Source organism: Streptomyces hokutonensis (assembly GCF_042751305.1).
GTDB classification, from domain to species: Bacteria; Actinomycetota; Actinomycetes; order Streptomycetales; family Streptomycetaceae; genus Streptomyces; species Streptomyces hokutonensis_A.
Genome location: NZ_JBHYWD010000025.1, coordinates 1 through 112,266, shown reverse-complemented (window position 1 = coordinate 112,266; position 112,266 = coordinate 1). Strand labels below are relative to the sequence as shown.

Genomic DNA, 112,266 nt, shown 5'->3' with positions numbered 1-112,266 from the left:
TAGTTGGCAGCCGAGTCGTCGTGAGGCGCCGGGCGGCCAATCACTGAAAGCCACAAGTGGCAGAGCCTTTTGAACCACACCCGGCACCCCTGGGCGGGTCAACCATACGAAGGGCTCACCGCGTCCCGCAGAACTACGTAGGGAGGCCTTTCCAACCTCACCGTGAGACTGCGAGGTTGGATCAGGCTCAGGGCGTGTGGAAAGCCGTGTCGGCTCAAGCTGCATTCACCGCCTCGGCGCTCCCCACCATCTCCCGTGCTGGTGATAGACGCGGTTCCAGTCTTCGCCGATGGCATCATCGGGTACTGCCACGAGCATCGATTGCGCTTCGTTACACACGTGTTCGGCCTGAGCGGCGGTCAAGCGGCGGCAGTTCGAGAGCAGCCCCGCCATCTCGGCCGCCAGCGGATCGTCGGGCCGCGACGGTTCGGGGAGTTCGACACCGATGATGGCGGCGAGGTCGCCAGGCGAGATGCCGAGGGCGGTCGCGAAGCCCGTCACCAGGTCCGGAGTGAGCGGAACGCGTCCCCGGCCGATTCCGCTGATTGTGGAGGCGGCCAGGTACACGCGGCCATCGGTCAGCAGGGCCAGGGTCTTGGCCGTGGCGGTCAGGGAGTGCAGGTTTCGGTTGCCGCACAGCAGGTTGACGAGCATCGCACCGAACCCCGACTCGTGCTGGTCATAGGTCCGCGGCGGAAGGGACGGCGGGTCTCGGGGTTCGTGCGGCAGCTGATCGATCATCCAGCGGACGCGAGCTCTGTGGTCCGACGGCAGTGCCATCGTGATCTTGACAAGGCTCGCGATTCCGGATCCGGCCGCTGGATCCCAGGGGACGCGCGCTTCCGGTGCCGGGACATCGGCGATCACGTAGAGGTCGTCGACGTGAAAACCGAGTGCGGGGGCAAGGTCGTCGAGCTGCGAAGCCAGCGGGGGCACGCCCGAGACCACCGAGCGGAGTTCGATCTCCGAGATGCCGGACGCCGAGGCCAGCCATGTGACATCCGTCCGACGGTGATTCAGAAGTCGGGTCAAGAGCACGCCGAAGCCTGGGTGATTCGCCATGGTGCGCATTTTCCAGCCTCAGGTGTTTGCGGCGAGATGGAGGGCCAGGACGGCTTGGACGATTCCGGTGATGCGGGTGGTGCTGCACCGGAGCTTGCGTAGGAGCCGCCAGACCTGGAGGGCGGCCGTGGCTTGCTCACGCAGCGCGCGGATCTTGGCGTGGGAGGTGTTGACAGCTCGCTGGCCTGCCGAGAGTTTGTGCCAGCGGCCTCGGTAGGGGACGCGGACGGTGCCGCCGGCTCCTGGGTAGGCCTTGTCCGCCCACCAGCGGATGTCAGCCCGCGCCAGGGCGCGCCGGGGATGTCGTGGGTGCGCGCGGCCTTGATGTCGTGGACGGCGCCGGGCAGCGCGGGCGAAGCCCATAACAGGCGGCCGGGCGGCTCGTCATGCGCCGGGCCACGGTCGTGCTGGACGAGATCGGCGCTGCCGCGCGAATCGTCCGGCCTGCCCGGCAGGCCGCGACAGTGCGCCTCGGCTGGCTGCCCAGCGCCGGCGCCGCCCTGGTCCCCCCCCGCGGCCTGACCGCCCTGCGCCGGACGGATCCCGGCCTCCAGGTCGCCACCCGGGAGGGCGGCCCCCCCCGGCACTGGCGCGCGCCCTGCGGGTCGGCAGTCTCGACCTGGCCCTGCTCGCCTCGGCGCCGCCGTTCCGCCCGCCGGACGCCGAGTCGCCCCCGCTCGAACTGCAGACCCTCACCGAACGCGCCCTGCGCCTGGCGGTGCCCGCGGACCATCCACTGGCCCGCGGCGACTTCATCGACGTGGCCGATCTGCACGGGCAGCGCAGGATCGCCGGCTCCGCCTCCGGCGAGGACCGGCTGATGGGCGTGTGGCCCGGCCTGGACGAGCCGGCGGAGATCGCCCACACCGCTCGCGACTGGCTCGCCAAGCTCCAACTCGTGGCCGCGGGCTGCGGGTTGACCACGGTGTCAGAATCACTGGTTTCCGCCGCACCGCAAGGCGTCCGCATCCTGCCGGTCCGGGGCGGTCCCCGGGAACAACGGCGACTGCTCCTCGCCCGCCCTCCTCAGGCGCCGAGCGAGCCGGCGGCGCGCCTGGCAGCGGCCCTGCGCGCGGCGGCCCTCGGCCCGGGTATGCCCGATGCCTCCTGACACCGGTCAGCCCTGTGCCGTTTCGATCAGCTCGAGGAGGTTGCCTTCCGGGTCGGTGACGTACGCGTACCGCATCCCGTCGGTCGCGCCGGGCGCGGGCGGCGACACCTCCCCGGCGCCGCGTTCCGCGGTCAGGACCGCGAACACCGCGTCCAGATCTGGAACCTGAAGCGCGAGGTGCGTGAAAGTCTGCGCGGAGGTCGCGGCGAACGGATCGGTGTGCGCGACGGGACTCGAACCGGAACGTTCGACGAACTCCACGCGCAGCCCGGCCCCGTCGCTCAGCACAACGGTGCGGACACCCGCCTCGGGCATCTCGATTCGCTCCTCCACCTCGGTGAGTCCGAAGGCATCGCCGTACCAGGATTCCTGAGCGGCGAGGTCGGCGACCGAGAGGCTGACGTGATGGAAACGGGCAGTGATCATGGCAACCTCCATGGTTAATGATACTTACCTGGTAAGTGCTGTTAACCTTAGGCGCATGAGCCCTCCTGTCAAGCGGCGCCCGACGGGCCGTCACCACGGGGACCTGCGCAACACCCTGCTGCGGGCAGCCCTGGAACTGGTCGCCGAGCGAGGACCGCACGGCTTCACTCTCGCCGAGGCCAGCCGTCGCGCGGAGGTGAGTGTCGCGGCGCCGTACAAGCACTTCGCCGACCGTGAAACGCTGCTGGCGGAACTCGCCACGCAGGGCTATCGCGAGCAGCAGGCCCGTTTCGCCGTAGCCCTGAGCGGCAGCGAGGACCCGGTGGAGCAGCTCGCGGCCTTCGCGGCCGCCTACGTCCGCTTCGCCGCCGAGGAGCCGGCACTGTTCGACATCACGTTCCACGCGGGCCTGGACAAGTCACGGTTCGACGAACTGGCCGCGGCCGGCGACGAGGTGGCCCGTCTCCTCCTCCCCGTGTCCTGCCGCCTTGCTCCCGACGAGGACGACGCGTTCGACCTGCTGCTCCGGGTGGCCGGCGCCGCCCACGGGCTTGCCGTGTTCCTCCGTCAGGGCCTGTTCGGCATGGGTGGTGGGGCTCTCGCCGACACGGAGGCCAAAGCTGCCCGCACGGCCCGTGACATCGCGCGGCAGTACGACGCCTGATCCCGCCTTGCGCCAGCACTCGCCACGCGGTTCGCCTGATCGCTGGTTGCGCCGCGAATGGTCGTCGGCCGCGATGACTGAGGTGTTTTCATCCTGACGCGGCTGCGAGGTGCAGAGTGAGCACGCGGCCTTGACGATCGCGGTGCTGCGGTTGGTGCTGTTCCCAGCCGCGCCCTGATACGCCTTGTCGGCCCAGCACTTGAGGCCGGCCTCGGCAAGGGCGTCAATGATTGCGTGCTCGCGTGCCGCCGTCAGGTCATGTGTCGCGCCGGGCAGCGCGGGGGACGCCCACAGCAGCCGTCCGAACGGATCGCTCAGCACCTGAACGTTCATACCGTGATGCCGCTTCTCTCCGGAGTAGTAGGGCCGGTCGGCGGCGATCCGGTTGATCGGCAGCACGGGTGCCGTCCAGGATCACGTACGCCTTCGAACGGGCCATCACCATTGCCTCGGTGAGCGTGGGCGCCAGCGCGGCCAGAACGTCGATCGCCTCGCGGACGTAGCGGTACACGGTGGCAATCCCGTTGCCGAACCCGGCCGCGAGCTGCGCATACGAGTCGCCACACGGCAGATGGGCCAGGGCGAGCAGGGCCTGACGCCGGGAAGTCGGCCTCCGCCACCGACTGCCTGTCTCCCGACGTCGCACCGCCAGCACCCGACTCAGGTGACGCAGGTGCACGGTGGACAGATCGATGGCCGACGGATAGACAAGCACACGGAACTCCTGGAACGACGGTTGATCCTGGTCGACAACTCGTCCACCAGGAGCTTCGACGTTCCACAGGCCTGTCCAACTCCGAGTCACCCTGGGCAGGTTGGAAGGTGCTCACGGACGGCGTCTGAGAAGGGCGTAGTACACCTGGGTCTCAAAACCATGCGCAGCGGATTTCCTTTCCAACACGCAGCGACTCAAGGGCAGGTGGATCGTCCCCACGCGGACGGGGACAGCTCCCACTCCCAGGCGAACACGATCAAGACCTACGAGGCTCCCCGACAGTGGCGGCCACCGCGCTCAAGGACGCGCCGAAGGCCGACGCAACCGGACCGGCACCGGCTACCTGCACACCGCCCTGGACGACATTCCCGCCTGGGGAGGAATGGTCTTTCCAGAGGCCCTACTGCGTTAGCCCCTGTTCGAGCGAGGGTCCGTCACAGGTGCCCGCGCTCAACCGCTCGCCGGGCACACGGCGCGGTACGAGGCGTCGGGGATGTAGGTGTGCCACTGGGCAGGGGACAGCGTCGTTCCCGTATGGGCGCAGATCCAGGTGGCTGGGTATGAGGCGTTGACGGGATAGCGCTGGAAGTGGGACGTGCGCACTGGTGGCGTAGAGGGTGGCGGCGCCCGGGGTGAGGGCGAGGGAGGTGATGCGTTCGCCGGGGGTGGTGAGGCCGAGGGGGAGTACAGGCTGTCGTCGGGCTGATCTTTTTGTGGCCACGGGATGTGCGTTGTCGGGTCCGGTGGGTCTGATGTCTGGTGAGTTCGAGGGGCTGGGCCCATGATCATGTCGGCGGGGGCGGTCGTTGGCGGGACGGCTTAGGGTTGCGCGTTATGGGGAGACCACCGGGACACGGTCCGGACTATGAGATCAGGCGACAGGACATCATCGACAAGGCGGCGGCGCTGTTCGCGCGGAAGGGGTACGCGGCGACCGGCATTGTTGAGCTGGGCACCGTGGTCGGACTGGCGAAAGGCGCCTTGTACTACTACATCGGCTCGAAGGAGAACCTTCTTGTCGAGATCCAGGACCGGGTCATGCGGCCCCTGCTGGCCTCCGCGCGCCGGATCGCGGGAGTGGAAGCCGACCCGGTCCTGAAGCTGCGGATGCTGTCGCAGACACTGGTGGAGAACATCCTGGCCAGGCTCGATCACGTCTGGGTCTACGAGCATGATTACCGCAACCTGGACGGTGCCAACTTGGCCCGGCTGCTGGGCCAGCGCCGGGAGTTCGAGGACATTGTGCAGGGGCTTCTCGTGCTCGCGATGGAGGATGGTTCGTTCCGCGAGCTGGACCCGAGGCTGGCCACGCTCCAGTTCCTCAACATGCACAACCACACCTACCAATGGGTCAGACTCGACGGCGAGTGGGATGCGGAGTCCCTTTCCCGTGAGTACTGCAAAACCCTCTTCCGCGGCTTCGCGGCCCCGGGCCGGGAGTTCGAAGAAGTCGAGGACCTCATGCGCGAGTTCCTCGCCAAGAGGGTGACGGCCCCGCCGGCACCGCTGGAGACCTCCGCGGACTGAAGCACCTCGTTTCCCCGGGGAGTGGGGCCTGGCAGTGGCGGCGGCTGCGCCGGTGGCGAATGCGGAAGGGGAGAAGTCGCCGTGTCGGTGTTCGTGGAAGCGACCGGGGATCCCGCAGCCGCACGGTGCCGGGCCCAGCTGGGGGCCTCTGCGTCGGGTGCGGGCTTGGACCGCCGGACGGTCTGCCCGGGCACGCAGGTAACGCACGCTTGACGGAGGTCGGGGTGCGGGCGTTCGTGAGCGCTCTGACGGAATCGCCGCCGTTGCTGCTGGGCGCCGACCGTGGTGCAGCCGTTCACTGGACTTCGGTCCGGTGATGCGCAGCATGGCACGGCGCCACCACCGACAGGGTCGTCCGTCCGGGCCACAGCAGCTACAGGTGCTTGATGATGCGACCCGCAGAGTCCGGAGCGGGTCAGTGACAGGCGGCTGCGCGAGGGACGGTCTCTGCCGCCGGAAGGCACTCGCCCTGATGATCCTCACCCGGATCTTCACGAACACAGGAGTACCCCTGGGGTTGGCGGCCCTGGTCGCGCCCCTCGCGTGGTCGAGTCCCGCCGGCTCGCTTCATCCAGTGCGCGGCCGCTGCGGCACAGGTGGGCGATTCCGTCATCGCTCTCGCCCACCCCGCGAAGGGACTGTGATCTCGGGTGCCGCGTTCCTGACCGCAATGCACCCGTCCACGGTAGTCATCACCGTGTGAGTGCGGCTCGCTCGCGACAGGAGGTCGTATGGACCCGGCTAGGCACGCTCGGGTCCACACGGGCCGGCCCAGCCGCGACGGGCTGTGCTCAGAATGACGACATCTCTGCCAGTACCTTGCCGTCGGCGCCGTACGTCCGGAAGACGGGACGGTTGGCTCCTTGCCCGCTCTTCTGTTCCTGCGCGACCTTTCCGGGGGGCCCGACCGCGTAGGTGCTCACGTAGGCGGGTCGGCCGTCCAGCCGCACGATGGGGAGTTCGGTCGTCCGGCCCTTGAGGGTCATGGTGATCCTGGCGGCCGGGGTCTTACCGGTATAGGCCAGGATGTACACGGTTCCTTGGGCGAGTGGGTGCATGTTCATGGTCATCGGCACCGCGCCTGGCTGGTTGACGTCGAGGTAGCCCACACAGACGGGTTTTTCGTGACCGGGTGCCGCGTCGCAGAACTCCCTGGGCTTGAGCAGGTACCAGACACCGAGTCCGGCCTGGACCTTCTCCCCGGGGCTTACGATCCGCACCTGGGTTTGGGGGCTCGGCGACGCCGGCCGGGTGGGGGAGTGCGCGGGTGTGGGGTCGGTACTGGTGACGCTGTGCGAGGGCGTCGGCTCGGACAGGGTCGCGATCTCGATACCCACGGGCACCAGAAGGGCCGCGCCAAGGGTGGCCGCCGCCCACCGGCGTCGTCGTGCGATGGTCCGGCTGCGCCGCATGATCCGTTCGTGCGGGAACGACGGTGGGGTGCAGCCGTGCGCGGCGTCGTCGAGTGCCTGCCACAGTTCGGGTACCGGTGGCTGCGGTGACATGTCGGTCGTCATCGTGTGGGCCCTTTCCCCTCAGCTTTGTGCCGCTGTCGCGGCGTAGTCGGACAGGACCGCGCAGTCGCGCAGCTTCTTCAGGGCCCGGCTCGCCTGGCTCTTCACGGTGCCGGCTGAGCAACCGAGGATGTCCGCGGTCTCCTGCTCTCCCAGGCACTCCCAGTAGCGCAGCACGACGACGGCGCGTTGGCGGGGCGGGAGGGTGGCGAGCGCGGCGAGGAGTTCGGTGCGCATGTCGTAGCTGTCGTGGTCGTTGATGTGGCCGGCGTGTGTGCCCGGCTCGGTCAGGTGTGGGGTGAGGAAGTGGACGACCCGTCGTTTGCGCTGTCGCGTGGTGTTGTTGTTGATCAGCGCGCGCCGGATGTAACGGTCGGGCGCTCCGAGGGTGCGTATGTGATCCCAGCGCAGGTACACCTTGGCAAGTGTGGTCTGGACGAGATCCTCCGCCTCGTGGTGGTCGCCGTAGGTCAGCAGGTAGGCGAAGCGAAGCATCCACGACCAGCGGGCGGTCGCGTACGTCTCGAAGTCCCCCACGTCGACGTCCGCCTCGGGCGGGTTCTCCTTCCGGCCCGTTCTCATCCTGTCGGCCGCTTCCCGGTCCGCTCTGTCCGCAGCCTCTCGCCCAGAGGCGGCAGGCGTACAAGGGCTGGTCATACGCACATCCCGGCTTCCCCGTTTCCTTCATGTCGTGCTCCGCGCCCCGGTCGGTGAGCGCGAACTTCCGTAAATAACACCCCCGGAAGGGCGCGCGGGTTGCACGGGGCGGCGGGCGATCGCCGTTGCGGCTTCGGGGGCTTCGCCGATCGATATGTGTCTGCCGGGCCGCGCGGTCTGCCTCCAGCCGGGGGAGACCGGGCGCCTTGTACTCGCCGACTTGGGCGGGTGAGCGCGGTGGGGGCGGGTCCGCAGAAGCACTACGCGGTGCAGCAGCAGCCGGCCGCAGGCACCTGCCGCCACCGGTATCTGAAAGGTGAGCCGCTGGAGGCTCCGAAGTGCACGCCGGGCGCGGTGTCCCCGGCGGTCACGCAGGCGAATCTGAAGTCGACGATCTGCCGCACGGGCGGCTACACCTCGGGGGTGCGTCCGTCCGCGTATGTGACGGGCAAGGAGAAGAGGCTGAACGCCGCCTCGTACGGCTTCACGGGCAGTATGTCGGATGCCGAGTACGACCACCTGATCAGCCTGCAGCTGGGCGGAGATCCCAACGACTGCCGCAACTTGTGGGTGGAGCCGGCCGATCCCGGCCACAAGAAGGGCTCGGGGGTCAACAACGCGAAGGACCCGGTGGAGACGAAGCTGCACACCGCGGTCTGCAGGGGCCAGGTCTCCCTCGTGGCCGCGCGGAAGGCCATCTGACGGCGGCCGTGGCAAAGTCCAGATGTGCGGCCAGCCGAGTCCAGGCTGACGGTCACCGGAATTCCAGGTGGCCGGCCGTCTGACCAGTGGTGTTCCTGATCACTTCCTTAACTGGAGGAGACCCCTCCGACCGTTTGCTGGTGTTCCCACGCATCAGCCACCGGCCGGAGAGGTCCTGTGACGAAGTCTGACACGGAGATTATGGAAATCCTTGAGGCGTACGACCTGACCGGGACGGTCTGGTCTGCGGCGACCTTGACGGGGCACGACCCGAAGACGGTCAAGCGGTATGTCGAGGCCCGCAACGGCGGGCGCAATCCCTATGAGCGAGAGCCGCGGCCGAAGATGATTGACGCGTTCCTGGAGAAGGTCGAGGAGTGGGTCGAGCAGTCGAAGGCGACGATCCGCGCCGATGTGGTCCACGACAAGCTCGTGAAGATGGGCTACCGGGGCAGCGAACGCTCGACGAGACGGGCTGTGAACACGGCAAAGACCGTGTGGAAGGCGGGCAAGCGACGAACGTACCGCCCGTGGATTCCCGAGCCGGGCCGGTGGCTGCAGTTCGACTGGGGTGAGGGTCCGCGCATTGCGGGGCGTCGGACCTGGCTGTTCTGCGCATGGCTGTCCTGATCGCGGTTCCGGGTGGTGATCCCGGTCTGGGACTGCACGTTGGGTACTTTGGTGGCCTGTCTGGACACCACGCTCCGGCGGATCGGCGGGGCGCCGACGTATGTGCTGACCGGCAATGCGAAGACGGTGACCGTCGAGCACATCGCCGGGATTCCGGTGCGGCATCCGCAGATGGTCGCCGCGGGCCGGCATTACGGCTGCCAGGTGGTCAGTTGTGTGCCCTAGGACCCGGAATCGAAGGGCGGCGCGGAGGCCACAGTCCGCATCGCGAAGGCCGACCTGGTCCCCACGGATGCGAACCTGCTGGCCGCCTACGACACCTTCGCCGAGCTCGCCGATGCCTGCCTGACCTGGTGTGATGCGGTGAACTCCCGCCGTCACCGGGCGACCGGGCAGATACCCGTCGACCGCCTCGACATTGAACGCACCACGCTGCATGTCCTGCCCATCGAGCCGCTCGCGCTCGCACTGGGCGAGGAGAGACTGGTCGGCTCGGACCGCACCATCAGCTTCAACTCGGTGCGCTACTCGACCCCGCCGGGCTATACCGGCGCCAAGGTGTGGTGCCGGGTGGTCGGCGAGGAACTGTCCATCACCGCCCGCACCAACTCCGGTGACCTGTCGGAGATTTGGCGCCACCATCTCTCGACCCCGGGTGTTCCGCAGATCATCGACGCGCACTATCCCGACCATCCCGACGGCCGCAGCATCCACCAGCCGCGGCTGCGGCCCCGCTCGGAAGCGGAGATCGCGTTCGTGGGCATCGGCCCCGGAGCCGGGCGCTGGCTCAAGGAAGCCGGACCCGCCGGCGCCACCCGCATCCGCGCCAAGATGGCCTGCGCGGTCGAGCTCGCCACCGTCCTGGGCAACGACAAAGTCGACCAGGCCCTCGGCCTTGCAGCCACGGCCGGGCGCTTCGCCGACGACGACTTGCTCTCGATCCTGGGACACATCGCCGACAGCAAGCCCGCCGGCGAGGTCGTCCGCGCGGACGAGGCCCACTCCGTCCAGAACGGAACCATCGGCTGGCAAGCCCTGGGCCAGTAGGCAACGACTTCAAGGAAGTTGACTCACGACCCTGCGGTCAGTCGCCGACAAACCACAGATAACGGTGTGACCCCTGCTCGACTACCTGGCACAACTCGCGAGCCTGCCCGACCCAGTCACCGCCGCAAGCGGCCGGGAGCCCGTCGAGTTCCGCCAGCAGCAGCGACACCTGCCGATGGTTGAAGACCGCATCCCCATAGGGAATCAGGCCCCAGAGCATCGGGAACAGCCCCGGATTCAGATCACCGAAAGCGGAGGTCCACCGCAACCCGCCCTCGGCCCGGGCTATGACGTCGCCGCTGTCACCGCGTACCTGCATATCGATCACCCGTCGAGACTATCGGCGCCAATCCTGACCGACGAAGGAATTAACGACCATGACGTTTCCCCAGGCCCCGGCTCTGCCCGAGGAGCTCGACAAGCTCATGCGCCGCATGCGCCTGCCCTATATGCGCAAAGCGGCCCCGGACGTCCTGGCCACCGCCCGAGCCCAACGCTGGGACCCCGCCGAGGTGTTGCGGCTGCTGATATCCGAGGAGGTCACCGGCCGCGACGCCGCCACCCGGCGTCTTCGTCGCCACTCGGCGAACTTCCCCACCGTCAAGACCCTGGGCTCCTGGCGGGCCGAGGACTCCACCATCCCCGAACCCACCCAGAACTCCCTGATCACCCTCGAGTGGATCGGCCGCGAGAATCTGGTGATCGCCGGCCCGTCGGGGACAGGCAAGAGCCACTTCACCGAGGGCCTGGCCCAGGCCGCGATCGAAAACGATCTGCGGGTGTCCCGGTTCACCCTGGAGACGCTGAGCACCGCGATCGGCAAATCGAAGGTCGACGGGTCCACCGCACGGACCGTCGCCCGGATCTGCCGCGCGGACCTCATCGTCATCGACGACATCGGCCTGCTGCCCGTCGGGGAAGACGCCGCCGAGGCGTTCTACCGGATCATCGATGCCGCCTACGAACGCCGGTCCATCGCTGTGACCAGCAACATTCACCCCTCGAAAGCGCACATGTTCCGGCGAACCCGTGCCGGGCAGCGGCTGAACAGCACGGGTTCAAATTGGAGAGGTAGATCATCGAGCTGGACGTATCCTTCGTGCCGTGACGGCGATATACGTGCTCAACGGCACCCAGGTGAGGACGCTGGAAGACTTCTGGCGACTCATCGGCGAGGCGGTCAATGGCCCTGGAGGCTACTTCGGCAAGAACCTCGACGCCTTCGCTGACTGCCTCAGCGGCGGCTTCGGCAGCCCGACGATGACGACTAGGTTGTTGAATGGCGTGACCACCAGGCGTCTCGCGAGTATCTGGGCTATCCGGAGACGGCTCGCCAGCTGGAGATTCGCCTCTCACGGTGCCATCCCACGAACCGTCCTGCTGTCAGCGCGGATCTGGCTGCGGCGCATGCACAGCACGGGCTGACCGTCTTCGACTGGCTGATCACGATCTTCGAAGATCGTGCCCCTGGCGTCCTGCGGCTTCAGTGACCATCAATGCCTGGTCTTCACCGCTCCGGCAAGCATCGCGCACCAGGAGGAGGAAACAGTTGGGGACATCGATCTGTACGCAATCGGGGAGATGAGTCCGTACGCCGACAACGAGTTCCGGCAGCGACGCGGATGCTGCATGATCGAGCGGTGTTGATCGAATTGGTGAGGGGGGCAAAGTTTCCCGGAAGTGCTTGGCTGGCCGATGTCCGGACCTCGTTCGGTCACACCGCAGTCCGCTGGTGCGGGGACCGGGCCGCAGAGTGCGGCGAGTGCCACGTCGAGTGGACAATCGACGAGGACATCGTCTGGGGGCAGAACGCCAAGCCGGCCGTTGGAATCCCTGGGCTCCGGACTGGCGGGCACTGCGTGGTCCTGCGGGGACGGCTGAGCCTCACTGAGGACGGTGCCGCCGTTATGGACCTGGATGGCACGAATATCCTGCTGGACCTTGCTGATCCGCTGCCCGAGGATGTCGGCGACACGTGGGTCGAGCTCTTCATCGAGCGCGAGAAGGTCAGTCTCTACCCCTACGAACTCTGACGATGGATCAGGTTCTGTCCGTCTCCCACTGCGACAAGCGGGTCTCGTCGACGCGATCGGACAGATAGATCAAGGTGGCTTGCGGGTCCATGCCGAAGGCCGCAGCAACGAGTTTGGGGTCCATGGTGTTCACCAAGTCGAGCAGACGGGTACTGCGGATCATCCGTGGTGGGAATCCGCAGTCGTCAAGAACGTGGGAAAGATGGGCAGTTGAGGCCGGGCTGCGCCCGGCCTTTGTTCCTTTGGTGACCATGACGTGCGGCGCCTGGACCACGAGTTCGTGGTCGCGCTCAAGGAAGGCTTGTTCTCATTTGGCGTTGCAGCCTGGCTGTGCCACGGGCGCGATGCCGGTGCAGACCGGTCACCTCGTCCCGCACGATGTGTCGGGAGTTGATGGCAGACCGGGGGCTGTCCCCTAAATCCAGCACGGTTTCCTGGCGTTCACCGCCGTCGGTCACAGGGCGGTGGCGGCGCGGACCAGCCCCGCGACCGCCGTTGAGCGGCTGTGCCGGGGCCAGGCGATGACCGTGGTGACGTGGGGGGCGTCGGGGACCGGTACGACGGTGAGGTCCTCGCGCAGAACGGTGCGCCCCGACTCCGGCACGACCGCGCAGGCGCGGCCGAGGGCGATGAGCTGGGTGAGTTGGGTGTGGTCGCGCACCTGTGGCCCGGGGCCGTCCGGGAAGGTGCCGTCAGGGCGCGGCCAGCGGGGCAGGGGCAGGTCGGGAAGGTAGGTGACCTCGGCGAGCCGCACGTGGGTGCGGGCGCCGAGGGGGTGGCCCGCCGGGAGAATCGCGACCTGGCCCTCGGAGTACAGGTCCTCGGTGTCGAAGCCGGCCGTGTCGTCGAATGGCCGGTGCAGCAGGGCTACGTCGGCCCGGCCGTCGTGCAGGAACTGTGCCTGCTCGCCCGGCCCGCACAGCACGACGTCCACGGCGACCGCGCCGGGCTCGGCGGCATAAGCGTCGAGGAGTTTCGCCAGCAGTTCACCGGAGGCGCCCGCCTTCGCGGCCAGGACCACGGCGGGTCGGCCGGCCGCCGCGGGTGCGGCCCGGCGGGTGCGCCGTTCGGCGGCCTCGACGGCGTCCAGCGCCGCCCGCGCCTCCCGCAGCAGCACCGCCCCTGCCCCGGTCAGGGCGACACCCCGGCTGCCGCGCTCCAGCAGGAGCGTGCCCAGGCGCCGTTCGAGCCCGCCGATCGCCCGCGACAGCGGGGGCTGGGCGATCCCGAGCCGCTGAGCGGCCCGGCCGAAGTGCAGCTCTTCGGCGACCGCGACGAAGTACCGCAGCTCACGTGTCTCCACCCCGCCAGCCTAACCGCGACGGCCAGGAGCGATACCCGGGCGGTATCGCAGTCCACCCAGACGGTCTTGGACGCCCTGCCCGGCAGGGGAGAAGGATCGATGTCATGAGTGAAACGAACACCGTGAACCACCACAAGGTCGCGCTGGTGACCGGGGCCAACAAGGGCATCGGATACGAGATCGCAGCCGGGCTCGGAGCCCTCGGCTGGTCCGTCGGAATCGGCGCGCGGAACGAGGAGCGGCGCGAGGCCGCAGTGGACAAGCTGCGCGCGGCCGGAGCCGACGCGTTCGGCGTGCCCCTGGATGTGACCGACGACGCCAGCGTGACAGCGGCGGCCCGGCTGATGGAGGAACGGGCCGGGCGGCTCGACGCGCTCGTCAACAATGCGGGAATCACCGGCGGCGGACCCCAGGAGCCCACCACGGTCGACGTGAACCGGGTACGGGCGGCCGTGGAGACCAACGTGATCGGCGTCATCCGCGTCACCAACGCCCTGCTCCCTCTGCTGCGCCGCTCGCCGTCGCCGCGGATCGTGAACGTCTCCAGCAGCGTCGGCTCCCTCACACTCCAGACCACGCCTGGCGCCGAGACAGGCCCCATCTCCATCGCCTACGCTCCGTCGAAGACGTTCCTCAACGCCGTCACCGTGCAGTACGCCAAGGAACTGGCCGGCACCCACATCCTGATCAACGCCGTCTGCCCCGGCTTCACGGCGACCGACCTCAACGGCTTCCGGGGAGTGCGCACCCCCCAGCAGGGCGCAGCCGCCGCGATCCGGCTGGCCACCGTATCGGCCGACGGGCCCACGGGCCGCTTCTTCGACGATGAGGGAGAGGTGCCCTGGTGACGCGCTTCCGGTTCGCGCCCCCGGAGAGATGGCGCCTGCGCGTCCTTGTGACCGGCGCCGTCACGCTGTGCCGGTAAGGCCGTCGAGGCCGAGCCGTCGGCGGACCATGAGGTGAGGGACCGAAAGGCACCGAGCGTCCGTGACTTAGTACGCGGTGGCAGCCCGCACGGAGGTCAGGTGGGCGGCGGCCGTGGCCAGGGTGAGAGGTCGGTACCAGGCCGGGTAGTGACGGACCTGGTAGTGATCCAGGCCGGCTTCGTTCTTCGCGGCCTGGAAGCACTCCTCGATCGCCCGACGAGCGCCGGCGGCCCGCGCAATCTCCGCCGTCGCGGTACCCGCCGGCGTGTGGGTGAGGTAGCAGGCGCGCTCACCGTCGGCGCGGCTGCGGCGGATCAGTAGGGCGTCTTCGAAGCCGTCATCACTCGCCCCGGGCAGCGGGACCAGGGCCCAGGCGTATTCACGCAGACCGTGGGCACCCTCCCCGGCCGAGCGGATCTCCCGGGCGTGCTCCGGCAGGATCGCCGAATCGGTGCGGGCGTTCTGCCCGCGCGGCCCGCACCGGTGCTTGCAGGCGATCGCCAGCACGTAGCTCAGGCGCTGCCCGGTGTCGACGGTCAGCCGATTCGGCTCTGGCGATGATCACGTAATGGGTCAGGGTGTCAGGAGTATTCGGAGTCCGAGGAGGTCGAAGTTGGCTCTCCCGTAGCACTGGCGTTTGAGGGCTTCCAGGTTCAGCCGTCGGTGACCGCGGCCTGGTCGGAGCGGGGGCAGGGGGTCGCCGCGGGCCGAGGCGGCAGCCGTGTGGGCGCGGGGCTGGGACCCGACCGGCTCGCCGTCGGTCTCGCGCCCATGGGGGAAGTCAGGGGTGGGTGTGAAGAGGAGTATGGGGGTCGGAACATCAGGGTGAGGGGGAGGCCATGAGGTGGCTGGGATCGGTGCGGTGTCCGGTGGGAACGGCCGAGGAGGCGTGGGTCGAGGACAACATGGCCTGGCTGGCTGACCAGTTCGAGCCGGAGGTGCGGGCGGAGCGGACGGTGGAGCCGACGGCCGAGTTCTTCCCCGGGGCCTACGCCGGGTCGGACGAGGACATCCGGCGTACCGTGCGGCGGGTGTGCAAGCGGATGCGGGTGGACTACGGACGGCTGCTGGTAGAGGTGGAGCCGTACGACGACACCGAGCGGCAGACCTGGCTGAAGATGGGCCTGCAGTACCGCAGCGGCGGAGCCGTCGGGCACTACCGGCGCGAGGGCGGACGTCCGGTGGTGGCGATCAGTCAGCACCTGACCCGGCAGCCGATGGCGCTGGTGGCGACCATCGCGCACGAGCTGGGGCACGTGCTGCTCCTGGACGAGGGGCGGATCACCACCGCCCAGCGGCCCGACCACGAGCAGCTGACGGACCTGCTGACGGTCCACTTCGGGCTGGGGATCTTCAGTGCCAACGCGTCGTTCGACTTCACGCGGGACAGCAGCGGGTGGTCGCGGTCCCAGCTGGGTTACCTGAGCGAGGAGATCTACGGGTACGCGCTGGCGGTCTACGCCGCCGCGCGCGGCGAACAGCAGCCGCCGGAGTGGGCGCGGCACCTGGATACGAACCCCCGCGTCTACATGAAGCAGGGGTTGCGGTACCTGTCCCGGAAAACGCGACAGGTACGGAGTTGATGTCAGTGTTCACGGATTTCCGGGCTCTGGTGATGATCACGTGGAGTTGGCTGTTCAGCGCGCCCTGGCGCGATCGGCTCCGTGGAGCCCGAGAGGATGACCTGCGTGCCTATCTTCGAGTATTGAGCTGTTGTTGCCCCATCTGAGAGCTGTCAGTGTCGACCGGGTCGAGTCCGATGGGTTGCCGGTGGCGCTCTTTGTGCGGTCGTCCGCGCAGGTCGCGGGATGTTCGGGGTGCGGGGCGCAGTCGTCCCGGGTTCACGCGCGCTACCAGCGGATGCTGGCGGATGCGCCGTCGGCGGGGCGCAGGACGAGGGTAGTGGTGACGGTGCGCCGCTTGAAGTGCGCCAATCCTGCGTGCGCGCTGTCAACGTTCAGCGAGCAAGTCCCGCACCTGATAACGCCGTTCGCGCGGCGGACCCGGTGCTGACCGAGGCCCTGGTAACCATTGCGCTCGCGCTGGCCGGCCGGGCCGGCGCACGACTGGCCACGACGCTGGGCATGCCGTGCGGCCGCGACCTGCTCATGAAGATGATCCGCACGCTGCCAGCACCCGAGGTCCCGGCGGTGAAGGTACTAGGGGTCGACGACCTCGCGATTCGCCGCCGTCACACCTACAACACCATCCTGATCGATATGGCCACGCACCGGCCAATCGACGTCCTGCCGGATCGAGAGGCCGCCACGGTGGCTGCCTGGCTGGTCGAGCACCCGGGCGTCGAGGTCGTATGCCGTGATCGCGCAGGTGCGTATGCCGAGGGTGCCCGCACCGGCGCGCCGGACGCCATCCAGGTGGCAGACCGCTTTCATTCATGGCAGAACCTGTGCGAAGCGGTCGGGAAGACCGTGAACTCCCACTACCACTGCCTCCGCGTCCAGGCCGAGTGGGCCACACCGGAACCGGAGCCGACCCCGGAACCCGTGCCGGCGGCGGTCCTCGCGCCGGAGCCCGCGCTGCCACCGCGCCCGGAGCGGCGACTGGCTATCCGCACCCGCGAGCGCTTCGAGGCGGTGCAGAGCCGCTTGGCGGCTGGCATGTCACGGGCGGCAGTAGGCCGTGAGCTGAACCCGGACCAGCAGACCGTCCGCCGGTTCGCCGACGCCACCACGCCGGCGGAACTGCTGGTGAAGTGCGAGAACCGCGTGACTAAGCTCGACAGCTACCGCGAGCAGGTCCACGCGTTGTGGAACGCCGGCGTCACCGATGCCGCGGTGATCACCGAGCGGATCAGGCCGCTGGGGTTCACCGGCAGCGTGCAGATCGTGCGCCGCTGCCTGCGCGCATTCCGAATACCCGGAACCAGTCGCAGCCGTCCCGATCCGGTCCGAAGGCGGGCGACCCCGTCAGGCCCGATGATTCCCAAGCCCCGGAAGATCAGCCGCTGGATCCTCAGCCACCCCGACCACCTGGATCACGACGAGACCCTGGAGATCAAAGACCTCCTCACACGGTGCGAGCATCTGCACCGCCTGGACGGCCACGCTCGCTCCTTCGCCGCCATCGTGACCGGCAGACGCGGCACCGAAATCACCGACTGGATCGAGCGCGTCGAGGCTGACGACCTGCCCGCACTCCACACCTTCGCCACCGGACTACGCCGCGACCTGGCCGCAGTCACCAACGGCCTGAGCCTGGAACACAACTCCGGCGCCGTGGAGGGAGCAGTCACACGAGCCAAGGCCCTCAAACGCCAGTGCTACGGGAGAGCCAACCTCGACCTCCTCGGACTCCGAATACTCCTGACACCCTGACCCATCACGTGATCATCGCCAGAGCCGAATTACGCGATCGTCCACACCATCGCCGTTCATGGAGCCCGGCCGCCCACACACCGACACCCGCCCCTTCCCGGACGTCGCCGACCGCGGGCCGCCGGCACCGCGTGCTCGCCATCCTCGCCGCCGAGCCCGGCACGGGCGCGAACTCGCACGCATGCTGGGCATCACCAACCTGAACAGCTTCTGCGTTCAACTGTCCCAATGGTCAAGCGAGGGCATCATCCGCAAGACGGGGCGCGCTCTCTACACCCTCGCAGGCCATGCCTCTATGCCCTTGACCAGCGCGGACACCGCTCAACTACGCGGCATTGCCTGCGGACCACACGGACCCCGGCCCGGTGACGGACTGGCGCCGGGTAGGACCCTGACCCGAACCCCGCCCTCGGAACGCGAGCTCGGCCTGCGCCCTCTTCATGTGCGACCACATACCTTCGACCGGTTGAATCCACAACGGAGGGTTCTTTGATGGACAGCCACATCGTGCAGGTGAAGATCCACCCCGCCATCGGTGTCGCCCGGGTCGGCAACAGCGCAGAGGCACCTTTCATCGGCCCGGAATCACCGGACCAGAAACCAGCGGACGCAGGCTCCTACAAGGACGCTTCCGGGGCGATACGGAGGCAGGCCGCACGATTCCGTGTGTACGGCTACAACGCCGCCGGGGAGGTCGTACGGGAACTGAAGCCGGGCAGCGAGGGTGTCACCGAGATCCAGTGGACAGTGCATCTGGCCAACAAGAAGGCCGCCTGGTATCAGTTCCATCTGGCGCTGGACATCCCCGAGGGCAAGACGCTCACGGCAGAGCAGTACGGCCGACGCAACGCCGACGTCGTGGGCGCCGACAGGAAGAAGCTGGTCAACGATCCCGGCAGCCGCACCGTTCGCGGCTCGAAGACCGAGACGCAGAAGTTCGACACCGGAAAGGTCATGGACAAGGCGGTGTACCTCGGCGAGATCTCCACCCGTTCCGACGGCCGCCTGGTGGTGCTCGGCGGCCGGGGAAACTCCGCCTCCTACCAGAACAAGCCGATCACCGGGGTCACCAACAACGACACCTGGTACGACGACGTGTCCGACGGCCCGGTGACAGCGAAGGTCACAATCGGCGGCCAGGATCTGACCGCCGTCCCGGCCTGGGTCGTGGTGGGACCTCCGCACTACGCCCCCGGCGTGAAGTCCGTCCGTACCCTCTACGACCTGCTCTTCGACGTATTCGTCCAGGCCGGTTCGCTGACCCGACCGCAGCAGATCTCGTTCGCCGACCACATCGAGCCGATATTCCGCAGGTTCTGCGATCTGCAGTGGGTCAACCACGGTTTCGCGACCCAGTTCGGCTGGAACGGTCCCAACTTCTTCCTCTCCCCGACGATGCGCAAGAGACTCGCCGATCCGTCCAACCGAACCCGGGAACTGCGCCGCCAGGTGTACGCCTCCTTGCGCGACTACGACCGTGACGGAAAGTCCCCGCTGCCGTGGCCGTGGCTCTACGGCGACGCCATGGCCAGCAAGCCCAAGTCCGTGCTTCAGCACCTGGCGCTGTCGCCGACCCAGGACTGGATGCTGCAGCGTTGGGCGGACGGGGCGTTCGTGGCCGGACCCTTGCAGCAGCCGCGCCCCACGGTCGACGACGCCCCGGCCGCCGAGCAGCCGGGGCTGCTGGACCGGGCGGCCCTGGAGGGCTGCGCCGCCGACGCGTTCCACCCGGGGATCGAGGTCACCTGGCCGATCAGGCACGCGAGCATGTTCAGCGCCCCCTTCCGCATCCGGCACCGCGCCCCCGCCACCGCGGAACCCGACTACGGACCCACCCTGCTGCCGGACGAGGCGGTCTCCGCCACTGGCCCCCTCCAGGCACAGGGCCCCGGAGACCTCACCCGCTGGATGGCCGCCCCCTGGCAGGCGGACACCGCGAGCTGCCGCTCCGGCTACGAGGTGCTGGCCAACCTGGGGCCCCGGTACAGCCCGTACCTGCCGACCTTCTGGCCTGCCCAGGTACCCAACCATGTGCTCAAGCTGGAGGACTTCGAGAAGGTCAACACGCCGTCGGCCGGGAGCGACGACAGCGCCCGGGAGGAGGCGTTCGAGCGGCGGGCGACCTGGCTGCGCGGACTCACCGGCACCATGAACGAGCAGCGCACCCAGATGATCAAGGACTGGTTCAAACTCGGCGTCGTCGAGGTGCGCGACTACACCGTGGGCGACGGGAAGTTCCCCGAACGGATCCTGGTGGAGTCGCGCCCGGCACAACCGCTCGCTCAGGCACCGGACAGGGCGAACCTCGTCAACGTGCAGGTGCCCGAGGTGGGTCCGCACGTGTTGGCCGCGGCGGCAGGCCGCTCGCCCGAGGGAATGCTCGCCCCCGAAGCCGTCGAGGCCGAGTCGGCGGCACGGGCGGTCGGCGAAGCGGCCAGGGCGACCGGCTACCGCGAGGAGGAGATCACCGCCGGATACCTCGAGAAACTCGACCCCTTCCGCGACGCGCGGTGAGCGCCGCCCTCGCTCTCGGCGCGGACACCTACGACGTCGTGGTGGCGGGCGGCGGCCCGGCCGGCTGTGCCGCCGCGCTCATGCTTGCCCGGGCGGGCCGTACGGTCCTGCTGGCGGACGCCGGCACCGGGCCGCCCAAGGTCGGCGAGACGCTCGTACCCGCCGGGCGGGTCCTGCTCGGCGACCTCGGCATAGCCGACCGCGTTCTCGACTCCGGACACCTGCCCTGCTACGGCAGTCTTTCGGCGTGGGGTTCGGCCGAACTGCACGCCGTCGACTTCATCAACGACCCGCACGGCCATGGCTGGCACCTCGACCGACGGCTGTTCGACCAGCGACTGCGCGATGCCTCCCGCGCGGCCGGGGCGGAGGTCGCCGAGGGCACGGCCGTACGCGAAACGGTGCGGACGCCGGACAGCGGCTGGACCTTGGTCCTGCGCGGCGGCACGGGCCCTGCCGGTAGCGGGTCCGATACCGGGCCGGGGTCCGGGTCCGATACCGGGCCGGGGCCCGGGTCCGAGGCCGGTTCCGGGTCCGGGGGCGGGTCCGCAGGCGGAGGCGGGTCCGGGTCCGCGTCCGGTGGCGAGCGTACGGTGCGCTGCCGCTGGGTGATCGACGCCACCGGCCGCGCCGCCGCGATAGCGGTCCGGTGCGGGGCCCGGCGGCGGGTCCGGGACCGGCTCACAGCCCTGTACGTGCCCCTGGAAGCGGACCCGCTGGACACCGACCGCCGCTCCCTCGTCGAGTCCGACGAGGACGGCTGGTGGTACACCGCCCCGCAGCCCTCCGGCGGGCGCCTGGTCGCCTACTTCACCGACACCGACCTGCCGGCCGCCACCCACACCGCACGCCACTTCCACCGACGGATGTCGGCTACCCGCCACGTGTCCCGATGGGTCCACCGGGACGGGCCCCCGCCCACGTCACCCACCGCGCCCCGCCGGGCCGCCGCGCACACGGCGCACCTGGACCGGGTGTACGGAGACGGCTGGACCGCCGCCGGTGACGCGGCGGTCGCCTTCGACCCGCTCTCCTCCCAGGGCGTGCTGACCGCCCTCTACACCGGGCTGAGCGCGGGCCTGGCCGTCGACGCCCGCCTGAGTGGCGTTCCTCACGGCGCGGACTCGTCCCTCGGCGCCTACGCGGACCAGGTCGCGGCCGCACGGAGCGCATATCTGCGCGGCCACCGTGTCATCCACGCCCAAGAGGCCCGCTGGACCGACCGCTCCTTCTGGGCGCGGCGCCTGGCCGACGTGCCCTGACAGCCTCGGCCGGTGCGACCTGGACTGCTCAGGCGCACCGGCCTGATCTTGATTCTGTCGGGTTGTGTCCTGAACGCGAAGAGGAGCTTTATGTAGGAGAGCTTCGCGATGTGATGCTGTGCGGGAAGAGGGTGTGTCAATTTAACGGCCCTGTCTCACATTCGGTGGTGACGGAAAGTCATGAAGGTCGTTGACACTCGCGTGAAGAATGTCAACGAGCTCGTGCAGACGGTGTTTTCGGGTCTTTCCCCGCTGGTCATAGAGGATGTGGCCGACGAGGGCGAGCGTGCGGGCACGGACTCCGCGGGGCACCGCGGTATGTCCGGTGTGCGGGGTGTCGTCGGGGCGGGTGCACGGATCTCACCTGCGGACGGTGGCCGACGTGCCGGTCGACGGACGGCGGGTGGTGGTGCGGGTGCGGGTGCGCCGCTTGGTGTGTCCCACGCGCGGCTGCCGGCAGACCTTCCGCGAGCAGGTGCTCGGGGTGCTGGAGCGTTACCAGCGACGCACGGCCCGTCTGACCAGGCAAGTCATGGCTGTGGTCAAGGAGTTAGCGGGTCGGGCGGGGTCACGTGTGCTGGCGATACTCGCGGCGGGCCTGTCTCGTCACACGGCCCTGCGCGCCCTGTTGCGCATCCCGTTGCCGACCGGGCGGACGCCCCGCGTGATCGGCGTCGACGACTTCGCTCTGCGCCGGCGGCACCGCTGTGCCACCGTGGTGATCGACGCCGAGACCCATGAGCGGATCGATGTGCTGCCCGACCGCACCGCCGACACGCTGGAAGCGTGGCTGCGCGACCATCCGGGCGTCGAGGTCGTGTGCCGTGACGGCTCCGCGACGTATGCCGAGGCCATCCGGCGTGCCCTGCCCGACGCGGTGCAGGTCGCGGACAGATGGCATCTGTGGCACAACCTGTGCGAAGCCGCCCTGAGCGAGGTGACGGCACACAGCATCTGCTGGGCCGCCGTGCTGGACGCGCCCCTGTACGACGGGCCCCGCGCACACGACCCTGGAACGCTGGCACCAGGTCCACGGTCTACTCGACCAGGGCGTGGGCCTGATCGAGTGCGCCCGCCGCCTGTAGCTGGCCCTGAACACCGTCAAACGCTACGCGCGAGCCGACCGGCCCGAGCGGATGCTCCGCGTCCCCAAGTACCGTGCCAGCCTCGTCGACCCCTACCGTGAGCACCTGCGTAAACGCCGGGCCGAAGACGCCGCAGTCCCCGTCAAGCACCTCTTCGAAGAGATCAAGGCCTCGGCTTTACCGGCTGCCTCAACCTCCTGCACAAGGACATCAACCAGGGCCGCGCGGACGCTGACCGCAGCCACATCTCCCCGCGCCGGCTCGCCCGGATGATCCTCACCAGGCCCGACAACCTCAAGGCCGAGCATCGCGATCTGCTGGCCCGGATCACCGCAGCCTGCCCCTAGATGACCCAACTGGCCGCCGTCATCGGAGACTTCGCCGAGCTCCTGATGCCTTGCGCAGAAAATGCCGACGCACTCTCGCGCTGGATCGTCCAGGTCCGCGCAGTCGATCTGCCTCACCTGCACGCTTTCACCCAAGGCCTGGAGCGGGACCTCGACGCCGTGATCGCCGCGCTCACGCTTCCGTACAGCAATGGCGCCACCGAGGGCGTCAACGCCAAGACCAAACGGATCGCGCGCCAGATGCACGGACGAGCAGGCTTCACCCTCCTCCGCCACCGCATCCTCCTCGGGTAGCGTCACCCTCCGTCACCACCGTATGTGAGGCAGGGCCGTTAAATATTTACACTCCCGCCAGGCGAACGACCGGGGCCCCGGTCTTCGTATCGGATGAGGTCAGGACCGTGACCTCGGGATCTGTCGGGCGCGTGCGGGCAGCGGCAGGACGGCGGCGCCCTGGCGCAGGGCGTCGTTTTCGAGCGAGAGCTGCCGGATGGCCTCTTCATACAGAGCCAGGGTGCGCCGCAGGTCCGTGTTCTCCTGCCGCAGCCGCTGCAGGTTCGCCTCCCTGCGGTCGCTGGTCTTCGTCGCGGGCGGCGCGGGGGTGGCGACGCGGGGCCGGAAGTTGGTGTCGATCAGGTCGTTGTAGTGGTGGTGGAAGGTGGCGTGCGGGATGCCGAGGTGGCGTTCGACGGCGGTGACGGTGGGGCGGCGTCAGGTGGAGGCGGCTTGGTCGACGACATGATCGTTGGCGGCTTTGACGGCGTCGGTGTCGGGCAGGGCACGTTTCACGGCGAGGGCTCCGGGGCGTGTCGGGTCAGGAAGGCGGCCCGGTCTCGCGGCGTTGATCTTCGAGGCGGTGGCGGACGTAGGGGCGAGGCGCTCGCCGTCGGCGAGGGTGACGTCCAAGGCGGCGAGGTGGCCGGTGAGTGCGTGGTGGTTGGCTGGGGTGAGGGCGGCGTTGCGGCAGACCAGTGGCCGGCAGTCGGCCATGACGGGTGTCTGGGCCGGGCTGGAGGGTGTGCGACACAGGGTCCGGTCGGGGGTGGGCTGCGGGCGCTGCCGCTCTCGTGCCTTGCGTGCACGAGAGCCGCGTCGGGTGACTCAGCGGTGGGCGGCGCGGTTCATCTCGACGACGTCGTCGACGGTGGGGTTGGCCGGGAGGGCGGCGAAGCGTTCCGGGAGGCTGTCGCGGATGGCCGCGTCCTTGACGCGGTCGGCCGCGGCCAGAGCCGCCGGCAGTTCGTCGAGGGTCAGTTCGGTGCAGTAGGCAGGGCTGTTCGGCTGCTGGCGCCAGGAGTCGGCCAGAGTGCCGGTGTCGTAGGGGTCGAAGCCGGTGTCGTCCACCAGGCTCATGGCCACCTTCCGCGCCTTGCCGGAGTCGCCGGCGACGGGGATGGCGAGGCGGCCGGGCGTTCCGGCCGGAACACCCTTGGTCCGCTGGGTCTCGGCCAGCGCGGCGTTCCACGCCTTGACCACGGGGCGGCCGAGCAGCTCGGCGGTGTACACGCTCTCCACCTGGCCGTTGTCCACCGCTGCGATCGGCTCGCTGAGCATGCCGGGGTAGTAGTTCGAGGTGTCGATGACCACCGTCTCGTCGGGTACCGACGCGAACAGGTCTGCCAGCTTCCCTGCCACTCCGAACGGGATCGACAGGATGATGACGTCCCGGCCCAGGACGGCGTCGGAGAGGTCCGCCGCGCGAGCCCCGGACTCCAGCACCTCGGCCCGGACGGCCTCGGGGCCGCGGGCATCGGCCACCTGGACGTCGTGCCCGGCCGTGCTGAGCTTGGCAGCGAGGTTCCCGCCGATGGCACCGGCGCCTATGACGGTAATTTTCATGATTTGTTCCTTAGAGGGTTGTGCCGCCCCTGAGGGCGGCGCGAGGTGATGGCTGTGTGGTGGTGCCGCCTGGCGTTGCGGGCGTCGGGGCGGGGTGACTGGCGGTTTACGCCTGGGTGTCCTGCTGGCGGTAGCCGCTCGCGATGAGCGTACGGAGCCGGTTGAGCGGCTCCTCCTCGGTGCCGGTGCCCTTGATCCAGGCAACGGAGCAGGCCGCGAGGAACAGGTCGTGCCCCCGAACCGACGCGCGCACGCGCCCCGCGAGCTGGGCGGCTCGCACGTACTGATCGGTGGCGGAGATGAGGATGTCGCAGGGAATCGTGAGCGGGTTGTCCGGCTCCTGTGCCCGGGCTGCGGCCATGAGCGGGTCGGGCAGACCGCTGTAGGCGCTGAGGTACTCCTCGATCGCCCGCAGCCACTGCTCCAGCGCCTCGGCCGGGTCGCCGAGTTGCTCGATGTCCGCCTGGCGGGCCACGAGTTCCTCGGAGCGGGTCTGCAGCACGGCCGCCAGCAGTGCCTCCCGGGTGGGGAAGTGGCGGTACAGGGTGGCGGGCCCGACGCCCGCCTCCTTGGCCACCGCCTCAAGGGAGGTGCCGACCCCGTGCTGCAAGAAGTGACGCTGCGCGGTCTCCAGGAGGGCCGCGCGGTTGCGCTGGACGTCCGCACGGGGCTTGCGTCCCCGCTGTTCACCGGCGTTCATGCACCCTCCTGCCTGCCGTGATCCTGCGGCCGCATCAAAACGGATGCTGCCTCCGTACTTGGTCGAGAGTAAAACGGAGGCAGCGTCCGGTCAAATGGGCGGCGTGAGTGCGGAGCCCGGACATCGCAGGAAGTCGACGCATTTGGCCGTAGAGCGCGGGGTGAAATCCATGCAGACTGCACCATTCCAGGGTGTCCTTGTCCGGCCCCTCCCGCGCCGAGCCCGGCCCGTCCCCCGGTTCAGGACGTCAGGGGGTGAACTGTTGGTGCCCTATGACGGAGAGCAGTTCGAGTTTGCTGTGGCTCTCCGTGCCGGGGCGGGTGGTGAGCACCACCAGGGTCTGGGCGCGGTTCTCGGTGTACAGGAGCTGGGGGTCGACGTCGATGCGGCCGAGTTGGGGATGGAGGAGGGTCTTGCAGTCGCCGTAGCGCGCGACCTCCTGGAGTTCCCACATGCGGACGAACTCGGGGCTGTGTTCCTGGAGTTCGGCGAGGATCCGGGCGGCTCGGGGAGTGTCGCTGCCGGCGGTCAGCGCGGCCCGCAGGCGTGCCGCCTGGGCGCGGCCGTGGCGTTCGTGGGTCTCCTCGGGAAACACCAGCCTCTCGGCTGGGTCCATGAACCAGCGGTAGTAGCCGCTACTGGCCAGACCGGTGTGGCGGGTCTGGTCGCCGAGCAGCGCGACGGCCAGCGGGTTCATCGCGAGAGTGTCGACCAGGTCCGTCGTCACCAGGGCCGGGGAGTCGTCCAGGCGGTCCAGGACCCGCAGCAGCGTCGGGCTGACATGCTCCGAGCGCAGGAAGCGGGCCGGGGCGTTGTGGCCGATGAGGACGAAGAGATGGTCACTTTCGTCCAGGGTCAGCCGCAATGCCCGGGCGAGGGCGGTGGTGATCTGGACGGAGGGCTGGGGTGCGCGTTGCTGCTCCAGGCGGGCGTAGTAGTCGGTGGACATGCCGGCGAGGTGGGCGACCTCCTCGCGGCGCAGCCCCTGCGTACGCCTGCGTGACCCCTCGGCCAGGCCGACGTCACGCGGGCGCAGCGCCTCACGCCGGTGGCGCAGGAATTCCGCCAGTTCCTTCTTGTCCATGCCCACCATCCTCGCCGCATCCCGCCCGGCTATCCAGAGACCGCCGATCCATGGCTGAGCCCTCCTCTTCTGCTCGCGCGAAGCCGCTCGTACGGCCGACGCGAGGGCGCGTGCAGCGATGTTCGGTGTGTCAGACGGGCGCTCGCGTACCCCTCGGCGCTCAGGACGGAGCCGGTCGCCTCCCATGCGACGACCGGGGCGAAGCCGAAGACCCTTCCTTACCGTTCCGGGTTTTCGGTGAGGGTCTCCTCGGGGCGGGTCCAGTTCGCCTTCGTCCATGATGTGGCCCAACGGGACCCGCTCGCGTGCTGTTGCTCCGCGTCTGCCCCAGGAAGTCGGTCAGCTGCCGCTGATCATGGCGAGGGCGCCGTCGTAGGAGCCGTTGGCCTGCGCGTCGCGGAGGAACCTGGCTCGCTCCACGACCAGCTCCTTCGCGTCGGGCCTCTCACGCAGCAGGTCGAGGGCCTCGGTGAGGAAGTCGTCCAACGGCATGGACTGGGCGTTGTCCTCCTGGCCCATCAGAGTCGTGCGCACAGCCGGCGGGACCACCTCGATCACCTGGACTCCGGCGTCGGCACCAGAGAGCTGGATGCGCAGGCTCTCGGAGAAGGAGTGCAGCGCGGCCTTGGTCGCGTTGTAGGTCGGCGTGATCGGCAGCGGTACGAACGCCAGCGCTGAGGTGACGTTCACGACAACCGCGTCGTTCTTGCCCATCAGCTGCGGAAGGAAGGCGTACGTCATCCGGATCGTACCGAGCAGATTGGTCGCCACGTGATCCTCGGCGACCTGCAGTCCGGCCGGGTCCAGGACGTTCTCAAGCACCTGAATGCCGGCGTTGTTGACCAGGACATTCAGCCCCGGGTGGCTCGCCGCCACAGTCTCACGGGCCCGGGCGATCGAGTCGGGGTCAGCGACATCGAGGACGAGCGCATCGACGCCCGGGTGCTCGGCCGTGATCTCGTCCAGCAGCTCCTTGCGCCGGCCGGCGACGATCACCTTGTTGCCGGCCTCGTGCAGACGCAGGGCCAGGCCGAGGCCGATGCCCGAGGTACCACCGGTGATCAGGATCGTGTTGCCAGTCATCTTCATGAGGGTCCCGCTCCTTCGGTACGGCGGGTCGGTGAGCGCCCGCAGCCTCGACCGTAGGAGCGCGCGCAGAGGGGCGGGAGAGGAAGGTTTATCCATGGATCGGTGGTCTCTGCCTCGTGAAGCGAACGCGGCCCGTCGGGCTGGGTCCTGCAGAAACTGGACGGTTGCCGCGGCCTCGACGGACGTAGTCCACGCTGTCGACTGCGAGGACGCACTCGACGGGGCGCCGCTGCTGACCCTGGACCAGGCACTGGACGCCGCGGAGCATCCCGGCACCCGGCTGTGCCCCACTGTGCAGCCCCATGCTCGACGTCCCGTACGAGCTGGTTGAGCATGTCTCGTAGCTCATCCACGCGATCGTGGCCGGCCGGGGAGGATCGTCGGTCCATGGATATGTGATCCTCTCCCGCCCCCGCCGATACACCCCCATAGTCGAGACTGCCGGGCGCGCCGGGCCCCTGCGGCGAAGGAGAACGTCGCCGAGGCCAACGGGCACCTACGACCAGGTGCTGGCCATGCTGAGCGGCGCCGATGCCTGATCCAGCAACGCACAAAATGGAGAGCCGAACGTGAAACCCACGAATGAAGACACCGTCGAAATCAGCAGGGCCGTGGCGCTGTGGGCGCACATCATGGACGACCACGAACTGGACCGTCTCGGTGAATGCCTCACCGAAGACGCGGTGTGGGACGGCAGCGTCTTCGGCGGCGACCCGGTCGTCGGGCTGGACGCGATCGCGACTTTCATGAACGCCCCCGGACATGCGAAAGCCCACCACACGACGAACATCGTTGTGTCGGAAGGCCCAGGCGACGAGGTCCGGGCCCGATCCAAAGGTCTGAGCCTGCTGGAGGGCGGCGGTGTCGCCAGCGTCGTCTACGCCGACGACCTGCGACGCACTGATGACGGCTGGCGTATTTCCCGGCGGGTCATCCATCTCACGTGGCCACCTCGCCGCTAGGAGACCGCGGAATGTCGCCGTTTCCGGGGTTGGGCCTGAGGCCGTCGCCGGGGTGGCCGGCACTGGTGAGGCGCCTGTTGCCCAGCATCACCACCTGTGGCAGTTGACTGTCTTTCAGGAGAGCAGAAGGCGGGTACCAAGCGCCGGTCTCATAACCGGCCGCGGGGGGTGGCGGCGTTCGTCGCGGAGCACTGGAGACGAGGGCGGGACACGAGGGTCTTTCACGGGTCACCGCGTCGGCCCACGTCCCTACTCACATGGAAATTGCGCGGTTCAGGCGGACAAGGTATTCCGCGTCCGGTTGCACGCCGGCCCCGAAACGTTCCCGGATGACGGCGAGTTCCAGGTCGCGCCGCTTCGGTGATCGCGCCGCATCGGCCGTCGCCAGTGCGTCTGGCAGCTCCTGACGGGTGAGATCCGTGCAGTAGGCGGGTGTGCCGGGCTGCTGCCGCCACGATTCCACGAGCGGCCCCGCATCAAAGGCGTCGAACCCGGTGTCCTCTACCAGTGTCATTGCCAGGTCACGCTCTCTCGGACTGTCGGCCGCGACGGAGAGTGAGATGCGGTCCGCACTTCCCGCCGGCTTGTTCCTGTGCGCGAACGACTCGGCTCCGATCGAGTTCCACGCCTTGACGATGGGCCGGCCCAGCAGCTTTGCAACCCACACGCTCTCGGCCTGGCCGGCCTCGATCGCCGCGATTCCGTTGTCCGGACGCGGGAAGTAGTTCGAGGTGTCGATGACCACCGTGTCAGCCGGCACCTTGGCGATCAGTGGTGCGACCTGCGGAATGCGGGCGAAGGGAATGGAGAGGATCACGGCGTCGACGTCCACTACGGCTTCCGACGCGGCCACCGCGCGTCCGCCCGAGGACAGCACGTCCGCCCCGATCGTCTCCGGGCCGCGCGAATTGGCCGCCTTTACCTCGTGCCCGGCCGCGCTCAACCGCCTGGTCAATGTCTTGCCGATGTTCCCGGTGCCGATAATGCCGATCTTCATGGTGAGACTCCTTGTCCGGAACGGAACCCCGGTTTCGGTGACCGGGGTTCCCGGGCCTGGTCCCAGCGGCGCGACCGGGGTTGCGGCCGACCGCGGGCGCGGTGGTGTAAGCGGGTGATGACGACCTTGCCGAAGTGAGCGCAGCTCTTCGTGCTCGTCGTGCGTGTTCGTGGTGTGCCGGCGTTGCCGACCACGTGCCGTCGCGTCCGCGAGAGTCGCGTCGGGTGACTCAGCGGTGGGCGGCGCGGTTCATCTCGCCGACGTCTTCCTGGGTGGCCGTGGCCGGGAGGGTGGTGGTGAGGCGTTCCGGGAGGCTGTCGCGGATGGCCGCGGCCAGCGCCTCGGGCAGTTCGTCGAGGGTCAGTTCGGTGCAGTAGGCGGGGCTGTTCGGCTGCTGGCGTCAGGAGTCGGCGTGCCGGTGTCGCAGGGGCCGAAGCCGGTGTCGTCCACGAGCCGCGCGGCCGGACGTTCCGGCCGGAACCTGGGTGCACTCAGGAGGCCGGGCGGTTGCGCTGGACGTCCGCGCGGGGCTTGCGTCCCCGCTGTGCACCGGCGCTCATGCGTCCTCCTGCCTGCCGTAATCCTGCGGCCGCATCCGGTCTGACCGGCGACCCGACCACGGAGCCCGGACAGCCCAGGGGCGTCTGTATGGCAGGGGCGCGCAGGACAAGAGCCGTGCGGAAGTGGGTGCGCGGAGTGCCGCGCCGCCGGTCCCGACGACTTCCGGCGTCCTGGACCGTGACCCGCATGCATCACCAGCGCCCCTGACCCGATCCGGCACACAGGTCTCCAACTTGTTCGGCCCCTCCAGCGCCGAGCCCGGCCCGTCCCCCGTTTCAGGACGTCAGGAAGTGAGCTGTTGGTGCCCTATGACGGAGAGCAGTTCGAGTTTGCTGTGGCTCTCCGTGCCGGGGCGAGTGGTCAACACCACCAGAGTCTGGGCGCGATTTTCGGTGAACAGGAGCTGGGCATCGACGTCGATGCGGCCGAGTTCGGGATGGAGGAGGGTCTTGCAGTCCTCGTAGCTCTGCGCGACCTCCTGGAGTTCCCACATGCGGACGAACTCGGGGCTGTGTTCCTGGAGTTCCGCGAGAATCCGGGCGGCTCGGGGGGTGTCGCTGCCGGCTGTCAGCGCGGCCCGCAGGCGCGCTGCATGGGCGCGGCCGTGATGTTCGTGGACCTCCTCGGGATACACCAGACGTTCGGCCGGGTCCATGAACCAGCGGTAGTAGCCGCTACTGGCCAGACCGGTGTGGCGGGTCAGGTCGCCGAGCAGGGCGATGGCCAAGGGGTTCATCGCGAGGGTGTCGAGCAGGTCGGTCTGCACCAGGGTCGGGGAGTCGTCCAGGCGGTCCAGGACCCGCATCAGGGTCGGGCTGACGTGTTCGGAGCGGTGGAAACGGGCCGGTGCGTTGTGGCCGATGAGCACGAAGAGATGATCCCGCTCGTCCAGGGTCAGCTGCAGCGCCCGGGCCAGGGCGGTGGTGATCTGGACTGAGGGCTGAGGTGCGCGCTGTTGTTCCAGGCGGGCGTAGTAGTCGGTGGACATGCCGGCGAGCTGGGCGACCTCCTCGCGGCGCAGCCCCTGCGTACGCCTGCGTGACCCCTCGGCCAGGCCGACGTCACGCGGGCGCAGCGCCTCACGCCGCCGTCGCAGGAATTCCGCCAGTTCCTTCTTGTCCATGCCCACCATCCTCGCCGCATCCCGCCCGGCTATCCAGAGACCGCCGATCCATGGCTGAGGCTTCCCCTGCCCCCCACCCGCGCGAAGCCGCTCACACGGCCGATGCGAGGGCGCGTACAGCGAGACGACCCGATGATCACCTGACCTACGTGACCCGCTGGGAAATTCACCTCTGTCGGCGGTACGCCGCAGGCCGTAGGCATGGAAGACGGCCTGCGGCGACGGTCTCCATCGAGAACACCTGACGCGTAGCCCGAGCCCAGGCATCGTCACCCGGCCTGGCCGATACGACGAGGCTCGCCGTGCGACGGCGCTCGCGTGCTGTTGCTTCCCGTCGGAAACAGCAGGTCGGTCAGCTGCCGGCGATCATGGCGAGGACATCGTCGTAGGAGCCGTTGGCCACAGCGTCGCGGATGAACCTTGCGCGCTCGACGACGATCTCCTTCGTGTCGGGCTTCTCGCGCAGCAGGTCGAGGGTTTCGGTGAGGAAGTCGTCCAACGGCATGGAGTGTTCGTTGTCCTCCTGGCCCAGCAGGGTCGTGCGCACGCCCGGCGGGACCACCTCGATCACCTGGATGCCGGTGTCGGCACCGCCGAGCTGTATGCGCAGGCTCTCGGAGAAGGAGTGCAGCGCGGCCTTGGTCGCGCTGTAGGTCGGGGTGCTCTGATACGGGACGAACGCCAGCGCCGAGGTGACGTTCATGACGACCGCGTCGTCCTTGCCCGCGAGCAGCGGCAGGAAGGCGTACGTCATTCGGATCGTGCCGAGCAGATTGGTCGCGACGTGATCCTCGGCGATCGGGAGTTCGGCTGGGTCGAGGAGGTTCTCGCGCAGCATGATGCCGGCGTTGTTGACCAGGACGTTCAGCTCGGGGTGGCTCGCCGCCACGGTCTCGCGGGCCTGGGCGATCGAGTCGGGGTCGGCGACGTCGAGGACGAGTGCGTCGATGCCGGGGTGCTCGGCGGTGATCTCGTCGAGGAGTTCCTTGCGGCGGCCGGCGACGATCACCTTGTTGCCGGCCTCGTGCAAGCGCAGGGCCAGGCCGAGGCCGATGCCCGAGGTGCCGCCAGTGATCAGGATCGTGTTGCCGGTGATCTTCATGGGGGTGTTGCTCCTTCGGTACGGCGGGCCGGTGAGCGCCCGCACCCTCGACCGTAGGGGCGCCCGCGAGGGGGTGGGAGAGGACGGTTTATCCATGGATCGGCGGTCTCTGGCTGAGCCGTAGAAGGCGCCCCTGCCGGTCAGCGCCTCCAGACCGGGCGCAGGGAGCCGTCGGTAGGAGACGGCCCGGCTGGTAGCAGACCATCCCTGCCAGCGACACCCGGCCCGATCCTTGCCCGCGTACCCGCACTGCGGGCGTGCAGCCCCTGCGGCCCCAGGTCCTGGAGCGCGGCGGCGTCAGCGGCTGCCCGGCCTCGTCCTGGAAGACGATCCAGGCACCGAGAGCCGCTGCGGTGTTTTTACCCGAGGCCAGACGTCCTTCTTCCACAACTCGACCGCCGCGTCGTCGCGTTCGATGGCCCGGCGGGTGGGCTGCTGCCACGACCAGCCGTGCCGTCTCAGGAGCCGCCACGTGCCTTGGAGCGTGTACGAGACGTGGAACATGCGACCGATGAGCGTCTTCACCCGGGCCAGTGTCCACCGCTGATCTGCCCCGCCGGGTGGCAACGGTCCACGCTGCAACTCGCTTTCATGCCAGGCCACTTAAGCGTTGCTGAGCTGGGGTCGTCCGGGTGATCCCTCGGAGGCGACACCGGCCGCACCGCGTTCGCGCCAGGACCGGCGTCACTGCTTCACGGACCGCTCGCTCACTCGCAGCGCGGCGGCGACCTCCCGGTTCTTCTCCCCGCGCTCGAAGCGGTCCACGGCCTGCAGCCGGACCCGCTCCCGCGCTGCCTTCCCAGCGTCGGTCAGCCCACCGCCCTGCGCGTATCTCACAAGCCCACAGCTACTTGACCATCGCAGAGGCGTAAGGAGAACGCCCCGTCATCACCCGATCAAGTTCAGTAGTATCTCTCCAAATTCCTTGAGAGTCTGAGAGCGCGAACGATCAGGCTCCTGGCAAGCCAAGGAGCGCGTCGGCGTTGCCATGGGCGATCCGCGCCCGATCGGCGGGAGAAACCGGCAAGCTGTTGAGGAACGCCGTGGCCTCGTCATTGGGGCTGTACGGATAATCGACCGAGAAAAGGATGCGATCCGCACCGAAAGCGGTCAGGGCGGCAAGGAACGCGGACTGGTCGAAGAAACCACTGGTCGTGATCCACACCTGATCCAAGATGGTCTGCGATACGTCCCGCTTCAGCCCGATCGCCGTTCCCGGTCCGAACATCGCATCGACGCGCTGGAGCATCATCGGCAGCAGCTCGCCCATATGGCCGATGATCAGCTTCAGATCCGGATTTCGGTCGAGTGCACCCGACACGACCAGGCGCAGAATGTGAAGCCCCGTTTCCGCATGCCAGCCGAAACCGGCATTGGACAAGATGAACGCGGTAAAGTCCGGCAGCCCCTGGAAGTAGATGTCGCGCACCACACGTGGCGCGGGTCCGGGATGAATATAGAGGGGGGCGCCGATGGCCTCGGCACGCGACAGGATCGGAGCGAAGCGCGGGTCGTCGAGGAACAGTCCGTCGGTGGTCCCGTTGATCGAGGCGCCGCGGAAGCCCAGTCGGGTCACGCACCGTTCCAGTTCGTCTGCCGCCGCCTCGGGATTCTTCATGGGGAGGTGCGCGAACGCCGCGAACCGATCCGGTTGCCGTTCGACGACCTGGGCCAGTCGGTCGTTATAGTCGCGCGCAAGGCTCACACCCTCCTCACCGGCCAGCATCTCGGCGCCCGGGCCCACGGCCGACAGCACCTGCATGGTGATTCCGGCTTCGTCCATCGAGCCGATGCGTTCCTGCTGCGTATCGTCCAGGGCTCGGTCGAGCGCACTCGCCGCCTTGTCTGCATCAGAGGGTGCCCATCCGGCCGGCACCCATCCGGATGCAGCGACGTCCGCAGCGGAAATCCTCTGCGCCAGATCAGTGAAAAGGACATGTTCCTCTAGAGCAACGATGCGCATGATCTTGTTCTCCGTCCAATTGGAATGTGAGTGCGATACAGGGGGGGCGGTGCTCGGCGGTCAGCGGCTCGGCTCGTAGGTGAGTTGTTTGACATGCCGCAGGGTCAGGGCGGTTTCCACGGCCTGCACGCCGTCGAGGCCGCCGATCTTCTTGCTGAGGTATGTGTAGAGCTCGCTGGTGCTCGATGTGGCGACGGTGGCGAGGAGGTTGGCCTGGCCGGTGGTGGCGCCGGCGAAGCGGACCTCGTGGTGTTCGGCCAGCTTCCGTCCGGCGGCGTCGAGTGCGGAGGGGGCGACGGTGAGCCAGAGCATCGCGCTGATGCCGTGTCCGAGGGACTCGCGGTCATGCTGCACCTTGAAGTAGAGGATGCCCGTGGAGCGCAGACGCTCCAGGCGCCGCTTGACAGCGGACTCCGACTGGCCCGTGCTGGTCTGCAATTCACTGAAGGTTGCCCGGCCGTCGCGCCGCAGCACGGCGATCAGCGCCTCGTCCGCTCCGTCGAGAGTGATGGGGGCGGCTACCGGTTCGCTGTACGGGAGACGCAGTGCCGCCTCCTGGCCGGGTTCGAGCGCTTGAGTCTTGTCGAGCCAGCCGAGGGGACCTCCGTAGAAGGTGTGCAGCAGGCAGTGGGCGCTGACCGAAATGACCTGCGGTGTGCGTTGCAGGCGGTCGAAGAGCAGTGCGTCGCGGGCCTGTCGGCTGGGGGGTTCCATGGCGCACAGCACTTCGGTGCCGCCGGAGATGAGATCGACGTGTGAGGTGTCGGGGCGCCGGGCCAGCGCGGTGGCGAGTTGTTCGGCCACGTCGGGAGTGCAGCGCAGCCGGACGATCCAGCTCTGGCGGCCCAGCAGGCTCTCGTCGGTCATGCCGACGATCCTGAGTCCGGCGGTGGTGCGCAGTTTGCGGAAGCGGCGGGCGACGGTCTGGTCGGACACGCCGAGGATCTCGGCGATACGGCTGAACGGTGCCCGCCCGTCCACCTGGAGCGCGTGCAGCAGCTTCAGATCGAGCGCGTCGGGCGAAGCGGGCTGCATCGATGGCTCCTGTTTCGAGCGGGTGCTGTTCACGTCATGTCGTACGACAGTGCTGGGTGGCCTGGGACCAGGGGGGCCGGTCCCAGGCCACTGGGCGGCGCCGTGCCCGTCCCCACGGACAGCGCCGGTACCGGCTCGGCGGCTGTCCGCTCCTGAGCCGTGCCGGTACGTCTGGTGCCACCTCGGTGCGGGGCGGACGCTCAGGAGGGCCGGCTGCCTGTGGCCGGCAGCGTCCGAGTGTCGGCGGTGGGCAGGTCGGGGCTGCGAGGCGTTTGGGCGGAGGCAGCCGGGTCTGCGGCTGGTGGGGCCGGCTGCTGCGGCCGGCGCAGCAGGACGAATCCCACCGCGCCGGCCAGCAGCGTCAGGACGGCCGCGACGACCAGACAGAGCTGAAGACCGTCGATGAACGCCTGCGACAGGGCGCCGAGGACACGCGGGGTGTCCGCGCCCAGGGGAAGCCGGCCGACCGCACTCAGTCCGCCGGCGTCCGCGGCCTCGGTGACGCGCCGGACCGTCGCCCCGCCCAGTCCCGCGGCGGTGAGGTGTCTGGGCAGTGCGTCCACGGCCCGAGAGGACAGCAGTGTGCCCAGGACAGCGGGGCCGAGGGCGGCGCCGAGCTGACGGAAGGCGTTGTTGGCGGCAGCGGCCATACCGGCCTGGTGGAACGGCACCGAGCTGACGGCGGTGGCGGTCATCGGGGTCAGGACGAACGACACGCCCAGGCCGAGCAGGGCCAGTCGCCAGGCCAGTGAACCGAACGAGGTGTGGGCGTCGATCGTGGTCAGGGACAGCAGCGCGACTGCCGCGAGCAGGAGGCCGCCGGGAATCAGCACCCGGGGAGACACCCGGTGCACCAGGCGCCCCATGGGGACACCGAGGACCAGCGGCACTATGCACACCATCAGTAGCCGCCAGGCCGATTCGAGGGTGCTGAGCTGCTGGACCATGCCGAAGTAGAGGCTGAGGGCGAAGAAGAACCCGATGAGCCCGAGGAAGCTGATCATGGCGATCAGCGCGGTGGCGGTGAAGGAGGGGCTGCGGAACAGTGTCAGGTCCAGCATCGGGCTGGGGCTGTGCCGCTCCACCAGGACGAAGGCGACTGATGCGACCACGGCGGTGGACAGGGCAAGCATCACCTTGGTGTCGGTGAAGGAGTTGGCGCCGCCCTCGATGATCCCGTAGACCAGAGCGGTGATGGCCAGCGCGGAGGTGAGCTGGCCGGGCCAGTCCAGTCGGCGTGTGCCTGGGGCACGGGAGTCGGTGAGCAGCTTCGTCGAGACGACCAGCGCGAGCAGCGAGGCGGGGACGGGCAGCAGGTAGAGCCAGCGCCATGCGAAGTGGTCGAGGATCACGCCCGCGATGACGGGGCCGAATGCGAGGGCGGCTATCAGGGAGGTCGCCCACACGCCGATGAACCTCCCGCGCTCGCGTGGGTCGGGGACGGCGTGGCTGATCAGGGCCAGGGTCGTGGGCAGCAACGCTGCCGCACCCAGACCGGCGAAGACCTGCCCGGCCCAGACGACCTCGATCGACTGGGCGCACAGTGCGATCAGGGCCCCCAGACCGCTGAAGGCCAGGCCCGCCTGGAACACCTTCTTACGGCCGTGCACGTCACCGAAGACGCCCGCGGTGAGGATGAGCGCGGCCATGGGCAGCACGAACGCGACGCTCACCCAGGACAGCTGCGAGGTCGATGTGTCCAGCGCCCGCTGAATGGCGGGCAGGCTCGCCGAGACGGTGGTCACCGGCAGATAGGCGACGAACACGCCGACGCAGGCCATGACGAGTGTGGGCACCCGCCGGTCCTGCGGCGCGTTCGCCGTGGTCGTGACGTTCACGAAAGACTCTCTCCCTTAGGCGCCAGGCGCTGTGGTCGGCCGACTTCCGCCGCAACGTTCCGTCCCGCCGGGGCGCCGAGGCCAGCCACGAGCGCCGTATCCCGGAAATCCGACGCCCGGGCCTTCGGTCCGGAGGAAGTCCGACCCTGCAAAGAACCTCCGGACAACAGCTCCCTCCGCTGCACTGCGAAGACGGCGCCGACCAGCGGTGCCCGACGGGGATGAGTAGTCGCATCACCCGGCCTGCCCCAAGGTCTGACAGAGCGGCGGGTGCAGCCGTCCCAGCCGCGCTGGTATTCGGGCCCGGGGACGGCGCCGGCAAAGGCAAAGGTCGTCATGATCACTCCTACTGGGGGAGGGGCCGTTCCGGAGGGCGCGCCAGGTCACGGCGTCAGTAGCGGGTTGAGGGCACGACGCTCTTCGACTGCTTGGTGACCTGGCCGGTGGATCGGGCCCGTGCCGAGAGTCAGGGGCAGGCCCGTGCCCTGGTTGGCGTGGGCGATGATCTCCGCGGTGATGGAGATCGCCGTCTCCTCAGGCGTGCGCGCACTGAGGTCGAGACCGATCGGGGAGCGCAGCCGGGCCAGTCGGTCCTGCGCGACGCCCGCCTCGCGCAGGAGACGCAGGCGTTCGTCGTGCGTCCGACGGGATCCCATCGCGCCCACGTATCCGACGGGCAGGTCGAGTGCCTGCCGCAGCAGGGGGATGTCGAACTTGGAGTCGTGGGTGAGGACGCAGACGGCGGTACGGCCGTCCACCTCGGTGCGTTCCATATAGCGGTGCGGCCAGTCGACCACGACCTCGTCCGCGTGTGGGAAGCGTGCCGCGGTGGCGAAGACGGGGCGGGCGTCGCACACGGTGACCCGGTAGCCGAGGAAGCGGCCGGCCTGGCTGAGCGCGGTGGCGAAGTCGACCGCACCGAAGATCAGCATGCGGGGGCGGGCCGCGGCCACGTGGACGAGGACGGAGAGACGGTCGGGGCAGGTGTCCGCGTCCCCGCCGAGCGAGACGAGCGCGGTGTGTCCTGCCCGCAGCTGGGCTGAGGCCCGGTCCGCCACCGCCTGACCCGTCGGCCCTGCGGCCAGCGTCGCGTCGGCGGTCCAGCTGTCGCCGAGAACGCTCAGGGTGGCGCCGATCAGTTTGTCGGGCCCGTCGACGACCTGGGCCACGGCGGCGGGTCGGTCCCCGGCAACCTCGGCGAGTGCCGCGCCGAGATGTGGCCGGGTCGCGGGGTCGATGCACTGGACGAGGACGTCGAGTTCGCCGCCGCAGGTCAGGCCGACGGCGAAGGCGTCGTCGTCGGAGTAGCCGAACCAGGCGCGCCGGGGTGGACCTTGGTCGTGGAGGACCTGTCGGCACAGGTCGTAGACGGATCCCTCGACGCAGCCGCCGGAGATGCTGCCGACCGCGTTGCCGTCCTCGTCCACCGCGACCGACGTGCCGACGGGCAGGGGCGCGCTGCCGCTGACGTCGACGACGGTGGCCAGGGCGAAGGGGCGTGCCTCGCTGCACCAGCGGTGCAGCGTGTCCGCGATGTTCAGCATGGGTCGTTCTCCGGGTTCGCCGTGGGGAGGGAGGGAGTGCGGGTTGCCGCCACGCGCGGGTGCTGAGCGCATACGCGGGGCGACGCTGGTAGGTCCGGCGGTCGGACGGGGACCGACGACTGGCAAGCCCGGCGGCATTGAAGACCGCCTGGGGGACGCGGCCTGCGCCGTGCAGAACCACACCCGTTCAAGCCCCGGATGCGCATTTCTGGTGATCCCGGTCGGCCTACATCACGTGCTCGATCCGGATGGGCAGCTGGTTCTGCCGCTGTCCGGTGGCGTGGAAGACCGCGTTCGCGACAGCGGCCGCAGCGCCGATCATCGTGACCTCGCCGAGGCCCTTCACCCCGATGTCGTTGAGGAGCAGGTCGGGCTCGTCGATGAAGTCGAAGTCGATCTCCTGGATGTCGGCGTTGACTGCGACGGGGTACTCCTCCAGCGTGGTGTTGAGGAATCCGCCGAAGCGCCCGTCGACCTCGCTCGACTCGCGGAGCGCCTGGCTGATGCCCCAGACCACGCCCCCGCGGACCTGACTGGCCGCGGTGACCGGGCTGGCGACCCGTCCGCAGTCGACCACGCAGAGCGCCCTGGGCACACTGATGCGCCGTGTCGTGGCCTCGATGCGGACCTCGACGAAGTGAGCGGCCCAGCTGAAGGCCGTGAAGTCCGGGAAGACCGGACCTGCGGCGGAGAACAGGCCGGCCCGTGAACGGTCGAGCATCTCGGGGGGCTGGCCCGGTCCCACGGAGGTCACCTCCACCTCCGGCGACCCGCCTCCGGTGGTTCGGACCGCGGCTGCCACATCCACGGTCCCGGTGTCGCCCGCGCCGAGCTGCTTGCGCAGCTCGCCAAGTGCCTTGTGCACCGCGGGCAACGCGGTCGCGGTGCCCCACGCCCCGGCGGTGAGATGCTGCGGTGCGATGCGCGTGTCACCGACCCGTACGACGACGTCCCGCACGGGAACACCGAGGTCCTCCGCGACCAGGAGAGCGATGGCCGAGCGGATGCCCTGCCCCATCTCGTGGCCGTCGACACCGACAGTCACCCGGCCATCGGCCGCCGCGGACATACGGGCCACGGCCGGAGCGACCAGGACCGGGTGGCCGCCGACAGCGACGCCCAGGCCCACGAACGATCCGTCAGCGGCACGCATCGACCCCGGACGCGGATCGCGCTTGCCCCATCCGAACCGCTCAGCACCCCGCGTCAGACACTGCGCCAGGTGGCGAGAGGAGAAGGGCAGCCCGGTGACCGGGTCCGTGGCGGTGTCGTTGGCCAACCGCAGCTCGACGGGGTCCTGGCCGGTGGCGTACGCCAGTGCGTCGATGGCCGACTCGAACGCGAAGCTGGCCGGGCCCTCCATCGGAGCCCTCATGAATCCCGGCGTCTGGACATCGGTCTGAACCAGGCGCTGACGTCCCCCGAAGTGGGGTACGGCGTACAGCCTCGACGTCATCTCCGTGAACATGGCGGGGTACAGGTCGTGACGGGACGTCTGGTGCTCCGCGTCGTGGAGGGCAGCCAGGAGCCGTCCCGACGGGTCGGCGCCCAGCCGGATGCGATGACGGCTGACCGGCCGGAAGCTGCCGGTGTGGAACGTCTGCGGGCGCGGAATGACCAGCTTGACCGGACGCATCAGCCGTCGTGCGGCGAGTGCCAGTGGCCCGATGTGCGGCTGCAGTGCGTTGCGGGATCCGAAGCCGCCCCCGATGTAGGGCGAGATCACTTCGACGTCGGCCGGATCGAGGTCCAGCTGCGTAGCGACTCCGTGGCGTAGTGCGCCGGCGTTCTGGGTGCCCTCGTGCACCACGAGCCTGTCGCCCCGCCATTCCACGACCGAGCTGATCAGTTCCATCGGGACCTGGTGCTGGGCCGGGTGCAGGTAGGTCTCGTCGATCTGCACGGGGCTCGCCGCGTAGGCGGTCTCGGCGTCGCCCACCTTGACGTCGGGAAACCAGGGCAGGGCTTCTGCCTGGATGACGGAGGTGGCGCCTTCGTCGTCGATTCCGACGGTGAACGGCTCGGTCTCGTAGCGCGCCCGGACGAGTTCCGCCGCCTCGGTGGCGGCGACCGGGGTGTCGGCGACGATCAGCGCGATCGGCTGTCCCCGGTAGGCGACAACATCGCTGAGCAGCGGCTGCAGGCTCTGGAAGGAGAAGCCTCCACCCATCAGGAACCCGGCGCCACGCAGTTCGTCCTCGCTGAACCGGGTCAGGACCAGACGGACACCGGGGACCGCCTCGGCCGCGGCGGTGTCGATGGCCACGGTGCGGCCCCTGCCGATCGTGGCCACGGCGAACATGGCATACGCCAGGTCGTCCGGGACGCGGTCGGCGGCGTAGCGTGCACTGCCGGTGACCTTTTCGTGGGCATCGACGCGGCGCAGGTCCGGGGTCTTCATCGGGCGGCTCGCTTCCCGGCGGTGAGCAGTGCGTCAGTAACGGTGCGGATGCCCAGCTCCACGCGGAACGCGCCGCTGCGCGGAGGGCGGGCCTCGGCGAAGGCGACTTCCCCCGCGCGGCGGGCAGTTTCCCTGGTGAGTCGCTCGCCGGTCAGCGAGCGTTCCGCTGCCGTCGCCCGCCAGGGGCGTGTGGCGACCCCTCCCAAACCGATCCGGCAGTCCGTGACCGTTCCCTGTGCGTCCAGCGTCACGGCGGTGGCGGCCGAGGTGAGGGCGAAGGCGTAGGACTCCCGGTCACGGATCTTGTGATAGGTGGAGCCGCGACCGGCGGGTGTCGCGGGAACGCGGATCCGCAGGATCAACTCATCGGGAGCCAGGGTGTGTTCGAGCAGGGGGTTGTCTCCCGGTTCGACGTGCAGTTCGTCGAGCGGCAGCGTCCGCTCGCCTGCCGGGCCGACCACGTCGAGTTCGGCGTCGAACGCGATCAGGGCTACGGCCCAGTCGCCCGGGTAGGTGGCGATGCAGGTGTCGCTGGTGCCCAGCAGCGCGTGGGTACGGTCGAGTCCGTCGAGAGCCGCACAGCCGCTGCCGGGATTCCTCTTGTTGCAGGGGAAGTCCGCTCCGCCGCGGAAGTAGCCGCATCGCGTGCGTTGCAGCAGGTTCCCGCCGACCGTCGCCATGTTGCGCAGTTGCTGGGACGCCGCCCGCCACAAGGATTCCGACAGCGCCGGATAGTCGCGCCGTACGACCGGATGGTCGGCGACCTTGGCCATTTTCACTCCCGCACCGAACGACAGTTCGTCCTCACCCGTGCTGATCTCGGTCAGCTCGGCGAGACGGTGAATGTCGATGACGGCCGGCGGCGCCTCGATGCCGAGCTTCATCAGGTCGTACAGGGTCGTGCCACCGGCCAGGAGCTTGGTGCCCGGCTCGGCGGCGGCCAGGGCATCGACGGCCGCGGCGACGCTGTCGGGCACCAGATAGGCGAATGAGCGCACCGTCTATACCTCGCTCTGCGCGGCCTGGTCGGCCACCCGGCGGATGGCGGCGGTGATGCCGACATACGCGCCGCACCGGCACAGGTTGCCGCTCATGTACTCACGGATGTCGCCGTCGGTCCCGGTGTGGCCTTCTGCCAGGCAGGCCAGGCCGGACATCACCTGCCCAGGTGTGCAGTAGCCGCACTGCAGGGCGTCGCAGTCGACAAACGCCTGCTGCAACGGGTGCAGCGTGCCGTCGGGAGCCGCGACACCCTCGATGGTCGTCACGTCCTGTCCCGCGACCTGGACCGCCGGAGTCAGACAGGACACGACGCGACGGCCGTCGATGTGCACCGTGCAGGCGCCGCACTGCCCCTGATCGCACCCCTTCTTGGTCCCGGTCAGCACGAGACGCTCGCGCAGCACGTCGAGCAGAGACTCACGAGGATCCAGAGCGAGGCACACCTCGTCACCGTTGACGGTGAAGGCCGTCTCGACCAGGCCGGTCGGCGGCCTCGTGGTCGTCGATGTCTTCTCCATAGGGGGCTCGCTCCTTCGTTGCGACGGGCGGGTGAGCGCCTGCGGCCTTGACCGTAGAAGCGCCCGCGCAGGCGCGGGAGAGGAGGGTTTATCCATGGATCGGCGGTCTCTGCCTGGCGGAAGGTCTCGCTCAGCGGATGCGGTGTCGCTTCGGCGTCGCGGCTTCCGAGGCCGACCTTGGACGCGCCCACGCCGGCTTTCCCTTCTGAATCAGGGAACTGAACGGGTCTGGCCGCTCTGGGGCCGAAGCCCGTCGGACAACCCGCACAGACGCACATCCGCCAGGCCGTTCCTGGTCGGCATAGGTGAAGCGTCCCTCCACGGTCGACCGCTGCATGCCAGGCCGTCCGCGACGTGACAGCGCAACCTGCCGGCGATGCGCGTTCTGGATATGAGGGTGGTGTCTGGTCAGAGACGATCCGCGAGGTGCGCCCCTTGCCCGGGCTTCACCTCGGCGCCTGGACCGGGTCTCCGTGCGAGCGCACCGCTGTGGAAGGAGGCTCGGATGTGCCCTGCTCCGAGCTGAGCCCGTCCAGCAGGAGGTCACCGAGCTCGGAGAAGGCGTCGCCGGCGGTCAGGCCGGTTCTCTCCAGGAGAATCCCCGACTGGACCGCGTCGATGGTGACCGCTACGACCTGGGCGGCGAAGTGCCCGTTGAGCGCGCGGAAAGCGCCGGACTGCACGCCCTCCTCGATCAGTTCGTGGACCCGGTGCGCCGCGGCGGCGGAGTTCTTGCGGTAGATCTGCGCGGTCGGTTCGTAACCGACCATGTCGTCGTAGAAGGCGGTGGAATGCCGGCGCATGGCCGTGCCGACGCCGGTGAGGTAGACGCGGATGCGCTGCCTGGGGTCGGGCTCGGCCTGGACGGCCTGTTCGATCTCGGCTGTCGCATCCCGGAAGAAGGCGCGGGTGACCGCCAGGACCAACTGTTCCTTCGTGGAGGCGAGGCTGTACAGCGTCGCCTTGGAGCACTCCAGTCGCTGGGCGAGCTCATCCATGGTCACCGCGGTGAAGCCTTCGGTGAGGATGATCGCCTCGGCCTGGCGCAGCAGTTCGTCCCGCCGCCGGGTGTCGACGACCCGCCTGCGCGCCGTTCGGCGCGGGCGTCGGTCACGCGAGTCAGTTTGGGCCGTCACCGCAGCAGTCTCCCATGAGCGTCTCCGCCTGGAGCGGCGGATGGCCGTCCGAGCAGGAAGACTGACCTTAGCAAACGGGTACTGGCGTACCGCCTAACGTACCCGCGCCGAGCCCTCTTGAGCCTCCAGCTCCGGGTTGGCCGCTACCGGATCGAGGATCCGATGGAGATGCCGCCGTCAACGTCGAGGACGATGCCGGTGATGTAGCCGGCGGCTTCGCTGGCGAGGAAGGCCGCGGCCTCGGCGATGTCCTCGGGCCTGCCGGTGTGGCGCATCGGGACCTTGCTTGTGAGCTTGTCGCGTGCGGGGCCGTTCATGGAGGCGAGCATCGGTGTCTCGATGAGGCCGGGGGCGATGGCGTTGGCGGTGATGCCGTGGCGGGCGCCCTCCAGCGCGAGGGTGCGGGTCATGCCGACGATGCCGGCCTTGGCGGCCACGTAGTTGGTCTGGCCGAAGTTCCCGCGCCATGACATGGAGGAGAAGCTGACGATACGTCCGTAGCCCTGGCGTTTCATGGGGCCGAAGGCCGCGCGGGCGCAGTGGAAGCCGCCGGTGAGGCTGACGCCGATGACCGCGTGCCAGTCGTCGTCGGTGATGTCCTCGACGCGGTTGTCGCGGATGATGCCGGCGTTGTTGACCAGCACGTCGAGGCGGCCGAGTTCGGCGGTGACGCCGGTGATCCAGGCGTTGACCTGAGCGGAGTCGGTCACGTCCACCACGTCGGTACGGAGTTTCGAGTCGTGGGCGTCGGTGATGGTCCCGGCGGCATCGGTGAGCGCCTGTTCGTTGACGTCGGCCAGCGCGACGGTGGCGCCCTCCGCGGCGAACCGGGTCGCCATCGCGAGGCCGAGACCTTGTGCGGCCCCGGTGATGGCTACGACCCGTCCGTGGTAGCGGTTCACTTGGTGTCTGCTTTCGTGGTGGGGGGAGCGAGGAAGGCCCGCAGGGCGTCGGCGACGGAGCTTGCCGTCCAGTTGTCGGCGAAGGTAGCGAGTTCCTCGCGCAGGGCGTGCTCGGGGGCGAGGCCGTCGATCCGGTGCAGCAGCGTCTTGAGCCGTTGCTGGGCGGGACTGTTGCGGTCGGCCAACTGGTGGCAGACGCGGGTGGCGGTGTCGTCGAGGTCTGCCTCGGGCACGATCGCGTAGATCCAGCCGGTATGCGCGAAGGAGGTCGCGGGCAGCAGCTCGCCGGTGAGCAGGAGCCAGCGCGACAGTCCGCGTCCGACCGCACCGGGCAGCCGGACGCTTGACCCGCCGGCCGGTACCAGGCGCCGCTTGAGGTGGCCGTCGCCGATGAGCGTGGTGTCGGCGGCGACGACGACATCGCAGGCCAGCGCGAGTTCGAGGCCCCCGGCGACGGCGTGACCGTGCAGCACGGCGACCCATGGTTTCGGGCTGGCCGCGATACGGCTGAAGCAGGCCGACACGTCGGCCAGGAATTCGACCGGGTTCTCGCCTTGCTCGTGCAGCTGGAGGAACTGGTGGAAGTCCCCGCCGGCACAGAAACTCGGCCCCCTGCCTGCCACGGCGATGACCGCTGTGCCGGGGTCGGCCTCGGCGCTGGTGATCTGCTTGTCCAGGGCCTCTACGAGGGTGACGTCGAGGGCGTTGCGCCGCTCCGGGCGGTTGAGCAGCAGCCACCGGACGGGGCCGCGTTGCTCGACGAGGAGAGGTTCGGGGTCGGTCAACGTGGCTCCGGGGTGGCGAGTTCGGTCCGTCGGCGCTTGCGCAGCAGGTAGCGCTGGGTTTTGCCGCTGGGCGTCTTGGGCAGGGCGTCGATGAAGTGGATGGTGCGCGGGTAGGCGTGGGCGGCGTAGCGGGTCTTGACCAACTGCTGTAGTTCGGTGGCCAGGTCCTCCGAGGCGTCGGTGCCGTCGCGGAGGACGACGTATGCCTCGATGACCTCGCCGCGGACGTCGTCGGGTGCGCCGATGACGCTGCACTCGGCGACGGCGGGGTGCTGGGCGAGGACGCTCTCGATCTCGAACGGCCCGATCCGGTAGCCGGCCATGATGATGACGTCGTCGTCGCGGGAGGAGAAGAAGAAGTCGCCGTCGGCGTCGATGCGCCCGGCGTCGCCCGTGAGATACCAGCGGCCGTCGACGGTGAACTTGGCGTCGCTCTGGCCTGGGATCTGGTAGTCGCGGAAGGTCATCAGCGGGCTGGCGGCGACATCGATCGCGACCCGGCCGAGCACGCCTGGTCCGGCGGGTTCGTCCTTGTCGTCGGCCAGGACGGTGAGACTCCAGCCGGGTACCGGCCGGCCCATCGATCCGGCCTTGAGGGGGCGGGCGAGTTCGGGGTGGTGGTGGTTGGCCAGGGGCATGCCGACCTCGGTCTGGCCGAAGTGATCGTGCACCGCCAGGCCGAGCACGGCGCCGGCCCACTCGTTGACCTCGGGAGTCAGGGGCTCGCCCGCGCTGGACGCCCGCTCCAGGCTCAGCCCTGGCGGCACCGGCACCGACGAGGAGCGCAGTCCCCGGTACACGGTCGGGGCGGCGGCGAAGTCGGTGACCTTGTGGTCGACGAGGGTGCGCCAGGTCTTCTCCGGTGAGAACCCGCCGGACAGCAGCAGGCTGGAGATGCCGGCGGCCAGCGGAGCGACGATCGCGGAGTACAGCCCGTATGCCCAGCCTGGATCGGCGGCACACCAATAGCTGCTGTCCTGGGTGACGCCCATGCCGTACTCCAGGTAGACCTGCCATCCGGCGATGTAGGAGACGGGGTGGATGACTCCCTTGGGCTTGCCGGTGGTGCCGGAGGTGAACATGTGCACCAGCGGTCCGTCCCCGCTCGTTGTGACGGCCGGCACCGGCTCCGGCGGTACTGCGGCGACAAGGTCGGCCAGCGAGGCGTCGCCGCGCCGCGTGCCGGTTCCGGTGACGACGATGCGGCGCTGAGGGTCGTCCGGCATGTCGGGGCCCGGGTCGAGTTTGTGGCGCTGGTCCGGGTCGACGACCACGACGTGCGCACCCGAACCTTCCAGGCGCAGGGCGATGGCCTGGGGCGCGAACGCGGTGAACAGCGGGACGTAGACCGCGCCGAGCCGCCAGATCGCGAGGATGACGGTGACCAGGTCGGTGCTCTTGCCCATCAGGGTCGCCACCCTGTCCCCCGGACCGACCCCGAGCCCCTGAAGCGCCCGCGCATACCGGTGCGAGTCGGCGGCGAGCTCGCCGAAGGTCAGGGCGGAAGCCTTGCCGTCACTGTCGACCACGGTGAACGCGACGCGGTCGGCGGGGTGCCGGTCGCACAGCAGCCCGGCCGCGTCGAGGGAAGAGGCCGTGAAGGTCTCGGTCAGCTCGGCGACCCGGTCGGCGGCGCTCATCGCTGGTCCTTGCGGTCGATGACCGGCAGGACCAGACGGCTGGGGTGGCTCGGCCCGTGATGGATGTGGTTGACCGCGGGAATCATCTGCTCCTCGCTCTCCCGGGCGATGACGCCGCCGGTGTTGGTGTTGCGGTCGTAGCGGGGGAAGTTGCTGCTGGAGACGTCCACGCGGATGCGGTGACCGGGAAGGAACACGTTCGAGGTGGCCGTCATGTCGACGGTGATCTCGTAGACCGTGCCGGGCTCCATCAACTCTTCCGCAGCGAGGCCGCCCCGGTAGCGGGCGCGCAGGATCCCGTCGCACAGGTTGATCGCTTTGCCGTCGGGGAAGACGTCGACGAGCTTGGCGGTGAAGTCGGTGTCCACCGCCGACGAGGAGACGAACAGGGTCAGGCTGACCGGACCGGTGACCTCGACGGCCTCTTCGAGCACGGGCGTGGCGAAGCACAGAACGTCCTCGCGGGCGGCGACCGTCCGCTGGTCGACCGGGCCGCCGAAACCCGGTGTCATCGGCAGGCACGCCCCGCCGGCCGTGGGAACCGGGCGGCGCGGGTCGTAGAGGTAGGTGTCGTGTCCGGCGTCGGTCGGCGGATCGGCCGTCAACACCCCGTCGCCACCAGCTGTGTTGGCGTGACCGGCGCTCGTCAGGTGGAAGTCGGTCCACCTCGTGTCGGGCAGCGGCCACTCCTGTTCGTCGCGCCACTGGTCGATGCCCATCACGAAGATCTTCACCGGTGCCACGTCGTCCAGAGCAGTGGTGTCGCCGCGCAGCCAGCGGTCGAAGAACTTCACATGCAGACCGGTCAGGCCGAGCATCTGCGCACTGGCCAGCGGGCCGAAGGAGCGGTCGGGATAGATGCCACTCGTGGCCATGTGATCCCACGGGCCGATGATCAGCCGTTGCCCCTCGCGCGCCTGTGCACTGCCTGCCTGTCGGCGGGCGGTGGTGTAGGTGCGGATGGTCTGGCCGATGTAGAGGTCGTACCAGCCGCCGATGTTCAGTGCCGGGGCCGTGACGTTCTTGAGCTCGGGGGTGAGCTCCATGGCGTCCCAGTACCAGTCGTGGGAGGGGTGGGCCATCCAGTCGTCCCACCACTTGCCGTACGCCGCCAGGACCGGAACCTCGGCCGTCGGCAACACGTCGTTGAGAGGCTCGGGGAACAGGGCCGCCTGACCGAGCTGCTGCAGCTGGGACAGGGTGTCCTCGCCGGCTGCCAGAGAACGCTGCGCGTCGGCCGCGTACATGATGGCGTTCCACCACGTGACCACGCTCAGTGAGAGCGCACCGCCCGCGGAGTACCAGGGCGACTCGTAGTTGTCGATCGAGGTGAAGGTCGGCGCGATCGCCTTGAGCGCGGGGGCGCCGGTCACGGCGGTTTCCCACTGGACCATCCCGAGGTAGGACGGCCCGTACATGCCCACCGTGCCGTCCGACCATGGCTGGTCGGCGATCCAGGCGACGGTGTCCTCGCCGTCGGCCCGGTCGGCCATGTGGGGAATGAACTCGCCTTCCGAGCGGTGGGTGCCCCGGCAGTCCTGCACCACCACCGCGTAGCCGGCCTCCACCAAGGTCAGGAGGTCGGGGATGGCTGACTGGCCGAAGCCCATCGCGTCCTTGCCGTACGGCAGGCGCACGAGCAGCGCCGGAGCCTGCCCCTCGGCCGGATGCCACACGTTGGCGGCCAGCGCCACGCCGTCACGCATCGGAACCTGGACATCTATGTCGTACAGGTGCTGCATCTGTGCTCCTCGTTGAGCTGATGGCGTTCCCCGGGATGTGGGTACGTTAAGAGGTACTTTCGTACCCTGTCAATTACCCGAGCGGGGGTCGACCTCTCGCGATTCACCTGCGCGGGCACCCTGCCCAGCCTGCGGACAGATCGCCCGGCGACGGGAACCCGGGGAGAACCCAAGGCCCGCGAGGCATGTCGGTGGGGGTGCCTCGCGCCGGCTCCTCAATGCCACCGCGGTCGAGGGGCGGCTTCCGAACGGGTACGGGCCAGGTGGCCGCCGGCTCCAGCCGGGGCCCCGGAGACGACGTGCCGGGTGGCCGTCCGGCCGATGAGTACCGGGCGCGGCACTTCGTCGGAATCTCAGGGAAGGACTGTTCGGTCGGGGTCGACTGGGGCGAAGGCGAGGGCGGTGACCGAACCGCCCATCGCCTCTATTGCGGCCGTCAGCCGAAAGACCTCGCTGCCTGCCGCGGGGCTTCGAGCCGAAGGGGCATCGAGGAGGAGACGCTCAGCGTGCTCGCGGGAAGGCGCTGCGGGCGGCGGGCGGCGGGCGGCGGGCGGCGGGCGGTGGCGGGCGCGTCCGCGGTGGGGTGGCGGTCAGTTGTGCAGGGCGCGCAGGACCTTTGTAGAAAGCAGCCTTGCTCTCGAAGCCGACGCCGGGGGTGTCGGTCAGGCCGACACGGCTCTTCTCGACAACGGCGTCGTCGGCGAAGCCGCCGGTGGGCTGGAACTCGCCCGGGTAGGACTCGTTGCCGCCAAGCTTGAGGGCGGCTGCGATGTGCAGGAAGAACTGGCGTCCGCCGTGCGGGATGCAGCGGCGCGATGACCAGCCGTGCTGACGGAGCATGTCCTGGAGTGCGCAGGTACTCCACCAGACCGTAGGAGAGCGCGGGGCCGACCTGGATGGTGTCGCGGTCGGGGCGCAGGCCGCCGTAGCGGATCAGTTTGCGGGCGTCCTGGAGGGAGAAGAGGTTCTCGCCCGTGGCGATGGAGCCGGTGTAGTGCTCGGCGACGGTGGCGTTGAGGTGGTAGTCGAGCGGGTCGCCGATCTCCTCGTACCAAAACAGTCCGTAGGGCTCGATGGCCCGCCCGTACAAAGAGCGACCTCGCTTACGCGGAACTCCGCGATCGGATCCTCTCCGGCACTCTTCCCGCCGGGTCACGGCTCGCCCAGTACGATCTCGCCGAGTCCCTCAACATGAGCATCACGCCCCTGCGCGGGGCCATCCGCCGCCTCTGCAGCGAGGGACTCGTCACCGTCGAAACCCACCGCGACGTCCGGATCTCCGTCATGATCTCGAACGAGGCCCGCCAGCTTTTCGAAGTCCGCCTGTCCCTGGACCCGACCGCCGCCGAACTTGCCGCCCAGCGACGGACCGACGCCGACATCGCGATCATGCAGGCCGCTGTCGACAAGCTCCTCCCCGTCACTCGTCAATGGGGGGAAGAGGCGCTCACGGCCCACCGTGCCTTCCACCAGGCGCTGTACCGGGCCTCGCGCAACGACGTCCTGATCCGTCTCCTGGACGATCTGTGGGACAAGTCCGACCGCTACCGGCGCCTCGGTCTCGAACTCCCGCCCGGCGACGAACCCCGCACCCGGGACCTACAGGAACACCACCGACTTGTCTCCCTCATCGTGGACGGCCGCGCCGCTGAAGCCGCCCAGCTGATGCGAGGCCACATCACCCACAGCCTCACCGCTACCGCCATCAGCGCCCTCGAAGACCGCGAGGGCCTTCGGGCGACGTGACGCGCGGCGACCGGGCGCCGTCGTAATGCATGAGGGGAGAGGACTGATGGGAGTGCGTGAACTGGAGTATTTCCTGCCAGTCGTCGACTACGGCAGCTTCAAGCGTGCCTTCGCCCGGCACGTCTCGCAGTCACACCTGCTCCCTGCCATAGCGTTTGGCGGTCTGCCTGCAGCCATGTTGACGGACACCACGTGTGGTGACAAACGAGTGGGGATCCGCTTCCACGCGCCAGTGCACTGCCGACGCCGGAACAAGGTCGTAGCCCCGGTCCCGCGGTCCGTACCGATCGGGCACGCCGCGCAATAGTGCACTGTCCGGATCCGCCAAGGCATTGCGTCGATCAACTGTCGCCGGGACCAGGTCTCCTGGGTGGTCCCGGCCTCCACCCTGTTGTGCGGCTGTTCGCCGCCGCTTGCCGACGAGCGCTTCACCCAGTCAACCCCCGCCAGCAAAACTCACAAGTGAGTGAAGTTCACGCACTGATGCGTGACTTTCACCAAATTACTTAGTGGATTTTGATATAATGGTGGTCATTTTGGTTCCCTGGGAGGGTGAGTGAGTCAGAGTCAGAAGCCGTCGGCTGAGACCGCGGTGACCGCGACCGAGGCCCGTACGGAGCTCTTCGCCCTGGTGAAGCGCGCCGAGGAGGACGGGGTCTCGACGCTGATCCACAAGAGGGATGATCACGCCCTGCTGGTACCGCTGGCCCGGTTTCCGGCAGCCCGGCAGCCCGGCGCATTCCCGTCCCACGTCCTGAGCGCGGCACAGAAGGACTTCGGTGATCTCATCACGCGGGCAGCTCAAGGCGAGCCGCAGGTGCTCCGACGGAACACCACGCCCGTCGCAGTGCTGCTCTCCGTCACCGCCGACTCAAGTACTCCCTCGTCCGACACAGCCGCGCATCCGGGCGCGGCGTCCGCAGGAGGTGCGGTGAACAGCCCACACACTCAGGACCGCGGCAGCACGCCGCGCAGGCTCACCAGGCTGGGTGACGCCATGGGGGCCGTCCTCACCTCCGGCCCCGCAGGAGGCCCCACGTTCGGACTGCCCGGCCTGGACGCCGCGACGGGCGGTCTGCAGCCGGGCAAACTGACGCTCGTCGCAGCTCGCCCGAGCGTCGGCGGAAGCCTGCTCGGTCTGGCGGCCGCACGGCAGACGGCGCTCGTCGACCACGACATGGTCTTGTACGCGGCGTCGGGCCCCAACCGGGACGACATCTTCCGCCGGATCGTTGCCGCGGAGACCGGGGGCGACTACCCGCGCCTGAAGCAGGGCCGCCTCACCGAGTACGAGCAGGAGGTCGCCCACCAGTTGGTCCAGGCGGGCGACCTGCTGATGATCGACGACGGCAGCGATCTGACCGCCACCGACATTGCGGAGACCGCCCCGCACATGGAGGGTCTGGCCCTCGTGGTTGTGGACCGTCTCCAGGCCGCCCACAGTGCCCGCCTGCCGTTGTCCGGGGACCGTCTCCCGGACGCGTCCCAGGTCCTGGCCACGCTCGCGCGCACCCTGCATGTGCCGGTCCTCGCCATCGTCGACAGCGACGACCCCGCGCTCCTTGGACTCCTCGACGCCGACGTCACGCTGACGCTCACGCCGACCGAGGACCCCGCCAGGGTCCGGGTGACGGTCGCCGAGCGTGACCTCGGCGCGATCGGCTCGGCATACCTGAGCCCCGACCTGCTGCACGCCCGCTTCCTCGACGCCGGCAGCGACCCCGCCGCCCGTACGGGCGGTGAAGAACCCGCGCGACCTCTGGGCACTGCCGTGGAACGGGAGTTGGCCGAGGCTGCACTTCCGTACACGTCCGGGGCCCGGCAGGGACTGCCCGCGGCCGTCACCCATCTACTGGCCGCGCTGCGCACCGCACTCACCAACGGTGACCAGGACGCCCTGAACGAACTCGGGCCATCGCTCGCCGAACTCGCCGCGGCACCGTCGCAACTGCCGGACACCGATGAGGGACGTCGCCTCGCCGCCGCGCTGAACGCCTACAGCAACACCACCGCGCATGCCGGCACCGTCGAGCAGCCCGCCGAGGTCAGCAGCAGGCGTGTCCCTGACGACGAGGACGAGGCAGAAGGCGAGGTGGAACTTCAGCCGGGGGATGAGGAGGACGAGCCGGAGACAGCGGTCTTCCCCGCGTTGAAGATCCTCAAGGATGCGGTCGACCGCTCGAAGATGCATCCGGTCCCGGTCATCGGCATCGAGGCGCGGGAGAGCGATCCGTGGCAGCTGATCAGTGAGCACATGGATGGCGAGCCCCGCTGGGTCCACCCCGATGTCACCAGTACGCGCGTGCCCTATATCCGGGAGAACGGGAAGCGGGTCCGGCGTGACCAGCTCGGCGTGCCCGACTCGTTCGGCGCGGGGGTGATGTGCCTGATCGACCGCAACGGCTCCTACCCGTCTGCCTGTTCAGCCGTCCCCCTGGCCCCGAACAAGCTGCTGCACACCGGGCTCCTTGAGGAGTTCGACAAGGCCAGTGCCGGCATCTACCTCATCGACATCCCGGAGTGGACGCGCACGGACATGCCGCACCCGTTGGGGCGGATCATCGACCGGCCCGACGACCAGGGCCGGGTGTGGGTCACCACCCCACACATCAAGCTGCTCGTCAAGCTCGTCCGTGACCGCCACATCGCCGCGATGCCGACCATCCATGACTCGTGGACCGGAAAGGCCAACGAGTCGCTGTTCAAGCCCTTCTACGCTGCTGCCCGGCAGGCACGCTCCGAGCTCGTCGAGGCCGGCGGTCAGCCGTACAAGGAGTACAAGACGCGGCTGTCGATCGCGTTGCGTCTGCTGTGGCCCAAGCGGCAGGAACAGCGTTCCCCGTTCTGGCGGCCGGACTGGCGCATGAGCATGGTCGCCGAGGCGTCCGTCCGTCACTGGGTCGCGGCCTTCAATGCGGTCCTGGCGGGCCACAGGCTCATCGCCCTGCGCAACGTGGATGCGGCCGTCTTCTGGACACCGCCCGACACGCCCCCGGACACGTACCGGATCGGGACCGGCTTCGGCGAGGTCAAGGCGAAGTTCATCGAGGCCGGGCTGATGATCCCCGAGGGTGACGACTGATGGCCGGCCCCACCGGACGCGGGGGATCCCTCGGTGCCGCTCTCAATGACCTCCTGCGCGCCCAGGTCACACCCCGCCACCGGCTGTCGTCCTACAACGCCAAGCACTGGCACGCTCAGCTCTCCCAGCTCACTGGAACCCGACGCGGATACGAGGCCCTGGAAACCGCCGGCCTCGACGTCCGGCCCGACACGCTCTTCAAGTGGCTGTCGGATGCCGAGTACAACGTCCGCCGCGGCTACCGCGACCTCATCCACACCGCCTACGAGAACGTCGCGATCGTCCCCGCCGACCCGCTCCCGAACCTCATCACGGAGGGTCAATACGAGATCAGTGGTGTCGTCAAGACCGGGACCGACGAACGCACGCGCGGCACGGTGGACGCCGCCCCCCTGCGGATCGACGGCACCCGGGGTCACTGGGACGCGATCGAGGAACTCTGGCTCGCCGGCCAGCTCACCGACGACGAACTCGAGGACCACTTCATCGACGACGTCATCGTGGAGGACATCGGCGAAGGCACCGACGGATGGGAGTTCCCCGGCGCCTCGTACTCCGTCGAAGTCAGGTAACCGCCGACACGAAGAGGTGACGGCCTGCGGCGGCTTGATGCATCGTCACCAGCCGGTCGGAGACGCCACGGAGAGGAAGTGCACATGGCTCAGCTGAAGATCCGGGACCTGTACGGCCTGCTGCGCCAGGCTCCCCGGCGGCAGGACCTGCAGCAGCACGGCATCCGGCTCGTGTACGACGGCACGGCCCTGTACCTGTCCACCGCCGCCCACCCGGACACCGTGATCGCCCGGGCCAGCACCTGCGGGTTCACGACCGGGCCGCGGGAGGCGACCGCGTACGGCGCCAGCATCACCAGCGTGGAGGTGTGGCTGCGCATCAACCCCGAGTACGGCGACCACCTCATCGACGTCTCCCCGTTCTGGCCGACCAGGCCCGCCATGATCGCGTTCACCGCGGGCGGCGGGCACACGGCGGCGTTCCCGGTGATCGCTTGCCCGACGGCGCCGGCCGACCGGCGCCCATAACGCGGCTGCCGTCGAGGGGAAGGACCGAGAAGTGAACGGACGCTGCCCGCGCTGCACGGAGACGCACAATGTGCGTGTCCGCCGGGGCGACAAGATCAGCAATCATGACTGCCCCGCGTGTGGCACCCTTCTGCAAGGCGTGGCCTCCGGTTGCGGCCGAGGCCGGTATCTGTGCCCCATCGGCGGGTTCGTCGTCACCCTCGGGCAGACGGCCGTCCAACTCGACCGTTCCATGCGCCTGCTCTTCCGACCTGGAGAATTCGGCCGCTGGAAGCACGTCGCCGAGCCCGGCGAGTTCGACGCCGAACGCCTGGAACGGGTGGGCGGACGCGTCCTTGGAACGGGCTGTGTGGTGTCCGACTGCTAGGACCCGACCTCGGCCGTCCGGTGGGCTGGAAGTGGCAGGCCGGCCTGGTCCTGGTCGACGCCGACGACGTCGGGGATCCGGCCACATGGCTGGTCAACGAGCGGCTGACCTACCGTCAGTGCGCGGCCTGCGCCAGCCGTATCCCCGACCTCCCCGAACATCACGTCCCGGCCGAGTGGACGCCAACCCCCAGAGTTCTTGGCTCTGCTCGCGGCTGCGTTCGGCGTACTGGCCTGGATTGTCGGTGCTCGTTCATAGGATCACGGCATGCCTGATGCCTTCACCGTCCTGTGGACCCACGACACGTGCAAGGCCCTGCGTAAGGCAGGGCGTGTGGATGAGCGGCCTCCGGTCGCGTTCAGCGGTGTCCATACCTCGCTGCCCGCCTGGTCGGGGGCGCAGGCCGGGGACGAGGTGTATGCGGTGCACGTCAACCGGGGCACGGTGTTCGTGGTGAGCCGGATGCGGGTGCTCGACATGGAACGGGGCGCCTGTTGCGGGGCCGCCCCCGCGACGTGGCAGGACGAGGCGTTCCCCGGACACGCCGCGTGGTCGATGCTCGGTGCTGGCGGGTGCGGCGCCGCACCCGTGCATGTTGACGCGACGCCCGTACGCTTCGACGTGCCGGTCCCCGCCGACCTCCTGGCGCAGCTCACCTGGCGTAACCGCCGAGGTCAGACCCGCGGACTGAAACACGTGGTCGACGGGCGTCTGGAGCGCGCGGTGAGCCTCCAGGGGTTCTACCGTCTGACCCCCGAGTCGGCCGGGGAGCTGGAACACGTCGTCGGCAGCACCGTCTCTTGAACCGGCCGGCTCAAGGGGCCGGGTAAGGGCGTGTGTGACCGCGTCGGACGTAGTCGTCGGCCGATGCGGCGACGAACCCCAGTTCTCCCTGGCGTCCGTGGGCTTAGGTGGCCGACCTCAAACGCCAGGGCGACACCTTCGACCTCGCGCTGACGCGGATGTGGTGGGCCAGCCTCGGGGCCGTCACCGCGCCAGCCTGAGGCGTGCTGTCTCTGCGGCATGCGACGCTGCTTTGATCAGCCCGAGTTCACCGGCACTGCGGATGAACGCGGCGATGTAGCCGGAGGCCGACCAGACGGCGACGACGATGCCGACCACGGCCACGACGGAGCCGAGTCCGCCGGTGGTCTGGAGTTGGCGTACGGCGTCGCTGATGATGTTCCGGGCCGAACTCGGCGCCAGTTTCTCGATGTTGTCCAGCACCTGCTGGGTCGTCGACCTGCCGGCGATGCCGAGCAGTGAGACCAGGACCAGCAGCGCGGGGAAGAACGAGAGAACCCCGTAGTACGTCAACGCGGCGGCCCGGTCGGCGAGTTCGTCGGCCTGGAACTCCTTGACCGTGCCCTTGAGCATCGCCCACCAGGACCGCTTCGGCAGATTCGTGGGCCGGGGCGGCGCCCGGCGCTCGACCTGCTCTTCTGGTCCCGGTGTTTGTGGCATACGAGTGGGGTTACCCGGCTCTGCCCGACCGTGCGTCGGTGACGCCCTCGCCCTTTCGGTGATCTGCTCAGCCGCTCAGGATGCCCGGCGCCGCCAGTACCGCCAGCAGCGTCGTGCCCACCAGCAGCCATGCCACGTAGTCGCCGATGTGGCCGGACTGGAGGCGTCGCCAGCGGACTGCGAGCGCGAGTACAGCCGGGCGCCCTCGGGGCCACAGGTGCGGCGGAGGCGGTCGGGGACGAGCGTATGCAGGACGGTCGGCCTGGCCGTCGTGCGATCGGTGACCCCGGCGGCGAGCCTCCAGGACTCCAGTACGGCCACCTCGCGTCCCCGCCTGGCCAGCTCCCAGGCGGTACCGAGCCGCGATGCCGCAGCCGACCACCGCGACGTCGACGGAGAGTCATGGGACGGCGGGGGAGCGGGCTCGCCGGGTGGTGCGGTCTCCAGCCAATACGACCCATGGAGTCCTGCCGTGGCGTTCATCGAGGCCGGGTGCCCCGTGGCGACGGACACGCGGAGCTACGCCGCCGCCGCAGTACGGCTTCCTCCACGGCACCCTGGGTGGCCGGCTCGCCGAAGCGGACGCCCGCGCCCAGGTCGTCGAGGGCCGGGGCGATGGTCCGGCCCTCCTCGAAGAGTTCGACGACCCTGGGATTGATGTACGAGGCGCGACAGACCGCGGGTGTGTTCCCCGGATAGCCGGCCACCTCACGGACGACGGCACGCGTCGCCGCGCGTCCGCGGGCGGTGCGGGATGCCGCGGCGACGGGTTCCGCCACGGCGAGGGCGCTATCAGAGCACCGGTTTCAGGCAACGGCCGCGACACTAGGACAGTGGACGCGAATGACGAGACCTGCGATCAGCAGTTGCCTCTGCCTCCCAGACCAGTTCTGCCAGACATGGCTGCAGCACGCAGTCGCGGGCCGGCTGACGTTGTCGAGGCTCATTGGCAATCCCTACGACTCAGCTGGCAGTGGAGGCATGCAGTACACCAGATCCGCACGCCCGGACGCCCATATCCGGGCATCGTTCCGCTGCTGGAGGCTGCCGCCGCTCAACCACGACTCCGGCGGCTGTATCCGTTCACCAGCCACTTCGTCCTGCTCTTCAGCAGCTCCACCAGCTACCCCTGGACTGTGGAGGCCGGATCGATCGAGCCCTTGCACAACGGCCGGTTCAAGGTTCGCCGACGCAGTCCTTTCGCCGTGATCGGCGAAGTCGAGACCGCCGAAGAGGCTGTGGCCCTCGTGCTTGAACTCCTGCCCACCGGCCCCGAGCCCGTCATCACCGCCTCCACGGACGAGCCCGTGTGACAGTGTGTGGCCACGCCCATCGATATCAGCACCCCGCAGCCTCTACTCAAGATCATTCACGAGAAAGCGGAGAGAGCCGCCGAACCGGTCCGGGCCGACATCCCCAGCCCCCGCAAGATCATCTCGTGGATCATGCGACACCGCGAGACACTCACCGACAGCCAGAACGAGCAGCTGCTTCAAGTCCGGCTCGCTTGCCCGGACATCACCCGGCCTGCGATCTCGCCCGCGCGTTCGCCGACCTGGTCCGCCACCAGCGCGGATACCTGCTGCTGGAGTGGATCCGACAGTCCGAGCAGGACGCACCGAAGCCCATGAAAGGCTTCGCCGGCTTCCTCCGCCAGGACCTCGACGCGGTGACCGCCGGCCTGACTCTGCCCTGGAGCTCAGGGGGCGTCGAGGGGCATGTAAATCGGGTGAAAACGTTCAGGCGGGCAATGCATGGCCACGCCTCGTTCGAACTCTTCCGGACCCGCATCCTCACCCAGCCATGATTGTCAGTGAAGTGCGGCCCACCATCACACCGAGTTCTCGCGGATCAGTTCGATCCAGACTGAAGGTCGGTCCTCGGCATCAGCCGCAGGATCGATGCGTCCTACCGCATCCACCACAACCTCCACGAGCGAGTAGAGACGGTCGTGATGGCGCAGGTATTCCGCCTGTCCCGCTAGGAACTCAGGCTCCTCAACCTGCCGGAGGATCTGCAGGACCGCATGCCACCGCCAGGCCGTCTCGACGTACTGCGAGACAGAGGAGCTGAAGAAGGAGACCGCAGGTGTGTGAAGCCCCCGGTTGTACGGCCGAAGAACCTCCGGCAGATCGTCAACGGTGATCCGTGCGGAGAGAAGACACAGCACCCGGCCCTCTCAGCAACCGCTCGAACTGCCTCATCCGCAGCCTCGTGAACGTCTCCACCCACAGCGGCTCAGTCCTCAACACCCCACGCATACAGGGGAAATGCCCAGATCGCGGCCTTCTGCTACGCGCTTTAGATCTCCTATCTGCGGCGCAGTTCGCTGACAGTTGTACCGAACTCGCGCTTCAGAGCCCTGCCGAGATGTTTGGGATCATGTATTCCCCACTGCGCCGCGATCACGGCCGCAGGGATGTGCGCGGAGGAGGGGTCGAGGAGATCCCTGCGGATCCGTAGCAGACGTTCATGCCGGATCCAGGCGGCGAAGGTCAAGTCACTGTCTTTAAAGAGGGCGTGGAGGCGTCGAATGGAGATGTGATGTCGACGTGCGACATGTTGCGCGCTGAGATGAGTGTCGTCGAGGTGGGCCAGTGTGTAGGCCCGGATGCGATCGATGAGGTTGCTGGCGACGGAGACCCGCTCGGGCGTGGTGTCGGCGAAAGCGGCGAGGAGGAGTGCGGTGAGGGCGTCGGCCAGATGCGTACGTGCCGCACTGTGATGGGGAAGGCCGTCATTGACCGTGGACAGCGCGTGGTCGAGAAGTTTGCCGATCCCGCCCGAAGCGGGGAGGGGGAGTGCCGTGCGCTGGCTTACCGAGTCCGCATGCCTGCCCAGACTCGCCCGGGGGATGCAGAGCACCGTCATGTCAGTGGGGTCGGCACCGATGAGCCGGTAGGGCCGGGTGTTGTCGCAGGCGTACAGTTCGCCGGCTTTTATCGTCGAGGTCCGGCCGTCTTGACTCGCTGTGAGCGGACCGTGGTGGTGGAGGTTGAAGTGCATCCATTCCACGTCTGTGGAGGTGATGCTGCGGCTATCCCGCGTCACCGTTGCGGCGGCGGCCTGGATGCGAGCAATGACCACAGGTCCGATGACGGTGTGGTCGACCACAGCTTCGAACCCCTGAGGGCAAGGATCGCTCACCCGTAGCGGGGCGAATAGGGACGAGGCAACTGTCTCGAAAGACTCGACTCCTCTTAATCTGGCTAATCGAGAGTCCTCACGGTCTGTCATGCCCGACGCCTCCGGCCTGTGTCGGAGCGGACACCTGACTCACGCGTGGTGCACGGTGCACGAACTGGGGAGTCATGGTGCGCGCAGTGGTGCCCTTGGGCCGCGGCTTGCGCCTAGGGTCGCCAATGAACGATGCACAGCCCGGTTCTACAGTCGAAACCGTCGGCTCCGCACACGTTTCGACAGGCTTCGAAACGTCACGTGGCCCCTCTGGATGGGGCCCAAATTGAGTCCACCGGGATTGACCACCCGGGAGTAACTGCCGCTACGTCACCACTCGGCGGCATACACAAGGGGAGAAGAATCATGCGTTCACGTTCCTTCACATCCGCCATGCTCGCGGTCCTGGCCACGGCGGGGCTCCTGGCCACCGGTTCTCAGGCGGTGGCGGCACCGCAGGCGCCGCGTACGCCCGCATCGGCCTCCACCTACAACCTGACAACCGTCATCGACCAGTGGACCCACTGGACCCCTGACCCGTACACCTCATCGCACGCGGGCACTCTGTACGCCGGCACCAGCTACTTCTACTGCTGGGTCCACGGCGCCTGGTACTCCAACAACGGCCACTCGGACGACATCTGGCTCCTGACCGACGACGACACCGGCAATAGGGGTGTGTACGTCAGCGACGTAAACCTCGACTCCTGGGGCTGGCACCATGACCAGCAGGTCCTGTCGGAGTGCTAGGCAGTCCCGGCCAAGGACCAGGACGTCTGGTCGGCGCGTTGCGCTGGCCGAGTACCCAACGGCCCTGACCGCCGAACGCCCGGCTGGTAACTCCCAGCCGGGCGTTCGGCATTGAGTGCCTGTGTCTGAGCCTCGGGCCGAAAGCCGGCATGAACCGCCGTGCTGACGTGGGAAGTTGACGACAGCGTGACGGCGCTGGATTCTGCGTGTTGGGTGGGCGGAGGGGGTACGCGTAATAGCCGCCACTTCATAGCAGAGCGTGACAATTGAATGCGGTGAGTGTGTGTACGCTCCGTGACCTGGACCTGGACCTGCTACCGGGATCGCCGCTGTTTAGGGTGGCCGCCGCCAGGTCACCAGCGACCCCGTGCCGCGGCGGACGGGCCGCAACAGGCGCTGCCCCTCGTCGGCATCGATCTCACGGACGCGAACTCGTTCTGCCACCCGGACAGCCTGGCGACACCGCGCTGTCCAGACCGGCATCCGAACGGCGCGTCACGTCACCACGGGGCAAAAGGGCCAAAGGTTTTCTGATGCGGTATTGGTCCTCGTGAGGCGGAACTGGTAAACGGGGGGCCGACCCGGCGCAGGGATGCCTCGGTCTCGTGGAAGACGGCGGTCAGGCGGGGCCGTGTCCTGATCGGAGCAGGATCCGTTGAGGCGGGCCTTTCAGGCTGCGTGGGGGCGCAGGCGTGCGGCACTGCGTCCCAGTCGGATAGCTCCGGCCAGTGGGATCACCATGGCGATCAGGAGTATGCCGATGAGTTCCTCGGGACCGAGGCCGCCGGCGAGAACGAACAGTGCGGCAGCCGCGGGGATCACCAGTAGAGGTGAGAAGGCGCAGAGGATGCCCAGGCGCTTGTCCCGCCTGGTCCATGCTGGAGAGCGCCAGATCCGCACGGCGGCAAGGACGGCCACTACGAGGCCGACGCCGAGGACCTCGAAGAACGGAGCAGCCAAAACCATCATGCCCAGGGTCAGAGTGGTACGCGCGCTGCTCTGCGGCTGCAGCGGGTCGACGCCGGGTTCTTCGGCGATCGCGGCGGCGGCAATCTCCCGGGGGGTGCCGAGCTGGTCCAGAGCCTGCTGGACTGCCGCGTCATCGGCACCCTGCGGCAGCACAGACTCGATGTGCTCGCGCAGGTCCGCCAACAGGTCACGGCGCCGGTCGTCGGACAGCACTGCTGCCTGCGTGTCGACCGAGGCCAGGTAAGCGCGGACCAGCGGGTGGGTCAGGGTGTCGCTCATGATTCAGCTCCAGAAACGAGGAAACGGTCAACAGCATCACGGAAACTGGGCCAGTGCCCGGAGAACTCCTCCAGGGCCTGCCGGCCCTGGTCGGTGAGTTCGTAATACCTGCGGGACGGACCGCTGGCCGACTCCACCAGGAACGTGTCCGCCAGGCCACTTCTGCGCAGACGAGACAGCAGCGGATACAACGTCCCCTGGCTGGTCGCCATGACCGGCGTATCCGCAAGAGCCTCCAGCAGCTCCACCCCATAGCGTGGCCTGTCACACAGCAACGCCAGGACGCAGTACTCCAGCACGCCCTTGCGCAGCTGGCTCACACCGCGGGCCTCCACGTGATTCCTTGCTTTGCCAGCTACCATGCAATGCATACTACGTGGGCGTGTCAACCCCGGGCCAGAACTGGCGACCTCGCGTAATCCGGCTTCGGTCGGGCTGCCGGGCGCTGAGTGGCTGCTGGAACGTCTGGAAAACGCCGATTTGGTACGGCGCATACGCCGGGCGACGATGTCCGGGCTGCGCCACCGTTCACGGCTGGTGGTGCAAGCAGTCGCGGCCGCGCACCGCCAGCGAGTCCTATGAACCTGTGTGACCTGAAGATCGTGATCCGGCTGCGTGAGCAGCATGCTGCCGCCCATGAGCTGTTGCGGCAGGGAATGTCGAAAGGCGGCGATCGGCCGGAAGCTCGGGCTGCACCTGGCCACCGTCCGCAAGCTGGTCAACGCCCGCTCCGCCGCTTACTGGAACGAGGGCGTCAGGTACGCCGTCCAGCTCTACCGCGGGATCAGGCAACTCGGCTATCCCGGCGGCGAGTTGGCCGTTCAGGGGCATCTGCGGAGCTACCGGACGCGGACACGCACCCGACGAGGGACCGAAGCCTCCTTCGGTCCGCGAGGTGACCTCCTGGATCATGACCCACCCCGAGCACTTGCGAGACGAGGACGCCGACAAGCTGCACCGACTGCGTGAGTGCGATCCCGAACTCGACCGGCTCACTCTGCACGTCAGGAGGTTCGCCGCGATAATGTCTCCTGCCCGCGCTCCGGTCCAATCCGGCCCGGCCGGTGTCTTCTCAGTGAGCGCCGGTTTCCGGCTCGGGCCGGGGGAGCTCGTCGAGGTCGAGGGTGAAGGTGCGGCCGTCGGCCAGGGGGACGGGGAGTTTGCCCGTGCCGTACGCGCGCTTGAGTGCGGTGCTGTAGCCGTTCGCGGTGGGCTGGGTGTGCAGGACGACTTCCCCGGCGTAGGGGTCCACGATCAGGTAAACCGGGATGCCGTAGCGCCCGTACTTGGCGGTGCAGTCGTCATAGTCCTTGCGCGCCGAGGAGGTCGAGACGACCTCGGAGATCAGCAGAACGTCTTCGAAGCTGTAGCGCTTGCCTTCCTTGCGAGCGTCCTCGCGCAGGATGGCGAGGTCCGGGGCGGAGTTCTCGTCGGCTGGGAAGTCGATGTAGACGTCGGAGGTGACCTTCGCGTGACGACCGAGGGCGAGAGTGTCGATCTGCATCGACATGATGGTGCTGGAACGCTCTTCGCTCTGCGGGGTCATGATCACCTTTCCGTCGGCCCCGAACAAGACCGTGTACCCCTTGGGGAACTCGGTGTGCATGATCGAGTCGACGCTCATGGAGGGCTCCTTTCCGTGTGCGGTCATGATACGGCGGACAGCGCCGCCCCACGGGTGGGCTTATGTGGTGTGCGAGTACATCGCAGTGAACCTTGCCCTTGATCGTGGACACCTGGAGAGTGGGATCTGAGGTTCCAGAGGAAGTAGCACCAGGTGGGAAGCGCGTACACGAAGCGGTACAGCGAGGAGTTCAAGCGGGACGCGATCGCGCTCGTCAACTCCTCGGGCAAGACGGTCACGGTGGTGGCCCGGAACTCGGCATCAGCTCCGAGTACCTGCGCGGCTGGTACCGCAAGGCGGAGCAGGGCGAGCGCACTCCCGGGACGCGGGGCTGTCACCGGTGCTGTGCGGTGCGCAGTTCGTCGGTGAACTGGGCGAGGACGTCCTCGGCCGTGGGGACGGGGCCGAACAGCTGCTCCTGGCGGCGGGAGTCGGCGACGTAGCGTCCGGTGTCGAACCAGCCGAACATTGCGGCCATGTCCTTGACCACCGGATTGAAGCGGCCGACGACGGCTCCTGCGGCGCGGACGACGGAAGTCTGCGCGAGCCGTGCAGCCGAATAGAGTGTCACCGAGCTCCTCTGTTTCTGCTTTGCGGCGTCAGCCACCGAAGACCGTATTGATGGAAATTCGCAAATGGTTCACGCTGCGTCTGCGCCCAGCCGGCAGGAGGGATGCGTCGCTAACTGGGGAAAGGCAGACGACCGCTTTCTCGGCAGGCGAATTCGTCGACTGCTTGACGGTTAAGAGCGGTACTGCCGAATAGCTTCGAATTAACTCTCGGATGGGCGGCGGACTTACGCTCGCAGCCGCTATCCGGTGTGTCAACGGTGTGTAACGCGAGGGAAGTCGCTCACCGCGACGCAAACCACGAGGTCGTATGCGCTCACGGATGCCATGCAGGGGCAACGCTGTGACATGGATCACTATTCCTTGCTCTGGTGCGGCTCCGACCTGCGCGTATGGTTCCGAAGGTGAGTGACGCCAGCGGAATTGAAATAGCCACCGATGTGCCACGACAGGTTCCGCTACGGCGCAACAGGGGCTTTCGAATGCTGTGGATCGGGCAGTTGCTGTCCGATACCGGCACACAGATCAGTGGGATCGCCTACCCGCTGCTCATCCTGGCCCTGACCCATTCGGCGGTGCTCGCCGGGGTCGTCGGCACGGTGCGGGCCATTACCGTGCTGTGCGTGCAACTGCCCGCTGGGGCGCTTTCGGACCGGTTCGACCGGCGACTGACGATGATCGTCTGCGACATCACGCGAGCGGTGCTGCTGGCTCTGCTCGGCATTCTGATCGCACTGGGTGCCGCGTCCTGGCAGGTGGTCCTCGCCGTGAGCCTGATCGAGGGAGCTGCCGGTGCCGTCTTCGATCCGTCCGCCGCCGCCGCGCTGCCGGGAATCGTGCCGGATGAGCAGCTGGAGCAGGCGTGGGCCGCCAGCGAAGGCCGGACCTACGGTGCCAGCCTGGCCGGCCCGGCGCTCGGCGGAGTGCTGTTCGGAGTAGGCCGTGCCGTCCCCTTTCTGGCCGACGCGATCTCCTTCGCGGTGTCGTTCGGCACGGTGAGCCGGATCCGCGGGCGGTTCCGGCCGGAGAAGGCGGCCGTGCGCAAGTCGTTGTGGCGTGAGGTGACCGATGGCCTGCAACTGGTCTGGCAGGTACCGATTCTGCGCGCGGCGGTGATCCAGACGCCCCTGGTGAACTTCGCCTTCAGCGGCGTGATCTTCAGCATCACCCTCGCGATGCAACAGCACGGGACATCCACTGCGGTGATCGGTCTCGTGCAGGCAGGCATCGCGGCCGGCGGGCTGCTCGGCGCCGTGGTCGCTCCCCGACTGCAGGGGCGCGTGCGCCTGGCAACCCTGACCACCACGATCACCCTGGCCGCCGCCCTGCTGTTCGGTGCTGCGGCCTTGTTCATCCCGTCACCGCTGGTGGCGGCGCCGGTCGCGCTGGCACTGCTGCTCGCGCCGGCCGCGAACGGGGCGCTCGTCGCCGTGGTGCTCCGCAGCGCGCCCGAGGACATGCGCGGCCGAGTCATCAGCACGGTGATGATGGCGGCCACCGCACTGGCGACACTGGCGCCACTGATCGCGGGCCTGATCGTCCAGCACGCTTCCGGCGCCTGGGCGGTGGGCGCCTTCGCCGCCGCGACAGCCGTCGCGGCCGTGCTGTGCCTGGTGCTGCCAGGTTTTCGGCACGCGGAGTCCCCAACGGCCGCAGCGGGCTGAGCCGCCGTACGAGCAGGCCGCGCCGGACGCGACGCGGCCCTCTCCGCGGACGAGGAAGCATGGTGCCGCGCGGGCCCCCGCGCCAGCCTCCACCTCAGCGCGAGTCGAGCAAACCCGCCCGCCTCCCGGATCGGCTCCGGTCGGCCTACTCCACCAAACGCGGCGTCGCCCGCATCCTCGACCCTGACTGCTCCCTACTCCACTTGCCTTTCGCTATCGCCGCTGACCAGCGGCGATAGCGAAAGGCGTGGTCTCGCCTGGAAGTCCTTCGGGGGTTGATGATTCGGTCTTGCTGGGCTTGGCCTGGTGGACGCCCAGCCGCCCCCCCCGTCCGTCAGCCGGGCGAGGGTGTGGTCTACGCGGGGGCGAGTCTTATGGCGCGGGCGATGGCGTTTCCCTTGGATGGCCGCCGTTCGCGATGATCGTGATTCCACTGGCTGTGACCGTCGCATCGGGCGGCTTCCAGCCTCGCGGCCGTTGCCCTCGGCGGCGTTGTGCGAGGCCGTGAACGGTTCCCCTCAGCGCATGAAGGAGAGGGCGTTCTCGATCCCCTGCGCCAGGACCTCGTCTGAGAACTTCTGATCGGAGAGGGCTCGGGAGAGCTGCAACGTGCCCACCATCATGGTGAAGAGCCCGATGGCCTTGCCCCGGGCGGACTGCGGATTCGCAGGCGTCAGGCGGGCGGCGATCTCTTCCACGATGTCTCGTGCGCCGTCGGTGTAAGCCTGCTGCGTCTCGTCCCCGCAGCGGCTGATCTCGTCGAGCAGCGCGGCGGAGGGGCATCCGTCGCCGGGGTGGTCCCGGTGCTCAGGCGACAGGTAGTCGCGAACCAGGTCTTCGAGACCCTGGCGGCCGGGCCGCAGAGTGCCGTACTTCGCGACCTGTGTGCGCAGTTGGTCGGTCACGACGTTGGCGACGAGGTCGTCCTTGGATGCGAAGTGCGCGTAGAAGGCTCCGTTGGTGAGCCCGGCATCCGACATCAGAGTGGAGACGCCCGAGCCGTCGATGCCGTCCTGCTTGAATCGGTGTCCGGCCGTCTCGATGATCCGTTGCCGTGTCGCCTGCTTGTGCTCTTTGGCGTAGCGCACCACGAGCATCCTCCGTTCGTTCCGTAGGGCCGATGCCTCGCGGTCAAGCCTAATCAATAACCTGATGTACGTAATATTACGATCGGAAGGCAATGTGGGTGCCGGTTCTCCGGACGGGACCCTTGGGGCCGAGTTGGTGTGCTTCGCGCCACTGGCTCAGTGGGACGGCCTTCAGGATGCCGGGCGAGATCAACTTCCGAAAACGGTCACTGGGGGCACGTCCGGCAGGCCAATGTGGCGGTGAAAGTCGTCGTAGCGTCGGACTCCTTGGTCGCGTCACGCGGGATCAGGAGCGTCCATTTCCAGACACGGGCACGGTGCGGGCCATCGGCGCCGTTGTCGGCAAGGGCTGTCAAACCGCCCTGGCTCAGGCGCAGTCGGCGGCCCGGGCGGACCTCCTTCTTGCCCATGGTTTTCAGCAACCGCATGCTCTCTTCGGTGTGTCTTTCTCTCGATGGTCCGAGGGAAATGCCTACGGGCGCGGTGGTGACGGCCCGCTACTCCTCGGGTCGGCACCACCGTTCGGCGTAGGCCTGTTCCAGGCACGCGAGGGCGATGATTTCGCCCGGACGCGCGGTCCTTCGTCAGGCGGCGTGGGTGGGGTAGTCGGTGTAGCCGGCCGCGCCGCCGCCGTAGAAGGTGGCGGGGTCGGGGGTGTTCAGGGGGGCGCCGGAGCGTACGCGCTCGACGAGGTCGGGGTTGGCGAGTGCCATGGTGCCGACGGTGACCACATCGGCCAGGCCGTCTTCGATGTCCTTGGCGCGGGTGGCGATGTCGGTGCCGGCCCGGTTGAGGACGAGGGTGGTCGGCCACAGCTTGCGGAGGGTGTGCAGGAGTTCCTCGTCGCCGCCGTGGCCGATGTGCAGGTAGGCGAGGTTGAGGGGGGCGAGGGCGCGCAGGAGATGCGGATAGAGCTTGTGGGGGTCGCTCTCCGCGAGGTCGTTGATCTGGAAGGGGTTGCCGGGAGAGATCCGGATGCCGGTGCGGCCGGCGCCGATCTCGTCGGCCACGGCCGTGGCGACCTCCACCGCGAAACGGATGCGGTTGTCGAGGGAGCCCCCGTACTGGTCGGTGCGCTGGTTGGTGCTGGGGAAGAGGAACTGGTTGACCAGGTAGCCGTTGGCCCCGTGGATTTCGACGCCGTCGGCGCCGGCCGCGATGGCAGCCGCGGCGGCGCGCCGGAAGTCGTCGACCGTCGCGGCGACCTCCTCGGTGGACAGCTCGCGCGGCACCGGCATTTCCTGGAGCCCGGTGGCGGTGAACGTCTGGCCGGCCGGCTTGATCGCGGAGGGTGCCACCGGCTGCCGGTGGTGGGGGGTGTTGTCCGGGTGGGAGATGCGCCCGACGTGCATGAGCTGGATGACGATGCGTCCGTCGGCCTTGTGTACGGCGTCGGTGACCTTGCGCCAGCCTGCGATGTGTTCCTCGGTGTAGATGCCCGGGGTCACCGGGTAGCCCTGGCCGTCGGCGGAGGGCTGGGTGCCCTCGGTGATGATGAGCGCGTGCGAGGCGCGCTGGGCGTAGTACTCGGCGTTGAGCTCGGTCGGCACGCCGTCGGGGGTGGCCCGGCTTCGGGTCAGGGGGGCCATGGCGAGCCGGTGCGGCAGGGAGATCTCTCCTGCGACGGTCGAGTTCCACAGGGCGTTGAGCATGGGTGATTCCTCAGATGGTGAGTGGTCGATCGCTGAGAGCGGGGGCCGGCAGTAGGCGTGATCAGCCGAGCGGGAGGACCGGGCCGTCCTGCTTGGGGCCCGATGGGGGATCCGTCATGACCCCTGCCGGCCGAGCTGTGTCGGCGCGATCTATGGAATTATAATCGTAATACTATGTGGGTGTGGGGGCGGTTGCAAGCGGGAGTCGGCAGTCTGCGGGGCCTCCGAGTTGGTGTGCCGCACGGCACGGTCCGGAAGCTCGCCCGTCGTCGACCGGGCTGTGGGTCAGCCGTTCACGCGGTTTGGCCAGGGCGTCGGAGAGCAGGGCGCAGGGCCTCGATGACGCCGGGGTCGTCCACTGTGGAGGGGATGGGTTCGTCGTGCCCGTCGGCGATGCCGCGCATCGTCTTGCGGAGGATCTTTCCCGAGCGGGTCTTGGGCAGGGCGGCCACGACCGTGACGTCCTTGAGTGAGGCGACGGCGCCGATGCGCTCGCGTACGAGCTGGACGAGTTCGGCCTCGACCTCGCCCGGTTCGCGGTCTACGCCGGCCTTCAGGACGACGAAGCCGCGCGGTACCTGTCCCTTGAGGGCGTCGGCGACGCCGATGACGGCGCATTCGGCGACGTCGGGGTGGGCGGCCAGGGCCTCTTCCATGCTGCCGGTGGACAGCCTGTGCCCGGCGACGTTGATGACGTCGTCGGTGCGGCCCATGACGAAGACGTAGCCGTCGTCGTCGATGTGACCGCTGTCGCCGGTGAGGTAGTAGCCGTCGTAGGCGGAGAGGTAGGAGGCGACGTACCGGTCGTCGTCCTTCCAGAGCGTGGGCAGCGCGCCGGGCGGCAGCGGGAGCCGCACGACGATCGCGCCGTCGACGCCCGCGGGCACCAGCTCGCCCGAAGCGTCGAGGACCCGGACGTCCCAGCCCGGCAGCGGGTGGGTGGGGGACCCGGGCTTGAGGGGGGCGGCTTCGATGCCCACGGGGTTGGCGACGATGGGCCAGCCGGTCTCGGTCTGCCACCAGTGGTCGATCACCGGGACGCCCAGCAGATCGTTCGCCCAGTGGTAGGTCTCGGGGTCGAGGCGCTCACCGGCCAGGAAGAGATAGCGCAGGTGGGAGAGGTCGTAGCCAGCGGTGAGCGTGCCCTTCGGGTCCTCCTTCCGGATCGCCCGGAAGGCGGTGGGTGCCGTGAACATGGTCTTGACCCCGTACTCGGCGGCAACGCGCCAGAACTGGCCCGCGTCCGGGGTACCCACCGGCTTGCCCTCGTACAGCACCGTCGTGGCACCGACCAGCAATGGCGCGTAGACGATGTACGAGTGCCCGACGACCCAGCCGACATCGGAGCCGGTGAACATCGTCTCGCCCGGGCCCACGTCGTACACGGCACTCATCGACCAGTGCAGGGCGACCGCGTAGCCGCCGCAGTCACGCACGACTCCCTTGGGCTTTCCGGTGGTTCCGGAGGTGTAGAGGATGTAGAGGGGGTCGGTTGCGGGGACGGGAACACAGTCGGCCGGCGGCGCGGCAGCCACCAGGTCGGCCCAGTCGAGATCGTGAGGCCCCAACTCTGCTGTCTCCTGCGGGCGTTGCAGGATCACGTTCTTCTCCGGCTTGTGGACCGCGAGTTCGGTCGCCTGGTCGAGCAGGGGCTTGTACGCGATGACGCGCTTGCCCTCGATGCCGCAGGAGGCGGAGACGACCACCTTGGGGGCCGCGTCGTCGATGCGGAGGGCGAGTTCGCGCGGGGCGAACCCGCCGAAGACGACCGAGTGGACCGCGCCGATACGTGCGCAGGCCAGCATCGCGACAACGGCCTCGGGGACCATCGGCATGTAGACGACCACGCGATCGCCGTGCCCCACCCCGAGTTGCACGAGTGCTCCGGCGAAGGCCGCCACCTCGTCCCTCAACTGCGTGTAGGTGTAGGTGCGCCGGGTGTCGGTCACGGGTGAGTCGTAGATGAGTGCAGCCTGTTCGCCGCGGCCGGCTTCGACGTGCCGGTCGACCGCGTTGAAACAGACGTTGAGCCGACCGTCGGGAAACCAGCGGTAGAAGGGGGCACCCGAGGAGTCCAGGGCGCGTCGTGGGGCGACATCCCAGTCGATGCCCTCCGCCGCCTTCAACCAGAAGTTCTCCGGGTCTTCGGTGCTGGCGCGGAAGACGTCCTCGTACGTTCCCATCGCGCACTCCTTTGTGGCATCGAGGGACGGTGGTGGGGGCTGCTTGCGGAAGGGTGTCGGACACAAGTACCGCATGCCAGCCGGCATGGTCGAGCAGGATGCCGACGACCGGCGGACCGGTCACCGGCATCGCGGTGGTGCGGCGGTCCGGCCGAAAGGCCGCTCCGCCCGGTGTGGCTTCAGCTCACGCGCCGAGGTGCTTGCGGAGCCACTGACCCATCTGCTGGATCGCCTCGTCCACCTCGGGTACGCGCCCCGCGCCCAGGACGAACGAGTGCTGTCCCTCGGGCAGCGGGTGGACCTCGGAGGTGACCTTGAAGTCCTTGAGTCGACGGCCCAGTTGGGCGCCGTCGTCGGCGAGGGTCTCGTACTCGCCGTAGTGGACGGTCGTGGGCGGCAGGCCGGTCAGATCGGCGTTCACGAGGCTGATCCTCGGATCGGCGAAGTCCACTCCGGGCTCCTGGAGCCAGGCTCCACGGAAGAGCTCAAGAGTGTTCCTGCTGAGCATCTTGTCGTTGTCTTCGTTCTCGTCCACCGACGCGTTCTGGATGGTGAGGTCGGTCCACGGTGAGACGCTGACGATCGCGCCCGGGGTTGCCTCCCCCTTCGCGAGCAGGCGCAGCGGGAGCATCACCGCGAGAGTGCCGCCGATCGAGTGGCCCGTGCTGCCGATGTTCCGCGGCTCGTAGCCCTGTGAGAGCAGCCAGCGGTAGGCGGTCTCGGCGTCGTCGAGCTGCGCGGGGTAGGGGTGTTCGGGTGCCAGGCGGAAGTCCACGACGAGGGAGCGGGCTCCGGCGGCCTTGGCGATGTGGCCGGCGGCCTTGCGGTCCGAGTGCATGGAGGCGGTGACGGATCCGCCGAAGTGGAAGTGGAGCAGCGCCTTGTCGGGGTCGGCGCCCTCGGGGATGGCCCACAGGGCGGGGACGCCGCCCGCGTCCACCTCGGCGTACGTGACGCCTTCCGGCTCGGTCGACGCCTTGTGGTTCGAGTCGACGATGTCGCGGATGACGGCCAGGTCGAGGCCGGGTGTCGACGACTTCGCGCTCACGCTCGCGAGGAACTCCGCGAACTCGTGTGCCTCTTGGCTTACTCCCATGGTGCTGCCCTACTTTCTTGTCGTGGTTCGGACTGGTCATTCGTAAGATCAGCGGGACCCAGGGGCTCTGGGCATGGCAGATGGTGGTGAGACCGCTTGATGGCTCAAGGAGCTTGGCCACCCGGAGCCCCGCGACGACTCGACCGCCAATTGGGAGATGCGACTCGATCGCTCCTTGTCGGGCGGGTGCCGTGCCGCGTTCCCCCGCGGCGGGCGGGTCGAGGTACTGGTCATGACGCTAGTTGCTGAGTATAAGAAAGTAAACTCAGTAGATCGGAGTCACCTGATGGATGCGCGGAGCCCATGACGGGGCATCGGGCATGGATCCTTCAGGGCGCCTGCCGGGCGGGTCGCGACCTGTGGGCGGACCGCCCGGGGCCGGTGGGGCGAGTGCGTGCGACGCGCCTGTGGGCTGCGTCCGCGCCGGCGATCCGGGGATTCTGCCGCCGCGTCCAGGCTTGGCTTCGGGGCAGTCGTGTGGCGGTGGGTGCGGGCGCGACAGCCGGGCGCCACTGCGCCCGGCCTGCGTCACGCGGGCTTGCCCGCCTCGGCCGGCCGTACCGGTAGGCCTTCGGCTTGCCGGGCAACTGGTCAGGCCGACGGGATTAGCGGCGATCCGACCCCCGGACTGTCCTGTGTCTGCGACCGTGGAGGCGCAAATGACTTCATGGATGAGAAGGCGCGCTTGTCGCAGTCCTGGGACCCGTTGGGCTGGGCCGTCATTGCACACCAGGCATCAGCGACTGCACGAGTGCTACTCCTCGAGGAACTGAATGGCGTGCTTCAGGAAGCGCTCGGGGTTCTGGAACTGTGCTCCATGCCCGGCATCGGGATAGATCAGCAGTTGCGCGTTGGGGATGTTCTGGGCGAGGTGCCAGGAGTTGATCGAGGCGATCATCACGTCGTTCTCGCCGTTGAGGACCAGCGTCGGCTGGGTGATCGCGTTCAGGTGGGCGTAGGGGTTCTCGCCCGGCAGCGGTTCCGCGTAGGCCATGGTCGCTTCGAACTGCGCCTGCGCGACTGCGGGCGAGCTCGGCGGGTCCTGGTCGGCCCGCTGGTGGCGGCGCTCCCAGAAGGCCTTGCCCGCTTGCTTCGCGGCTTCCGAGCGGCCGAAGAACAGGAAGAGGAAGTCCTCCAGGGTGGGGACTGGGTTCAGGGCGTACTGAGGCACCTGGGGGTCACTTGTCGGGTCCCCGCCTCGGAGGCCGGTGCCGAGCAGGAGGAGCTTGCGTACCAGCTGGGGGTGGCGCAGCGTGACCTCCTGCGCCTGGAAACCGCCGAGCGAGAAGCCGAGCAGGTCGACCTGCTCCAGCCCCAGCGCACGGATGACCGCGGCGATGTCGTCGGCCATGTCCTCGATCCGGTTACGAGGCGTGCCCGATGACGAGGCGACGCCGCGGCCGTTGAACAGGATGACCTCCCGGCCTTCGGCCAGGCCGTCGGTGAGCAGCGGGTCCCAGTTGTCCATCCCTCCGCGGAAGTGCTGGACCAGGAAGATCGGGACGCCCGAGGGCTTGCCCCAGCGCCGGTAGGCGAACCGGTCGCCGTCGACCTCGATGTACTGAGTCGGTGCGGTCACATGCGTGTCACTCATGGTCTGAGCCTTTCTGGAGGGGGTGAGTAATACGATGACGATCGTAATCTAAAAAGTCAAGCTCTTTGATGTCGATCGACATCTATGTACGCTGGACCGTCGAGCGTCGACCGAGGAAGGGATGGCTGGACATGCGGGTCACCAAGGCACAGGCAGAGCAGAACCGTGCCCACATCGTCGCGACAGCCTCCAGGCTGTTCCGGGAGCGCGGCTATGACGGTGTCGGCGTAGCAGAACTGATGGCAGCCGCCGGGTTCACCCATGGCGGGTTCTACAAGCACTTCCGCTCCAAGGCCGACCTGATGGCCGAGGCGTCCGCGAGCGGGCTCTCACAGACCGCGGCGCGGGCGGAAGGCCGGGACCCCGCCGAGTTTGTCGAGCTCTACGTCTCCCGGGAGCATCGCGACGGGCGCGGTGACGGCTGCACCATCGCGGCCCTCAGCGGCGACGCCGCACGCCAGCCGGCGGACATCAAAACAGAGTTCGCAGCCGGGATCGAGAAACTGCTGACGGCCCTCCAGGCTCAGAGTGATACGCCGGGGGATGCGGACCCGCGCGCGACCCGCACCATGGTGATCGACATGCTCGCCCACTCGGTCGGCGCGGTCATGCTGTCGCGCGCATGCCCGGAAGGTTCTCCGCTGGCAGACGAAATCCTCGATGTCTGCCGCGAGGAGATTCTCGCGTCACTGACACTCGGCAACGTCGACGGGTCGGAGGCGGGGGGCCCGGAAGCCTGACCGCAGCCGAGTGGTCCTGCCGAGTTGCGCGGCGCGGATCACGGTGACGTACTCGCTGTTCCGGCGCTGAGGATGATGACGTCGTAGTGCGTGCTCATGACGTGCACCCTTTCCTGGGTGCTCGATGGTTGGCTCGTGGGGCGAGTGGTCATGCGGCGCGGTGGTGCGACGCCAGGGTGGCGTGGATCTGGTCGCGGATGTCGGCGAGCACGGCTTCGGCGCTGCGGTGCACGTACATGGTGGCGGTGGTGCTGATGTGGATGATCGCGGTGATCACCCGCGCCAGTGTTGCCGCGTCGGCGGCGCCGATGTGCTCGTCGCGGGTGAGCAGGCCGGTGACGCCGTCCTCAAGGCGGCCGGCAAGGGCCAGACCCGCTTGCCGGTAGGGCTCGGCCGGGTCGCCGAAGACGAGTTCGTGCAGGTATGTGCGGCCGTTCTCGAGCTGCTCCCTCACGCACTCCACCACGGGACGGATGAGAGCCGCGACTCGCTCCAGCGCGCCCTGTCCGACGGCGGCGTTCGCGGCGGCGAGGCCGGAATCGAGGGCGGCGGCGAACTTCTCGTTCTGCACCATGATCAGCAACTCGGCCTTCGTGGACGCGTACAGATAGAGCGTCCCGATCGCGACATCGGCCCGGCGGGCGATCTGCTGCGTCGTGACCCCGTTGACGCCGTGTTCGGCGAACAGCTCGCGGGCTGCGGTCATGATGCGCTCGCGCTTGGCCTGTTTGGCCAGCTCGCGGCGCCCGATCGGCATGTGGCCGCTTCCCATGGGACCTCCCTTGACAATAATTCTGAGTACATTCATAGTTGAGTGTACTCGGGTCGATCGGGCGGGGCGAGACCCGGATGCCGCACCGGGTTGGCTGATCTAATCGCAAACATGGATAAATGAGACAAATTCTAGGAGTGGCGCCCCATGAGAGCGTTCGTCGTCACCAAGTACAAGGAGCCGCTGCAGGAGGCGGACGTCCCCGAACCCACCGTGGGGGAGCACGACGTGCTGGTGCGGGTGGAGGCCGCCGGGCTGAACCCGCTGGACGAGAAGATCCGCGCCGGTGAGTTCAAGCAGATCCTGCCCTACAAGCTGCCGCTGATCCTGGGCAACGATGTCGCGGGCACCGTCATCCGCGTCGGGACGGCGGTTCGCGGCTTCCAGCCCGGAGACGAGGTCTACGCCCGGCCCGACCAGGACCGCATCGGCACGTTCGCCGAGCGCATCGCCGTCGCGGAAGGCGACCTGGCGCTCAAGCCCGCCTCGATCAGCATGAATGAGGCCGGCTCGCTGCCGCTGGTGGCGCTCACGGCGTGGCAGGCGCTGGTGGAGCGCGGGAGGGTGCGGCCCGGGCAGAAGGTTCTCATCCACGCCGGCGCCGGCGGGGTCGGTTCGATCGCGATCCAGCTCGCCGCGCACCTCGGGGCGCACGTCGCCACGACCGCCAGCGCTTCCAACGCGGACTTCGTGCGCGCGCTCGGCGCGGACACGGTGATCGATTACCGCACCCAGGACTTCGAGCAGCTCCTGACCGGCTACGACCTCGTGCTGGACAGCCTCGGTGGGGAGACTCTCGAGAAGTCCCTGCGCGTGCTCAAGCCCGGCGGCAAAGCCATCGGGATCGCCGGCCCGCCGGAGCCCGCGTTCGCCCGCGAGGCCGGCCTGAACCCGCTGCTGCGCCTGGCGGTCGCCGTCCTGAGCCGCAAGATCCGCAGGCAGGCGAAGAAGCTCGGCGTGACGTACGAGTTCCTGCTCATGCGCGCCAACGGCGACCAGCTCCGCCAGATCACCACCCTCATCGACGAAGGCGTGGTGCGCCCGGTCGTGGGCAAGGTGGTCCGCTTCGACCAGACCCCGCAGGCGCTGCAGTCCCTGTCCCAGGGCGGCATCCGCGGCAAGGCCGTCATCGCCAACAGCTGACCCAGCTCACCCCGCCGCAACCGCGACGGGCGACACAAAACACACAGCGACACAGAACAGATCAGGAGAATCCGTCATGAGCAGCACCGACACCCCGAACGAAGCCGTCATCACCTCCTACGCGAAGGCCCCGGCCCGAACCGTCAGCGCCGGCGGCGTCAGCTACGCCTACCGGGAGCTGGGACCGAAGGGCGGCATCCCCGTCGTCTTCTTCGTCCACCTCGCCGCGACCCTGGACAACTGGGACCCCCGCATCATCGATCCCATCGCGAAGGGCCGTCACGTCATCGCCTTCGACAACCGCGGTGTCGGGGCATCCACCGGCCAGGTGCCGGACAGTGTCGAGGCGATGGCCGACGACGCCTACACCTTCATCACGGCGCTCGGGTACGACAAGATCGACGTCTTCTCCTTCTCCCTCGGCGGCATGGTCGCCCAGGCCCTGGTGGTCAAGCACCCCGAGCTCGTCCGCAAGCTCGTCCTCACCGGCACCGGCCCCAAGGGCGGCAAGGACATGGACAAGGTCGCCAGAGTCACCTACTACGACATCCTGCGCGCCACGTTGACCCGCTCGGACCCCAAGGAGTTCCTGTTCTTCAACCGCAACGCCACCGGCAAGCCCGCCGCACGCGCGTTCGTCAACCGGCTCAAGGAGCGCACCGTCGACCGCGACGCGGACATCAAGACCAAGGCGTTCCAGACACAGCTGAAGGCGATCAAGAAGTGGGGGCGCTCCGCCCCCGACGACCTGTCGTCGATCACGCAGCCCACCCTGATCGCCAACGGCGACAACGACCGCATGGTGCCGTCGGTCCTGTCGGAGGACCTGCACCAGCGCATCAAGGGCAGTGAGCTGATCATCTACCCCGACTCCGGACACGGCGGCATCTTCCAGTACCACGACCGGTTCGCCCCCGTGGCGGTCAAGTTCCTCGCCCCGTGACAACGCGTCGGGCCAGGAAGGGAAGGGCACCATCATGAGCACGTCACCGGCTGTCGCGCCCCTGGCAGTGAAGAAGCCTCTCACCTCCTCGATCCTGCTGTGGGTGCGGACCGACCAGCCCCGCCAGGCCGGCATGGACCACTGGAAGGGCCCGCACTCAGGGATCATCTCCGCCACCCCGGGCCTGGAGGAGTACCGACAGATCCACCTCGCCGAGCACAACCCCGGCCGGTGGCCGGCCACCGACGGGGTCCAGACCACGATCCCCGCGGAACGGAAGATCGACGGCGTCGCGGAAGTCACCTTCCAGTCGGCGCTCGCACCCCTGAAAGGGCGCAAGCAGACGAAGCTGGCCTACGCCGACGAGATCAACGTGTTCCGCCGCACCCTGCTCTACACCGGCCCGCCGAACTCCTCCCGCTGGTACGACGTAGCAGGACCCGGACAGCCGGTCGGTGCCCGCACTCTCATCTACCTGCGCCGCAGGGACGGGGTCGGCGCCGGCGCCTTCCGGAAGTTCGTCAACGAGCAGCTCACCCCCGCGCTCGCCGCCACCGGAGTGCTGAGGGAACTGCGCACCCAGACGTTCCTGCCCTGGAGCGAAAAGCTCTGGGACACCCCGCACGTCGCCCACGACAACCCCCACGACCAGCGCTTCCACGCCTCGGTCAGCCTCGGGTTCGCCGACACCGCGGCACGGGACGCCTTCTTCACCGGCCACGCGATCGAGGACCTGTCCGACCGGCTGGCATCGCAGGTCTCCGCGATCCATGCCTACGACGTGACCGCCGCCCTCACCTACGTCAAGAACGGCGAGATCCTCCCGCACTACGAGGAGTGAGCGGCGCGCCGACGGGAAGCGGGACCGCCGGATCTGCTCGGCAGATCCACCGCCCCGGCTTCCCGGCCCTCCTCACGCACCCGTCGCCATCTGTTATCCACCACCCATCTGGAGCCAGCTATGAGCGAGCCCAGCACCATCCAGTACGAGCGCACCTCACCGCAGATCGCGAAGATCACCTTCGCCAACCCGCCCGTCAACCTCATCGTCGGCGAGACCGTCCTGCGCCTTATCGAGATCGTCACCGAACTGGCCACCGACCCGGACATCCAGGTCGTGGTGTTCGACAGCGCCACCCCCGACTTCTTCTACAACCACTTCGACCTGGCCGCCGCCGCCGACTTCCCCGCCTCCGAGGACCCGGACGCGGTGCCGGCCTGGACGAATCTGGTCCTGGAACTCTCCAAAGCGCCCTACATCACCATCGCGGTCATCCGGGGACGCACCCGCGGCGGCGGCAACGAGCTCGCCCTCGCCCTCGATCTGCGCTACGCCAGTCGTGAGAAGGCGATCTTCGGACAGCCCGAGGTCGGCAGCGGACTGCTGCCCGGCGGCGGCGGCAGCGAACGCCTGCCCCGGGCCATCGGACGCGACCGCGCCCTGGAAGCCATCCTCACCAGCGACGACTACGACGCCGACACCGCCGAGCGCTGGGGCTGGGTCACCCGCGCCCTCCCCGACAGCGAACTCGACGCCTTCGTCACCACCGTCGCCGCCCGGCTCGCCTCCTTCGACCGCACCTCACTCGCCTCGGCCAAAGCCCAGATCAACCGGGCATCCCTGCCCCCGGACGCGGACCTGGTCGCCGCGTACGGCGAGTTCAGCCACTCCCTCACCCTCCCCGGTTTCCTCACCCGCGCCGCCGGCACGCAGGCCGTCGTCGAACAGGCCGGCATCGACTTCGAGTACCGTCTCGGGCACTACATCGGCATCGCCAACCAGCAACGCTGACACCCGGCAGGAAGCGAGGACGGACGTGGCCGATGCCGCGTCCGTCCTCGTTTGCCGCGGGGCCCACCTGATTTCCGATGTCTTCGGCACTGTGGTAGACCGGCGCATCAGCATCGCGGGTGAATTCGAACGCGACGGCGCCCTCTCTGGCCACGGACCGATTGGCCAGGACTCACGACCCAGTGGCGCAGCCTGTACCCGCCGACACTGCTGCGAGTGGTGGCGGGGGAAGTGCCCCGGCGGTCGCTGGAGGAACTACACCGGATGATGCGCGGACGAGTGCGTGCCGAGCATGGCCTGACCAAGGCTTCACCGACACCGACCGGGCCGAACTCGCGGGGTGCCTGGCACCGCCTGAGCCCGTGGCCCGACAGCCGCGATGGTCTGTCACCACGGTGGCGCCCCGCTGCTGACCGGGCTGCTGCCGGATCGAGCGCCGATGTCATCCACCGCTCGACGGCCGCGACGGTGCACCTCTTCTCGACACCGGCCAGCCAAGAACGCCATGGATCACGCGGTTCCGACGTCAGGAGATCACATCGGGACCGAAGGACAGGCTCAGGCGCTCGTGCCGCGCAGGTCCGGGTAGAGCGCCTCGACCGGGCCGCTCAGGGCTGCCTTGACCCCCTGGGTCAACTCGTCGGCCAGGACCTCGTACTCGCCGGCCTCGACCGCGTCGTAGACCGTCGTCACCAGCTGCGCGGGCAGCATCTTGGGTCCGTCGGCGTGCGCGGCCATGTCGGTGTCGACGTAGCCCATGTGCACACCCGTCACGTGGACGCCCAGGGGTGCGAGCTCGAGGCGCAGCGAGTTGGTGGCCGACCACAGTGCGGCCTTGGACGCGCTGTAGGCGCCGCCGAAGGCGTACCAGCTGGCAACGGAGTGCACGTCGACGAGGACTGACCCCTGCTTGGCGGCGAGGATCGGTGCGAAGGCGCGGGCGAGGAGGACCGGTCCGAAGAAGTTCGTCTCCATGTTCGCCCGGATGTCCACCTCGGTGACGTCCAGCAGGCTTGCGCTCGGCGGGGTGGCGCCCGCGTTGTTGATGAGCACGGTGACATCCGCCGCGGCGGCGACGGCCGCGTCGATCGACGCGCGGTCGGTCACGTCAAGGGTCAGGGGGACGATGCGTTCGTCGCTCCAGGCGCGGGGGGTACGGGCGGTGGCGTAGACCTTGGCGGCGCCGCGGGCCAGGGCCTCGTGGACGAAGTGGGTGCCGATACCGCCATTGGCGCCGGTGACGAGGACGACTGCTCCATCGAGGGAGGGCATGGGTTCCTGCTTTCCGAGGGGGATGTGAAGTACGTGGCTGCGCACGGATGGAGCAACGGCACGTCGCCCCGCGATGGGAGAATGAACGGAGCCACATTCGAGCCCACATGGCATTGAGTACAATCATAACTGATTTCAGTCAGAATCTATTCCTGGAGGACGCGGCCATGCCTGTCGGACGGCGCGAGCGGAACAAGCAGGAGAAGTTCGACCGCATCGTCGCTGCCGCGACTGAGTTGTTCGCCGAGCACGGCGTCGATGAGGTCACGACCCAGCAGATCGCCGACAAGGCCGACATCGGCACCGGAACCCTGTTCCTTTATGCCAAGACCAAGGGCGAACTCCTCCTGCTGGTGCAGAACGCCAAGTACGCCGAAGCGCTTGAGCGGGGCCGGGCGGGCGCCGAGGGCGTCCCGGGCGTGCTGGACGCGGTGATGGCGATCGTCCGGCCGATCGTGGAGTGCAACCGCATCCAGATCGACAACGGACGTACCTACCTGCGAGAGATGGTCTTCGGCGACCCCGAGGAGCCCCGGCACGGCGCGGCACTCGCCATCGTCGCGCAGACCGAGGAGGCCATCGCCGCCGTGCTGCGCCGGGACGAGCGGGTCACGGAGGGCGACGCCGCGGCGCTGGCGCACATCGTGTCGGCCGTGATGTTCCTCAGCATGGCGGTGAGCGTGAACATCGGCTTGAGCATCGAGGAGATCCTGCAGGACATCCGCAGGCAGGTCGACGTCCTGCTGCCTTGAAGCACGGCCGCCTCGTTCCAGGCGATCATCAGGATCGTTTTCGGCTACGCCATGGCTCTGATCCTGACCACCGCGACCAGGCGGCGGCTGTGGTTCGATCGGCGGGATTCCTCCGCACCTGCATCTCGCCGGTGTTTACTCCAGAAGCAGTTCATCGGCCCGTTCGGCGACCTCTTGCCGTAGCGCGGCCCACAGGGCGCGCACGGCGGCGTGTGTCACCGCTTCCCGGCGGACGGCCAGGGTGATGGGGAGCCGGATGTCGATCTCGTCGGGGAGCAGTCGGCGCAGTTGCGTCCGCTGAGTCAGGAAGGCAGGCAGGACGCCGATGCCGGCTCCCTGCTGGGTGGCTTCGAGCTGGGCGAAGACGTTCGTCGAGGAGAACGCCGGGGTCATGCCGGGAAGGTGGCGTTCGATGTCGAGGTCGCCGACCTGCAGCATCGACTCGATGTAGAAGATGAGCGGGTGCTCGCGCAACTCGGCCAGCGACTTTGGCCGGCCGTACTTGGCCAGGTAGTCGTCGCAGGCGTAGAGACCCAGCGTGTAGTCGGTGAGGTGCTCGGTCACCAGGCGGCTGCCGGCGGGAACGCCGATGACTACGGCGAGATCGAAACCGGACGGGCGCAGGGCGAGCTGCCGTGTCGCGGTGATGAGTTCGACCTGGAGCTGGGGATGGTGGCGGCGCACTCGTACGAGGGCGGGTGTGGCGAAGGCGGTGCCGAAGCCGTCGGGCGCGCTGACGCGCACCGTGCCGTGCAGGGACAGCGAGTCCTGGCCCTCCACGGTGTCGACGACGCGGTCGATGGCCTCCTCGATCACGCGCGCGCTGTCCGAGATGGCTCTTCCGATCTCCGTCAGCGTCCATCCGTCCGGGCCGCGCTCGATGAGGCGCAGGCCGATGCTCTTCTCCAGTGCGGCGACACGGCGTGACACGGTGGTGTGGTCCACCCCGAGCGCGTCGGCGGCTGTCACCAGGCGTCCGGTACGGGAGACCGCGAGCAGGTAGCGCAGGTCGTCCGCGCGGAGGCGGCGCGGATCGATGGAGCGAGGCGAGCCGGCCGGCCGTGGAGCGGGGCTCTCGTCCGGGGAGTGGGGATGCACAGTCCCACCGTATCTGCGTTTCTGCACAGTGGGTGTGCGCCATTGGTGGTTGTTTGCACACGGTGCGCGGCCGCACAGTCGGGGCAGCGGGCGCGACACGCTCCGCTGTTCTTGCCGAAAGGGCCGCCATGGTTGCCAGCCTTTCCCTCCCGCGGATCCTGCGCGTCGGCGGCGGTGCCGTCGGCGAGCTGGGTGACGTCGTCGCAGGGTTGGGCCTGCGCCGCCCCTTGCTGGTGACGGACGCGTTCCTTGCCGGGACGGGTGTGGCGGAACGCTTGATGTCGACGCTGAGGGGTGCCGGGCTACAGCCGTGCCTGTTCGCCGGTACCGTCCCGGATCCGACGACCGACTCGCTCGAGGCGGGCCTGGCCGTGCTGCGGGAACACGGGGCGGACTCGGTGATCGGGTTCGGCGGTGGCAGCCCGATGGACACCGCCAAGGCCCTCGGTCTGCTGGGCGTCCAGGGCGGCCGGATGCGGGACTACAAGGCCCCGCACACCAGCCTCGGCCCGGCGCTTCCGGTGATCGCGGTCCCGACCACCGCGGGCAGCGGCTCGGAGGCCACCCAGTTCACCATCATCACCGACAGCGCGACGGACGAGAAGATGCTCTGCCCGGGGCCGGCGTTCCTGCCGGTCGCCGCCGTCGTCGACTTCGAACTGACCCTGTCGATGCCGCCCCGGCTGACCGCCGACACCGGAGTCGACGCGCTCACCCATGCCGTCGAGGCATACGTGAGCCGCAAGGCCAACCCCTTCTCCAACGGCCTGGCCCTGAACGCGATCCGCACCATCGGCCGCCACCTCCGCCGCGTCTACACCGACGGGTCGGACACCGAGGCGCGCGAGGCGATGATGCTCGCCGCGACCCAGGCCGGCATCGCGTTCTCCAACTCCAGCGTGGCGCTCGTGCACGGTATGAGCCGTCCGATCGGCGCTCACTTCCACGTCGCCCACGGTCTGTCGAACGCGATGCTCTTCCCCGCCGTGACCGCGTTCTCCGTGCCCGCCGCCGAGAGCCGATACGCCGACTGCGCCCGCGCACTCGGAGCCGCCAACGACGGCGACAGCGACACCCTGGCCGCCGACAAGCTCGTGGAGGCGCTCCGAGCCCTGTGCCAGGATCTTGAGGTGCCCACCCCTCAAGCCCACGGCATCGACAAGGACGAGTGGTTCCGACTGTCGCCCCTCATGGCAGAGCAGGCGCTCGAGTCCGGATCCCCAGCCAACAACCCCGTCGTACCCACCGTGGACGAGATCCAGGATCTCTACGCGCAGATCTACGCCTGACATCCGGCGAGTGAGGAACCGTGATGGCCACGACAGCCAGGTCCACGCGGAGTGCGAGATGACGAGCCATGACTGATACCGCTGAGGTCGAGGTTCTCATCGATGTACACCGAGGCGTGGGCCGGATCCTGCTGAACCGGCCCAAGGCGCTCAACGCCCTGACGACGAGCATGGTCGGCGCCATCGACGGCGCACTCGCCGCATGGGAGCACACCCGCCTGTCCGCCGTGGTGCTCGCCAGCACCAGCACGAAGGCGTTCTGCGCCGGCGGAGACATCCGCACGATCCGAGAGCACAGTGTCGCCGGGGATGCCGCGGCCAGTGAAGGGTTCTTCGCCTCCGAGTACCGGCTCAACGCCCGAATCGCCGAGTACCCCGTGCCGGTGGTGTCGCTCATCGACGGGCTGTGCATGGGCGGCGGCCTCGGTCTGTCCGTCCACGGCGGCTTCCGCGTCGTCACCGAGCGCGCGGTACTGGCGATGCCCGAGACCGGGATCGGATTCTTCCCGGACGTCGGAGCCAGCTACTTCCTGCCGAGGCTGCCCGGCGCCATCGGCATGTACCTGGGACTGACCGGGCACCGCCTCGACGCGGCTGATGCCCTGTACACGGGGCTGGCCACACACTTCGTCCCCAGCGATCGGCTCGCCGCGGTCGCGGACGCATTGGCCGACAGCCCTGGTGACCCGGTGGACGTCGTCCTGAACCGTCTTGCCTGCCCTTCCCCGGTGGCGGAGAGCAGGCTGGCGGACGTACGCGGTGACGTGGACTGGGCGTTCGGTGCGCCGACCCTCGGTGAGATCGAGAAGCGCCTGCACGACCTCGACACCCCCTGGGCCGCAGCAGCGCTGGCTGCCCTGGAGGCGGCCTCGCCGCAGAGCCTGGAGATCACTCACGCCTTGCTCGGGCGGGGCAGGCAGTCCACGTTGCGCGAATGCCTCGCCATCGAACTCGCTCTCGCCCGCACGACCATCCGCACGCCGGACTTCCTGGAGGGCGTCCGTGCGGCTCTGGTCGACAAGGACCGCAGTCCCCACTGGCAACGTGCGTCGCACGGCGGAGGGACGCTGCAGTCCTGAGTAATTCCGAGGGGTCGGGAGGGACGCGGAGCCGTCCATGGCGCCGGTGCGTGGTCGGTGCAAGCCTGTCAGGCCCTGTCCGTCATGAGCGGCGATTACCGCGAGCCGTAAGAGGGTTTCGCCTGGCGCGGTGAAATCTCGGTCTCTCCGCCTCGGCGGGCTCGCACAGGCGCGGTGGTTCGGAGTCGTGACCCAGCCTGACGCGCAACGGGTGCGAGGTATCGACCATGGCTTGGGGCGGCGTAGCGGCCCGGCCTGATCTCAGTCGCCGTCGGGCACCATCGAGACCACGACCTTGCCGGCCTTGGTGCGGCCCTGCTCGACGTACGCCATCGCCTCGAGCGACTGGTTGAACGGGAAGGTCCTGTCGACGACCGGGCGGAGCTTCCCACTGTCGTAGAGGGCGCTGAGCTTGCGCAGCTGGGAGCCGTCGGCCTGCATGAAGAAGAACTGGTAGTGCACGCCCAGCGCCTTGGCCTGCTTGCGGACCTTGCGGCTGAGCGTGTTCATCACCAGGCCCATGAACGAGGGGGCGCCGAGCTGCTTGGCGAACCCGGCGTCCGGCGGGCCGACGACACCGATGGCCAGACCGCCTGGCTTCAGCACCGTCAGGGACTTCTCGAGGTTCGCCCCACCCAGGGAGTCCAGCACCAGGTCGTAGCCGGACAGCACCTTCGAGAAGTCCTCCTTGGTGTAGTCGACGACGATGTCGGCGCCGAGGCTCCTGACCAGCTTCTCCGTGTCGGTACTCGCGGTCGTGGCGACGGTGGCACCGAGGTGCTTGGCGAGCTGGATGGCCGTGGAGCCGAGGCCACCGGCACCGGCGTGGATGAGCACCTTCTGCCCCGGCTTCACGTGGGCCCGGTCGACGAGGATCTGCCAGGCGGCCAGGGCCACCAGCGGCACCGCGGCCGCCTCTTCGAAGGTGAGTGAGGCCGGCTTGGGCGAGACGTCGTCCTGGTCGATCGCGATGAACTCCGCGAAGCCGCCGATCCGCAGGTCGCGCGGACGGGCGTAGACCTCGTCGCCGACCTTGAAGCCGCGCACGGCGGAACCGACCCGGGTCACGACGCCGGCCACGTCGTGGCCGAGCACGAACGGGGGCTTGTACTTCAGGAGTTGCTTGAACTCTCCGTTGCGGACCATCTTGTCCAGCGGGTTGATGCTGGCAGCGCTCACTCTGACCAGGACGTCGCGGTCCCCGACGGTGGGCTCGGGTACCTGTGCGGCGCGGGCGCCGTCCTTGCCGTACTTCGCGACAACGAATGCCTTCATGTCGGCCGCCTTTCTGGGAGGCCCCGCTTCGCGTGCGCGGCCGGATTGATGTGCCAGTTGTGACGCTACTGGCTGAGTATAGGAAAGTAAACTTAGATGAGGTTAGTATCACCCTATGGATGTATGGACCGAAGCTCTTCAGGACTCCGGCATGGACCTCCGTCTCGACCGGGACATGTCGAACTGCTCGATCGCGCGGACCCTCGAGGTCGTGGGGGAGAAGTGGACGATCCTGATCCTCCGCGAGGTCTGGTACGGCTCGTCCCGCTTCGGCGACTTCGAACGCGTCCTGGGCTGTCCTCGCAACCTGCTCGCGGCGCGACTCCGGATGCTGGTGGAGGAAGGGATCCTGGCCACCGAGACCTACAAGGAGCCGGGTGCGCGGAGCCGGCCGAAGTACGTGATCACCCCGAAGGGCATGGATCTCGTGCCGGCCGTGATGGGGCTCCTGCAGTGGGGCGACCGGTATCGCGCCGATCCGGAGGGGCCGGCCGTGCTGACGCGGCACCGTGGGTGCGGCGCGCACGTCAACGTCCACGTTCGCTGCGAACAAGGCCACTCTGTGCGGGAGGAAGACATCGAGAGCGTTCCTGGGCCCGCTTTTCGCATGAAGGCCGCCGAGTGAGCTGAACGCGGTTGCGTCGGGCGACCGGCGCGACATCGCTGGCTGTAGACGAGGGTGCCGGGTGGAGGGCCTCAGCCTCTCGGGGTGTGCTCGCTCCGTCTGGCCCGGGCCTGGTGGAGGCGGGCCTTGGTGCGGTTGCCGCAGCGCGCCATGGAGCACCAGCGGCGGTTGTGGGCAGGGGAGCGGTCCAAGAAGCGCAGGGCGCAGGTCTCCGCGCCGCAGACGCGTACGCGCCGGATCTCGGCGGACAGAAGTAGATCGACGGCATCCTGGGCGACGAGCGCCAAGGCGACCGCGGGGTCGGTGGCCAGGTTCGTGGTGCCGGCAGGCTCCAGGCGTCCGTCCGTGATGGCGATCTGCAGGGCGGGGCGCGGGGCCTGCGCTGCTGATCGGTTGAGCGCCATGATGTCGTCGGTTGCGGGCAGCCGACCGTCTGCGACCGCCAGTACGGCCCGGTCGACCGTCTCGCGCAGTCGGCGGCCCGACGCCAGGACGGCGGCAGCGGCGGAGCGTGGAGGGTCCGGTGCGAGCAGCCCGGCTTCTTGAAGCCAGAGGACCAGGTCGCCCGAACTCTGCAGTGTCTCCGTCGGCGGTGTCCGCCAACGGTTGCGCAGGGTGTTGAGGAGGTCCAGGCAGACCCGCCCGCCGTCCCAGATCCATATGCCGTCCGTTGCCACGTCCCTATTCTGCACGTTAGCGTAACCCTCTAAGAGGGTTAGTACGTGCTAGGAGGCGGATCCATGGGACAGCCGACAGTGGCGACCGGAGTGAGTCAGGTGGACGGGGTCCGTCTGCACTACCTCCGCGCGGGATCCGGCCCTCTGCTCGTCCTGCTCCACGGCTGGCCGCAGACCTCCGACTGCTGGCGGCCGGTGTTGACGGATCTCGCCGCCGACCACACCGTCGTAGCACCTGACCTGCGCGGTTACGGCCTGAGCGACAAGCCCGCGACCGGCTACGACAAGCGACGGATGGCCGCCGACATTGCCGGCCTCGTCGAAGTGCTCGGCTTCGAGAAGGCCGCGGTCGTGGGGCACGACCGCGGTGCGCGGGTGGGGCATCGCTGGGCGCTGGACCGCCCGGAGCAGGTGGAACGGCTGGCCGTGCTCGACATCGTGCCCACCCGGGAGATGTTCCGCCGCCTGGACGCCTCGCTTGCCTCCGGGTATTGGCACTGGCTGTTTCAGATGCAGCCCGATCTGCCCGAGCGGCTGGTGGGGCATGACATGCGGGGGTATCTCGAGTACTTCTTCGAGCGGTGGACCTACAACCGCCACGGACTGACACCCGATGCAGTCGACGGGTACGTACGCGCCTTCTCCCGTCCGGGTGCCATGCGCGCGAGTTTCGACGATTACCGGGCCATGGAGCAGGACATTGCGCTGGACGACATCGACGCCTCCGCGGGTCGCCGCCTCGCCATGCCGGTGCTGGCGTTGTGGGGTGCCGCAGGGCTGCCGGCCCGTTTGCCGACGCTGGAGATCTGGCGCGACTACGCGGATGACGTCACGGGTGCCGAGATCCCGGAATGCGGTCACTTCATCCCGGAAGAACAGCCGGAGGCGCTGTTGGCGCACTTGCGCCCGTTCCTGGCCGGAGAGACGAACCGCTGACGCCGTCGCGGTGACGGACATTGCGTCCCTCCGGAGGGTGCGCACCGGCCGCATGGGCAAGTCGTCGGAGGGGCTTCGGCCACCGTGCGATGCCCCCGCGTGCGGCGAATGAGCTTGAAGCGTGAAGGACGGGAGCGCCGGGGGGTGGCCCGGCTGCAACAGGCTGGGCCACCCCCGGAGTGGAGCTCAGATTGCGACCGATGCGCCGGCCGGTGCGTCTTCCGTGGCAAGGCAGGCAGCTGGGCCGTCAGCCCCGTGCCGCCGGGGCATCAGGAGAGCCAAGGCCGCCGCCAGGCCGACCGCACAGGCACCGATCCAGAGCGCCGGCACCAGCCCGTTCACGAACAGTGAGGCCGATGCGGTCGGACAGGTGCGGCCCATAACCTCGACTGTGCTGATCAGGACCCTGCAGGGACGGCGGTGTGGCCTGCCCGCAAGGAGCCTTTGTCGATCTTGCCGACCGCGTTCTTCGGGATGGCTTCCACCACGACGTATGAGGCCGGGCGCTTGAAGCCGGTCAGGCTGCGCGCGCAAAGCGCTTCGAGCGCCGCGGGGTCGATGGTCGAACCAGGCCGGGGCTGAACGTAGGCGGCCACCACCTCGCCCCACTTCTCGTCGGGTACGCCGATCACTGCGGCCTCGAGGACCGACGGGTCGCTGGCGAGCACGTCCTCGATTTCCTTGGGGTAGATGTTCTCCCCACCACGGATGATCATGTCTTTCGAGCGTCCGACCAGGGTCAGATAGCCCTCGGCGTCGAGGTGGCCCACGTCGCCCGTGTGCAGCCAGCCGTCGACGACGACCCGGGCCGTGTCGTCCGGACGGCCGAGATAGCCGCGCATGATGTTGGGGCCCCTCAGGACGACCTCCCCGTCCGTGCCCGGCGCCGCCTCGGTACCGTCGGCGTCGAGGATCCGGATCTCCTGGCCGGGGAAGGGAAGCCCCACGGTTCCCGCGCGACGGGGTCCCGCGACGGGGTTGATGGTGGAGCCGCAGGTTCCTTCGGAGAGCCCGTACCCCTCGACGAGGGGAAACCCGTACCGGGCCTCGAACCGGGCCAGCAACTCGGCGGAGGCAGGTGCGGCGCCGCAGACCGCGAACCTCACCGACGATGTGTCGGGCCGAACGTCGTCGGGGAGTGCCGCGAGCATGCTGTAGATCGTCGGGACGGCGCTGAAGAAGGTGGGGCGCTCCTGTTCGACGAGGTCGAAGAAGCGGTGGGGGTCGAACCGGCGGCCCGCGATGACGACACTGGCGCCGGCAAGAAGCGGCGTCAGGATGCTTACCACAATGCCGTTCACGTGGAAGAGCGGCAGGATCAGCAGGCAGCGGTCGCTCGGCCCCAGCTCAAGAGCCTGGCGTCCCATCTCCACCATGGCGTCGATGTTGGCGTGGTCGAGCATCACGCCCTTGGGCACCCCGGTCGTGCCGCTGGTGTAGATGAGGAGAGCCAGCGCGGACGAGTCCGGACGCGGTGCCCGATCCCACTCCGGCGCCTGATGTTCGCTCAGTTCACCGACGGCGAGTGTGGCCAGGCCCGCCGTGGTTTCCGAACCGTCCTCGACCACGAGCAGGCGCGCACCGGAGTCCTTGAGCTGCCGGACCACTTCGACATCGGTCATGCTCGGGTTGACCGGCGTGATGGTGGCGCCGAGCCGCCAGGCGGCGAACAGCAGAAGGACGAACTCGACGCGGTTCGTCAGCTTGAGGGCGACGACGTCACCGGGACCGATTCCGAGATCGTGGAGCTGGCGCGCCGTCCGGAGGACGCCGCTCAGCAGTTGGGCGTTGGTGAAGGACTGCCGCCCGTCTGAGACTGCGGCCCCCTGGGGGTCGACCTCGGCTCGGCGATCGGGCAGAGAAGCGAAATTCATGGCGTGCATACCTGTCTCGGTGTGATGCGATCCGGTCAAGTCGTCGATGCGGCGGGTGCCGGGTGCAGCTGGCGGGCGAGGAACTCGATCTGGTCGCGGACCAGTTCCTCGAACGTCTCGCCTGTGTAGAAGTCGAAGTGACCGGCGTCGTACCGCTTGATCTCTCCCTGGGGCGCGGTGCGCGCGTACCGCAGGGTCTGGGCGGGAGGTGTGACCGAGTCGGTGTTGCTGACGCAGAAGAGGATCGGCATGGCGACCTTCTTCGCGGCCCGACCGGGCCGGTAGCCGGCGATGGTCGGGATCACGCGTGCCGCGACCTCGTTGCGGAACGTCTTCCCGGGTGGCTGCAGCGCCTGGTATCCGGGGAGGGCGTCCGGAGCGTTCATGAGGGCCGGCGAACCGGGGGCGGCGGCGATCGGCACCATCGCGGGCGCCTTGCCGCGCACTCTGGCCGTCAGATCCCGGGCGAGCACCGGAGTCATTCTGAGCGAGGCGACCGGGCCGAGCGCGAGCGCGGAGGCGAGGCCGTCGGTGAACGGGCACTGGGCCACGGCCGCGCGCAGTTCGGGATGCCGGGAGGCGACGGTGATGGCGTGGCCGCCTCCGAAGGAACTGCCCCACACCGCGACGCGTGCGCGGTCGACATCATGGCGTGTCCTGACGTAGGCGAGGGCGGAGTCCCAGTCGGCCAGCTGACGCCTGATCGACAGGAGCTGGCGAGGGTGGCCGCCGCTGTCCCCGAAGTGTCGGTACGTGAAGGCCAGGGAGGCGATGCCGGCCTGCGCGAAACGCTCGGCGAAGGCGTCAAGACGCATCTCGCGGGTCGCACCCAGGCCGTGTCCGAGAACGACGACGGGCGGGGAGACGACACCTGTGGGCAGGTAGAGCCAGCCGGCGCAGGTGCTGTCGCCGGAGGGGAAGGTGACGTTGTGCCGGATGAAGGGCTGCGGAGCGGTCATGTCGGTCACCGTCCATTCGCCGGGCGGCGTCCGGGCACGCTGCCCGAGGCGAGCGCCTGCGCGTACGTGTCCGGGCTGTAGAGCGGGAGCTCGCCGGTGGCCTCTGTCGTGTCCTGGTAGTCGAGCATCAGTTCCTGCCCCTCCTTGGACATGACTCTGGTGAAGAACTCGGCGCGTTCGACGTGCAGACCGTCCTCCAGCGACATCGAGCCGCCGAAGTACACCGACCGCTTGGCGGCCTCGACCGACCCCTTCGGCCGCTTGCCGAAGCGTTCTGCGAGTTCGATGGCCTGTGCGACCACCTTGTCCTGCGGAACGACCTGGTCGACCGCCCCGTTGGCGAGAGCCTCCGCAGGCGTGAAGGGCTTGCCTTCGAGGATCGCGGCCAAGGAACGGTGGGTGCCGATCAGGCGGGTCAGCCGTTGGGTGCCGCCTCCGCCCGGGATGATGCCGAGGAGGATTTCCGGCTGGCCGATGAAGAAGTCCCCGTCGGCCATGACCCGCAGATCGCATGCCCAGGCGAACTCCGCGCCGAGGCCGAGAGCCGAACCGTTGAGGGCGGCGACGAAGAGGACACCGCTGCGGTTCATCCGGAGGAACGTCGTGTGCAGGCGCTCCAGTTGGAGGGCACCTCGCATCGGAGTCTTGCGCATCAAGGTGCCCAGGAGACGAGATCGGTCCACGTGCTTTGCCATGCGCACGACGGCGGCGGCCCCACGGCGGCCGACCGTAGGGCTGGCTGCGCCCTCTTCTTGAAGCCATCGGACCGCGGCATGGCTGACGAACCGTTCGGGATGCGCCCCAGTGAACACGACGGCACGAATGTTCGGATCGCGGTCGGCCCGGTCCACCAGTTTGTCCAGCTGGGTGGAGATGTCGAGGCCGAACTCCTGGTGTGGGCCGCCGTCGACCCGGACGATCAGGACGGCTCCCCGGACCTCGATCTCGAGATGGCCCTTGTCTTTGTACGGCATGAAGTCTGCTCCCGTGCTGAGTTCATGGAGGGGTGGGAAAGTGCGTGGGGACAGTTGCGGCCGCGGTGTGGCAGTGATGAGGTCGGGATCGCCCCGGGGGTTGTGTCCGCGCAGGCGGCATGAGACTGGGCAGCGCGCGACAACGTGTCCAGAGACGTACGCCGCGTCCGTGACGACATGTCGCCCACTATGTGTAACATTGCCGTGAAGAGTTAGATAACCAAGTTATTTTGAATGTGTCAACGGTGGAAGCAGGCGAGACATGGCAGGGCGGGCGAGGGTCGAAGACGCGCAGGAGCGACTTGTCCAGGCGGCCATCGGTCTGCTGGCCGAGCAGGGGCCGTCGGCCATCAAGGCGCGCACGGTGGCTTCCGCGAGCGGACTGTCGACCATGGTGGTCTACAGCCACTTCGGCGGGATCCCTGAGCTGATGAGCGCCGTTGCCGACCATGGGTTCAAGGAACTCGGTAGAGCTTTTGCCCAGGTGCCGATGACTGAGGATCCGATCGCGGAACTCTTCGCCATGGCCTTGACGTGTCGCCGAATGGCCCACGATAACCCTCACCTCTACGACCTGATGTTCGGCCTGTCCACTCGCGCGACATACCGGCCGCTGTCGGACACGGACCTTCGCCTGAGCGGGCATTCACCGGGATTTCGAGAAGCCCACGCCCATGTCGCCGCGGCGTGCGAACGGTTCGTGCGCTCCGGCAGGGGCCGGCAGCAGCGACCCGAGGCCGTAGCCGCTCAGCTGTGGAGCTTTGTACACGGCTACATCACCCTTGAACTGGCCGAGCACTTCGTCGAGTTCGACGACGCGGTGGCGCAGGTGCTTCTACCGATGGGTGTGAACTTCTCTGTCGGCCTGGGTGACAGGCGTGAACGTGCCGAGGCCTCGCACGAGGCCGGCGCGCGCTTGTACGACTCCATCGTCCAAGGCCTGTGAGAAGGGGGGCGGCCGGGTGCCGCCCCTTGCGCTCCGCGCTAGGGCGACCTGGTCTCCACGGTGGGGCTGTTGGTACCCGGCGTGAGTTGGTCATGCCTCCCCAATGCCTCGACCTCCCGTTCCAGGGACGGAACCGCGCGGGCCGCGAAACGCCGAGCCCAGGGCCAGGTCAGCGGCGAGTTCAGTGCCCCCTTGGCCCAGTTGGCCACGGCGACGGCGCGCGGGACGTACACGCGGCTGCGTCGGCGCACGAGCCCGTCGACGATCGCAGCGGCAGCCCGGTCGGCGCTGGTGGTGACATTGCCCGGATAGGGCAGCCGTCGGCGCAGCCCCTGGAACGAGGGGAGGTCTGCCTCGGCTCCCCGGACGAGGTCCGTGTCGATCCAGGAGGGGTGCACGAGGCCGACCGTGACCCCGAGGTGTGCCACCTCCTGGCGGTAGGTCAGGGCGAGCAACTCGACCGCGGCCTTGCTCGCGCCGTACGAGGCCATCGCGGCCAGCGGCATGAAGGAGAGCGCGGACGCCACGACCAGTACATGGCCCCGGCTGCGCTCCAGATGGGGCGTCGCGTACTTGAGGGTGCGGAACACCCCGTTCACATTGACGTCCAGGACCCGTTCGAACGACGCGTCATCTGTCTGCCGCACCGTTCCGTACGCCACGACGCCGGCATTGGCGAGGACGAGGTCGACGCCGCCCATGACCTCCGCGGCCCCATCGATCGCTGACCGGAGGGCGGCACCGTCACGCACATCGGCCTCACACCATGAGGCGGCGGGGCCCAGATCATCGGCGAGGTCGCGCAGTCGATCGGACTCCAGGCCGATCAGGGCCACACGAGCCCCTCGGGCGGCGGCCAGGCGGGCCACCTTCTCGCCGATCCCACGTGCCGCTCCGGTGACAACCAGCTTTCTGCCCAGCAAGTCACGTTTCATGGCGGAAACATAACTTCGTTATTTACGGAACACAAGGCATCGCACGCAGGTTCCGTACTTGCTGTAGCTGCTGGGTCTCATGACTGGACGAACCTATGCTGGCTGTCATGAGGCGGACATCCTTTGCTCAGTGGCCCTGCTCGATCGCGCGGACCATGGACCTGCTCGGGGACTGGTGGACGCCGTTGGTGCTGCGCGAGGCGTTCTACGGGATCCGGCGGTTCGACGCGTTCCAGGAGTCGCTGGGGATCGCACGCAACACGCTCACGGACCGGCTGCGCCGGCTGGTGGAGGAAGGGCTGCTGGAGAAGCGGCCGTACCAGGCGGAGCCGGTTCGCTACGACTACGTGCTCACCGAGAAGGGGCGCGACTTCTACGGCGTGCTGCTGGTGATGAATCGCTGGGGGGACCGTTGGCTGGCTGGTGAAGCGGGCCCGCCGGTCGCCATGCATCACGAGGTGTGCGGGGAGGACACCCATGCCGAGGTGGTGTGCGCCGCCTGTGGTGAGCCGATGACCGCAGACAACACCCGGGTTCGGATGGGCCCTGGCTATCCGCCGCACCTGGCCGAGCGGCCGGATGTGAAGGAGCGTTTCGCGGGCTGACTCAGTGGTTCAGCCGATCCGCACTCACCCTTGACAGGTAAGTCTATCTACGCAACTTTACAGGTCACAAGCTCATGTGGGTGTCTTTGGCGAGAGGCTGCGGGATCATGGAGTGGACGGGCGCGCGCTATGCGGACAAGCCGACGGTTGAGGTCCACACCTGGATCGCCGCCCCATCGACAGAGGTGTGGACGCTGGTGTCCGACATCGAGCTGATGCCGCGCCTGAGTCCCGAGCTGCAATCGGTCGAGTGGCTGGACGGCGGAGGCGGACCTGCCCTGGGGGCCCGATTCATCGGCCGGAGCACTCATGAGTCCTTGGGGGAGTGGGCCACCACGTCCCACATCGTCGAGTGTGAGCCGCCGAGGAGGCTCGCCTGGGCGGTGGAGGACCCGTTGAACCCGACAGCGATCTGGCGGTTCTCGTTGGAGCCGCAGGACGGCGGCACTCTGCTGCGGGAATGGATGCAGATGGGGCCTGCCCGCTCGGGTCTCTCCTTCGCCATCGACCGTATGCCGGAGAAGGAGCAGAAGATCGTCTTCGTGCGCATGCGGGAGTTCGAGGCCAACATGATCGCCACTGTCGAGGGGATCAAGAAGCTGGCTGAGGGTGCCGGGGCCTCTGGCGAGGCGACTCTCTGATGCGCACCTCTACCACGATCGAAGCCTCCGGCGCCGATTGGCAGGAGATCGTCGACTACGTCACCGAGGCGGAGAAGCTCGGTCTGGACATCTGCTGGGTGGCTGAGGCGTGGGGCTCCGAGGCGCCCTCGCCGCTGGGCTACCTCGCCGCGAGGACCGAGCGCATGCTGCTCGGATCGGGAATCATCCAGCTCGGCACCCGCACGCCGATGGCCATCGCCCGCGCCGCGATCACGCTGTCCCGGATTTCCGACGGGCGCTTCCTTCTCGGACTCGGACCCTCCGGGCCGCAGGTGATCGAAGGGCTGCACGGAGTGCCCTTCGACCGTCCGCTGTCACGGATGCGAGAGACCGTCGAGATCGTGCGGCGGGCCGCGTCGGGGGAGAAAGTCGCCTACTCCGGGCGGGAGTTCCAGATCCCCCTGCCGGGCGGGGATGCCAAGCCCATGCGGCTGTCGATACGCGCCGAGTACGACATCCCGGTCTACCTGGCGACCCTCTCCCCGAAGATGCTGCACCTGACCGGTGAGATCGCGGACGGCTGGCTGGGCACCAGTTTCGTACCCGAGGGCGCCAAGGAGGCGTACTTCGACCACCTGGACCAGGGCCTGGCTGCCGCTGGTCGCAGCCGCTCGGACCTGGACATCTGCCAGGGCGCCGAGGTCGCCTTCGCCGAAGACGAGGACGCGCTGTGCGCCATGGTCGCCGGGCGCAAGAAGGAGCTTGCCTTCAGCCTCGGCGGTATGGGCTCGGCGACCACGAACTTCTACAACAGCGCCTACAGCCGCCAGGGTTGGGCCGAGGTGGCGGCCGAGGTCCGGACACGTTGGCAGGCGGGGGACCGGGACGGCGCGGCCGGCCTGGTCACCGACGAGATGGTGCTGGCGACCACGCTGATCGGAACCGAGGACATGGTGCGCGAGCGGCTGCGCGTGTGGCGCGACACCGGTGTCGACACCGTTCGCTTCTATCCCGCCGGCGAGACCCTCGCCGCCCGACTCGCGACCTTGGGCCGGGCCATCGACCTGGTCCGCGACATCGAGGATGAGGCGGCACAGTAGGGACGGGCTATGCCGGCCAACGAGGGCCGCTCAGTGGCGGCGCCGTCGACGGGGTCCCGGTCAGGTCAACCGGGGGCGCTGATGTCGTCGGCGGCCAGGCCCGACATCAGCAGGGTGATCGCGCGGAACGTCCTGGCCAGGGCCTCTTCCCGATCCGCCGCGGCGGCGATGATCTGGTTGCCCTCGCACAGGCCTGCCAAGAGCAGCCGGGCGACGGTGGGGACGGGCACATCCGGTTGCAGGTCGCCGCGTTCGGCCAAAACGGTCAGGAGCCGTTCGATCGGCGGTTGGGCGACGGTTTCGTTGATGTGCCGGTACCGCTCGCCCAGGACCGCGGGTGCCTGAGCCATCAGCTCGCGGTGCAGGGGGTCGTCGATGGTCCGCCGCAGGAAGACGTGCGTGAGGTCGGCCACCGCGGTCATGGCGGGCTCGTCCGGCGTGGCCCGGACCGCCTCGGACGTCGCGTCTCCCAGAGCCCCGACCTGCTGAATGAGCTCCGTGTACAGCTCGGCGAACATCGCCTTCTTGTCCGGGAAGTGGTGATAGAAGGTGCCCTTGCTCACCAGCGCCGCCCCGGTGATGGCCTCGACCGACGTGCCCGCGAAGCCGTTGTGGACGAACAGTTTGCGCGCGGTCGCCACCAGGTCCGCCCGGGTCTGCTCCGCGTACATCTGGCGTCGGTTTGGCCCTCTCATGTGTGCCATCGTATATTCAATGACTCGAAGTCAGTGAATGACTCACGGTCGATCGATGGTCGTCATGACAATGCCCTCCGGGAAGGCAGGCGGAGCCGTGGAGAAGCGCAGGATCGTGTTGCTGGGTGCGACGGGATACACCGGACAGCGAGTGCTCCGGGAACTGCTCGCACGAGGCGAGAAGCCGACCTTGGCCGGGCGTAGCCGAACCAGGATGCTGGCTCTGGCTGACACCTTCGAGGCAGAGCTTCCGGTGTTCGAGGTGGACGCCACGTCGGCGTCCGACTTCGCGCACCTCCTGGAGCCCAGCGACGTGCTCCTCTCCACCGTCGGGCCGTTCACCCATGTCGGTATGGTCCCGATCACGGCCGCCGCGCAGGCAGGGGCCCACTACTTCGACTCCGCGGGGGAGGGGCCCTTCGCTCGCCGTGTCCGCGATGAGCTGGACTCCCTGGCCGCCGCCCGGGGAGCGACCCTCGTGCCGTCATTCGGCTATGACTACGTGCCGGGCAACCTCGCTGGCGCGCTGGCTCTGGACACGGCAGGCGAGCGGGCACGACATGTCGAGATCGGCTACTTCATCACCCGCTCGGGACACGGGGACGAACTGCTCTACCGCACCACTCTGCGCGACTCCTACACCCTGACCACGGCAGGTACGCGGCAGACACTCGTTGCCGCGGCGGCCGAGGACGGCTTCGCTTACCGTCCTGCACGTCGCGGGCAGCCTTCCCGGCTGATCGACGAACGTGCCGCCAAGAGGGTCCGCACATTTCGCTACGCCGGTGTGAAGCGTTCGGCCATGACCGTCCCGGGCACGGAGCATCTCGGACTCCCGGCGATTTTCCCCCAGTTGGAGAGTGTCGAGGTAGGTCTGGGCTGGCTCGGACGGTGGACCCGGCCGATACAGATCGCCGCCACCCTGCAGGCGCCATTGCTGCGGTCGGCGAAGGTGCGGGCCGCGTTGGCGCGATGGTCCGAGCGGCTCCCGGGATCCCGCCGTGAACCGGATCTCGACGGCCGTTCCCTGGTGATCGCTGTCGCCCGTGACGGGCAGGGCCGGCCCCTGGCCACGACAACCCTCACCGGGCCGGATCCGTACGAGATGACGGGATCTCTTCTGGCATGGGGTGCGGCGCAGGCAGCGGCGCCGGATGCGGTCCTCGAACCTGGCGCGCACGGACCGGTCGCGGCCTTCGGGCTCGACACCCTCAGGCTCGGTGCAGCCGAGGCCGGAGTGCATGAAGTCGACGAGGTCTCGGCGCGCCGCCGCTGATCGCTGCCCGGGCATAGATCATGGCGCCGGGGCGCTGAGATGGACGTACAGGGGACTACCTGCGCTTTCCCTGAGGCAGGCGGTGGCTGAAGCTGCCACTGATGAGTTGATGAACACGTTGTTCGATCGGGAGCCGGCCGGTCCCTCGCGAGGAGCCGACCACCCCAGCGGAAAGGAACCTTCCATGGACGAGCAGGGCGAGCGCTTCGACGTCGTCGTACTCGGCGCGGGCCCCGGCGGATACGTCGCCGCCATCCGGGCCGCCCAACTGGGCAAGCGCGTCGCGGTCGTCGAGGAGAAGTACTGGGGCGGCGTCTGTCTGAACGTGGGCTGTATCCCCACCAAGGCCCTGCTGCGCAACGCCGAGCTCGCGCACATCTTCACGCGCGAGGCGAAGACCTTCGGAATCAAGGTCGAGGGCGAGGTCTCCTTCGACTACGGCGAGGCCTTCCGCCGCAGCCGCAAGGTCGCGGACGGCCGGGTCAAGGGCGTCCACTACCTGATGAAGAAGAACAAGATCACGGAGATCAGCGGTCGCGGCACGTTCCTCGACCCGCACACGCTCCAGGTGGCCGGCTACGACGGCGACACCCGCACCATCGGCTTCGACGACTGCGTCATCGCCACCGGCGCCACTCCGAAGCTGCTACCGGGCACCCGTCGTACGTCCCGAGTGGTGACGTTCGAGGAACAGATCCTCGCTGAGGATCTGCCGCAGTCCATCGTGATCGCGGGCGCCGGCGCGATCGGCATCGAGTTCGCCTACGTCCTGAACAACTACGGCGTGAAGGTCACCGTCGTCGAGTTCCTGGACCGGATCGCGCCGCTGGAGGACGCCGAGGTCTCCGCCGAACTGGCCAAGCAGTACCGGAAGTTGGGCATCGACGTCCTCACCTCGACCCGCGTCGAGTCGATCGACGAGTCCGGCGCGCAGGTCCGGGTCACGGTCACCGGCAAGGACGGCGCCCAGCAGGTCCTGGAGGCCGACAAGGTGCTCCAGGCGATCGGCTTCGCCCCGAACGTCACCGGCTACGGCCTGGAGAACACGGGCGTACGGGTGACCGAGCGCGGCGCGATCGACGTCGACGGCCGCTGCCGTACCTCCGTCCCGCACATCTACGCCATCGGCGACGTCACCGCGAAGCTGATGCTCGCCCATGCCGCCGAGGCCATGGGCGTGGTCGCCGCCGAGACGATCGGGGACGCGGAGACCATGGAGCTGGACTATGTGATGATCCCGCGGTCCACGTTCTGCCAGCCGCAGATCGCCAGCTTCGGCTACACCGAGGCGCAGGCGAGGGAGAAGGGCTTCGACGTCCAGGTCGCCAAGTTCCCCTTCACCGCGAACGCCAAGGCGCACGGCCTGGGCGACGCGAGCGGCTTCGTGAAGCTGATCAGCGACGCCAAGTACGGCGAACTCCTCGGCGGCCACCTCATCGGCCCCGACGTCACCGAACTGCTGCCCGAGCTGACCCTGGCCCAGCAGTGGGACCTCACCGTCCATGAGGTCGCCCGCAACGTCCACGCCCACCCGACGCTGGGCGAGGCGGTCAAGGAAGCCGTCCACGGCCTCGCCGGCCACATGATCAACATGTAGCAGGGTGCCGTCCCCTCGAAATGCGGTGTGGGGATGCATTGGGGGTTGCCGCGTTGCCGACCTGCGCGCGAGACAGTCAGATAGGGGAGATGGTGAGTTGGACCCGGTGCAACGGCGCGGGGGCGCAAGCGTGCTCGGATCGGTTTAGCGCTCTTTTGTCACCAAGGGTTGCCGATCCCTTGCCTCGCGCGTTCCAAGAGACCGGTTGCCCCCGGGGCGTTCAAGCCCGGAGACGCGGGGCCCCGTGTTGCCGGACGTGCAGCATCTTGCTTTGAGGCAGCGTGGGCGGATGGTCAGGGTTCAGCGGCCGGGGGTTAGACGAAGGCCGGAGGCGGTACGAAGCCGTCTACTTCCCGGCCCAGCAGGGCGGCGAACTCGATGGTGGTGAGATCGCCCCCGCTGGGGCCCATGGCCTGGAGACCGATGGGCAGTCCGCTCCTGCCTCGGCGCACCGGGATGGTCGTCGCCGGCCCTCCGGAGACGTTGGCAATGGCGCTCCACTTGACCTGGTCCCAGTAAGGGCGTCGTACACCGTCGACTTCGAAGGGCCGCCCGAACCAGTCGATCAGCTTGTTGTGGTGGGCGGGGGCGGCCGTCGGGGTGACCGGCATGAGCACGATGTCGAAGTCCTGGAAGAACTCGAACCATCGCTGCCGGATCTCATTGCGCACCATGTGGGCCTGCAGCCAGCGGTAGTGGGACTGGAAGGTTCCGAACAGGGCTGGGCTGGCGTCACCGCGCGGGTGCTGGACCATCCGGGCCAGTGTCGCGGCGCTGGAGGCAGGCGCGAGGCTGGTGCGGTCGCCCGCGCCGAAGAGCAGGGGCTGGAAGGCCTTCCCGTGATTCGTCGCGATGTCGACAGGGAGGCTGGCGGGCTGGACCGTGATCTTCGCGCCGGCCGCCCGCAGCACGGTGACCGCGTCATCCATGGCTGCTGTGACGTCGCTGTCGACCGGGCACGCGGGATCCTCGCCCCAGACGGCGACTCGGAAGTCGGCGAGCTTGGTGGCGCGCGGCGGCGCGAGTGTGTAGCTGAAACCGCCGTCGTAGTCGGCGGGCCCGACCGTTGCCCGCAGGATCGGGACGAGGTCACGGGCGTCGCGGACCTGTGCCCCGCCGCAGGCCATGTCGGCGTCCGTCCATCGTCCCGTGCCCGGGCCGTAGGGCACATGCCCGATGAGGGGTATCGACCGCCAGGTCGACTTGTGCCCGTACAGGCCGTTGAAGTGGGACGGGATCCTGGTCGATCCGCCGATTTCCGAGCCGAAGTCGAACGTTGTGAGACCTGCGGCGGTGGCGACGGCGCCGCCCCCGGCGGATCCGCCCGAGGTGCGGGTCGTGTCCCACGGGTTCGATGAAGGACCGAACACCGGGTTGTCGGCCTGGACGTCCTGGTTGCCCGGAGGCATGTTGCTCTTCCCCATGATCACGGCACCGGCCGAACGCAGCCGTTTCACCGCCTCGGCGTCCTGGTCGGGCACGTAGTCCTTGAGATCTCTTCGCCCGCAGACGGTGCGCATCCCGGCTGTCTCGAAGCTGTCCTTGACCGTGATCGGCACACCGTGCAGAGGACCGAGGTCTCGCCCGGCCGCCCGGGCGGCGTCGGCTTCCCCGGCCTCACGACGGGCACGCTCGGCGTCGAGGGTCACCACCGCGTTCAGCGCGGTGTTGTGGATGGTGATCCGCTCGAGATAGAGCTCGACGAGTTCCCGGCTCGAGATCTCACCGTCGGCCAGCGCGCGCGACTGCTCCACTGCGGGCTGGAAGGGGACGTCACTCACGGCATGCCTCATCTCTGACTCTGACATCGCCAATAAAATGTGCGTCATAATATTACATTCGACAGACAATAGGTGTGGGGCGCACGGCAATGGCCTTGCGGGATGAGCGGAGGATTCTGCGGCGCGGTGCGTCGGCGGGCGCTCCAGAGGGGACGGTGTCGGTGGCTCCGGCACCGGTGCGGCGTCGGATGTGCTTACGTCGCCTTGATCCAGGAGTCGGCCGCTGCCCGGGCGCGGTCAATCGGCTGGGCGGCGACGGCGCGCGGGCCATCGTGGACGAGAGCGTCGGCCATCTGGCACCCGAGGATCCCATGCCCGTACGCGGCAAGGGCCTCGGACTCTTCGCGATGATGGCGGGGTCGCTGCAACTGTCCCGCGTCGCCTTCGGCTCGAAGCTCGCCGACGAGGTCCTTGAGAGCGCCCTCGCATTCATGTGCGGACCGGTGCGGGATCAGGCCGGATCGACGAATATGTCGAGCGCGAGATCACCCTCAAAGCCGACAGGGCTGTAGGCGGACAGATCGGTGACGCCCTCGTCCGAGAGGACCTCGTCGTCGATGAACAGGTTGGCGGTGCACTTCCGCGCGTCACGCGTGACGATGGCGTACGCGGCGTCAGCCATGATCCGCGGACTACGGGCTTGTCCGGCGCCGCCGACGACGTTGCGTACGGCGGCTGTGTCGATCAGGGTCCGTGGCCACAACGAGTTGGCGGCGATGCCGTCGGCGGCGAGCTCCTCGGCGAGCCCGATGGTGCACAGACTCATGCCGTACTTCGACAGCGTGTATCCGAGGTGCTTCCCCACCCAGTGCGGCGCGAGGTTCAACGGCGGGGAGAGCGTGAGGATGTGTGGGTTGCCCGCCTCGCGCAGATGCGGGATCGCTGCCTTGCTCAGCAGGAACGTGCCACGCGTGTTGATGTCCTGCATCAGGTCGTACCGCTTCATCTCCAGCTGCTCCGACGACGACAGGTCGATCGCGCTGGCGTTGTTGACCACGATGTCGATGCCACCGAAGGCGCTGACCGCCGCGTCGACGGCGGTGCGCACATCGTCCTCGTCACGGACGTCGCCGACTACGGCCAGCCCCTTGCCGCCCGCGCGCTCAATCTCGTCGACGGCGGTGTGGACCGTGCCTTCGAGCTTTGGATGCGGCACGGCGGTCTTGGCGAGCATCACCACGTTCGCACCGTCGCGGGCCGCGCGCAGGGCGATGGCGAGTCCGATGCCGCGGCTGCCTCCCGACATCAGGATGGTCTTGTCGGCCAGTGTCTGTGTCATGGCTGAACCTCCAGAATAGATTGCCAGACTAATGATATGCGATGCTAATGATATCTTCCGCGTATGACTTCGACTCCCACACGCCAGATCGACCGGCTTTACCACGAGCTCCTGGCTCCCAAAGAGACACAGTCCGTTCGCGCTGCCGTGCGCCGGATCGCAGAACGCGAAGTGGCTCCGCACGCCGTGGCGATCGCCGGTGGTGACGAGCGCACGGACGGCTTCCCCCGGCAGGTGTTTGACGGGCTTGCGTCGGCGGGGGTCTTCCGGATCCCCTTCCCCGGCGAGGTCGGCGGCGACGGTCTGACCCACCCGGCGACCGCCACCGCCGCGGCCATCGAGGAACTGGCCTACTACTCGAGCAGCGTCGCGGCCGTCTTCGATGTGCACTGCATCCTGGCGGGCAACGCCCTGCGGCAGGGCACTGAGGAGCAGCAGCAGCGATGGCTGCGAAAGGTCGCGGAGGGCTCTGTGGTCGGCGCGTTCGCCACCACTGAGCCGGATGCCTCAAGTGACCTGTCTCCGCAGGCGGTTCAGACCGAGGCGATACGCACCGAGGCCGGCTGGGTGCTGAACGGCCACAAGCGGTGGATCTCCAACTCGCCCGTCGCCGGGTTCGTGGTGGTTCTCGCCCGCACCGGCACCCGGCTGAGCATGTTCATCGTCGACACGGCACTTCCCGGAGTGGAAGTCGGCCTTCCCGACCGCAAGATGGGCAACCGCGGCCAGCTCACCGCGGACATCCGCTTCACGGATGTGCACCTGACCGACGACGACCTCCTCGGTGGCGCCGAGGGACACGGACTACGCCACGCGCTGTCCACTCTGACCTACGGCCGGATCGGCATCGCGGCTGCCGGGGTCGGAATGGCGCAGGCCGCCTTCGACCACGCCGTGGCCCACCTGTCGACGCGACACGCCTTCGGCAAGCCGGTGGCCGCCAACCAGCACTGGCAGTTCCTGCTCGCCGAACGGGCCACCGAGATCGAGAACGCCCGCACCCTCTACACCAAGGCCGCCCTGCGCCTGGACGCCGGTGACCCGTCCCCGGAACCCGAGGCCGCGATGGCGAAGTACTACGCCACCAAGCTGTCCGTGGACATGGCACGCGACGCCGTCCAGGCCTTCGGAGGCCTCGGCTTCGCGCGCGAACTGGGCGCCGACGGCAGCCCCGGCCCCGTCGAGGCGATCTACCGGGACAGCAAAATCGGTGAGATCTACGAGGGGACCAACGAGATCCAGAAGTGGGTCATAGCTCGGCAGATCTTCGGTCGGGCCATCGTCGGCTGATCGCCCAGGACGCGCCGGTGCAGTATGCCGACGGACAGTGGGGCATCCCGCCGGCCTGCAGCGGTCCTGGCGCCTCGGGCATTCTCGTACGATGGACAGGACCATACGTACGACTAACCATGGGCGGGATAAACGATGTCCGAGGCTCCGCTGGTACCAGGGACAGTGGCCGAACACACCATCTGCCTGCTGGTCAAACTCGGGCAGGTGGCGTTCAGGCTCGCTGAGGACGGCATCGGCGGGACCGGTCTGCGAGTGCGGCACTACAGCGTCCTGCAGGCTTTGGCGGACAACGGTGCCATGCCGCAACTGGCACTTGGCTCGTTCCTGCGCATCGACCCCGCGACGATGGTGACGAGTCTCGACGACCTGGAGCGCACCGGATACGCCGAGCGGACCCGAGATCCGCAGGATCGTCGCCGCTACGCCGTGGACATCACCGTCGAAGGCCGCAAGGTTCTTGCCGACCTCAACCGCACACTCGTCGATCTCGACGGCGAAATCCTCGCAGACCTGGGTGCCACGGAACGAGACTCGCTTCACGCCCTGCTGGGCAGCCTCGCGGGAAGTCCCACCCTGACCTCCCTGTTCGACACCGTCCGGGAGCAGAATGGAGCGAAACGGGCTTAGCGGCTTGGGGGATCGCACCTTGGTGCGGCGGTACGCCCCGGTTCTGGCGAAGTCCAGGAAGGGCAGCCGCCGAGGTCGCACACTGCAACCAAGGTGGGTACCTCAAACTGGCAGTCGAGTTCGGCATGCGCGTCGGCAGACTCCCGCTCTCGCAGGGCGGTTGCAAGTTCCGGGATCGCGTAGATCGTCCGCCTCCGGCGGGAGTTGACGCGGCAACAGCACAGGCACGAGACCGGTGAACATCAGGGTGTCTACGCCAGCTGATCACATTGAGGTCCCGTGCCTGCCGCTCCGTCCTCCCGGATCCCTGCCGTCCTGGCGAAACTGGGCCCCCTTCACCAGCACGACACCGGCCGCCTGCGCGCCCACCTCCGGCGCGTACCCGACCCGCGTTCGCCTCGCGGGCGGTGGTATCCCCTGGTCGGCTTGCTGCTGATCTGCGCCTGCGCAGTCGTCTCCGGTGCCCGGACCATCACCGAGATCACAGAGTGGGGACAGCGCGCCACCACCACAGTGCTGGAATGCCTCGGCACCCGCCGCCATCTGCCCGGACGCCGCCGTGCCCCGTCCCATGCCACCCTCACCCGGCTCCTGGCTGCCCTCGACGGCTATGCCCTGGAGACCGTGATCGGCGCCTACCTGGCCGCACACGACAACCCCGACGCCGGCACCACCGGCTCGGCGCCGCAGCCGTCGATCGCGGTGGACGGCATGGCGCTGTCCGGCTCCGCGCACCGGCAGCAGCGCCACCGGCACCTGCTGTCCGCCGTCACCCAAGCCCCCACCGTCGCCCTGGCCCAGCGGGAGGTGGGGGCCAAGACCAACGAGACGGCCGCGTTCCGCCCGCTGCTGGAACCACTCGATCTGGCCGGCACGGTGGTCACCTTCGACGCCCTGCACAGCGTCAGGGACCAGGTGCGCCGGCTGGTCCAGGAGAAGAAGGCCCACTACATCGCGGTGATCAAGGGAAACCAGCCGACAGTGTCGGCCCAGATCATGGCCCTGCCATGGGAGCAGGTGCCCGTGGCGCACACCGTCTCCGAGGCCGGGCACGGCCGGCGGGAGTCCCGCTTGGTCAAGTCCATGGCCATCGCGGCGAACCTCGGCGGGATCGCCTTCCCGCAAGCGCGGCTGGCCCTGCGTCTCCACCGGCGCCGCCAGGAGAGCGGCAAGCCGCAGACCCGGGAGACGGTCTACGCCGTCACCAGCCTTGACCCCCACCAGGCCAGACTGCCGACCTGGGCGGATACGTGCGCGGGCACTGGGGAATCGAAAATTCCAGCCACCATGTCAGAGACGTGGTGTGCGCCGAGGACGCCTCCACCGTCCACACCGGCAGCGCGCCGCGGGCGATGGCCGCTCTGCGGAACCTGTCTATCGGCAGGCTTCGGCTGCTGGGAGCGGACAACATTGCCAAGACCACTCGAGCGATCCGGGACGCACCCGAACACGCCCTCTGGATCTGGGGCATCACCGACAGCCCACTCCTGCCGGGAACTTGAAGCCACCCTGCGTTACGGCCGCCTCGGCCTCGCGGGACCGGACATGATCCAGGCAGGATCGCCACCGACCTGGCGGTGACGCCCGCTGGCGGCGGCGAAGCCATCGCCGAGTTGGCCGTACTGCGGGACCAGGCAGAGATGTTCGGCCCTGTCGCCTCGGCACCGACGGTCAGGGCCCATCGGGCGTCGGACAGGTCGCTGGGGTACGGCTTGCGCTCACTCACGGCACAGCGTGATCACGACCGAGGCGGAAAGCTCTGCTCCGCAGAAGAGCGGGAGATTCTGCCGCGTCTCCACGTCAGACGGGTTTCCGGGCGCAGAAGCGGATGAGACGGGCACCCGGGCTCGCGTCCGCTCTTGGGATATTCGGCACCTAAAAGGCGAACTATGTCGAAGTGGGGCACTCATGTAAGCCGCATAGCAGCCTTGACCTGCATAAACGCCCTCTTAGAAGGCGGTTCGTGGGGTGTTGTCCGTTTCCAGGTGAGGTTGGGGCAGGGACGCTGGTCGCGGGGTCTTGGTCGGCTACTGCTTTCTAGTGAAGCTGCGGCGTCGGCCTCGGTGAGGACGTCGAACCTGACGAGGCGTTTCGGCTTGGCGCGGGTGCCATCGATGTTCTTCGGCAGCGGTTCGTGGTCGAGGGCTTCGCAGACATCACGGGCCCGGAGGGGGCCGGTGACCTCGTCGTCAAGTGTTCGTCATCACCGGCGCGGCGCTTTCTGCCGCACACGCTGCGCCCCGTTCTCCGCCGTGACGTTCACGGCTGACGGCGTGCCCCGGTGCTCGACCGGTAGGCCGCCACACGATCCCACTCGCCTCGGAACTTGCTTGCGGCCTCTCGGTCGCTTCTATAGCATTACGAGCGTAAGTTGATGAGTTTCGCCCTCCCTGTGATGACGCTCGTGACCGGCGGGTCCCGGGCTCGGAAGGGGTGGTCGCACTCGCGCAAGTCGGAAACGTGCCAGACCCTGCTCGTCCAACCCGCCTGTTCGACCCGATTCCCCTGTCCGTCACCGGGGCGGAGCCCCTCCGTCCATCCGCATGGGAGAAGCACATGTCTTCCTCGAACGTCGAGCCCCGAACGTCCGCCGCCGACTTGCACCGGCTTGCCGATGAGTACGTCAGGCGCGTCAACCTGCGCGACCTCGACGCCCTGTTCGCCCTGTACGCGCCGGACTTCCGCAACCACGCCGCCGACGGCACCACCACCGGCCTCGAGGAGGCCCGCGCGGTGCTTGCGTCGTTCCTCGACGCGGTCCCTGACTTCGCCGCCACGCCGGTCCGTGTCGTCGCCGAGGACGATTGGTTCGCGATCACCTTTATCCTCACCGGCACGAACACCGGGCCTTTCAACGGCACTCCCGCCACCGGCCGATCGATCAAGGTGCTGGAGGTCCGCATGTTCAAGGTGGCCGACGGGAAGCTCACCGACCACTGGGGCCTCATCGACCTGACGACGCTCTTCGCCCAGTTGCAGTCCTGAGACGGCTACCTGAGTTAATGCCTGCTTCACCCTTTCGGGTGGGGCAGGCGGGCCAGCCGCAGCGTCGCCGGGCGGCTACGGTCGCGGCTGGGTGAACAAGCCCTGCTCGGTCTCGACCAGGATTCCGCGCTCGGTCAGCCGCTTGAGCTTGAGGCGGGTGTTGTTGATGGTGTTGGACGCGATCTCCATGTCCATCGCCTCGCACACCTGCCGCGCCCGCAGCGGGGCGTCGGCCGCGGTGAATACTGCCAGGATCTGCTGGTAGGCCGGATGGTCGGGCAGCTTCGGCGCCGACGGCGCGGGTGGCTGCGGATCGGGCAGCTCCAGCAGTGTCTTGCGGGTGATCCGGATCTCCTCAGCGGCCCTACCGAGCTCGTCCAGCCGTGCGGTCAGCTGCTCGATCTGCTCTCCCGTCGTCTCGGCCTGCGCGGCGATCTCGCGTTCTCGCTCCTCCAGCCGGGCCAGCACCGCCCCCAGGGTCAGCTCCCCGCCACTCATGTGCTGCGCCAGGCCGCAGCGGTGCCCCGGTCAGCCGGCGCAGTATCACTGCGGTCATCGCCCCGTACGCCCTCGACTTCGAACTGCGCGGCAGGTGCTCGTAGTCGCGCGCCAACCTGCGGTGCAGCATCAAGATCCCGTAGGTGCGCTCCACGATCCACCGCTTGGGGATCGGCACGAACCCGGTCTGCGCCGGGTTGTGCTCGACGATCTCCACCTCGATGCCGACCTGTACCCCGTGCGCGACGACGGCGTTCTTGAAGCCCTGGTCGACCAGGGCCTTCTGTACGGTGTCGGCGGCGACCTTGTCCAGCAGCGCGATGCCGGCGACATTGTCGTGCACGGACGCGGCGAGCACCACCACCGCCATCACCAGGCCCAACACGTCAATGGCCAGGCCGCGCATGCGGCCCGGCAACTTTTTTTGCCGCATCACACCCCGTCGACTCCGCGGGCACCCCGGCCGCTGCATGCACGCTCTGGGTGTCGAGCACCACCAGGCTCGGGTCCGCCTACCAGCGCAGCAGGCCGTGGATGGTCCGGTCGGTGCCGTCATCGCGCCACTTGGCGAAGTCAGTACATCACCGCGCCGCGCGGTGGCAGGTCGTGCGGAAGCAGGTCCCACTGGCAGCCGGTGCGGCCCTGGTAGAGGAGCGCGTTGACGATCTCCCGCATCTCGTACCGTCTTGGTGGCCGCTGACCGAACGGCGTGCGGCCTTCCACGCGACAATCACCGGCTCGATCAGCGCCCACTGCATGTCGGACAGGTCGGTCTTGTACGGCTTGCGCTCGCTCACGGTCCTCAGCCCAGCACGCCCGAGCCCTCCGACCGGCAGGCATGCCGCAGTCCCACACGTTCAGGTGACGACAAATCACCTGTCAACTCGCATATCGCCCTCTTGGTCAGGCGGGTTGCGCCGCCATCCACCCTGCGGTCGGGTGAGCGATCAAGGCCGGCGTGTTGCGGTTACCAGCAGTGTGTCCGCGGTGCGCGGCCCCGGGGCGGCCGACGGCAGCATGTCCACGCTGATCCCTGTGAATCCGGCCTCGTCCAAGACCTTCACCCAGACGTGCTCCTGGAGCACCCACCGGTCCATCGTGGTCGCTTCCCCCTCGGGAGTCCTCGCGGGGACGGAGGCGGCCACGACGTCCGGCTGCGCGGAAGCGCCGCCTACGTAGTGCGCAAGGGTGGAGAACACCAGCCGTCCGCCCGGCCTGAGAGCGAAGACCGCCGCCGGCAGCAGCTCGCGGGGGTCGGTGAAGTCGAGCGCGCCGAAGACGCTGTAGAGCACGTCGTAGGTGTTGGCCGCCGCTTTCAGATGCGACACGGCGTCACACGACACGATGCGCAGGCGTGGCGCGAGGTGGCCGAACAGGGCGGAGGCCATCTCGTACTGGCCCGGCGAGGCATCGACAGCAACGACCTGGGCGGGCTCGTGATGGACGACGAGATGGGCGGCGTGCCGGGCGGTACCTGCGCCGAGGTCACCGACGACGCGCCCCGAGAGGTCTCCCAGTACCTCCGGGCCGGGGCCACTGTCCTGGCTCCAGATCCAGCGAAAGGTGTCGGGAACCTCTCGGTCGCGGCCGGCGCGGGTGCGCCCGTAGTGGTGCCAGAGGTCTGAGGGGGGGGCTCGTCACCCGCACCATCCTGGCGCGCGGGGCCCGGTACCGAGCCGGTTCCGGAGAATCTCACCCCCACGTGCGTCGGGCCTCGGCCGACTGCGGCCGGGGCCCGACGTGCTCTTCGGTCAGTGCGAGTCGTTGCCGGGGTGGCAGGGGCCGCACTCGGCGGCGTCCGTCCACAGCGGCAGGTCGACGTCCCAGCCGTCGGACGCGATGACGGTCGCCGTCTTCATCACCGAGCCGTCGTTCTTCATCTCGACCTTGGGCACGTGGTGCAGGAAGTGCCCGTCGTTGAAGCGGTCGCACAGGTTGGCGTACGCCACAGTGTCAAGGCTGATCGTGTGGACGCCGATGTCGACGAGCTTGCTTGGCGCGAGCCCCAGGGACTCACCCCGGTGGTTCATCGCGGTCAGCAGGTAGGCGTACCCCTGTCCGAGGACCCGGGCCGCCATGACCGAGTCGTACGGGTAGTCCCGCACCAGGAGCGCGACCTGCTTGTCCCACAGATCGTCCGGCACGACTTCTCGCACGGAATGGAAAGGGCCGATTGCCGGGTCGGCGGCCAGGGGGAATGCGACTGCCGTTGACATGATGCCTCCACTGGACGGTGCCCCGCGGCGCGGGGCGCTGCATTCAGCACACCGCGCCGAACCGCCTGGAGGTGATCAACTCGCTTACCACGCAAGGGCTTTGCACATCGTGCAAGCAGTCTCGACGGCTTTGTACCGCGTCCGTACCGTAAGAGCCCCGGTCGTGCAGCGTGGGAGGGACCTGTGCCCGTAGACCCGCTCTGGAACAGCACGAGAGCACGCGAGTTAGCCGCCCAGCGACGCCCCAGCGCGCTGATCCGCCTCGGCCGCGAACAGCGAGCCTGGACCCTCGCCGCCCTCGGCGAACGGCTCGGCTGCTCACCGGCCACCGTCTCCCGGCTGGAGCGGAGCACCAGGGTCGTCGACCTGGCCCTGGTCCACCGCGCCGCCCTGGAAGTCGGCGTACCGCGACACGTCTTGGTGAGTTCTCTGGCGCCACCCACCCCGACGGCATCGACGGCCACTAGAGTGACGGCCAGTCAGCACGCCGAGGAGGACCCGATGCGCCGCCGTACGCTGCTCACCGCCACGGCAGTCGCCGGGCCGACCGCCCTGCTGCTGGGGCTGGACGAGGCCCTGGCCGACACCCCCGCACCGACCGGCAACGGACCACTGGACACTCGCCTGGCCACAGCGCGCGAGCTGTACGATAAAGGCACCCATCGCCCGCTGCTCGCCGCCCTGCCCGGACTGATCGCCGACGGACATGCCGCCGCACGCTCACGCCGCGAACTCGACCAGGCCCGGCTCTCCTCGGTCTACAGCCTCGCCGCCGCCGTCCTGAGCAAGCTCGGCTCCTACGAGCAGGCCCGCCTCACCGCCGACCGCGCCCGCACCTGGGCCGAAGTGTCCGGCTCCCCGCTGGCAGCGGCAGCCGCGGCCCGGGAGTTGGCGATCGTACTGCGCCACCAGAACCGCAACGAAGAGGCCCAGCGCCTCATGTCGACAGCCGCCACCGGAGTGGAAAGTACCGGACTGCGCACCGACGCATCGGCATCGGCATACGCCCAGATGCTCTGTACCCTGGCCTACACCGCCGCCCGGGGCGGCCACCGCACCGAGGCCCTGGCGATGACCATGGAAGCCCGCCGCGCCGCCGCCCACCTGCCCGAGACCGCACCGGCGGGCCGTCTGTTCCCCATCAGCCCCGCCGCCGTCGACTTGTATGCGGTCGGCGTCCACTGGGCGCTCGGAGATGCTGGAGCCGCCCTGGAGGCCGGGAAGGACCTGCGCCCCGCACAGTTCCCGACCGCCGAGCGCAAAGCCCGGCTGGGCACCGACATGGCGCGAGCCTGGTGGGCATGGCAACGGCCCGAGCAGACCGCCCAAGCACTTCTTGCGGCGCACCGGGCCAGTCCCGCAGAAGTCCGGGACCGGCCCGCGATCCGCAGCATCGTCTACGAACTGGCAGAGCGACACCCCCGCACGGCCGGCGTCCGCGAGCTGCACGCCGCCGTACACCAGCAGGCAAGCTGACGCGCCATCCTCCCCGGAGCTGCCTCCCGCAGCGGATCGCCTAAGAAGTCGTCTCATTTGGCGCGTTCGATAGTCTGCGGTCGTGGACATCGTGGAGCGGCTGGTGCCGGATGAGTTGTGGGAGTTGTTCGCGCGGGTGGTGCCACCGGCCCCGACACGGCCTCAAGGTGGTGGCCGACGGCGGTATGGGGATCGCGAGGTGCTGGCCGCGATTGTGTTCGTGGCCACGTCAGGGTGCACGTGGAAGCAGTTACCGCCATCCTTCGGCCCGTCGGGGCCGACCGCACACCGCCGGTTCAGCGAATGGAGCAGGGCCCGGGTCTGGGCCAAACTGCACCGCCTGATGCTGGACGAACTCGGCGCTCGCGGAGACCTGGACTGGTCGAGGTGCGCGGTCGACTCGGTGAACATGCGGGCCTTGAAAGGGGGGACCTGACAGGTCCGAATCCTGTCGACCGGGGCAAGAAAGGGTCGAAGATCCACCTGATCACCGAGCGGACCGGTCTGCCCATCTCCGTCGGTATATCGGGCGCCAACCTCCACGACAGCCAGGCCCTGCAGCCCCTGGTCCGCGGGATCCCGCCGATCCGCTCCCGCCGCGGCCCACGCCGACGCAAGCCCGCCAAGCTGCACGCCGACAAGGGATACGACTACGACCACCTGCGCCGATGGCTGCGCAAGCGCGGCATCACCCACCGCATCGCACGCAAGGGCATCGAATCTTCCACGCGACTGGGCCGCCACCGCTGGACGATCGAGCGCACCATGGCCTGGCTCGCCGGCTGCCGTCGGCTCCACCGCCGCTACGAGCGCAAGGCTGAACACTTCCTGGCCTTCACCGCTATCGCCTGCACCCTCATTTGCTACCGCCGACTCGCCAAATGAGACGACTTCTAAGCTTGTTCTTTATCTACCAAGATCGGCCAGGTCTGCCGATGGCCTTGAGGGTCTCGGGGCGTTTGACGGTTTTGCCGACGTCGTAGCGGGG

The 112,266-nt window shown here is 68.6% G+C and carries 100 protein-coding genes and 14 pseudogenes; 51 read left to right on the top strand and 63 right to left on the bottom strand.

What is annotated here, in order from left to right; translation table 11 throughout:
- Nucleotides 1-225 precede the first annotated feature (225 nt).
- Both ACFXC1_RS42125 and ACFXC1_RS42120 read right to left on the bottom strand, forming a co-directional pair.
- Nucleotides 226-1,062 carry a hypothetical protein gene (locus ACFXC1_RS42125; protein WP_381253233.1) on the bottom strand — a complete coding sequence of 279 codons (837 nt, stop codon included), beginning with the start codon at nt 1,060-1,062 and terminating at the stop codon, nt 226-228.
- A gap of 18 nt (nt 1,063-1,080) precedes the next feature.
- Nucleotides 1,081-1,445 (bottom strand): annotated as a pseudogene (locus ACFXC1_RS42120) (transposase family protein); the annotation flags it as partial.
- Between ACFXC1_RS42120 and ACFXC1_RS42115 the strand changes: the two are divergent.
- Nucleotides 1,431-2,173, top strand: a pseudogene (locus ACFXC1_RS42115) (LysR substrate-binding domain-containing protein); the annotation flags it as partial. The pseudogenes ACFXC1_RS42120 and ACFXC1_RS42115 overlap by 15 nt on opposite strands.
- Before the next feature lie 6 nt (nt 2,174-2,179).
- Here the strand turns inward: ACFXC1_RS42115 and ACFXC1_RS42110 are convergent.
- Nucleotides 2,180-2,599, bottom strand: coding sequence for a VOC family protein (locus tag ACFXC1_RS42110; RefSeq protein ID WP_381253230.1), 420 nt, complete (start codon nt 2,597-2,599; stop codon nt 2,180-2,182).
- 55 nt (nt 2,600-2,654) lie between these two features.
- Here ACFXC1_RS42110 and ACFXC1_RS42105 point away from each other — a divergent pair, with 55 nt between their 5' ends.
- Nucleotides 2,655-3,263: a TetR/AcrR family transcriptional regulator gene (locus ACFXC1_RS42105; RefSeq protein WP_381253227.1), complete on the top strand. Its 609-nt coding sequence runs from the start codon at nt 2,655-2,657 to the stop codon at nt 3,261-3,263.
- A 162-nt stretch (nt 3,264-3,425) separates the two neighbouring features.
- Here the strand turns inward: ACFXC1_RS42105 and ACFXC1_RS42100 are convergent.
- Nucleotides 3,426-3,978: pseudogene (locus ACFXC1_RS42100) on the bottom strand (transposase family protein); the annotation flags it as partial.
- A 235-nt stretch (nt 3,979-4,213) separates the two neighbouring features.
- Between ACFXC1_RS42100 and ACFXC1_RS42095 the strand changes: the two are divergent.
- Nucleotides 4,214-4,342: pseudogene (locus tag ACFXC1_RS42095) on the top strand (IS481 family transposase); the annotation flags it as partial.
- A 470-nt stretch (nt 4,343-4,812) separates the two neighbouring features.
- Nucleotides 4,813-5,505, top strand: coding sequence for a TetR/AcrR family transcriptional regulator (locus tag ACFXC1_RS42090; protein WP_381253224.1), 693 nt, complete (start codon nt 4,813-4,815; stop codon nt 5,503-5,505).
- 791 nt (nt 5,506-6,296) lie between these two features.
- On the opposite strand, the gene ACFXC1_RS42085 is transcribed toward ACFXC1_RS42090, so the two are convergent.
- Nucleotides 6,297-7,022, bottom strand: coding sequence for a hypothetical protein (locus tag ACFXC1_RS42085; protein WP_381253222.1), 726 nt, complete (start codon nt 7,020-7,022; stop codon nt 6,297-6,299).
- An 18-nt stretch (nt 7,023-7,040) separates the two neighbouring features.
- Nucleotides 7,041-7,601, bottom strand: a complete 561-nt coding sequence (locus ACFXC1_RS42080; RefSeq protein WP_381253219.1) for a SigE family RNA polymerase sigma factor — start codon at nt 7,599-7,601, stop codon at nt 7,041-7,043.
- 303 nt (nt 7,602-7,904) lie between these two features.
- Here ACFXC1_RS42080 and ACFXC1_RS42075 point away from each other — a divergent pair, with 303 nt between their 5' ends.
- Nucleotides 7,905-8,378 carry a hypothetical protein gene (locus ACFXC1_RS42075; RefSeq protein WP_381253216.1) on the top strand — a complete coding sequence of 158 codons (474 nt, stop codon included), beginning with the start codon at nt 7,905-7,907 and terminating at the stop codon, nt 8,376-8,378.
- Nucleotides 8,379-8,579: 201 nt separating this feature from the next.
- A pseudogene (istA, locus tag ACFXC1_RS42070) lies at nt 8,580-10,055 on the top strand (IS21 family transposase).
- A 37-nt stretch (nt 10,056-10,092) separates the two neighbouring features.
- Here istA and ACFXC1_RS42065 read toward each other — a convergent pair.
- Nucleotides 10,093-10,374 carry a hypothetical protein gene (locus ACFXC1_RS42065; protein ID WP_381253352.1) on the bottom strand — a complete coding sequence of 94 codons (282 nt, stop codon included), beginning with the start codon at nt 10,372-10,374 and terminating at the stop codon, nt 10,093-10,095.
- Between the two features lie 106 nt (nt 10,375-10,480).
- Between ACFXC1_RS42065 and ACFXC1_RS42060 the strand changes: the two genes are divergently transcribed.
- From ACFXC1_RS42060 to ACFXC1_RS42050, 3 genes are all read left to right on the top strand, one after another.
- Nucleotides 10,481-11,284 carry an ATP-binding protein gene (locus ACFXC1_RS42060; RefSeq protein WP_381253214.1) on the top strand — a complete coding sequence of 268 codons (804 nt, stop codon included), beginning with the start codon at nt 10,481-10,483 and terminating at the stop codon, nt 11,282-11,284.
- Nucleotides 11,175-11,480, top strand: coding sequence for a barstar family protein (locus tag ACFXC1_RS42055; RefSeq protein ID WP_381253211.1), 306 nt, complete (start codon nt 11,175-11,177; stop codon nt 11,478-11,480). Before ACFXC1_RS42060 ends, ACFXC1_RS42055 begins: the two co-directional genes overlap by 110 nt.
- 215 nt (nt 11,481-11,695) lie before the next feature.
- A complete protein-coding gene (locus tag ACFXC1_RS42050) occupies nt 11,696-12,088 on the top strand; it encodes a hypothetical protein (RefSeq protein ID WP_381253208.1) in 393 nt (130 codons plus the stop codon).
- A 7-nt stretch (nt 12,089-12,095) separates the two neighbouring features.
- Here the strand turns inward: ACFXC1_RS42050 and ACFXC1_RS42045 are convergent, their stop codons facing one another.
- Entirely contained in the window at nt 12,096-12,362 is a 267-nt protein-coding gene (locus ACFXC1_RS42045) for a hypothetical protein (protein WP_381253205.1), read from the bottom strand.
- 180 nt (nt 12,363-12,542) lie between these two features.
- Nucleotides 12,543-13,391: a LysR family transcriptional regulator gene (locus tag ACFXC1_RS42040; RefSeq protein WP_381253202.1), complete on the bottom strand. Its 849-nt coding sequence runs from the start codon at nt 13,389-13,391 to the stop codon at nt 12,543-12,545.
- Nucleotides 13,392-13,495: 104 nt separating this feature from the next.
- Here ACFXC1_RS42040 and ACFXC1_RS42035 point away from each other — a divergent pair, with 104 nt between their 5' ends.
- On the top strand, nt 13,496-14,239 hold the full coding sequence (locus tag ACFXC1_RS42035; protein WP_381253200.1) for an SDR family oxidoreductase: 744 nt from the start codon (nt 13,496-13,498) through the stop codon (nt 14,237-14,239).
- A gap of 144 nt (nt 14,240-14,383) precedes the next feature.
- Here ACFXC1_RS42035 and ACFXC1_RS42030 read toward each other — a convergent pair.
- Nucleotides 14,384-14,842, bottom strand: a pseudogene (locus ACFXC1_RS42030) (IS701 family transposase); the annotation flags it as partial.
- 314 nt (nt 14,843-15,156) lie between these two features.
- Between ACFXC1_RS42030 and ACFXC1_RS42025 the strand changes: the two are divergent.
- From ACFXC1_RS42025 to ACFXC1_RS42000, 6 genes and pseudogenes are all read left to right on the top strand, one after another.
- Nucleotides 15,157-15,900, top strand: coding sequence for a hypothetical protein (locus ACFXC1_RS42025; RefSeq protein WP_381253194.1), 744 nt, complete (start codon nt 15,157-15,159; stop codon nt 15,898-15,900).
- A gap of 187 nt (nt 15,901-16,087) precedes the next feature.
- The gene (locus tag ACFXC1_RS42020) at nt 16,088-16,330 is read left to right on the top strand and encodes a transposase family protein (RefSeq protein WP_381253349.1); all 243 of its coding nucleotides are present in this window, start codon (nt 16,088-16,090) and stop codon (nt 16,328-16,330) included.
- Nucleotides 16,243-17,652 carry an ISL3 family transposase gene (locus ACFXC1_RS42015; RefSeq protein ID WP_381253192.1) on the top strand — a complete coding sequence of 470 codons (1,410 nt, stop codon included), beginning with the start codon at nt 16,243-16,245 and terminating at the stop codon, nt 17,650-17,652. Before ACFXC1_RS42020 ends, ACFXC1_RS42015 begins: the two co-directional genes overlap by 88 nt.
- A 492-nt stretch (nt 17,653-18,144) precedes the next feature.
- Nucleotides 18,145-20,166: a LodA/GoxA family CTQ-dependent oxidase gene (locus ACFXC1_RS42010; protein WP_381253189.1), complete on the top strand. Its 2,022-nt coding sequence runs from the start codon at nt 18,145-18,147 to the stop codon at nt 20,164-20,166.
- On the top strand, nt 20,163-21,428 hold the full coding sequence (locus tag ACFXC1_RS42005; protein WP_381253187.1) for an NAD(P)/FAD-dependent oxidoreductase: 1,266 nt from the start codon (nt 20,163-20,165) through the stop codon (nt 21,426-21,428). The genes ACFXC1_RS42010 and ACFXC1_RS42005 overlap by 4 nt, the downstream gene beginning before the upstream one ends.
- A gap of 180 nt (nt 21,429-21,608) precedes the next feature.
- Nucleotides 21,609-23,154 (top strand): annotated as a pseudogene (locus tag ACFXC1_RS42000) (ISL3 family transposase).
- A 417-nt stretch (nt 23,155-23,571) separates the two neighbouring features.
- Here ACFXC1_RS42000 and ACFXC1_RS41995 read toward each other — a convergent pair.
- From ACFXC1_RS41995 to ACFXC1_RS41975, 5 genes are all read right to left on the bottom strand, one after another.
- Nucleotides 23,572-23,850, bottom strand: a complete 279-nt coding sequence (locus ACFXC1_RS41995) for a hypothetical protein (RefSeq protein ID WP_381253184.1) — start codon at nt 23,848-23,850, stop codon at nt 23,572-23,574.
- A gap of 111 nt (nt 23,851-23,961) precedes the next feature.
- Nucleotides 23,962-24,699 (bottom strand): NADPH-dependent F420 reductase, encoded by a 738-nt coding sequence (locus ACFXC1_RS41990; protein WP_381253181.1) that lies wholly within the window; start codon nt 24,697-24,699, stop codon nt 23,962-23,964.
- A gap of 106 nt (nt 24,700-24,805) precedes the next feature.
- Nucleotides 24,806-25,399 (bottom strand): TetR/AcrR family transcriptional regulator, encoded by a 594-nt coding sequence (locus ACFXC1_RS41985; protein ID WP_381253178.1) that lies wholly within the window; start codon nt 25,397-25,399, stop codon nt 24,806-24,808.
- 247 nt (nt 25,400-25,646) lie between these two features.
- Nucleotides 25,647-26,483, bottom strand: coding sequence for a helix-turn-helix transcriptional regulator (locus tag ACFXC1_RS41980; RefSeq protein WP_381253175.1), 837 nt, complete (start codon nt 26,481-26,483; stop codon nt 25,647-25,649).
- 339 nt (nt 26,484-26,822) lie between these two features.
- Nucleotides 26,823-27,572 carry an SDR family oxidoreductase gene (locus tag ACFXC1_RS41975; protein ID WP_381253172.1) on the bottom strand — a complete coding sequence of 250 codons (750 nt, stop codon included), beginning with the start codon at nt 27,570-27,572 and terminating at the stop codon, nt 26,823-26,825.
- Here ACFXC1_RS41975 and ACFXC1_RS41970 point away from each other — a divergent pair.
- Nucleotides 27,523-27,903, top strand: coding sequence for a DUF6233 domain-containing protein (locus tag ACFXC1_RS41970; RefSeq protein ID WP_381253169.1), 381 nt, complete (start codon nt 27,523-27,525; stop codon nt 27,901-27,903). The genes ACFXC1_RS41975 and ACFXC1_RS41970 overlap by 50 nt on opposite strands.
- 238 nt (nt 27,904-28,141) lie before the next feature.
- On the top strand, nt 28,142-28,534 hold the full coding sequence (locus ACFXC1_RS41965; protein WP_381253166.1) for a nuclear transport factor 2 family protein: 393 nt from the start codon (nt 28,142-28,144) through the stop codon (nt 28,532-28,534).
- A 253-nt stretch (nt 28,535-28,787) separates the two neighbouring features.
- Here ACFXC1_RS41965 and ACFXC1_RS41960 read toward each other — a convergent pair whose 3' ends face one another.
- From ACFXC1_RS41960 to ACFXC1_RS41880, 17 genes and pseudogenes are all read right to left on the bottom strand, one after another.
- Nucleotides 28,788-29,531 carry an NADPH-dependent F420 reductase gene (locus ACFXC1_RS41960; RefSeq protein WP_381253163.1) on the bottom strand — a complete coding sequence of 248 codons (744 nt, stop codon included), beginning with the start codon at nt 29,529-29,531 and terminating at the stop codon, nt 28,788-28,790.
- Nucleotides 29,532-30,375: 844 nt separating this feature from the next.
- A complete protein-coding gene (locus ACFXC1_RS41955) occupies nt 30,376-31,215 on the bottom strand; it encodes a helix-turn-helix transcriptional regulator (RefSeq protein WP_381253160.1) in 840 nt (279 codons plus the stop codon).
- Nucleotides 31,216-31,567: 352 nt separating this feature from the next.
- Nucleotides 31,568-32,317: an SDR family oxidoreductase gene (locus tag ACFXC1_RS41950; protein WP_381253158.1), complete on the bottom strand. Its 750-nt coding sequence runs from the start codon at nt 32,315-32,317 to the stop codon at nt 31,568-31,570.
- A 184-nt stretch (nt 32,318-32,501) separates the two neighbouring features.
- Nucleotides 32,502-33,154: pseudogene (locus tag ACFXC1_RS41945) on the bottom strand (IS630 family transposase); the annotation flags it as partial.
- A gap of 112 nt (nt 33,155-33,266) precedes the next feature.
- Nucleotides 33,267-34,280, bottom strand: coding sequence for an amidohydrolase family protein (locus tag ACFXC1_RS41940; RefSeq protein WP_381253155.1), 1,014 nt, complete (start codon nt 34,278-34,280; stop codon nt 33,267-33,269).
- Nucleotides 34,281-34,340: 60 nt separating this feature from the next.
- A complete protein-coding gene (locus ACFXC1_RS41935) occupies nt 34,341-35,315 on the bottom strand; it encodes an Lrp/AsnC family transcriptional regulator (RefSeq protein ID WP_381253153.1) in 975 nt (324 codons plus the stop codon).
- A gap of 200 nt (nt 35,316-35,515) precedes the next feature.
- Complete coding sequence (locus ACFXC1_RS41930) at nt 35,516-37,153, bottom strand: MFS transporter (protein WP_381253150.1); 1,638 nt, start codon at nt 37,151-37,153, stop codon at nt 35,516-35,518.
- Nucleotides 37,154-37,536: 383 nt separating this feature from the next.
- On the bottom strand, nt 37,537-38,697 hold the full coding sequence (locus ACFXC1_RS41925; RefSeq protein WP_381253147.1) for an XdhC family protein: 1,161 nt from the start codon (nt 38,695-38,697) through the stop codon (nt 37,537-37,539).
- A gap of 226 nt (nt 38,698-38,923) precedes the next feature.
- On the bottom strand, nt 38,924-41,098 hold the full coding sequence (locus ACFXC1_RS41920; protein ID WP_381253145.1) for a xanthine dehydrogenase family protein molybdopterin-binding subunit: 2,175 nt from the start codon (nt 41,096-41,098) through the stop codon (nt 38,924-38,926).
- Nucleotides 41,095-42,096: an FAD binding domain-containing protein gene (locus tag ACFXC1_RS41915; protein WP_381253142.1), complete on the bottom strand. Its 1,002-nt coding sequence runs from the start codon at nt 42,094-42,096 to the stop codon at nt 41,095-41,097. Before ACFXC1_RS41915 ends, ACFXC1_RS41920 begins: the two co-directional genes overlap by 4 nt.
- Before the next feature lie 3 nt (nt 42,097-42,099).
- Nucleotides 42,100-42,618 carry a (2Fe-2S)-binding protein gene (locus ACFXC1_RS41910; protein WP_381253140.1) on the bottom strand — a complete coding sequence of 173 codons (519 nt, stop codon included), beginning with the start codon at nt 42,616-42,618 and terminating at the stop codon, nt 42,100-42,102.
- A gap of 446 nt (nt 42,619-43,064) precedes the next feature.
- Nucleotides 43,065-43,754 (bottom strand): TetR/AcrR family transcriptional regulator, encoded by a 690-nt coding sequence (locus ACFXC1_RS41905; RefSeq protein ID WP_381253137.1) that lies wholly within the window; start codon nt 43,752-43,754, stop codon nt 43,065-43,067.
- A gap of 143 nt (nt 43,755-43,897) precedes the next feature.
- On the bottom strand, nt 43,898-44,656 hold the full coding sequence (locus ACFXC1_RS41900; RefSeq protein ID WP_381253134.1) for an SDR family oxidoreductase: 759 nt from the start codon (nt 44,654-44,656) through the stop codon (nt 43,898-43,900).
- The gene (locus ACFXC1_RS41895) at nt 44,653-45,441 is read right to left on the bottom strand and encodes an enoyl-CoA hydratase/isomerase family protein (RefSeq protein ID WP_381253132.1); all 789 of its coding nucleotides are present in this window, start codon (nt 45,439-45,441) and stop codon (nt 44,653-44,655) included. Before ACFXC1_RS41895 ends, ACFXC1_RS41900 begins: the two co-directional genes overlap by 4 nt.
- A complete protein-coding gene (locus tag ACFXC1_RS41890; RefSeq protein ID WP_381253130.1) occupies nt 45,438-47,081 on the bottom strand; it encodes an AMP-binding protein in 1,644 nt (547 codons plus the stop codon). Before ACFXC1_RS41890 ends, ACFXC1_RS41895 begins: the two co-directional genes overlap by 4 nt.
- Nucleotides 47,078-48,823, bottom strand: a complete 1,746-nt coding sequence (locus ACFXC1_RS41885) for a CocE/NonD family hydrolase (RefSeq protein WP_381253127.1) — start codon at nt 48,821-48,823, stop codon at nt 47,078-47,080. Before ACFXC1_RS41885 ends, ACFXC1_RS41890 begins: the two co-directional genes overlap by 4 nt.
- A gap of 501 nt (nt 48,824-49,324) precedes the next feature.
- Nucleotides 49,325-49,663, bottom strand: coding sequence for a hypothetical protein (locus tag ACFXC1_RS41880; RefSeq protein WP_381253124.1), 339 nt, complete (start codon nt 49,661-49,663; stop codon nt 49,325-49,327).
- Nucleotides 49,664-49,936: 273 nt separating this feature from the next.
- Here ACFXC1_RS41880 and ACFXC1_RS41875 point away from each other — a divergent pair.
- From ACFXC1_RS41875 to ACFXC1_RS41845, 7 genes and pseudogenes are all read left to right on the top strand, one after another.
- Nucleotides 49,937-50,077: pseudogene (locus ACFXC1_RS41875) on the top strand (GntR family transcriptional regulator); the annotation flags it as partial.
- A gap of 30 nt (nt 50,078-50,107) precedes the next feature.
- Entirely contained in the window at nt 50,108-50,569 is a 462-nt protein-coding gene (locus ACFXC1_RS41870; RefSeq protein WP_381253346.1) for a FadR/GntR family transcriptional regulator, read from the top strand.
- A 556-nt stretch (nt 50,570-51,125) separates the two neighbouring features.
- Nucleotides 51,126-53,651, top strand: a complete 2,526-nt coding sequence (locus tag ACFXC1_RS41865; protein WP_381253122.1) for a DnaB-like helicase C-terminal domain-containing protein — start codon at nt 51,126-51,128, stop codon at nt 53,649-53,651.
- Nucleotides 53,651-54,223 carry a hypothetical protein gene (locus tag ACFXC1_RS41860; RefSeq protein ID WP_381253119.1) on the top strand — a complete coding sequence of 191 codons (573 nt, stop codon included), beginning with the start codon at nt 53,651-53,653 and terminating at the stop codon, nt 54,221-54,223. The genes ACFXC1_RS41865 and ACFXC1_RS41860 overlap by 1 nt, the downstream gene beginning before the upstream one ends.
- Before the next feature lie 84 nt (nt 54,224-54,307).
- Nucleotides 54,308-54,691 (top strand): hypothetical protein, encoded by a 384-nt coding sequence (locus tag ACFXC1_RS41855; protein WP_381253117.1) that lies wholly within the window; start codon nt 54,308-54,310, stop codon nt 54,689-54,691.
- A gap of 139 nt (nt 54,692-54,830) precedes the next feature.
- Nucleotides 54,831-55,058, top strand: coding sequence for a hypothetical protein (locus ACFXC1_RS41850; protein WP_381253115.1), 228 nt, complete (start codon nt 54,831-54,833; stop codon nt 55,056-55,058).
- A 267-nt stretch (nt 55,059-55,325) separates the two neighbouring features.
- Nucleotides 55,326-55,862: a hypothetical protein gene (locus tag ACFXC1_RS41845; RefSeq protein WP_381253113.1), complete on the top strand. Its 537-nt coding sequence runs from the start codon at nt 55,326-55,328 to the stop codon at nt 55,860-55,862.
- Between the two features lie 252 nt (nt 55,863-56,114).
- On the opposite strand, the pseudogene ACFXC1_RS41840 reads toward ACFXC1_RS41845, so the two are convergent.
- Nucleotides 56,115-56,522: pseudogene (locus ACFXC1_RS41840) on the bottom strand (YihY/virulence factor BrkB family protein); the annotation flags it as partial.
- A 479-nt stretch (nt 56,523-57,001) separates the two neighbouring features.
- Nucleotides 57,002-57,310, bottom strand: a pseudogene (locus tag ACFXC1_RS41835) (DNA topoisomerase IB); the annotation flags it as partial.
- A gap of 45 nt (nt 57,311-57,355) precedes the next feature.
- On the opposite strand from ACFXC1_RS41835, the gene ACFXC1_RS41830 reads away from it, so the two are divergent.
- Together ACFXC1_RS41830 and ACFXC1_RS41825 are read left to right on the top strand one after the other, a co-directional pair.
- Nucleotides 57,356-57,835, top strand: a complete 480-nt coding sequence (locus ACFXC1_RS41830; RefSeq protein ID WP_381253111.1) for a DUF6193 family natural product biosynthesis protein — start codon at nt 57,356-57,358, stop codon at nt 57,833-57,835.
- Between the two features lie 194 nt (nt 57,836-58,029).
- Nucleotides 58,030-58,329, top strand: coding sequence for a transposase (locus ACFXC1_RS41825; protein WP_381253108.1), 300 nt, complete (start codon nt 58,030-58,032; stop codon nt 58,327-58,329).
- Between the two features lie 24 nt (nt 58,330-58,353).
- On the opposite strand, the gene ACFXC1_RS41820 is transcribed toward ACFXC1_RS41825, so the two are convergent.
- From ACFXC1_RS41820 to ACFXC1_RS41810, 3 genes and pseudogenes are all read right to left on the bottom strand, one after another.
- Nucleotides 58,354-58,692 carry a hypothetical protein gene (locus ACFXC1_RS41820; RefSeq protein ID WP_381253105.1) on the bottom strand — a complete coding sequence of 113 codons (339 nt, stop codon included), beginning with the start codon at nt 58,690-58,692 and terminating at the stop codon, nt 58,354-58,356.
- Between the two features lie 7 nt (nt 58,693-58,699).
- Nucleotides 58,700-58,783, bottom strand: a pseudogene (locus ACFXC1_RS41815) (IS5/IS1182 family transposase); the annotation flags it as partial.
- Between the two features lie 49 nt (nt 58,784-58,832).
- Nucleotides 58,833-59,759, bottom strand: coding sequence for an AraC-like ligand-binding domain-containing protein (locus tag ACFXC1_RS41810; protein WP_381253102.1), 927 nt, complete (start codon nt 59,757-59,759; stop codon nt 58,833-58,835).
- 306 nt (nt 59,760-60,065) lie between these two features.
- Between ACFXC1_RS41810 and ACFXC1_RS41805 the strand changes: the two genes are divergently transcribed.
- Nucleotides 60,066-60,449, top strand: a complete 384-nt coding sequence (locus ACFXC1_RS41805) for a hypothetical protein (protein WP_381253099.1) — start codon at nt 60,066-60,068, stop codon at nt 60,447-60,449.
- Between the two features lie 669 nt (nt 60,450-61,118).
- Here the strand turns inward: ACFXC1_RS41805 and ACFXC1_RS41800 are convergent.
- The 4 genes from ACFXC1_RS41800 to ACFXC1_RS41785 form a co-directional block, all read right to left on the bottom strand.
- On the bottom strand, nt 61,119-61,697 hold the full coding sequence (locus tag ACFXC1_RS41800) for an HAAS signaling domain-containing protein (protein ID WP_381253097.1): 579 nt from the start codon (nt 61,695-61,697) through the stop codon (nt 61,119-61,121).
- The gene (locus tag ACFXC1_RS41795) at nt 61,694-62,059 is read right to left on the bottom strand and encodes a PadR family transcriptional regulator (RefSeq protein ID WP_201048900.1); all 366 of its coding nucleotides are present in this window, start codon (nt 62,057-62,059) and stop codon (nt 61,694-61,696) included. Before ACFXC1_RS41795 ends, ACFXC1_RS41800 begins: the two co-directional genes overlap by 4 nt.
- A gap of 710 nt (nt 62,060-62,769) precedes the next feature.
- Nucleotides 62,770-63,321 (bottom strand): Uma2 family endonuclease, encoded by a 552-nt coding sequence (locus tag ACFXC1_RS41790; protein WP_381253095.1) that lies wholly within the window; start codon nt 63,319-63,321, stop codon nt 62,770-62,772.
- Nucleotides 63,322-63,655: 334 nt separating this feature from the next.
- A complete protein-coding gene (locus ACFXC1_RS41785; protein ID WP_381253092.1) occupies nt 63,656-63,892 on the bottom strand; it encodes a hypothetical protein in 237 nt (78 codons plus the stop codon).
- A gap of 402 nt (nt 63,893-64,294) precedes the next feature.
- Between ACFXC1_RS41785 and ACFXC1_RS41780 the strand changes: the two genes are divergently transcribed.
- A complete protein-coding gene (locus ACFXC1_RS41780) occupies nt 64,295-65,554 on the top strand; it encodes an MFS transporter (protein WP_381253089.1) in 1,260 nt (419 codons plus the stop codon).
- A gap of 518 nt (nt 65,555-66,072) precedes the next feature.
- Here ACFXC1_RS41780 and ACFXC1_RS41775 read toward each other — a convergent pair.
- The 6 genes from ACFXC1_RS41775 to ACFXC1_RS41750 form a co-directional block, all read right to left on the bottom strand.
- The gene (locus ACFXC1_RS41775) at nt 66,073-66,645 is read right to left on the bottom strand and encodes a TetR/AcrR family transcriptional regulator (RefSeq protein WP_381253086.1); all 573 of its coding nucleotides are present in this window, start codon (nt 66,643-66,645) and stop codon (nt 66,073-66,075) included.
- Between the two features lie 203 nt (nt 66,646-66,848).
- Entirely contained in the window at nt 66,849-67,070 is a 222-nt protein-coding gene (locus ACFXC1_RS41770; RefSeq protein ID WP_381253084.1) for a hypothetical protein, read from the bottom strand.
- Between the two features lie 156 nt (nt 67,071-67,226).
- Nucleotides 67,227-68,294, bottom strand: coding sequence for an alkene reductase (locus tag ACFXC1_RS41765; protein WP_381253081.1), 1,068 nt, complete (start codon nt 68,292-68,294; stop codon nt 67,227-67,229).
- Nucleotides 68,295-68,587: 293 nt separating this feature from the next.
- The gene (locus ACFXC1_RS41760; protein WP_381253079.1) at nt 68,588-70,477 is read right to left on the bottom strand and encodes a propionyl-CoA synthetase; all 1,890 of its coding nucleotides are present in this window, start codon (nt 70,475-70,477) and stop codon (nt 68,588-68,590) included.
- Nucleotides 70,478-70,661: 184 nt separating this feature from the next.
- Nucleotides 70,662-71,573: an alpha/beta hydrolase gene (locus ACFXC1_RS41755; RefSeq protein ID WP_381253076.1), complete on the bottom strand. Its 912-nt coding sequence runs from the start codon at nt 71,571-71,573 to the stop codon at nt 70,662-70,664.
- Nucleotides 71,574-72,327: 754 nt separating this feature from the next.
- The gene (locus tag ACFXC1_RS41750) at nt 72,328-73,167 is read right to left on the bottom strand and encodes an alpha/beta fold hydrolase (protein WP_381253074.1); all 840 of its coding nucleotides are present in this window, start codon (nt 73,165-73,167) and stop codon (nt 72,328-72,330) included.
- Between the two features lie 68 nt (nt 73,168-73,235).
- Here ACFXC1_RS41750 and ACFXC1_RS41745 point away from each other — a divergent pair, with 68 nt between their 5' ends.
- On the top strand, nt 73,236-73,907 hold the full coding sequence (locus ACFXC1_RS41745; RefSeq protein ID WP_381253071.1) for a TetR/AcrR family transcriptional regulator: 672 nt from the start codon (nt 73,236-73,238) through the stop codon (nt 73,905-73,907).
- Nucleotides 73,908-74,055: 148 nt separating this feature from the next.
- Here ACFXC1_RS41745 and ACFXC1_RS41740 read toward each other — a convergent pair whose 3' ends face one another.
- Nucleotides 74,056-74,679: a TetR/AcrR family transcriptional regulator gene (locus ACFXC1_RS41740; RefSeq protein ID WP_381253068.1), complete on the bottom strand. Its 624-nt coding sequence runs from the start codon at nt 74,677-74,679 to the stop codon at nt 74,056-74,058.
- Nucleotides 74,680-74,826: 147 nt separating this feature from the next.
- Between ACFXC1_RS41740 and ACFXC1_RS41735 the strand changes: the two genes are divergently transcribed.
- The 4 genes from ACFXC1_RS41735 to ACFXC1_RS41720 all read left to right on the top strand — a co-directional run bounded on the left by ACFXC1_RS41735 (nt 74,827) and on the right by ACFXC1_RS41720 (nt 78,557).
- Nucleotides 74,827-75,822, top strand: a complete 996-nt coding sequence (locus ACFXC1_RS41735) for an NADP-dependent oxidoreductase (RefSeq protein WP_381253066.1) — start codon at nt 74,827-74,829, stop codon at nt 75,820-75,822.
- A gap of 76 nt (nt 75,823-75,898) precedes the next feature.
- Nucleotides 75,899-76,765: an alpha/beta fold hydrolase gene (locus ACFXC1_RS41730; RefSeq protein ID WP_381253064.1), complete on the top strand. Its 867-nt coding sequence runs from the start codon at nt 75,899-75,901 to the stop codon at nt 76,763-76,765.
- Nucleotides 76,766-76,799: 34 nt separating this feature from the next.
- Complete coding sequence (locus tag ACFXC1_RS41725; protein WP_381253061.1) at nt 76,800-77,606, top strand: strictosidine synthase; 807 nt, start codon at nt 76,800-76,802, stop codon at nt 77,604-77,606.
- 120 nt (nt 77,607-77,726) lie between these two features.
- Entirely contained in the window at nt 77,727-78,557 is an 831-nt protein-coding gene (locus tag ACFXC1_RS41720) for an enoyl-CoA hydratase/isomerase family protein (protein ID WP_381253059.1), read from the top strand.
- 558 nt (nt 78,558-79,115) lie between these two features.
- On the opposite strand, the gene ACFXC1_RS41715 is transcribed toward ACFXC1_RS41720, so the two are convergent.
- A complete protein-coding gene (locus tag ACFXC1_RS41715) occupies nt 79,116-79,829 on the bottom strand; it encodes an SDR family oxidoreductase (protein ID WP_381253056.1) in 714 nt (237 codons plus the stop codon).
- A 167-nt stretch (nt 79,830-79,996) separates the two neighbouring features.
- On the opposite strand from ACFXC1_RS41715, the gene ACFXC1_RS41710 reads away from it, so the two are divergent.
- On the top strand, nt 79,997-80,581 hold the full coding sequence (locus tag ACFXC1_RS41710) for a TetR/AcrR family transcriptional regulator (protein WP_381253053.1): 585 nt from the start codon (nt 79,997-79,999) through the stop codon (nt 80,579-80,581).
- Nucleotides 80,582-80,716: 135 nt separating this feature from the next.
- On the opposite strand, the gene ACFXC1_RS41705 is transcribed toward ACFXC1_RS41710, so the two are convergent.
- Nucleotides 80,717-81,679 (bottom strand): LysR family transcriptional regulator, encoded by a 963-nt coding sequence (locus ACFXC1_RS41705; RefSeq protein ID WP_381253050.1) that lies wholly within the window; start codon nt 81,677-81,679, stop codon nt 80,717-80,719.
- A gap of 128 nt (nt 81,680-81,807) precedes the next feature.
- On the opposite strand from ACFXC1_RS41705, the gene ACFXC1_RS41700 reads away from it, so the two are divergent.
- Nucleotides 81,808-82,968, top strand: a complete 1,161-nt coding sequence (locus ACFXC1_RS41700; protein ID WP_381253047.1) for an iron-containing alcohol dehydrogenase — start codon at nt 81,808-81,810, stop codon at nt 82,966-82,968.
- A 68-nt stretch (nt 82,969-83,036) separates the two neighbouring features.
- Nucleotides 83,037-84,047, top strand: a complete 1,011-nt coding sequence (locus ACFXC1_RS41695; RefSeq protein WP_381253044.1) for an enoyl-CoA hydratase/isomerase family protein — start codon at nt 83,037-83,039, stop codon at nt 84,045-84,047.
- A gap of 261 nt (nt 84,048-84,308) precedes the next feature.
- Here ACFXC1_RS41695 and ACFXC1_RS41690 read toward each other — a convergent pair whose 3' ends face one another.
- A complete protein-coding gene (locus ACFXC1_RS41690; protein WP_381253041.1) occupies nt 84,309-85,322 on the bottom strand; it encodes an NADP-dependent oxidoreductase in 1,014 nt (337 codons plus the stop codon).
- A gap of 115 nt (nt 85,323-85,437) precedes the next feature.
- Here ACFXC1_RS41690 and ACFXC1_RS41685 point away from each other — a divergent pair, with 115 nt between their 5' ends.
- A complete protein-coding gene (locus tag ACFXC1_RS41685; protein ID WP_381253038.1) occupies nt 85,438-85,947 on the top strand; it encodes a winged helix-turn-helix transcriptional regulator in 510 nt (169 codons plus the stop codon).
- 71 nt (nt 85,948-86,018) lie between these two features.
- Here the strand turns inward: ACFXC1_RS41685 and ACFXC1_RS41680 are convergent, their stop codons facing one another.
- Entirely contained in the window at nt 86,019-86,624 is a 606-nt protein-coding gene (locus tag ACFXC1_RS41680; RefSeq protein ID WP_381253036.1) for a CGNR zinc finger domain-containing protein, read from the bottom strand.
- A gap of 63 nt (nt 86,625-86,687) precedes the next feature.
- Here ACFXC1_RS41680 and ACFXC1_RS41675 point away from each other — a divergent pair, with 63 nt between their 5' ends.
- Nucleotides 86,688-87,560: an alpha/beta fold hydrolase gene (locus tag ACFXC1_RS41675; RefSeq protein WP_381253033.1), complete on the top strand. Its 873-nt coding sequence runs from the start codon at nt 86,688-86,690 to the stop codon at nt 87,558-87,560.
- A gap of 398 nt (nt 87,561-87,958) precedes the next feature.
- On the opposite strand, the gene ACFXC1_RS41670 is transcribed toward ACFXC1_RS41675, so the two are convergent.
- The 3 genes from ACFXC1_RS41670 to ACFXC1_RS41660 are packed head-to-tail and all read right to left on the bottom strand — an operon-like array spanning nt 87,959 to nt 91,367.
- Nucleotides 87,959-89,434 carry a class I adenylate-forming enzyme family protein gene (locus tag ACFXC1_RS41670; protein WP_381253030.1) on the bottom strand — a complete coding sequence of 492 codons (1,476 nt, stop codon included), beginning with the start codon at nt 89,432-89,434 and terminating at the stop codon, nt 87,959-87,961.
- A gap of 35 nt (nt 89,435-89,469) precedes the next feature.
- Nucleotides 89,470-90,393 (bottom strand): alpha/beta hydrolase, encoded by a 924-nt coding sequence (locus tag ACFXC1_RS41665; RefSeq protein WP_381253027.1) that lies wholly within the window; start codon nt 90,391-90,393, stop codon nt 89,470-89,472.
- A 5-nt stretch (nt 90,394-90,398) separates the two neighbouring features.
- Complete coding sequence (locus ACFXC1_RS41660) at nt 90,399-91,367, bottom strand: enoyl-CoA hydratase/isomerase family protein (protein WP_381253025.1); 969 nt, start codon at nt 91,365-91,367, stop codon at nt 90,399-90,401.
- A gap of 262 nt (nt 91,368-91,629) precedes the next feature.
- On the opposite strand from ACFXC1_RS41660, the gene ACFXC1_RS41655 reads away from it, so the two are divergent.
- A complete protein-coding gene (locus ACFXC1_RS41655; RefSeq protein WP_381253022.1) occupies nt 91,630-92,313 on the top strand; it encodes a TetR/AcrR family transcriptional regulator in 684 nt (227 codons plus the stop codon).
- 38 nt (nt 92,314-92,351) lie between these two features.
- On the opposite strand, the gene ACFXC1_RS41650 is transcribed toward ACFXC1_RS41655, so the two are convergent.
- Nucleotides 92,352-93,248, bottom strand: coding sequence for a short-chain dehydrogenase/reductase (locus ACFXC1_RS41650; protein ID WP_381253019.1), 897 nt, complete (start codon nt 93,246-93,248; stop codon nt 92,352-92,354).
- A gap of 155 nt (nt 93,249-93,403) precedes the next feature.
- Between ACFXC1_RS41650 and ACFXC1_RS41645 the strand changes: the two genes are divergently transcribed.
- The 3 genes from ACFXC1_RS41645 (at nt 93,404) to ACFXC1_RS41635 (ending at nt 95,555) form a co-directional block, all read left to right on the top strand.
- On the top strand, nt 93,404-93,853 hold the full coding sequence (locus ACFXC1_RS41645) for a winged helix-turn-helix transcriptional regulator (RefSeq protein WP_381253016.1): 450 nt from the start codon (nt 93,404-93,406) through the stop codon (nt 93,851-93,853).
- Nucleotides 93,854-93,960: 107 nt separating this feature from the next.
- Complete coding sequence (locus tag ACFXC1_RS41640) at nt 93,961-94,494, top strand: SRPBCC family protein (RefSeq protein WP_381253343.1); 534 nt, start codon at nt 93,961-93,963, stop codon at nt 94,492-94,494.
- Entirely contained in the window at nt 94,494-95,555 is a 1,062-nt protein-coding gene (locus ACFXC1_RS41635) for an LLM class flavin-dependent oxidoreductase (RefSeq protein WP_381253014.1), read from the top strand. Before ACFXC1_RS41640 ends, ACFXC1_RS41635 begins: the two co-directional genes overlap by 1 nt.
- A gap of 65 nt (nt 95,556-95,620) precedes the next feature.
- Here the strand turns inward: ACFXC1_RS41635 and ACFXC1_RS41630 are convergent, their stop codons facing one another.
- Nucleotides 95,621-96,250, bottom strand: a complete 630-nt coding sequence (locus ACFXC1_RS41630) for a TetR/AcrR family transcriptional regulator (RefSeq protein ID WP_381253012.1) — start codon at nt 96,248-96,250, stop codon at nt 95,621-95,623.
- A gap of 37 nt (nt 96,251-96,287) precedes the next feature.
- On the opposite strand from ACFXC1_RS41630, the gene ACFXC1_RS41625 reads away from it, so the two are divergent.
- The gene (locus ACFXC1_RS41625) at nt 96,288-97,526 is read left to right on the top strand and encodes a saccharopine dehydrogenase NADP-binding domain-containing protein (RefSeq protein WP_381253010.1); all 1,239 of its coding nucleotides are present in this window, start codon (nt 96,288-96,290) and stop codon (nt 97,524-97,526) included.
- Between the two features lie 184 nt (nt 97,527-97,710).
- Nucleotides 97,711-99,123, top strand: a complete 1,413-nt coding sequence (gene lpdA, locus ACFXC1_RS41620) for a dihydrolipoyl dehydrogenase (protein ID WP_381253007.1) — start codon at nt 97,711-97,713, stop codon at nt 99,121-99,123.
- 314 nt (nt 99,124-99,437) lie between these two features.
- Here the strand turns inward: lpdA and ACFXC1_RS41615 are convergent, their stop codons facing one another.
- Both ACFXC1_RS41615 and ACFXC1_RS41610 read right to left on the bottom strand, forming a co-directional pair.
- Complete coding sequence (locus tag ACFXC1_RS41615; RefSeq protein ID WP_381253004.1) at nt 99,438-100,904, bottom strand: amidase; 1,467 nt, start codon at nt 100,902-100,904, stop codon at nt 99,438-99,440.
- Nucleotides 100,905-101,355: 451 nt separating this feature from the next.
- The gene (locus tag ACFXC1_RS41610) at nt 101,356-102,183 is read right to left on the bottom strand and encodes an SDR family oxidoreductase (protein WP_381253002.1); all 828 of its coding nucleotides are present in this window, start codon (nt 102,181-102,183) and stop codon (nt 101,356-101,358) included.
- A gap of 63 nt (nt 102,184-102,246) precedes the next feature.
- Between ACFXC1_RS41610 and ACFXC1_RS41605 the strand changes: the two genes are divergently transcribed.
- The 4 genes from ACFXC1_RS41605 to ACFXC1_RS41590 all read left to right on the top strand — a co-directional run bounded on the left by ACFXC1_RS41605 (nt 102,247) and on the right by ACFXC1_RS41590 (nt 107,088).
- Complete coding sequence (locus ACFXC1_RS41605; protein WP_381253000.1) at nt 102,247-103,473, top strand: acyl-CoA dehydrogenase family protein; 1,227 nt, start codon at nt 102,247-102,249, stop codon at nt 103,471-103,473.
- 165 nt (nt 103,474-103,638) lie between these two features.
- Nucleotides 103,639-104,103 (top strand): MarR family winged helix-turn-helix transcriptional regulator, encoded by a 465-nt coding sequence (locus tag ACFXC1_RS41600; RefSeq protein WP_381252997.1) that lies wholly within the window; start codon nt 103,639-103,641, stop codon nt 104,101-104,103.
- A 279-nt stretch (nt 104,104-104,382) separates the two neighbouring features.
- On the top strand, nt 104,383-105,684 hold the full coding sequence (locus tag ACFXC1_RS41595) for an ISAs1 family transposase (RefSeq protein ID WP_381252995.1): 1,302 nt from the start codon (nt 104,383-104,385) through the stop codon (nt 105,682-105,684).
- Between the two features lie 975 nt (nt 105,685-106,659).
- Nucleotides 106,660-107,088 (top strand): ester cyclase, encoded by a 429-nt coding sequence (locus ACFXC1_RS41590; protein WP_381252993.1) that lies wholly within the window; start codon nt 106,660-106,662, stop codon nt 107,086-107,088.
- Between the two features lie 75 nt (nt 107,089-107,163).
- Here ACFXC1_RS41590 and ACFXC1_RS41585 read toward each other — a convergent pair whose 3' ends face one another.
- The 4 genes and pseudogenes from ACFXC1_RS41585 to ACFXC1_RS41570 form a co-directional block, all read right to left on the bottom strand.
- Entirely contained in the window at nt 107,164-107,586 is a 423-nt protein-coding gene (locus ACFXC1_RS41585; protein ID WP_381252990.1) for a glutamate--cysteine ligase family protein, read from the bottom strand.
- Nucleotides 107,570-108,383, bottom strand: a pseudogene (locus ACFXC1_RS41580) (IS5 family transposase); the annotation flags it as partial. The pseudogene ACFXC1_RS41580 and the gene ACFXC1_RS41585, both read right to left, overlap by 17 nt.
- 150 nt (nt 108,384-108,533) lie before the next feature.
- A pseudogene (locus tag ACFXC1_RS41575) lies at nt 108,534-109,211 on the bottom strand (class I SAM-dependent methyltransferase); the annotation flags it as partial.
- Nucleotides 109,212-109,337: 126 nt separating this feature from the next.
- Entirely contained in the window at nt 109,338-109,802 is a 465-nt protein-coding gene (locus ACFXC1_RS41570; protein ID WP_381252988.1) for a glycine-rich domain-containing protein, read from the bottom strand.
- 183 nt (nt 109,803-109,985) lie between these two features.
- Here ACFXC1_RS41570 and ACFXC1_RS41565 point away from each other — a divergent pair, with 183 nt between their 5' ends.
- Together ACFXC1_RS41565 and ACFXC1_RS41560 are read left to right on the top strand one after the other, a co-directional pair.
- Nucleotides 109,986-111,278, top strand: coding sequence for a helix-turn-helix domain-containing protein (locus ACFXC1_RS41565; RefSeq protein ID WP_381252985.1), 1,293 nt, complete (start codon nt 109,986-109,988; stop codon nt 111,276-111,278).
- Nucleotides 111,279-111,369: 91 nt separating this feature from the next.
- Nucleotides 111,370-112,163, top strand: a protein-coding gene (locus tag ACFXC1_RS41560) for an IS5 family transposase (RefSeq protein ID WP_463294419.1) whose coding sequence is annotated in 2 segments (ribosomal slippage) — nt 111,370-111,702 and nt 111,705-112,163 — 792 coding nt in all. Because the reading frame shifts where the segments join, the coding sequence is not laid out codon by codon here.
- Nucleotides 112,164-112,266: the final 103 nt, after the last annotated feature.

Excerpts from the sequence above, each read along its gene's own strand:
- ACFXC1_RS42125 (WP_381253233.1), bottom strand. The coding sequence starts at position 1,062 with ATGGCGAATCACCCAGGCTTCGGCGTGCTCTTGACCCGACTTCTGAAT.
- ACFXC1_RS42110 (WP_381253230.1), bottom strand. The coding sequence starts at position 2,599 with ATGATCACTGCCCGTTTCCATCACGTCAGCCTCTCGGTCGCCGACCTC.
- ACFXC1_RS42105 (WP_381253227.1), top strand. The coding sequence starts at position 2,655 with ATGAGCCCTCCTGTCAAGCGGCGCCCGACGGGCCGTCACCACGGGGAC.
- ACFXC1_RS42090 (WP_381253224.1), top strand. The coding sequence starts at position 4,813 with ATGGGGAGACCACCGGGACACGGTCCGGACTATGAGATCAGGCGACAG.
- ACFXC1_RS42085 (WP_381253222.1), bottom strand. The coding sequence starts at position 7,022 with ATGACGACCGACATGTCACCGCAGCCACCGGTACCCGAACTGTGGCAG.
- ACFXC1_RS42080 (WP_381253219.1), bottom strand. The coding sequence starts at position 7,601 with ATGAGAACGGGCCGGAAGGAGAACCCGCCCGAGGCGGACGTCGACGTG.
- ACFXC1_RS42065 (WP_381253352.1), bottom strand. The coding sequence starts at position 10,374 with ATGCAGGTACGCGGTGACAGCGGCGACGTCATAGCCCGGGCCGAGGGC.
- ACFXC1_RS42060 (WP_381253214.1), top strand. The coding sequence starts at position 10,481 with ATGCGCCGCATGCGCCTGCCCTATATGCGCAAAGCGGCCCCGGACGTC.
- ACFXC1_RS42035 (WP_381253200.1), top strand. The coding sequence starts at position 13,496 with ATGAGTGAAACGAACACCGTGAACCACCACAAGGTCGCGCTGGTGACC.
- ACFXC1_RS42025 (WP_381253194.1), top strand. The coding sequence starts at position 15,157 with ATGAGGTGGCTGGGATCGGTGCGGTGTCCGGTGGGAACGGCCGAGGAG.
- ACFXC1_RS42010 (WP_381253189.1), top strand. The coding sequence starts at position 18,145 with ATGGACAGCCACATCGTGCAGGTGAAGATCCACCCCGCCATCGGTGTC.
- ACFXC1_RS41995 (WP_381253184.1), bottom strand. The coding sequence starts at position 23,850 with ATGGCCGACTGCCGGCCACTGGTCTGCCGCAACGCCGCCCTCACCCCA.
- ACFXC1_RS41990 (WP_381253181.1), bottom strand. The coding sequence starts at position 24,699 with ATGAAAATTACCGTCATAGGCGCCGGTGCCATCGGCGGGAACCTCGCT.
- ACFXC1_RS41985 (WP_381253178.1), bottom strand. The coding sequence starts at position 25,399 with ATGAACGCCGGTGAACAGCGGGGACGCAAGCCCCGTGCGGACGTCCAG.
- ACFXC1_RS41980 (WP_381253175.1), bottom strand. The coding sequence starts at position 26,483 with ATGGACAAGAAGGAACTGGCGGAATTCCTGCGCCACCGGCGTGAGGCG.
- ACFXC1_RS41970 (WP_381253169.1), top strand. The coding sequence starts at position 27,523 with ATGCCCGAGGTACCACCGGTGATCAGGATCGTGTTGCCAGTCATCTTC.
- ACFXC1_RS41975 (WP_381253172.1), bottom strand. The coding sequence starts at position 27,572 with ATGAAGATGACTGGCAACACGATCCTGATCACCGGTGGTACCTCGGGC.
- ACFXC1_RS41960 (WP_381253163.1), bottom strand. The coding sequence starts at position 29,531 with ATGAAGATCGGCATTATCGGCACCGGGAACATCGGCAAGACATTGACC.
- ACFXC1_RS41955 (WP_381253160.1), bottom strand. The coding sequence starts at position 31,215 with ATGGACAAGAAGGAACTGGCGGAATTCCTGCGACGGCGGCGTGAGGCG.
- ACFXC1_RS41950 (WP_381253158.1), bottom strand. The coding sequence starts at position 32,317 with ATGAAGATCACCGGCAACACGATCCTGATCACTGGCGGCACCTCGGGC.
- ACFXC1_RS41940 (WP_381253155.1), bottom strand. The coding sequence starts at position 34,280 with ATGCGCATCGTTGCTCTAGAGGAACATGTCCTTTTCACTGATCTGGCG.
- ACFXC1_RS41935 (WP_381253153.1), bottom strand. The coding sequence starts at position 35,315 with ATGCAGCCCGCTTCGCCCGACGCGCTCGATCTGAAGCTGCTGCACGCG.
- ACFXC1_RS41925 (WP_381253147.1), bottom strand. The coding sequence starts at position 38,697 with ATGCTGAACATCGCGGACACGCTGCACCGCTGGTGCAGCGAGGCACGC.
- ACFXC1_RS41920 (WP_381253145.1), bottom strand. The coding sequence starts at position 41,098 with ATGAAGACCCCGGACCTGCGCCGCGTCGATGCCCACGAAAAGGTCACC.
- ACFXC1_RS41910 (WP_381253140.1), bottom strand. The coding sequence starts at position 42,618 with ATGGAGAAGACATCGACGACCACGAGGCCGCCGACCGGCCTGGTCGAG.
- ACFXC1_RS41890 (WP_381253130.1), bottom strand. The coding sequence starts at position 47,081 with ATGAGCGCCGCCGACCGGGTCGCCGAGCTGACCGAGACCTTCACGGCC.
- ACFXC1_RS41885 (WP_381253127.1), bottom strand. The coding sequence starts at position 48,823 with ATGCAGCACCTGTACGACATAGATGTCCAGGTTCCGATGCGTGACGGC.
- ACFXC1_RS41880 (WP_381253124.1), bottom strand. The coding sequence starts at position 49,663 with ATGCTCCGTCAGCACGGCTGGTCATCGCGCCGCTGCATCCCGCACGGC.
- ACFXC1_RS41870 (WP_381253346.1), top strand. The coding sequence starts at position 50,108 with ATGATCTCGAACGAGGCCCGCCAGCTTTTCGAAGTCCGCCTGTCCCTG.
- ACFXC1_RS41860 (WP_381253119.1), top strand. The coding sequence starts at position 53,651 with ATGGCCGGCCCCACCGGACGCGGGGGATCCCTCGGTGCCGCTCTCAAT.
- ACFXC1_RS41855 (WP_381253117.1), top strand. The coding sequence starts at position 54,308 with ATGGCTCAGCTGAAGATCCGGGACCTGTACGGCCTGCTGCGCCAGGCT.
- ACFXC1_RS41845 (WP_381253113.1), top strand. The coding sequence starts at position 55,326 with ATGCCTGATGCCTTCACCGTCCTGTGGACCCACGACACGTGCAAGGCC.
- ACFXC1_RS41810 (WP_381253102.1), bottom strand. The coding sequence starts at position 59,759 with ATGACAGACCGTGAGGACTCTCGATTAGCCAGATTAAGAGGAGTCGAG.
- ACFXC1_RS41805 (WP_381253099.1), top strand. The coding sequence starts at position 60,066 with ATGCGTTCACGTTCCTTCACATCCGCCATGCTCGCGGTCCTGGCCACG.
- ACFXC1_RS41800 (WP_381253097.1), bottom strand. The coding sequence starts at position 61,697 with ATGAGCGACACCCTGACCCACCCGCTGGTCCGCGCTTACCTGGCCTCG.
- ACFXC1_RS41795 (WP_201048900.1), bottom strand. The coding sequence starts at position 62,059 with ATGGTAGCTGGCAAAGCAAGGAATCACGTGGAGGCCCGCGGTGTGAGC.
- ACFXC1_RS41790 (WP_381253095.1), bottom strand. The coding sequence starts at position 63,321 with ATGAGCGTCGACTCGATCATGCACACCGAGTTCCCCAAGGGGTACACG.
- ACFXC1_RS41770 (WP_381253084.1), bottom strand. The coding sequence starts at position 67,070 with ATGCGGTTGCTGAAAACCATGGGCAAGAAGGAGGTCCGCCCGGGCCGC.
- ACFXC1_RS41765 (WP_381253081.1), bottom strand. The coding sequence starts at position 68,294 with ATGCTCAACGCCCTGTGGAACTCGACCGTCGCAGGAGAGATCTCCCTG.
- ACFXC1_RS41760 (WP_381253079.1), bottom strand. The coding sequence starts at position 70,477 with ATGGGAACGTACGAGGACGTCTTCCGCGCCAGCACCGAAGACCCGGAG.
- ACFXC1_RS41755 (WP_381253076.1), bottom strand. The coding sequence starts at position 71,573 with ATGGGAGTAAGCCAAGAGGCACACGAGTTCGCGGAGTTCCTCGCGAGC.
- ACFXC1_RS41750 (WP_381253074.1), bottom strand. The coding sequence starts at position 73,167 with ATGAGTGACACGCATGTGACCGCACCGACTCAGTACATCGAGGTCGAC.
- ACFXC1_RS41745 (WP_381253071.1), top strand. The coding sequence starts at position 73,236 with ATGTCGATCGACATCTATGTACGCTGGACCGTCGAGCGTCGACCGAGG.
- ACFXC1_RS41740 (WP_381253068.1), bottom strand. The coding sequence starts at position 74,679 with ATGGGAAGCGGCCACATGCCGATCGGGCGCCGCGAGCTGGCCAAACAG.
- ACFXC1_RS41735 (WP_381253066.1), top strand. The coding sequence starts at position 74,827 with ATGAGAGCGTTCGTCGTCACCAAGTACAAGGAGCCGCTGCAGGAGGCG.
- ACFXC1_RS41730 (WP_381253064.1), top strand. The coding sequence starts at position 75,899 with ATGAGCAGCACCGACACCCCGAACGAAGCCGTCATCACCTCCTACGCG.
- ACFXC1_RS41725 (WP_381253061.1), top strand. The coding sequence starts at position 76,800 with ATGAGCACGTCACCGGCTGTCGCGCCCCTGGCAGTGAAGAAGCCTCTC.
- ACFXC1_RS41720 (WP_381253059.1), top strand. The coding sequence starts at position 77,727 with ATGAGCGAGCCCAGCACCATCCAGTACGAGCGCACCTCACCGCAGATC.
- ACFXC1_RS41715 (WP_381253056.1), bottom strand. The coding sequence starts at position 79,829 with ATGCCCTCCCTCGATGGAGCAGTCGTCCTCGTCACCGGCGCCAATGGC.
- ACFXC1_RS41710 (WP_381253053.1), top strand. The coding sequence starts at position 79,997 with ATGCCTGTCGGACGGCGCGAGCGGAACAAGCAGGAGAAGTTCGACCGC.
- ACFXC1_RS41700 (WP_381253047.1), top strand. The coding sequence starts at position 81,808 with ATGGTTGCCAGCCTTTCCCTCCCGCGGATCCTGCGCGTCGGCGGCGGT.
- ACFXC1_RS41695 (WP_381253044.1), top strand. The coding sequence starts at position 83,037 with ATGACTGATACCGCTGAGGTCGAGGTTCTCATCGATGTACACCGAGGC.
- ACFXC1_RS41690 (WP_381253041.1), bottom strand. The coding sequence starts at position 85,322 with ATGAAGGCATTCGTTGTCGCGAAGTACGGCAAGGACGGCGCCCGCGCC.
- ACFXC1_RS41685 (WP_381253038.1), top strand. The coding sequence starts at position 85,438 with ATGGATGTATGGACCGAAGCTCTTCAGGACTCCGGCATGGACCTCCGT.
- ACFXC1_RS41675 (WP_381253033.1), top strand. The coding sequence starts at position 86,688 with ATGGGACAGCCGACAGTGGCGACCGGAGTGAGTCAGGTGGACGGGGTC.
- ACFXC1_RS41670 (WP_381253030.1), bottom strand. The coding sequence starts at position 89,434 with ATGAATTTCGCTTCTCTGCCCGATCGCCGAGCCGAGGTCGACCCCCAG.
- ACFXC1_RS41665 (WP_381253027.1), bottom strand. The coding sequence starts at position 90,393 with ATGACCGCTCCGCAGCCCTTCATCCGGCACAACGTCACCTTCCCCTCC.
- ACFXC1_RS41660 (WP_381253025.1), bottom strand. The coding sequence starts at position 91,367 with ATGCCGTACAAAGACAAGGGCCATCTCGAGATCGAGGTCCGGGGAGCC.
- ACFXC1_RS41655 (WP_381253022.1), top strand. The coding sequence starts at position 91,630 with ATGGCAGGGCGGGCGAGGGTCGAAGACGCGCAGGAGCGACTTGTCCAG.
- ACFXC1_RS41650 (WP_381253019.1), bottom strand. The coding sequence starts at position 93,248 with ATGAAACGTGACTTGCTGGGCAGAAAGCTGGTTGTCACCGGAGCGGCA.
- ACFXC1_RS41645 (WP_381253016.1), top strand. The coding sequence starts at position 93,404 with ATGGACCTGCTCGGGGACTGGTGGACGCCGTTGGTGCTGCGCGAGGCG.
- ACFXC1_RS41640 (WP_381253343.1), top strand. The coding sequence starts at position 93,961 with ATGGAGTGGACGGGCGCGCGCTATGCGGACAAGCCGACGGTTGAGGTC.
- ACFXC1_RS41635 (WP_381253014.1), top strand. The coding sequence starts at position 94,494 with ATGCGCACCTCTACCACGATCGAAGCCTCCGGCGCCGATTGGCAGGAG.
- ACFXC1_RS41630 (WP_381253012.1), bottom strand. The coding sequence starts at position 96,250 with ATGAGAGGGCCAAACCGACGCCAGATGTACGCGGAGCAGACCCGGGCG.
- ACFXC1_RS41625 (WP_381253010.1), top strand. The coding sequence starts at position 96,288 with ATGACTCACGGTCGATCGATGGTCGTCATGACAATGCCCTCCGGGAAG.
- lpdA (WP_381253007.1), top strand. The coding sequence starts at position 97,711 with ATGGACGAGCAGGGCGAGCGCTTCGACGTCGTCGTACTCGGCGCGGGC.
- ACFXC1_RS41610 (WP_381253002.1), bottom strand. The coding sequence starts at position 102,183 with ATGACACAGACACTGGCCGACAAGACCATCCTGATGTCGGGAGGCAGC.
- ACFXC1_RS41605 (WP_381253000.1), top strand. The coding sequence starts at position 102,247 with ATGACTTCGACTCCCACACGCCAGATCGACCGGCTTTACCACGAGCTC.
- ACFXC1_RS41590 (WP_381252993.1), top strand. The coding sequence starts at position 106,660 with ATGTCTTCCTCGAACGTCGAGCCCCGAACGTCCGCCGCCGACTTGCAC.
- ACFXC1_RS41585 (WP_381252990.1), bottom strand. The coding sequence starts at position 107,586 with ATGAGTGGCGGGGAGCTGACCCTGGGGGCGGTGCTGGCCCGGCTGGAG.
- ACFXC1_RS41570 (WP_381252988.1), bottom strand. The coding sequence starts at position 109,802 with ATGTCAACGGCAGTCGCATTCCCCCTGGCCGCCGACCCGGCAATCGGC.